109 protein-coding genes, 1 tRNA gene and 1 pseudogene (1 of these 111 running past the window's edge) are annotated in these 115,343 nt (G+C 45.9%); 62 read left to right on the forward strand and 49 right to left on the reverse strand.

Features of this window, described 5'->3' with window-relative positions; translation table 11 throughout:
* Positions 1 to 291: hypothetical protein (locus M1L23_RS14130; RefSeq protein ID WP_252628083.1), on the reverse strand; the 291-nt coding region annotated here is incomplete at its 3' end.
* A 287-nt stretch (positions 292 to 578) separates the two neighbouring features.
* Between M1L23_RS14130 and M1L23_RS14135 the strand changes: the two genes are divergently transcribed.
* From M1L23_RS14135 to M1L23_RS14145, 3 genes are all read left to right on the forward strand, one after another.
* Entirely contained in the window at positions 579 to 854 is a 276-nt protein-coding gene (locus M1L23_RS14135) for a hypothetical protein (protein ID WP_252628084.1), read from the forward strand.
* Between the two features lie 45 nt (positions 855 to 899).
* On the forward strand, positions 900 to 1,349 hold the full coding sequence (locus tag M1L23_RS14140) for a copper chaperone PCu(A)C (RefSeq protein ID WP_252628085.1): 450 nt from the start codon (positions 900 to 902) through the stop codon (positions 1,347 to 1,349).
* Positions 1,350 to 1,424: 75 nt separating this feature from the next.
* Positions 1,425 to 2,201, forward strand: coding sequence for a TIGR04219 family outer membrane beta-barrel protein (locus M1L23_RS14145; protein ID WP_252628086.1), 777 nt, complete (start codon positions 1,425 to 1,427; stop codon positions 2,199 to 2,201).
* Here M1L23_RS14145 and M1L23_RS14150 read toward each other — a convergent pair.
* The gene (locus M1L23_RS14150) at positions 2,198 to 3,034 is read right to left on the reverse strand and encodes a TIGR03899 family protein (RefSeq protein ID WP_252628087.1); all 837 of its coding nucleotides are present in this window, start codon (positions 3,032 to 3,034) and stop codon (positions 2,198 to 2,200) included. The two genes, M1L23_RS14145 and M1L23_RS14150, sit on opposite strands and share 4 nt — an antisense overlap.
* Before the next feature lie 153 nt (positions 3,035 to 3,187).
* On the opposite strand from M1L23_RS14150, the gene M1L23_RS14155 reads away from it, so the two are divergent.
* Positions 3,188 to 5,398, forward strand: coding sequence for a GGDEF/EAL domain-containing response regulator (locus tag M1L23_RS14155; protein WP_252628088.1), 2,211 nt, complete (start codon positions 3,188 to 3,190; stop codon positions 5,396 to 5,398).
* A gap of 49 nt (positions 5,399 to 5,447) precedes the next feature.
* On the opposite strand, the gene ppa is transcribed toward M1L23_RS14155, so the two are convergent.
* Complete coding sequence (gene ppa / locus M1L23_RS14160) at positions 5,448 to 5,972, reverse strand: inorganic diphosphatase (protein ID WP_252628089.1); 525 nt, start codon at positions 5,970 to 5,972, stop codon at positions 5,448 to 5,450.
* 48 nt (positions 5,973 to 6,020) lie between these two features.
* Positions 6,021 to 7,013: a class 1 fructose-bisphosphatase gene (locus M1L23_RS14165; RefSeq protein WP_252628090.1), complete on the reverse strand. Its 993-nt coding sequence runs from the start codon at positions 7,011 to 7,013 to the stop codon at positions 6,021 to 6,023.
* A 159-nt stretch (positions 7,014 to 7,172) separates the two neighbouring features.
* Here M1L23_RS14165 and mpl point away from each other — a divergent pair, with 159 nt between their 5' ends.
* The 5 genes from mpl to trmB are packed head-to-tail and all read left to right on the forward strand — an operon-like array spanning position 7,173 to position 11,596.
* Complete coding sequence (gene mpl / locus M1L23_RS14170) at positions 7,173 to 8,546, forward strand: UDP-N-acetylmuramate:L-alanyl-gamma-D-glutamyl-meso-diaminopimelate ligase (RefSeq protein ID WP_420840644.1); 1,374 nt, start codon at positions 7,173 to 7,175, stop codon at positions 8,544 to 8,546.
* A complete protein-coding gene (locus tag M1L23_RS14175) occupies positions 8,543 to 9,202 on the forward strand; it encodes a flavin prenyltransferase UbiX (RefSeq protein WP_252628092.1) in 660 nt (219 codons plus the stop codon). The genes mpl and M1L23_RS14175 overlap by 4 nt, the downstream gene beginning before the upstream one ends.
* 3 nt (positions 9,203 to 9,205) lie before the next feature.
* The gene (locus M1L23_RS14180) at positions 9,206 to 10,138 is read left to right on the forward strand and encodes an ABC transporter ATP-binding protein (protein ID WP_252628093.1); all 933 of its coding nucleotides are present in this window, start codon (positions 9,206 to 9,208) and stop codon (positions 10,136 to 10,138) included.
* 1 nt (position 10,139) lies between these two features.
* Positions 10,140 to 10,913: an ABC transporter permease gene (locus M1L23_RS14185; protein ID WP_252628094.1), complete on the forward strand. Its 774-nt coding sequence runs from the start codon at positions 10,140 to 10,142 to the stop codon at positions 10,911 to 10,913.
* Positions 10,913 to 11,596: a tRNA (guanine(46)-N(7))-methyltransferase TrmB gene (gene trmB / locus M1L23_RS14190; protein ID WP_252628095.1), complete on the forward strand. Its 684-nt coding sequence runs from the start codon at positions 10,913 to 10,915 to the stop codon at positions 11,594 to 11,596. The genes M1L23_RS14185 and trmB overlap by 1 nt, the downstream gene beginning before the upstream one ends.
* A 5-nt stretch (positions 11,597 to 11,601) precedes the next feature.
* Here trmB and panP read toward each other — a convergent pair whose 3' ends face one another.
* The 7 genes from panP to sfsA form a co-directional block, all read right to left on the reverse strand.
* Positions 11,602 to 13,242: a pyridoxal-dependent aspartate 1-decarboxylase PanP gene (gene panP / locus M1L23_RS14195; protein ID WP_252628254.1), complete on the reverse strand. Its 1,641-nt coding sequence runs from the start codon at positions 13,240 to 13,242 to the stop codon at positions 11,602 to 11,604.
* A 96-nt stretch (positions 13,243 to 13,338) separates the two neighbouring features.
* Positions 13,339 to 14,187 (reverse strand): pantoate--beta-alanine ligase, encoded by an 849-nt coding sequence (gene panC / locus M1L23_RS14200; RefSeq protein ID WP_252628096.1) that lies wholly within the window; start codon positions 14,185 to 14,187, stop codon positions 13,339 to 13,341.
* 9 nt (positions 14,188 to 14,196) lie between these two features.
* Positions 14,197 to 14,991, reverse strand: coding sequence for a 3-methyl-2-oxobutanoate hydroxymethyltransferase (gene panB / locus M1L23_RS14205; RefSeq protein WP_252628097.1), 795 nt, complete (start codon positions 14,989 to 14,991; stop codon positions 14,197 to 14,199).
* Between the two features lie 66 nt (positions 14,992 to 15,057).
* Positions 15,058 to 15,555, reverse strand: coding sequence for a 2-amino-4-hydroxy-6-hydroxymethyldihydropteridine diphosphokinase (gene folK / locus M1L23_RS14210; RefSeq protein WP_252628098.1), 498 nt, complete (start codon positions 15,553 to 15,555; stop codon positions 15,058 to 15,060).
* Between the two features lie 13 nt (positions 15,556 to 15,568).
* Positions 15,569 to 16,855 (reverse strand): polynucleotide adenylyltransferase PcnB, encoded by a 1,287-nt coding sequence (gene pcnB, locus M1L23_RS14215; protein ID WP_338021860.1) that lies wholly within the window; start codon positions 16,853 to 16,855, stop codon positions 15,569 to 15,571.
* A 255-nt stretch (positions 16,856 to 17,110) separates the two neighbouring features.
* A complete protein-coding gene (gene dksA, locus M1L23_RS14220) occupies positions 17,111 to 17,563 on the reverse strand; it encodes an RNA polymerase-binding protein DksA (protein ID WP_252628099.1) in 453 nt (150 codons plus the stop codon).
* Between the two features lie 120 nt (positions 17,564 to 17,683).
* Positions 17,684 to 18,385, reverse strand: a complete 702-nt coding sequence (sfsA, locus tag M1L23_RS14225) for a DNA/RNA nuclease SfsA (RefSeq protein ID WP_252628100.1) — start codon at positions 18,383 to 18,385, stop codon at positions 17,684 to 17,686.
* Between the two features lie 102 nt (positions 18,386 to 18,487).
* Here sfsA and pepB point away from each other — a divergent pair, with 102 nt between their 5' ends.
* From pepB to mrcB, 3 genes are read left to right on the forward strand one after another with little or no spacing between them, the layout of a single operon-like run.
* A complete protein-coding gene (gene pepB / locus M1L23_RS14230; RefSeq protein ID WP_252628101.1) occupies positions 18,488 to 19,777 on the forward strand; it encodes an aminopeptidase PepB in 1,290 nt (429 codons plus the stop codon).
* Positions 19,743 to 22,229 (forward strand): ATP-dependent helicase HrpB, encoded by a 2,487-nt coding sequence (gene hrpB, locus M1L23_RS14235; RefSeq protein ID WP_252628102.1) that lies wholly within the window; start codon positions 19,743 to 19,745, stop codon positions 22,227 to 22,229. Before pepB ends, hrpB begins: the two co-directional genes overlap by 35 nt.
* Positions 22,230 to 22,282: 53 nt before the next feature.
* A complete protein-coding gene (gene mrcB, locus M1L23_RS14240) occupies positions 22,283 to 24,589 on the forward strand; it encodes a penicillin-binding protein 1B (protein WP_252628103.1) in 2,307 nt (768 codons plus the stop codon).
* A gap of 53 nt (positions 24,590 to 24,642) precedes the next feature.
* Here the strand turns inward: mrcB and M1L23_RS14245 are convergent, their stop codons facing one another.
* The 4 genes from M1L23_RS14245 to M1L23_RS14260 all read right to left on the reverse strand — a co-directional run bounded on the left by M1L23_RS14245 (position 24,643) and on the right by M1L23_RS14260 (position 29,191).
* Positions 24,643 to 26,337 (reverse strand): NAD-dependent malic enzyme, encoded by a 1,695-nt coding sequence (locus tag M1L23_RS14245; RefSeq protein WP_252628104.1) that lies wholly within the window; start codon positions 26,335 to 26,337, stop codon positions 24,643 to 24,645.
* Positions 26,338 to 26,357: 20 nt separating this feature from the next.
* The gene (gene hemL / locus M1L23_RS14250) at positions 26,358 to 27,644 is read right to left on the reverse strand and encodes a glutamate-1-semialdehyde 2,1-aminomutase (RefSeq protein WP_252628105.1); all 1,287 of its coding nucleotides are present in this window, start codon (positions 27,642 to 27,644) and stop codon (positions 26,358 to 26,360) included.
* Positions 27,645 to 27,655: 11 nt separating this feature from the next.
* The gene (locus M1L23_RS14255; RefSeq protein ID WP_252628106.1) at positions 27,656 to 28,669 is read right to left on the reverse strand and encodes an aspartate carbamoyltransferase; all 1,014 of its coding nucleotides are present in this window, start codon (positions 28,667 to 28,669) and stop codon (positions 27,656 to 27,658) included.
* A 72-nt stretch (positions 28,670 to 28,741) separates the two neighbouring features.
* Positions 28,742 to 29,191 (reverse strand): CopD family protein, encoded by a 450-nt coding sequence (locus tag M1L23_RS14260; RefSeq protein WP_252628107.1) that lies wholly within the window; start codon positions 29,189 to 29,191, stop codon positions 28,742 to 28,744.
* A gap of 84 nt (positions 29,192 to 29,275) precedes the next feature.
* Between M1L23_RS14260 and M1L23_RS14265 the strand changes: the two genes are divergently transcribed.
* The 4 genes from M1L23_RS14265 to pepQ all read left to right on the forward strand — a co-directional run bounded on the left by M1L23_RS14265 (position 29,276) and on the right by pepQ (position 32,423).
* Positions 29,276 to 29,995: a DUF6776 family protein gene (locus M1L23_RS14265; RefSeq protein WP_252628108.1), complete on the forward strand. Its 720-nt coding sequence runs from the start codon at positions 29,276 to 29,278 to the stop codon at positions 29,993 to 29,995.
* A gap of 73 nt (positions 29,996 to 30,068) precedes the next feature.
* Positions 30,069 to 30,416 (forward strand): iron-sulfur cluster insertion protein ErpA, encoded by a 348-nt coding sequence (erpA, locus tag M1L23_RS14270; RefSeq protein ID WP_252628109.1) that lies wholly within the window; start codon positions 30,069 to 30,071, stop codon positions 30,414 to 30,416.
* 213 nt (positions 30,417 to 30,629) lie between these two features.
* Entirely contained in the window at positions 30,630 to 31,019 is a 390-nt protein-coding gene (locus tag M1L23_RS14275) for a DUF3718 domain-containing protein (RefSeq protein WP_252628110.1), read from the forward strand.
* Positions 31,020 to 31,115: 96 nt separating this feature from the next.
* Positions 31,116 to 32,423, forward strand: coding sequence for a Xaa-Pro dipeptidase (gene pepQ, locus M1L23_RS14280; protein WP_252628111.1), 1,308 nt, complete (start codon positions 31,116 to 31,118; stop codon positions 32,421 to 32,423).
* A 31-nt stretch (positions 32,424 to 32,454) separates the two neighbouring features.
* On the opposite strand, the gene M1L23_RS14285 is transcribed toward pepQ, so the two are convergent.
* Both M1L23_RS14285 and M1L23_RS14290 read right to left on the reverse strand, forming a co-directional pair.
* On the reverse strand, positions 32,455 to 33,564 hold the full coding sequence (locus M1L23_RS14285; protein ID WP_252628112.1) for an anhydro-N-acetylmuramic acid kinase: 1,110 nt from the start codon (positions 33,562 to 33,564) through the stop codon (positions 32,455 to 32,457).
* On the reverse strand, positions 33,557 to 34,858 hold the full coding sequence (locus M1L23_RS14290; protein ID WP_252628113.1) for a peptidoglycan DD-metalloendopeptidase family protein: 1,302 nt from the start codon (positions 34,856 to 34,858) through the stop codon (positions 33,557 to 33,559). The genes M1L23_RS14285 and M1L23_RS14290 overlap by 8 nt, the downstream gene beginning before the upstream one ends.
* Positions 34,859 to 35,009: 151 nt before the next feature.
* On the opposite strand from M1L23_RS14290, the gene tyrS reads away from it, so the two are divergent.
* Positions 35,010 to 36,212 (forward strand): tyrosine--tRNA ligase, encoded by a 1,203-nt coding sequence (gene tyrS / locus M1L23_RS14295; RefSeq protein WP_252628114.1) that lies wholly within the window; start codon positions 35,010 to 35,012, stop codon positions 36,210 to 36,212.
* Positions 36,213 to 36,310: 98 nt separating this feature from the next.
* On the opposite strand, the gene M1L23_RS14300 is transcribed toward tyrS, so the two are convergent.
* From M1L23_RS14300 to M1L23_RS14330, 7 genes are read right to left on the reverse strand one after another with little or no spacing between them, the layout of a single operon-like run.
* The gene (locus M1L23_RS14300) at positions 36,311 to 38,311 is read right to left on the reverse strand and encodes a methyl-accepting chemotaxis protein (protein ID WP_252628115.1); all 2,001 of its coding nucleotides are present in this window, start codon (positions 38,309 to 38,311) and stop codon (positions 36,311 to 36,313) included.
* A gap of 33 nt (positions 38,312 to 38,344) precedes the next feature.
* The gene (locus M1L23_RS14305; protein WP_252628116.1) at positions 38,345 to 39,157 is read right to left on the reverse strand and encodes a symmetrical bis(5'-nucleosyl)-tetraphosphatase; all 813 of its coding nucleotides are present in this window, start codon (positions 39,155 to 39,157) and stop codon (positions 38,345 to 38,347) included.
* A gap of 20 nt (positions 39,158 to 39,177) precedes the next feature.
* Entirely contained in the window at positions 39,178 to 39,552 is a 375-nt protein-coding gene (gene apaG, locus M1L23_RS14310) for a Co2+/Mg2+ efflux protein ApaG (RefSeq protein WP_252628117.1), read from the reverse strand.
* A gap of 1 nt (position 39,553) precedes the next feature.
* On the reverse strand, positions 39,554 to 40,363 hold the full coding sequence (gene rsmA, locus M1L23_RS14315) for a 16S rRNA (adenine(1518)-N(6)/adenine(1519)-N(6))-dimethyltransferase RsmA (RefSeq protein ID WP_252628118.1): 810 nt from the start codon (positions 40,361 to 40,363) through the stop codon (positions 39,554 to 39,556).
* Positions 40,356 to 41,348 (reverse strand): 4-hydroxythreonine-4-phosphate dehydrogenase PdxA, encoded by a 993-nt coding sequence (gene pdxA, locus M1L23_RS14320; protein ID WP_252628119.1) that lies wholly within the window; start codon positions 41,346 to 41,348, stop codon positions 40,356 to 40,358. The genes rsmA and pdxA overlap by 8 nt, the downstream gene beginning before the upstream one ends.
* Positions 41,348 to 42,631: a peptidylprolyl isomerase SurA gene (gene surA, locus M1L23_RS14325; protein ID WP_252628120.1), complete on the reverse strand. Its 1,284-nt coding sequence runs from the start codon at positions 42,629 to 42,631 to the stop codon at positions 41,348 to 41,350. Before surA ends, pdxA begins: the two co-directional genes overlap by 1 nt.
* 10 nt (positions 42,632 to 42,641) lie before the next feature.
* Entirely contained in the window at positions 42,642 to 44,954 is a 2,313-nt protein-coding gene (locus M1L23_RS14330; RefSeq protein ID WP_252628121.1) for an LPS-assembly protein LptD, read from the reverse strand.
* Positions 44,955 to 45,069: 115 nt separating this feature from the next.
* On the opposite strand from M1L23_RS14330, the gene M1L23_RS14335 reads away from it, so the two are divergent.
* Genes M1L23_RS14335 through djlA form a run of 3 tightly spaced genes read left to right on the forward strand, consistent with a single transcriptional unit; the run spans position 45,070 to position 47,590 of the window.
* A complete protein-coding gene (locus M1L23_RS14335) occupies positions 45,070 to 46,062 on the forward strand; it encodes an aminoglycoside phosphotransferase family protein (RefSeq protein ID WP_252628122.1) in 993 nt (330 codons plus the stop codon).
* Positions 46,059 to 46,751, forward strand: a complete 693-nt coding sequence (murU, locus tag M1L23_RS14340) for an N-acetylmuramate alpha-1-phosphate uridylyltransferase MurU (protein WP_252628123.1) — start codon at positions 46,059 to 46,061, stop codon at positions 46,749 to 46,751. The genes M1L23_RS14335 and murU overlap by 4 nt, the downstream gene beginning before the upstream one ends.
* Positions 46,751 to 47,590, forward strand: a complete 840-nt coding sequence (djlA, locus tag M1L23_RS14345; protein WP_252628124.1) for a co-chaperone DjlA — start codon at positions 46,751 to 46,753, stop codon at positions 47,588 to 47,590. Before murU ends, djlA begins: the two co-directional genes overlap by 1 nt.
* Here djlA and M1L23_RS14350 read toward each other — a convergent pair.
* The 10 genes from M1L23_RS14350 to metK form a co-directional block, all read right to left on the reverse strand.
* Entirely contained in the window at positions 47,587 to 48,549 is a 963-nt protein-coding gene (locus M1L23_RS14350; protein WP_252628125.1) for a DUF3530 family protein, read from the reverse strand. The two genes, djlA and M1L23_RS14350, sit on opposite strands and share 4 nt — an antisense overlap.
* Positions 48,431 to 49,081 carry a pseudouridine synthase gene (locus M1L23_RS14355; RefSeq protein ID WP_252628258.1) on the reverse strand — a complete coding sequence of 217 codons (651 nt, stop codon included), beginning with the start codon at positions 49,079 to 49,081 and terminating at the stop codon, positions 48,431 to 48,433. The genes M1L23_RS14350 and M1L23_RS14355 overlap by 119 nt, the downstream gene beginning before the upstream one ends.
* Before the next feature lie 46 nt (positions 49,082 to 49,127).
* Entirely contained in the window at positions 49,128 to 49,862 is a 735-nt protein-coding gene (locus M1L23_RS14360; protein WP_252628126.1) for a glucose 1-dehydrogenase, read from the reverse strand.
* Positions 49,863 to 49,999: 137 nt separating this feature from the next.
* Positions 50,000 to 50,980 carry a hypothetical protein gene (locus M1L23_RS14365; RefSeq protein WP_252628127.1) on the reverse strand — a complete coding sequence of 327 codons (981 nt, stop codon included), beginning with the start codon at positions 50,978 to 50,980 and terminating at the stop codon, positions 50,000 to 50,002.
* A gap of 3 nt (positions 50,981 to 50,983) precedes the next feature.
* Positions 50,984 to 51,274, reverse strand: a complete 291-nt coding sequence (locus M1L23_RS14370) for a hypothetical protein (protein WP_252628128.1) — start codon at positions 51,272 to 51,274, stop codon at positions 50,984 to 50,986.
* Between the two features lie 84 nt (positions 51,275 to 51,358).
* Positions 51,359 to 51,796, reverse strand: a complete 438-nt coding sequence (ruvX, locus tag M1L23_RS14375) for a Holliday junction resolvase RuvX (protein ID WP_252628129.1) — start codon at positions 51,794 to 51,796, stop codon at positions 51,359 to 51,361.
* Positions 51,789 to 52,343: a YqgE/AlgH family protein gene (locus M1L23_RS14380; protein ID WP_252628130.1), complete on the reverse strand. Its 555-nt coding sequence runs from the start codon at positions 52,341 to 52,343 to the stop codon at positions 51,789 to 51,791. The genes ruvX and M1L23_RS14380 overlap by 8 nt, the downstream gene beginning before the upstream one ends.
* Complete coding sequence (gshB, locus tag M1L23_RS14385; protein ID WP_252628131.1) at positions 52,336 to 53,292, reverse strand: glutathione synthase; 957 nt, start codon at positions 53,290 to 53,292, stop codon at positions 52,336 to 52,338. The genes M1L23_RS14380 and gshB overlap by 8 nt, the downstream gene beginning before the upstream one ends.
* Positions 53,293 to 53,322: 30 nt before the next feature.
* The gene (locus tag M1L23_RS14390; RefSeq protein ID WP_252628132.1) at positions 53,323 to 54,054 is read right to left on the reverse strand and encodes a 16S rRNA (uracil(1498)-N(3))-methyltransferase; all 732 of its coding nucleotides are present in this window, start codon (positions 54,052 to 54,054) and stop codon (positions 53,323 to 53,325) included.
* Positions 54,055 to 54,056: 2 nt separating this feature from the next.
* Positions 54,057 to 55,199: a methionine adenosyltransferase gene (gene metK / locus M1L23_RS14395; RefSeq protein ID WP_252628133.1), complete on the reverse strand. Its 1,143-nt coding sequence runs from the start codon at positions 55,197 to 55,199 to the stop codon at positions 54,057 to 54,059.
* 293 nt (positions 55,200 to 55,492) lie between these two features.
* On the opposite strand from metK, the gene tkt reads away from it, so the two are divergent.
* From tkt to M1L23_RS14460, 13 genes are all read left to right on the forward strand, one after another.
* Complete coding sequence (gene tkt / locus M1L23_RS14400) at positions 55,493 to 57,484, forward strand: transketolase (RefSeq protein ID WP_252628134.1); 1,992 nt, start codon at positions 55,493 to 55,495, stop codon at positions 57,482 to 57,484.
* Positions 57,485 to 58,507 (forward strand): erythrose-4-phosphate dehydrogenase, encoded by a 1,023-nt coding sequence (gene epd, locus M1L23_RS14405; protein WP_252628135.1) that lies wholly within the window; start codon positions 57,485 to 57,487, stop codon positions 58,505 to 58,507. It abuts the gene before it with no gap.
* A 35-nt stretch (positions 58,508 to 58,542) separates the two neighbouring features.
* On the forward strand, positions 58,543 to 59,724 hold the full coding sequence (locus M1L23_RS14410; RefSeq protein ID WP_252628136.1) for a phosphoglycerate kinase: 1,182 nt from the start codon (positions 58,543 to 58,545) through the stop codon (positions 59,722 to 59,724).
* An 81-nt stretch (positions 59,725 to 59,805) separates the two neighbouring features.
* Complete coding sequence (gene fba / locus M1L23_RS14415; RefSeq protein WP_252628137.1) at positions 59,806 to 60,870, forward strand: class II fructose-bisphosphate aldolase; 1,065 nt, start codon at positions 59,806 to 59,808, stop codon at positions 60,868 to 60,870.
* 172 nt (positions 60,871 to 61,042) lie between these two features.
* On the forward strand, positions 61,043 to 61,825 hold the full coding sequence (locus M1L23_RS14420; RefSeq protein WP_252628138.1) for a DUF481 domain-containing protein: 783 nt from the start codon (positions 61,043 to 61,045) through the stop codon (positions 61,823 to 61,825).
* A gap of 35 nt (positions 61,826 to 61,860) precedes the next feature.
* Positions 61,861 to 62,319, forward strand: a complete 459-nt coding sequence (locus tag M1L23_RS14425; RefSeq protein ID WP_252628139.1) for a Crp/Fnr family transcriptional regulator — start codon at positions 61,861 to 61,863, stop codon at positions 62,317 to 62,319.
* A gap of 40 nt (positions 62,320 to 62,359) precedes the next feature.
* Complete coding sequence (gene queA / locus M1L23_RS14430) at positions 62,360 to 63,400, forward strand: tRNA preQ1(34) S-adenosylmethionine ribosyltransferase-isomerase QueA (RefSeq protein ID WP_252628140.1); 1,041 nt, start codon at positions 62,360 to 62,362, stop codon at positions 63,398 to 63,400.
* Positions 63,401 to 63,422: 22 nt separating this feature from the next.
* Positions 63,423 to 64,538, forward strand: a complete 1,116-nt coding sequence (tgt, locus tag M1L23_RS14435; RefSeq protein ID WP_252628260.1) for a tRNA guanosine(34) transglycosylase Tgt — start codon at positions 63,423 to 63,425, stop codon at positions 64,536 to 64,538.
* 86 nt (positions 64,539 to 64,624) lie between these two features.
* Positions 64,625 to 65,323, forward strand: coding sequence for a PilZ domain-containing protein (locus M1L23_RS14440; protein ID WP_252628141.1), 699 nt, complete (start codon positions 64,625 to 64,627; stop codon positions 65,321 to 65,323).
* Positions 65,324 to 65,422: 99 nt separating this feature from the next.
* On the forward strand, positions 65,423 to 65,638 hold the full coding sequence (gene rpsU, locus M1L23_RS14445; protein ID WP_252628142.1) for a 30S ribosomal protein S21: 216 nt from the start codon (positions 65,423 to 65,425) through the stop codon (positions 65,636 to 65,638).
* 120 nt (positions 65,639 to 65,758) lie between these two features.
* Positions 65,759 to 67,507, forward strand: a complete 1,749-nt coding sequence (gene dnaG / locus M1L23_RS14450; RefSeq protein WP_252628143.1) for a DNA primase — start codon at positions 65,759 to 65,761, stop codon at positions 67,505 to 67,507.
* A gap of 116 nt (positions 67,508 to 67,623) precedes the next feature.
* Entirely contained in the window at positions 67,624 to 69,465 is a 1,842-nt protein-coding gene (rpoD, locus tag M1L23_RS14455) for an RNA polymerase sigma factor RpoD (protein WP_252628144.1), read from the forward strand.
* A gap of 95 nt (positions 69,466 to 69,560) precedes the next feature.
* A tRNA-Ile gene (locus tag M1L23_RS14460) sits at positions 69,561 to 69,637 on the forward strand.
* A gap of 317 nt (positions 69,638 to 69,954) precedes the next feature.
* Here the strand turns inward: M1L23_RS14460 and M1L23_RS14465 are convergent.
* Entirely contained in the window at positions 69,955 to 70,203 is a 249-nt protein-coding gene (locus M1L23_RS14465; RefSeq protein ID WP_252628145.1) for a helix-turn-helix transcriptional regulator, read from the reverse strand.
* 738 nt (positions 70,204 to 70,941) lie between these two features.
* On the opposite strand from M1L23_RS14465, the gene M1L23_RS14470 reads away from it, so the two are divergent.
* Positions 70,942 to 71,394: an antitoxin Xre/MbcA/ParS toxin-binding domain-containing protein gene (locus tag M1L23_RS14470; RefSeq protein ID WP_252628146.1), complete on the forward strand. Its 453-nt coding sequence runs from the start codon at positions 70,942 to 70,944 to the stop codon at positions 71,392 to 71,394.
* 68 nt (positions 71,395 to 71,462) lie between these two features.
* Positions 71,463 to 72,692, forward strand: coding sequence for a hypothetical protein (locus M1L23_RS14475; protein ID WP_252628147.1), 1,230 nt, complete (start codon positions 71,463 to 71,465; stop codon positions 72,690 to 72,692).
* Positions 72,693 to 72,720: 28 nt separating this feature from the next.
* On the opposite strand, the gene M1L23_RS14480 is transcribed toward M1L23_RS14475, so the two are convergent.
* Positions 72,721 to 74,328: an MBL fold metallo-hydrolase gene (locus M1L23_RS14480; protein WP_252628148.1), complete on the reverse strand. Its 1,608-nt coding sequence runs from the start codon at positions 74,326 to 74,328 to the stop codon at positions 72,721 to 72,723.
* 727 nt (positions 74,329 to 75,055) lie between these two features.
* Entirely contained in the window at positions 75,056 to 75,358 is a 303-nt protein-coding gene (locus tag M1L23_RS14485) for a hypothetical protein (RefSeq protein WP_252628149.1), read from the reverse strand.
* 100 nt (positions 75,359 to 75,458) lie between these two features.
* Here M1L23_RS14485 and M1L23_RS14490 point away from each other — a divergent pair.
* Positions 75,459 to 76,420: pseudogene (locus M1L23_RS14490) on the forward strand (IS3 family transposase).
* A gap of 50 nt (positions 76,421 to 76,470) precedes the next feature.
* Here the strand turns inward: M1L23_RS14490 and M1L23_RS14495 are convergent.
* Entirely contained in the window at positions 76,471 to 78,660 is a 2,190-nt protein-coding gene (locus tag M1L23_RS14495) for an OsmC domain/YcaO domain-containing protein (protein ID WP_252628150.1), read from the reverse strand.
* A 262-nt stretch (positions 78,661 to 78,922) separates the two neighbouring features.
* On the opposite strand from M1L23_RS14495, the gene M1L23_RS14500 reads away from it, so the two are divergent.
* From M1L23_RS14500 to M1L23_RS14520, 5 genes are all read left to right on the forward strand, one after another.
* Entirely contained in the window at positions 78,923 to 79,567 is a 645-nt protein-coding gene (locus M1L23_RS14500; protein WP_252628151.1) for an epoxyqueuosine reductase QueH, read from the forward strand.
* Between the two features lie 12 nt (positions 79,568 to 79,579).
* Positions 79,580 to 80,119, forward strand: coding sequence for an inosine/xanthosine triphosphatase (gene yjjX / locus M1L23_RS14505; RefSeq protein WP_252628152.1), 540 nt, complete (start codon positions 79,580 to 79,582; stop codon positions 80,117 to 80,119).
* 95 nt (positions 80,120 to 80,214) lie between these two features.
* Positions 80,215 to 81,024 carry an ion transporter gene (locus tag M1L23_RS14510; protein WP_252628153.1) on the forward strand — a complete coding sequence of 270 codons (810 nt, stop codon included), beginning with the start codon at positions 80,215 to 80,217 and terminating at the stop codon, positions 81,022 to 81,024.
* 106 nt (positions 81,025 to 81,130) lie between these two features.
* On the forward strand, positions 81,131 to 81,622 hold the full coding sequence (locus tag M1L23_RS14515; RefSeq protein ID WP_252628154.1) for a hypothetical protein: 492 nt from the start codon (positions 81,131 to 81,133) through the stop codon (positions 81,620 to 81,622).
* 128 nt (positions 81,623 to 81,750) lie between these two features.
* On the forward strand, positions 81,751 to 83,442 hold the full coding sequence (locus tag M1L23_RS14520; protein ID WP_420840645.1) for a dipeptidyl-peptidase 3 family protein: 1,692 nt from the start codon (positions 81,751 to 81,753) through the stop codon (positions 83,440 to 83,442).
* A 115-nt stretch (positions 83,443 to 83,557) separates the two neighbouring features.
* Here the strand turns inward: M1L23_RS14520 and M1L23_RS14525 are convergent, their stop codons facing one another.
* Positions 83,558 to 85,612, reverse strand: a complete 2,055-nt coding sequence (locus tag M1L23_RS14525) for a BCCT family transporter (protein WP_252628155.1) — start codon at positions 85,610 to 85,612, stop codon at positions 83,558 to 83,560.
* Between the two features lie 203 nt (positions 85,613 to 85,815).
* On the opposite strand from M1L23_RS14525, the gene M1L23_RS14530 reads away from it, so the two are divergent.
* Positions 85,816 to 87,750: a S9 family peptidase gene (locus tag M1L23_RS14530; RefSeq protein ID WP_252628156.1), complete on the forward strand. Its 1,935-nt coding sequence runs from the start codon at positions 85,816 to 85,818 to the stop codon at positions 87,748 to 87,750.
* Between the two features lie 63 nt (positions 87,751 to 87,813).
* Here the strand turns inward: M1L23_RS14530 and M1L23_RS14535 are convergent, their stop codons facing one another.
* Positions 87,814 to 88,026, reverse strand: a complete 213-nt coding sequence (locus M1L23_RS14535; RefSeq protein ID WP_256473858.1) for a cold-shock protein — start codon at positions 88,024 to 88,026, stop codon at positions 87,814 to 87,816.
* Between the two features lie 202 nt (positions 88,027 to 88,228).
* On the opposite strand from M1L23_RS14535, the gene M1L23_RS14540 reads away from it, so the two are divergent.
* Complete coding sequence (locus M1L23_RS14540) at positions 88,229 to 89,266, forward strand: cysteine synthase A (RefSeq protein ID WP_252628157.1); 1,038 nt, start codon at positions 88,229 to 88,231, stop codon at positions 89,264 to 89,266.
* 5 nt (positions 89,267 to 89,271) lie between these two features.
* Here M1L23_RS14540 and M1L23_RS14545 read toward each other — a convergent pair whose 3' ends face one another.
* The 3 genes from M1L23_RS14545 to M1L23_RS14555 all read right to left on the reverse strand — a co-directional run bounded on the left by M1L23_RS14545 (position 89,272) and on the right by M1L23_RS14555 (position 92,435).
* Positions 89,272 to 90,441 (reverse strand): iron-containing alcohol dehydrogenase, encoded by a 1,170-nt coding sequence (locus M1L23_RS14545; protein WP_252628158.1) that lies wholly within the window; start codon positions 90,439 to 90,441, stop codon positions 89,272 to 89,274.
* A gap of 75 nt (positions 90,442 to 90,516) precedes the next feature.
* Entirely contained in the window at positions 90,517 to 90,972 is a 456-nt protein-coding gene (locus tag M1L23_RS14550) for a GNAT family N-acetyltransferase (RefSeq protein WP_252628159.1), read from the reverse strand.
* Positions 90,972 to 92,435 (reverse strand): RimK family protein, encoded by a 1,464-nt coding sequence (locus M1L23_RS14555; protein WP_252628160.1) that lies wholly within the window; start codon positions 92,433 to 92,435, stop codon positions 90,972 to 90,974. Before M1L23_RS14555 ends, M1L23_RS14550 begins: the two co-directional genes overlap by 1 nt.
* 109 nt (positions 92,436 to 92,544) lie before the next feature.
* On the opposite strand from M1L23_RS14555, the gene hemH reads away from it, so the two are divergent.
* Genes hemH through M1L23_RS14570 form a run of 3 tightly spaced genes read left to right on the forward strand, consistent with a single transcriptional unit; the run spans position 92,545 to position 95,932 of the window.
* Positions 92,545 to 93,627, forward strand: a complete 1,083-nt coding sequence (gene hemH / locus M1L23_RS14560) for a ferrochelatase (RefSeq protein WP_252628161.1) — start codon at positions 92,545 to 92,547, stop codon at positions 93,625 to 93,627.
* Between the two features lie 17 nt (positions 93,628 to 93,644).
* A complete protein-coding gene (locus M1L23_RS14565; protein ID WP_252628162.1) occupies positions 93,645 to 94,172 on the forward strand; it encodes a TIGR03546 family protein in 528 nt (175 codons plus the stop codon).
* The gene (locus M1L23_RS14570) at positions 94,169 to 95,932 is read left to right on the forward strand and encodes a TIGR03545 family protein (RefSeq protein WP_252628163.1); all 1,764 of its coding nucleotides are present in this window, start codon (positions 94,169 to 94,171) and stop codon (positions 95,930 to 95,932) included. Before M1L23_RS14565 ends, M1L23_RS14570 begins: the two co-directional genes overlap by 4 nt.
* Here the strand turns inward: M1L23_RS14570 and M1L23_RS14575 are convergent.
* A complete protein-coding gene (locus M1L23_RS14575; protein ID WP_252628164.1) occupies positions 95,929 to 96,537 on the reverse strand; it encodes a trimeric intracellular cation channel family protein in 609 nt (202 codons plus the stop codon). The two genes, M1L23_RS14570 and M1L23_RS14575, sit on opposite strands and share 4 nt — an antisense overlap.
* A 181-nt stretch (positions 96,538 to 96,718) precedes the next feature.
* Here M1L23_RS14575 and yajC point away from each other — a divergent pair, with 181 nt between their 5' ends.
* The 11 genes from yajC (at position 96,719) to M1L23_RS14630 (ending at position 105,447) form a co-directional block, all read left to right on the forward strand.
* Positions 96,719 to 97,051 (forward strand): preprotein translocase subunit YajC, encoded by a 333-nt coding sequence (yajC, locus tag M1L23_RS14580; RefSeq protein WP_252628165.1) that lies wholly within the window; start codon positions 96,719 to 96,721, stop codon positions 97,049 to 97,051.
* A 23-nt stretch (positions 97,052 to 97,074) separates the two neighbouring features.
* Complete coding sequence (gene secD / locus M1L23_RS14585) at positions 97,075 to 98,925, forward strand: protein translocase subunit SecD (RefSeq protein WP_252628166.1); 1,851 nt, start codon at positions 97,075 to 97,077, stop codon at positions 98,923 to 98,925.
* A gap of 11 nt (positions 98,926 to 98,936) precedes the next feature.
* A complete protein-coding gene (gene secF / locus M1L23_RS14590; protein ID WP_252628169.1) occupies positions 98,937 to 99,896 on the forward strand; it encodes a protein translocase subunit SecF in 960 nt (319 codons plus the stop codon).
* Between the two features lie 154 nt (positions 99,897 to 100,050).
* Positions 100,051 to 100,824: a peroxide stress protein YaaA gene (yaaA, locus tag M1L23_RS14595; protein WP_252628171.1), complete on the forward strand. Its 774-nt coding sequence runs from the start codon at positions 100,051 to 100,053 to the stop codon at positions 100,822 to 100,824.
* 70 nt (positions 100,825 to 100,894) lie between these two features.
* Positions 100,895 to 101,773 carry a DUF3014 domain-containing protein gene (locus M1L23_RS14600; protein WP_252628173.1) on the forward strand — a complete coding sequence of 293 codons (879 nt, stop codon included), beginning with the start codon at positions 100,895 to 100,897 and terminating at the stop codon, positions 101,771 to 101,773.
* A gap of 107 nt (positions 101,774 to 101,880) precedes the next feature.
* Positions 101,881 to 102,357, forward strand: a complete 477-nt coding sequence (locus M1L23_RS14605) for a 1-acyl-sn-glycerol-3-phosphate acyltransferase (RefSeq protein WP_252628175.1) — start codon at positions 101,881 to 101,883, stop codon at positions 102,355 to 102,357.
* The gene (locus M1L23_RS14610; RefSeq protein ID WP_252628178.1) at positions 102,354 to 103,022 is read left to right on the forward strand and encodes a hypothetical protein; all 669 of its coding nucleotides are present in this window, start codon (positions 102,354 to 102,356) and stop codon (positions 103,020 to 103,022) included. Before M1L23_RS14605 ends, M1L23_RS14610 begins: the two co-directional genes overlap by 4 nt.
* Before the next feature lie 64 nt (positions 103,023 to 103,086).
* Positions 103,087 to 103,551 carry a 6,7-dimethyl-8-ribityllumazine synthase gene (gene ribH, locus M1L23_RS14615; RefSeq protein WP_252628180.1) on the forward strand — a complete coding sequence of 155 codons (465 nt, stop codon included), beginning with the start codon at positions 103,087 to 103,089 and terminating at the stop codon, positions 103,549 to 103,551.
* 10 nt (positions 103,552 to 103,561) lie between these two features.
* Positions 103,562 to 103,981 carry a transcription antitermination factor NusB gene (nusB, locus tag M1L23_RS14620; protein ID WP_252628182.1) on the forward strand — a complete coding sequence of 140 codons (420 nt, stop codon included), beginning with the start codon at positions 103,562 to 103,564 and terminating at the stop codon, positions 103,979 to 103,981.
* 1 nt (position 103,982) lies between these two features.
* On the forward strand, positions 103,983 to 104,960 hold the full coding sequence (gene thiL / locus M1L23_RS14625) for a thiamine-phosphate kinase (protein ID WP_252628184.1): 978 nt from the start codon (positions 103,983 to 103,985) through the stop codon (positions 104,958 to 104,960).
* A 1-nt stretch (position 104,961) separates the two neighbouring features.
* Complete coding sequence (locus M1L23_RS14630; protein WP_252628186.1) at positions 104,962 to 105,447, forward strand: phosphatidylglycerophosphatase A family protein; 486 nt, start codon at positions 104,962 to 104,964, stop codon at positions 105,445 to 105,447.
* A 15-nt stretch (positions 105,448 to 105,462) separates the two neighbouring features.
* Here M1L23_RS14630 and dxs read toward each other — a convergent pair whose 3' ends face one another.
* From dxs to M1L23_RS14645, 3 genes are read right to left on the reverse strand one after another with little or no spacing between them, the layout of a single operon-like run.
* The gene (gene dxs, locus M1L23_RS14635; RefSeq protein ID WP_252628188.1) at positions 105,463 to 107,337 is read right to left on the reverse strand and encodes a 1-deoxy-D-xylulose-5-phosphate synthase; all 1,875 of its coding nucleotides are present in this window, start codon (positions 107,335 to 107,337) and stop codon (positions 105,463 to 105,465) included.
* A 4-nt stretch (positions 107,338 to 107,341) separates the two neighbouring features.
* Positions 107,342 to 108,238 (reverse strand): (2E,6E)-farnesyl diphosphate synthase, encoded by an 897-nt coding sequence (ispA, locus tag M1L23_RS14640; protein ID WP_252628189.1) that lies wholly within the window; start codon positions 108,236 to 108,238, stop codon positions 107,342 to 107,344.
* An 8-nt stretch (positions 108,239 to 108,246) separates the two neighbouring features.
* Positions 108,247 to 108,525, reverse strand: coding sequence for an exodeoxyribonuclease VII small subunit (locus M1L23_RS14645; protein ID WP_252628191.1), 279 nt, complete (start codon positions 108,523 to 108,525; stop codon positions 108,247 to 108,249).
* A gap of 195 nt (positions 108,526 to 108,720) precedes the next feature.
* Here M1L23_RS14645 and pomA point away from each other — a divergent pair, with 195 nt between their 5' ends.
* Genes pomA through M1L23_RS14665 form a run of 4 tightly spaced genes read left to right on the forward strand, consistent with a single transcriptional unit; the run spans position 108,721 to position 112,358 of the window.
* Entirely contained in the window at positions 108,721 to 109,482 is a 762-nt protein-coding gene (pomA, locus tag M1L23_RS14650; RefSeq protein WP_252628193.1) for a flagellar motor protein PomA, read from the forward strand.
* Positions 109,483 to 109,493: 11 nt separating this feature from the next.
* On the forward strand, positions 109,494 to 110,438 hold the full coding sequence (locus M1L23_RS14655) for a flagellar motor protein MotB (protein WP_252628195.1): 945 nt from the start codon (positions 109,494 to 109,496) through the stop codon (positions 110,436 to 110,438).
* A gap of 52 nt (positions 110,439 to 110,490) precedes the next feature.
* Positions 110,491 to 111,954 (forward strand): tRNA uracil 4-sulfurtransferase ThiI, encoded by a 1,464-nt coding sequence (thiI, locus tag M1L23_RS14660; RefSeq protein ID WP_252628197.1) that lies wholly within the window; start codon positions 110,491 to 110,493, stop codon positions 111,952 to 111,954.
* 35 nt (positions 111,955 to 111,989) lie between these two features.
* Entirely contained in the window at positions 111,990 to 112,358 is a 369-nt protein-coding gene (locus M1L23_RS14665; protein WP_252628199.1) for a VanZ family protein, read from the forward strand.
* Here M1L23_RS14665 and srmB read toward each other — a convergent pair.
* A complete protein-coding gene (srmB, locus tag M1L23_RS14670) occupies positions 112,338 to 113,561 on the reverse strand; it encodes an ATP-dependent RNA helicase SrmB (RefSeq protein ID WP_252628200.1) in 1,224 nt (407 codons plus the stop codon). The two genes, M1L23_RS14665 and srmB, sit on opposite strands and share 21 nt — an antisense overlap.
* Before the next feature lie 104 nt (positions 113,562 to 113,665).
* Between srmB and M1L23_RS14675 the strand changes: the two genes are divergently transcribed.
* Positions 113,666 to 114,493: an HDOD domain-containing protein gene (locus tag M1L23_RS14675; protein ID WP_252628202.1), complete on the forward strand. Its 828-nt coding sequence runs from the start codon at positions 113,666 to 113,668 to the stop codon at positions 114,491 to 114,493.
* Between the two features lie 19 nt (positions 114,494 to 114,512).
* Here the strand turns inward: M1L23_RS14675 and M1L23_RS14680 are convergent, their stop codons facing one another.
* Positions 114,513 to 115,343 carry the 3' portion of a recombination-associated protein RdgC gene (locus M1L23_RS14680; protein WP_252628204.1) on the reverse strand. Its footprint extends 75 nt past the window's final position, so the window shows 831 of its 906 coding nt (coding positions 76-906); its start codon lies off the right edge, out of view; it ends in the stop codon at positions 114,513 to 114,515.

The following is a 115,343-nucleotide window of genomic DNA, read 5'->3' on the forward strand; positions in this document are numbered from 1 at the left end:
CCAGGGTAGGTCAGGCACCGCCTGACGAATAGAGGCATGGCCTGCCGTAAAACGTGACCACCCACCCAAACCATCGCATGGCCTATCGTTCACCAATGGTGCGGCGTAAGGCGGTGCCTTACCTACGGCTGTGTTGGTTCCATGATACCCGTAGGGCAGGCATGGCCTGCTGCAATATTCCATAACGTAACATCCACCAAAGGCGCGGCGTAAGGCAGTGCCTTCACGTACGGCGGTGTTGGTTCCATGATACCCGTAGGGCAGGCATGGCCTGCCGTAACACGTGACCATACCCGATGCCATTCCATTACGTAACGTTCACCTAAGGCTCGGCGTAAGGCAGTGCCTTACCTACGGCGGTCACGATTTGGGCTGTAGCAATGCCTGATAAAAAGCACTAATAGTTGGTTAAAAGCACTAATAAGAATAATTTTAATTACCATCGTATTTATATAGTATTGATAAATATAGTTTTTGCAGGGTTGGCACAGGTATTGAATATTATTGATGTATACGTAAATTAATATGGCTTTTACCACTAAGGTTAAAGCTAAATGTCCATCAGTGAGGTTACAAGCATGAGAGCGCTTTGTATTGTTTTTCTAGTATTAGCAGGTATTTATTTTGCCCCAGCAATAATTGCGGGCTTGTTTGGTGTTGTTGTTTCGGTTGGCGTGTTGTTATTAATTGCCGCCATTGTTTATGGAATTGCGTTTGTGGTACTAGGTAGTGTGTTTATGGCGGGTTTAGTGGCGCTTGGTGTTATTGCCTTTGCTACCTTAGGTGCTTGGTTGCCGATTGTTTTAGCCTGTTTGCTCATAATTTGGTTGGTAAAGCGTACCATTACTGCGTGAAATTAGTTATTGTAATGTCCTCGAAAACAAGGACATTGAAACAATATGCGTAAATTAATGTTAACTGCACTAATACTGAGTTTTTTTGTTTCGCCAATATTTGCAGCTGATATAGAAGTTGAAGGTTTGTGGCTGCGCGAGACAATTCCAGGGCAACCTCATGGGGCTGGGTTTGGAAAGCTGCGCAACAACACCGAGTTTGATATGTTTCTAATTGGGGGCAGTATATCGGTCGCTGAAGATGTTGAAATACATCAGCATGTTATTGAAGGTGAGCAAATGCGAATGGAGCAGATTGAAGCCTTAATGGTACCGGCGCAAGCGCATGTGCGGCTGCAGCCAGGTGGTTATCATGTGATGCTAATGAACCTAAAACAGCCACTTGTTACAGGTGATGTGTATGACCTAACATTAATTTTTAGTGATGGTTCAACAGTAGTGGTACCAGTGCCTGTGCAGTCTTTAGTGCAAAATCACAGCCATCATAATCATTAATCAGTTATGAAAGCTTAAGCGAAAGTCTTATTCATGTAGTACAATTAACCACATACATTGAATAAGGGATTCGCCATGAAAAATAACAAACTAGTAATTGGTGCGGTAACTCTTGGTATTTTGGCAGCAAGTAGTTTTTCTAGCCATGCAGACTTGTTGTTCGGGGTTCACGGTGAAGTGCAATACTGGCAGGCAAAAAATAGCGGCAGTTTTGGTTCATCGTTAACGAATGACAACTGGTCTTGGAAAGATGAGGGTGCGACCCGCTTAAGTTTAAGTTTCAATCATTTTTTACCATTTATTCCAAACGTAATGGTAGAGCGCCAGCTTTTAAAAAGCACGGGTACCTTGCCACATATACAAGATTACACTTTTGGTAATACGGTATATCCAGCGCCTGTGGGCGGGGCAGCAGCAAGCTTAATTACAGACTGGGATTTAGGGCACGATACTCTAACCCTTTATTATCGCCTATTTGACAATAGCTTAATCGAGTTCTACTTCGGTGTTTCTGCTAAGAAGTTCAATGGCGACATGTTGTTAAATATTGATGGAACAAAGTTAAGGCGTGACATAGATGAAACTATTCCTATGGGCTACTTGCGCTTAACTGCGGGGCTACCATTAACAGGCTTATCTATACGAGCACAAGGGCATCCAGTTTCTCTAGGCGATCATGATTCATACGACATGGAAGCTTCATTGCGCTATGAGTTTTTAGACACCTTAGTACTAGATGGTGTGCTTTCAGTTGGTTATCGTACTTTTAGTATTAAATTAGATAACGCTACAGGTTTATATTCCGATTTTGAAGTAAAAGGGCCGTTCGTAAACTTGTCTTTGCACTTTTAAATTACCTCTTTATGGAGCAGAAACTTCCCAGCGAAGGTCTGCTCCAGCTCATCCCAATACATATCATTAAAGGTTGCGCTGATTAACCGGCATAACTCTTCACCTATGGGTGTATAACGAAAATAAGTTATTACTAAATCATTAACTAAGGGGGTTAAAAGTACCCGTTCATTAGATAATGTAAGCGGAATTCCTTTTTTTGGCTGTAAAACCCCTGTTTCTATCATATCTGCATGCAGTAGGCCGAGATCGACCAAACTTAGTATGTCTGGGTAATTAAGTCCGCACTTAGAAAGATTTACCTGCTGTGTCAGCGGGTTCAATAGCAGCTTCATAAAGCGTGGTCGTTGCTGGTAACCAATAATAATTTTGTGTCGTGCTAAACGTTTTTCATAGGCGGTAAAAGCTTTGGCCTTCCTGAATATCACTGCTTCGTAAGGTGTTAACTCGGCTAAAACCTTTAAAGCACGCACTGAAAAACTACCTGGTGTTTGGCTTTCCATAAGCAGCACTCGAGACCAGAGCTCTTGCATACGGCTATTTGAACTTTTTTCTGCTAATTCTAGAAAGCGCTCAAGCCAGTCTGCTTCAGGCTGAGTAATAGAGGTGATCCTATCACTTCGGTCTAAAGTAAGTTGCACTATGCGCTCTATATTAGCCTGATGGCGCGCATGTAACACTTGCTGCCGCTCTTGCGCCCTATGCTCTAGGCCTACAATGCCAGGTAATCCAGCCGAAGGTAATTGTAACCCGAGCTCTTCTAAACTTTGCATAAGCCGGCTACGAGATCGGCATGGCGTGATAATATGTTGTGTATGGCGAGCACTACGCATCGCTAGCCCCTTGTCATTAGTATTGCCCCTAACTAATACTATCGGCCAATGGCTGGAAATATTTACCAGCTATACTTAAATAGATTTAATTAGCTACACTGGTGCATAGTGGTGTAATAAAATTGAATTGAATAATTGGCTAAGGAGTGCGGTATGTATTCGCGCAGTACTAATGTAGGCATACCTACATTACAAGGAAGCTCTAGTGCTTCAGCCTTGAATAAGAAGCGCCCTTGGCGTGTGCTTATAGCCGATGATGATCATGAAGTACATGCGGTTACTAAACTTACTCTTGCCGATATTGTTATTGAAGGTCGTGGAATTGAGTTTTTAAGTACCTATAGCGCCAAAGAAACAATAGAAACACTACGCCAAGAACAAGATATAGCAGTGGTACTGCTTGATGTGGTGATGGAGTCTGAAGATGCAGGGCTGCGTGCAGTGAAAACCATACGAAAGGTGCTTTACAACGAAAAAATTCGTATTGTACTCCGTACAGGCCAGCCAGGTTATGCGCCAGAAGAACATGTAATTACTAATTACGATATCAATGATTACACCACGAAGTCTGAATTTACCCGAAATAAACTGCTAACCACAGTGGTTACGGCTCTTCGCTCCTATCAACAAATTTGTACCATAGAACAAAATCGGCTTGGGTTAGAAAAAATAATAGGCGCTGCCGCTAACCTAATGGAACGTAATTCTTTAGTAACCTTTTCTGAGGGAGTTGTTACTCAATTAGCTTCGTTGTTGGGCATGAAGCCGGAAGGACTATTATGTGTTGGTAGTCATAATCGCAATGCAGAAAGCATGCTAGTGCTGGGTGCGGCAGGTGATTACGCTCATTCTATTCAACAACCTTTAGCTAGCATTAATAACGAGCGGGTAGAACAGGCTATTAATGCATGCCAACAACAAAAAGTTCATTTACTGTTACCCGATGCTCATGTGTATTACATCGGTAGTAAAGATATTGAAGCCGTAGCCTATTTGGATACAAGTCGATTACTGGAGGAGTTTGATCAACAAATGTTAGAGATTTTCTTAGCTAATATCGCTATTGGCTTTGAAAACGTAAGTTTATTTGAAGAACTACGAACAGCGGCATATCGCGACGTGCTAACAGGCTTACCAAATAGGACTGAATTCAGCCGTTTGCTCCAGTTAAGTTTTGACGCTAATGAAGACAAAATATTCGCTATTTGTGATGTAAGTCACTTTAGCGATGTGAATGAAACATTAGGCCAAGATATTGGTAACCAGCTACTAAATAAAATTGGCGAGCGTTTTAGAGCTTGTTTTTCAGCTGAAGTAACCGTAGCGCGTATTGGCGCGGATGTTTTTGGGCTAATTGGTTCACGAGATGAACTTACCCCGGAAAGAATTTCCGGCATATGTCGAGAGCCCTATAAGGTTGAAGATGATCGTATTCCAGTGCTGATGATGGCAGGCCTTACCCAACGCTATAATGCTAAATCAGGGTTAGATATTCTCAAACAGTGCTATTTAGCCTTAAAAGCCGCGAAACAGCATAAATTAACCGGCTATGCTTATTTTCACCCCAGCATGGAAGCAGAAACCGCTCGCCGATTAGACTTAGTACGGCGGTTAAGAAACGACTTTCGAGCTAACAAACTACAGGTTTGGTATCAACCGCAAGTTGAGCTCACAACATTACGAGTAGTGGGCTTTGAAGCACTACTAAGGTGGCCGCAAGACGATGGCAGCTTTATTACACCGAGTGAATTTATTCCTTTGGCGGAATATTCTGGTTTAATTGTGGAAATAGGCGCTTGGGTACTCGAAGAAGCGTGTCGAACTTTGCAAAGCTTAAGCGAGCTATGCGGGGAAAAAGTACGAATGGCCGTGAATGTGTCGATACCGCAATTTAGAAATGTAGACTTTCCTAGGCAAGTGGCACGAGTTTTAAAGCAATATCATTTACCGAGCGAACGGCTTGAGTTAGAAATTACCGAATCAATTGTGATGGATGATCCCACCACGGTAATAGAGATTTTAAACACACTGCAGCGGCAAGGTATTGGCATAGCAATAGATGATTTTGGCGTAGGGTTTTCATCGTTGAATTATGTCCAAAGCTTACCTATTAATAAACTGAAAATAGATCGCGACTTTGTTAAGAACTCAGTAACAGAAAGCGGAGCAATTATTATTGAAACGATTACTCGTATGGGGCAGCGGTTAGGCCTTATTACCATTGCAGAGGGTATAGAAACAAAAGAACAACTAGAATACTTTCGAGGGTTGTCGGTTGTAGAAGCGCAAGGCTTTTTATTTGCTAAGCCGTTACCACTTGCAGAGTTAAAAGCGTTACTAAAAAATGGGCCTTATTGTAGTTAAATTACAAAGTAGGCTTCGGCAAAAGCCGAAGCCTATCAACTTATAAGCTTTATTCTGCGCGATCGAATGATGAAACTATTTCGGCTTTCGCAGCTGCAGCGTCAGCCCAACCATTAATTTTTACCCATTTGCCTTTTTCAAGGTCTTTGTAGCGTTCAAAGAAGTGTACAATCTGTGCTTTTAGCAACTCTGGAATATCGTTTACATCTTTGATGTGGTCGTACTCTTGAGTGAGTTTGCTTATTGGCACGGCAAATATTTTTGCATCTTCACCTGACTCGTCAGTCATGTTTAGTACGCCTACTGGGCGACAAGTAATTACAGTTCCTGGTGCCAGTGGGTAAGGTGTCGGCACTAAAACGTCTACCGGATCGCCGTCTAATGAAAGAGTTTGATTCACGAAACCGTAGTTGCACGGATAGAACATAGGGGTCGACATAAAACGGTCAACCCAAACGGTACCTGTGTCTTTGTCGACTTCGTATTTAATCGGATCAGCGTTAGCTGGGATCTCGATAATGACGTTAATTTCTTCAGGAAGGTTTTTGCCTGCGGGTACGTCACTCAAACTCATAATAATTTCCTTTTCCAAAAAGTAAGAATAATAAAGTTGTGCTTAAAGCTAGCCGTCTAATCGCGCACATTTAATGTTTTTGTAGTAATCAAGACAAGTGTTCACTTCTTTGCGCGAGCCCATAATGACAGAAACGCGCTGGTGAATGTCGGTGGGTTGAAGCGACATAATTCGTTCATAGCCAGTTGACGCTCGGCCGCCTGCTTGTTCAACTAAAAAGCTCATTGGATTGGCTTCGTAGAGCAAGCGTAGTTTGCATGGCTCTTTTTCATTTCGGCAATCGGCAGGGTAGGCAAAAATACCGCTTCGCGTAAGAACGCGGTGAACGTCGGAAACCATAGCGGCATTCCAGCGCATGTTAAAATTCTTCTTGCGTACGCCTTCGGTGCCTTTTAAAACGTCTTCAATATAAGCTTGCATAGGTGCCGCCCAGAAGCGCTGATTGGACATGTTAATGGCAAACTCTTGCGTTTCTTCTGGAATTGTTAGTTTTTCAACCGTTAGTAAAAACTCACCAACGCGGTGGTCGAGGGTATAACCGCGTACACCTTGTCCGGTAGTAAGTACTAACATGGTTGACGGGCCATATAGGATGTACCCAGCAGCTATTTGTTCGTCACCGGTTTGGAGAAAAAGCTCTTTTCCTTCAGCTGCATGTTTTGGTTTTTCCAAAATACTAAAAATAGTACCAACCGACGAGTTAATATCAATATTTGAACTGCCGTCTAATGGGTCGAAGGCAACTAAATAGCGCGCATCGGGATTGCCCATAACGACGAAGTCTTCTTCTTCAGAGGCAACCGCATGAACTAAATTGGTTTCAAGTAGCATGTGTTTAATTAGCTGGTTTGACACCACATCAAGTTTTTTTTGGGTTTCACCCTGAATGTTTTCGTCAAGGGTCGAGCCCAATGTGCCGGCTAAGCTTCCTTGGTGCAAGCGGTGAGATATCTCTTTTGCAGCCGTCAGAAGGGTATTAATTACGGATATGAGATGGAGCGGCACGTGGTCGCTATTCAGTACCGGAATTAAACGTTGCATAGTGAGCCTCGCGTTAACTAATAATATGCGTTGAAAAACGCCCGATAGTGTAACGGATTTGCTTTAAAAAAGCCCTACTAAAGTAACACTTTGTGCGGATGAATCGTGCTTCTTGCAGTGTTACAATGACTTATTCTATTTATAGCAGGGGCAATGGCTTTGACCAAGCACATTCATATACTCGGTATTTGCGGTACGTTCATGGGCGGGCTTGCTTCTTTAGCGCGTGATTTAGGTTATCGCGTTACTGGTTGGGACCAAAACGTATACCCGCCTATGAGCACCCAATTGGAAAAACTGGGCATAGAACTTACCTCTAGCTTGAGCACTGAACAATTTATGCCAGCACCAGACTTAGTTATCATAGGTAATGCCATGAGTCGTGGGCATCCATTGGTTGAATATGTGCTGGAACAGGGTTTAGCCTTTCAGTCAGGGCCTCAGTGGTTGGGCGACAATGTGTTGCGGCATAAAAAGGTTCTGGCAGTAGCAGGTACTCATGGCAAAACTACAACCGCAAGTATGCTGGTGTGTATTCTTGAACAAGCGGGCTTGCAGCCAAGTTTTTTAGTGGGTGGGGTAGTAAAACCTTTTGAACAAACAGCCCGCCTTACCGACAGTAAGTACTTTGTTATTGAAGCCGATGAATACGACACGGCTTTCTTTGACAAGCGCTCGAAATTTGTACATTACTTTCCCAATGTTTTTGTAATTAATAATCTTGAATATGACCATGCAGATATATTTGCCGACTTGGCCGCAATACAAACACAATTTTCGCATGGCTTGCGGTTAGTGCCCCAATCGGGGTGTGTTATTGTGCCGCAGCATGAGCCGGCAATTGCCGCAATACTTAAGCGCGGCTGCTGGTCGCCAGTAGAATATATTAATGATGTGAACGCTTGGTCGGTTACCGATGTAGCAGCTGATGGCTCTGCTTTCACCGTATGTTTTAAAAACGTACCTTGTGGGCAGGTTGTATGGGGCCTGTTAGGCACACACAACGTTAGTAACGGCCTTATGGCAATAGCCGCAGCGTATCAGGCAGGTGTTGCAGCAGATACAGCCTGTGCGGCTTTAGGCAGCTTTACCGCTCCCGCCCGCCGCATGGAAACCATTGGTGTTCATGCCAATATACAGGTGTACGACGACTTTGCTCATCACCCTACTGCTATTGAAACAACATTACAGGGTCTTAGGGCCAAGGTTGGTGCAAATGAGCGTATAGTGGCTATCTTTGAACCACGCTCAAACACCATGCGCGCAGGTGTACACCAAGGCAAGCTAGCGCCAGCTTTTGCCTTGGCGGATAAAGTGTATGGGCTACAGCCTAGCGAAGCAGGTTGGTCTTTAGCCGACGAAGCCAACCAGCTCGAAAAGTGGGCCATTGCTGATTCAGTGGGTGCGCTGGTGGAGCAAATTTTAGTAGCAGAACAACAGCCAGGGCATTGGGTAATTATGAGCAATGGTAGCTTTGGGGGTATTCACCAGCTATTACTTAAAGCGTTAAAAGCGCGAGAGGAACAAGCATGAAACGGAACGACGCGCGCATTACCTTAGCCATTACAGGTGCTTCAGGTGCACCCTATGCCCTGCGGCTATTAGAATGCCTAGTAGCGCAAAAGCAGCAAGTTATGGTGCTAATATCAAGTGCTGCCAAAGTAGTGTTTGCCACGGAAGAGAATATTCAAATTCCCAGTGGCACAGAGCGCGCCGCAGAATTTTTACGCACGCGACTGCAACAGCAAGGGGTTGAAGTTGCTGAAGAACAAATACAAGTATTTGGTAAACAAGAATGGTTTTCACCGGTGGCTTCGGGTTCTGCAGCGCCTAAACGTATGGTTATTTGCCCGTGCTCTACTGGCACCCTAAGCGCAGTGGCTACAGGTGCAAGTGACAACCTTATAGAACGAGCTGCAGACGTGGTATTGAAAGAGCGTGGCCAACTTATTTTAGTCCCTCGTGAAATGCCTCTACATGCGATTCACTTAGAACATATGCTCAAATTGGCGCAAATGGGAGCCACTATTATGCCTGCGTCGCCTGGGTTCTATCACCAACCACAAAGCATTGACGATTTAATTAACTTTGTGGTGGCTCGAATTCTTGACCATTTAGATTTAGACCAATCATTAATAGGCCGCTGGGGCTACACACTAGCTCAGCCGCAAATAGGTAAGGAGTTGTAGTACATGAATTGTGCACTTGAAATAACGGGGTTACGCAAAACCTATAAAGGTGGCATGGAAGCACTGAAAGGAGTAGACCTTAAAGTAAAAGAAGGTGACTTCTACGCCTTGCTAGGACCAAATGGGGCGGGAAAGTCGACCACAATTGGTATTATTGCCTCGTTGATTAATAAAAGTTCAGGCTCGGTTAAAGTATTTGGCTACGACCTAGACACCCAAATTTCCGATGTGAAAAAACAGTTGGGCCTAGTTCCACAAGAGTTCAACTTCAACCAGTTTGAAACGGTTCTGCAAATTGTTGTTAACCAAGCGGGTTACTACGGGGTAAAGCGTAGCATAGCCAAAGAGCGCGCTGAAAAATACCTCACCCAACTGGGTTTGTGGGACAAGCGTAATGATCGCGCTCGCACTTTATCGGGTGGTATGAAGCGTCGGTTACTTATTGCGCGGGCGTTATTGCACGAGCCACGTTTGCTTATTCTTGATGAACCGACCGCAGGGGTAGATATTGAGCTACGCCGCAGCATGTGGGAATTCCTAAAGAAAATTAATCGAGAAGGTGTCACTATTATTTTAACTACGCACTATCTTGAAGAAGCTGAAATGCTGTGCCGCAATATCGGTATTATCGATAAAGGTGAAATTATTGAAAATACCTCAATGAAGTCGTTGTTGAGTAAATTGAACGTGGAAACCTTTGTATTAGATATGGCGCCCATTGAAGGGCCTATAAACCTAACCAGCGTAGTAATGCGTCAGCTCGATGACCATACCATCGAGGTTGATGTGCTCAAGGAAGAAGGATTGAATAAGGTGTTTACAGAACTAACCGAGCAGGGGCATAAGGTGCTTTCCATGCGCAATAAAGCCAACCGGCTAGAAGAATTATTTGTGCATTTAGTAGAGCAGGGCAGAATGACAGAGGAAACCGCATAAAATGGTAAATTTAATTCACTTTAATGCACTAAAAACCATTTGGATTAAAGAATGTACTAGGTTTCTACGAATTTGGATTCAAACGTTAGTACCCCCAGCGATTACCATGACACTTTATTTTGTTATTTTTGGCAATTTAATTGGTGAACGAATAGGTGAAATGGGCGGAGTGTCGTATATGGAGTTTATTGTACCTGGCCTGATTATGATGTCGGTTATTACAAACTCCTATTCGAACGTTGCGTCATCGTTTTTTAGCGCTAAGTTTCAGCGTAATATTGAAGAAATGCTCGTTGCACCAGTGTCTAACTTAACCATAATTTTGGGCTATGTGGGTGGCGGAGTGGCACGAGCAACTTTAGTTGCCATTATTGTTAGCTTAGTGTCGAGCTTTTTTGTGCCGTTAAACATTCAAAGCTATAGCATGATTATTGTTACCGTACTGCTAACAGCCACCTTGTTTTCCCTGGCGGGGCTGTTAAACGCTATTTTTGCAAAGTCGTTTGACGACATTTCAATTATCCCCACTTTTATTTTAACGCCACTTACCTATTTAGGTGGGGTATTTTACTCGATTACGTTACTGCCTGAATTTTGGCAGTCGGTGTCGAAAATAAACCCAATTATTTATATGGTGAATGGTTTTAGAGCCGGTTTTATTGGGGTGTCAGATGTGGCGCCAAGCATTGCTATTATGGTTCTTGTTGCCTTTAATGTGGCTTTCTTAACACTAGCTTGGATGTTACTAAAGCGTGGTACAGGAATTCGTACTTAATGCAGTATGAAGCACGAGCAGTTACCAGTAATCAAGACGGCGTCCATGACGACTTGCCGGCTTTAGTGCGGCGTTACCAGCAACACCGTTTTTTAAAGCCGGTGGCAAAACACAGCCAAGAAGCTTTCGACGCCGTTGCTGAGCAAGTTGCGCATTGGCGTGGGCCACTGGTGCTCGACTCATGCTGTGGGGTTGGGGAAAGTACCGCCGTGCTTGCAAGCCGCTTTCCCGATGCGCTAGTTATTGGTGTCGATAAGTCGGCCCACCGTTTGCAGCGTAATTTGCAACACCAAGGCAAGGCAGCAGGCGCACCGTATTTATTATTACGTGCCGATCTGAATGACTTTTGGCGTTTGGCAGCAGAGGCTAGTTGGCAGCTTGATCAACACTTTTTGTTATACCCGAACCCGTGGCCAAAACAAAAGCATGTAGGGCGCCGCTGGCATGGCAGTCCAGTATTGCCGTCGCTAGTACAGCTTGGTGGTGAATTAACGGTGCGCAGTAATTGGCAGATTTACATAGATGAGTTTGCCACCGCATTAGAATTATATGGCATAGAGTCTCAGTGCCAACAGTTAGCAAGTAATATCGACCCCATTACGCCCTTTGAACGTAAATACCAAGCAGCGCAGCAAGCACTGTGGCAGCTGCGTGCGAACTTAACAGCAAAGGGCTCGTTATAACTTATTCATAACAGCCCGACAGAATGGGCCTTGGCCATTATTTCCGCTTGCAAACGGGGTGCTTGTGCGGCTATTTCGCGTTGCTCAATAATAATGTCATGCAGCATTTCTTCTGTGGTAAGCGGGTTGGCTAATACAGTGCGAAATACTACGGTTGCCTCATGGTGATATTGACTAGGAGTAAGTTTAGTTCGTGAGACAAACGATTTACCCGATTCACGTTGGCTTTTTTGAATAAAGCGAATGAGCGAGTTCAGCAAGGGGGTTATGGCTTGTACTTGCTCTACCGAGGCGCTTTTTAATGGGGCTTTTAATGCCGCCGGTATAAAACGGTAGGTAAGTAAGCACAATTCAGGGTAGGTAATTACTTCAAAGTCGTTTTGTTCTTCAATTACCCCGGCGAAGTATTCAGCTTTTTTAATGCTTTTATTGATTAGTAATTCAAAACCCTGGCGGCCAATAACATGCAAGGCGGAATAAACTAACATAGCCATGCCGGGGCGCGAGCCTTCTAGCGTATGGCTACCTAAGTCTTTTGAGCCGCGCCGAATAACATATTCAGCATGGTATTCAATAGAGTCGGCTAAATGGGGGCTTTTAAATAACACCATGCCGGCGCCCATAGGCACATACATTTGTTTATGGGCATCAATGGTAACACTGTCAGCACGATTAATACCGTGCATGAGGTGGCGATACTGCTTTGACAGCAAGGTTGCGCCGCCCCAAGCGGCGTCTACATGAAAATGAGTATCGTATTCGGCAGCTATGTCTGCCATAGCATTGATAGGGTCGATATGGCCCGTTTCAGTAGTGCCCGCAATGCCTATAATAGCCATAACTTTACCGCCACTGTTAGTAACGTTTGCACAGGCGGTGCGTAGAGCTTCAATTTTAATACGGTTGTTTTCGTCAGTAGCAATAGCTATTAAGTTTTTGCGCCCAATACCGAGTAAGTCGGCGGCTTTTGAAAGCGAATAATGGGCCCGTTCTGACACTAATATAACTAAACGGTTATAACCATAATGTTGCAAACCTGCAACTAAGCCTTCAGCTGTAATACCAGTAAAAGAGCCTTGGGGAGCTAAAACACGGTTTCGAGCAACCCATAGTGCGGTAATATTGGCCACGGTTCCGCCCGAGCAAAAAGCACCTAAAGAATGTTCGGCGCTGTGCATCCAAGTGGTATAAAAGTGTTCACTTTCCTCGTAAACTAGGTGGTGCAACATACCTAGTACTTGCCGCTCAAGCGGAGTGAATGCTTTAGAGGTTTCAATTTTAACTAGATTTTGATTGAGGCCAACCATAAGTTTAGCTAGCGGCAATAAAAAATAAGGCAATGCCGAGGTCATATGACCAATAAACCGAGGCGACGCCGTATGCACTGAATGAGCTACTAGCTTGTTTAGCAGTACTTCGGTGTGATCAGACACGAATTCCGGTTGTTCAGGAATACTACTGGCGGCAAAGTCTCGCTCAATTTCTTGTAGCGGCTTTTCTTTTGCCACAATATGGTTGCTCAGAAAACCTTCAAGGTTTTCTGATAAATGCCGTTCAATGCGGCCAAGGGTTGAGTCGGGTGCTTCAGGAACGGTAAATATGCGATGCAAAGACTCAACGGTGGCTTCTGCCGGCTGTTTAGGCATGGTCAAGGTAACTTCTCCGCTTTTGCGAGCCAAGAACTTTAGCACAGGAACAACCCCTTTCGCTACTGCGACAAGGCGCCCCTGGCTGAGGTTCGGTTATTTACGGGTTGCTGACAAATTATCGATGAGGCGTGTTGTGCCAATATATGCGGCAGCTAGCACAATTAGGTCGTGATCTTTTTCTGTCGGGGTTTGTAGGTCACTTAGCCGCTTAACTTCTAAGTAGTCGGGCGTTAGCCCAGCATGGTACCATTCAGCTAGTGCCTTTTCTGTGGCCACAGTAATACTTTCGCCGTTTTCAATTGCTAGGCTTATTTCTTGTAACGACCGGTAAATAATGGCCGCTTGCTGGCGCTCTTGCGCGGTTAAGTAACCATTTCTTGAGCTTAATGCCAGACCACTTTTTTCGCGCTGTGTTTCTACGCCAATAATTTTAATGGGCATACATAAGTCGTGAGCCATAAAACGAATTACTTGTAACTGTTGGTAATCTTTTTTTCCAAAAAGTGCGGCATCAGGCTGCACCATGTTGAACAATTTGGAAACCACGGTGGTTACACCTTCAAAATGCCCTGGCCGCTTGGCCCCACAAAGAATTGAAGAAAGGCCAGGTACAGACACTACAGTTTGAGCTTCAAGCCCACGAGGATAAACTTCACTGACCGCTGGTGTGAATACTGCGTCTACGCCCAACCCTTTTAGCTTCTCTAAATCGGCTTGTAAGGTTCGCGGGTAGCGGTCTAAGTCTTCATTGGCACCAAATTGCAAAGGGTTAACGAAAATAGAAACCAGCACTCGTTCAGCATGAGTCTTAGCTTGTTCAACCAAGGCCAAATGACCGTCGTGTAAGTTGCCCATGGTTGGTACGAAAGCAAGTGACTCATTTTTTTGTCGCCATAATGCACGCTGTGCTCGCAGGGCGGCAATTGTATCTATTTGTTGCATGACAGGTCCTTAGCTAAAGCTATGCTCGGGGCCAGGAAAGCTCCCGTTTTTTACTGCTGCAACATAGCTTTGTACGGCCTCGGCTAAACAGTCGTTGCCAATTAAAAAGTTGCGGGTAAACTTTGGTAAGTACTCGGCATTCATGCCTAACATATCATGCATAACAAGTATTTGGCCGTCTGTGTCAGGACCAGCACCAATACCTATCACAGGAATATCGAGAGCTTCACTAAAACGTTTGCCTAAGCTGGAAGGAATGCACTCAACTACTAATAACTGAGCACCAGCAGCTTGTAACTGCAGCCCTTCGTTAATGAGTTTGTCTGCTTGCTCTGGATCTTTACCCTGTACTCGGTAACCACCAATAACATGAACCTGCTGAGGTAATAAGCCCAAATGAGCACACACAGGAATGCCTTGGCGAGTTAAGTGCTGAACAGTGTCCACTAACCATTCACCACCTTCCATTTTAACCATGTTGGCACCAGCGCGCATTAGCTCGGCGGCATTGAAGCCTGCTGTGTCTGGGTCTGGGTAACTCATAAAAGGCATGTCAGCGATAACAAAGGCGTCTTTGGCACCGTTACGAACCGCATGCGTATGGTAGGCTATATCGTCAATAGACACGCCCAAAGTGGTGTCGGCACCGTGTAAAACCATGCCGAGAGAGTCACCAATAAGCATAACTTCGACACCATTTTCATGAAAAAGCTTACTAAAGCTTGCGTCATATGCAGTGACAGCAGTTAGTTTTTCGCCGGCTTGCTTCATTTTCAGAAGATGTGAAATACGAACTTTGCTCATAAGGACACATACCTAATTTGAAATAAATAATAGTCTATTGTAACCGCTGCAGCACAGGGTTAAAAGTCAGTTTATCGGCAGGCCTGGGTGAATCAGCTGTAATTCCCTTAAATTAAGGGTGTTTGCATGGCTTAATGCAGATTTATTGTTTGGCAAAATATAATTTGGGCGTAACTCAGCAAGCGGCACAATAACAAACTCACGTTCTAAAATGCCTGGGTGTGGCACGGTTAGGCGAGCATCGTTAATGTTTTTGTTACCATAAAACAATAAATCGAGATCTAAAGTGCGCGGGCCCCAATGTTGGCTGCGCACCCGGCCGTGAAGCTGTTCAATATGTTGTAATAGGTCAAGTAATGCGTGCGGTGTAAGCGTAGTGTGGAATATTGCCACCCCATTTACATAGTCGGGCTGATCTTGAGGCCCCATAGGCGTACTGCTATACAAGGACGACAGCTGGAACTGCGTGATGTTCGCCTCGCCCAATAAATGTTGGGCAGCGTCCAACAGCTGTTGCTGAGGATTATTTAGGTTAGCCCCCAAACCAATAACACATTCAATCATAATGGCTGCACCACTATTTTCTCGCTGGCCGACACCGTGTGCGAGGTCGGTGGCGTTTGGTTGGGGCTTTTGTGGCTCCTGCGGTTAAACCAGGGTTATCAATTTGTAGCTGTGTCCAGAACTCGGCTAGGCTTCTCAACCGCTTGTCGTTTTCTACTTTGGCACGAAGTAGCAAAAAGTCGTAGCCTGCACGAAACTTAGGATGGGTTAGCAAGCGTACTGCTTTACGCGGTGTGGTTTGCATTAGTCGTAGTTGCAAAATCCAAATGTCGCGCATAGGAATACTAAAGCGCTTGGGTAAGGAAATACTGCGCACTTGCAAGGCTATAATATCGGCAGACGCCATCTGATACGCGTCGTATTCCGAAAAGCTTGCCTCTTGGCTAATTTCACTAGCGCGGGCAATCATTGGATACCACAATATGGCAGCAAATAAATAGCCAGGGTTTACCGACTTGTTCTCATGCAAGCGTGAGTCGGTGTCAATAAAAGCCTGGTACACCATTTGGTATTCAATACTTGCAGGGTCTTTAAAAGGAACTTTTAAAACGGGGAACAGCGGAGCCATTAAGCCAAGGTCGTTAAGTACTTCAAAATTAGCAACAGCCTTGCCGCCTATAAACAGTTTTAAAAACTCTTCAAATAAACGTGCTGCCGGTATGTCGTCAAGTAAGTGAGCTAAGGCTGGAATAATGGTGCGACACGAATCGTCTATGCGTAGGCCCAACTTGGTAGCAAAGCGTGCAGCACGTAGCATGCGTACAGGGTCTTCACGATATCGTTCTTCCGGCTCGCCAATTAATTTTAGCGTACCGTCTTCAAGGTCAGCCATACCACCAACAAAGTCGTAAATAGCAAAGTCGGCAATGTTGTAGTACAAGGCATTTACCGTGAAGTCGCGGCGGTGGGCGTCTTCTTCTATGGTGCCGTAAACGTTGTCCCGTAAAATCATGCCTTCATCACTAGTGCGGGCAATTTTACCAACTTCTTTTTCTTCGTCGGAATGATGGCCGCGGAAAGTTGCTACTTCTATAATGTCGCGGCCAAAAATAATATGCGCCAAGCGGAAGCGGCGGCCAATTAAGCGGCAGTTACGAAATAGCTGGCGTACCTGCTCTGGGGTTGCGTTGGTTACTACGTCGAAGTCTTTAGGGGCAACACCTAGTAATAAATCACGTACACAGCCACCTACGAGGTAAGCTTCGAAGCCGCCTTTGTGTAAGCGATATAAAACTTTTATTGCATTCTCTGAAATATCACTACGAGAAATAGGATGTTGGTTGCGTGGGATTATATTCACAGCTACGGCTGCCTTTGTTTGTTTCGATTTACTGGGCATTACGTTCCGTGCCATGTTTACCAGGTGCTTGATAATAGCGAGCGTCCTTTATCGGAATGGTTGCAGGCTCCTGATGCAGGGCCTAGCGTTAACCAAAGATACAAAATAGGGTGTTAAGCGGTAATATATCACCTTCGCCCTAATTCGGTAGGGTAAAAACAATATTGTCCAAAGAGCCCGCTAATGCGAGCTCTGCCATCCTATTTATACCGACAGCTACGAGCCACGCATTTGTTTTTCGCGAATTTCAGCTAGGCTTTTGCAGTCTATACAAAGCTCGGCAGTTGGCCTTGCTTCTAAACGTCGAATGCCTATTTCAATACCGCACGAGTCACAAAAACCAAAATCATTGTGCTCTATAAGCTCCAATGTTTTTTCAATTTTCTTGATTAGCTTTCGCTCGCGGTCACGGGTTCTCAGTTCAATCGCAAATTCCTCTTCTTGCGCTGCGCGATCCACAGGGTCGGCGTAATTCACCGCTTCTTCTTTTAGGTTGCCAACGGTGCGGTCAACTTCTTCGCGAAGCTGTGCACGCCAAGCTTCTAGAATACGTTTGAAGTGAGCGCGCTGTTCTTCGCTCATATATTCTTCGCCAGCTTTCTCAACGTAAGATTCTAAACCTGCTAGGGCAAGAACTCCGTGTACTTTTTTTCCCTTTACTTCCGCCATATCTACACTCCTCCGGGAGTTGGTCGTCGTATTCCCAAACAAAGTTGGGTATGTATAACAGAATAAAAATAACCGTGCAATTTTGTAGCAAACCCATTCATGGGGGCGCTTTTATTGAATTCAAGTGCGCCAGTGTGTAAAGGTTATGCTTGCTGCAGTCACGTTAAAGTGGGCTTCTAGAACCACTAGTCCGGCCGCCTTGGCTTGTTCGAGCGCAGCATTATACGTTGGATCGATCTGTTTTGCTGCTTTTACCTTCGATATTGCTGAATGCAACACCGCATAAATAATAACAGCGCTTGAATTTGGCTGGTTTTGGGTTAAATGAGTTAGCTCTTGTAGTTGTCGTGACGCTCGTTCCGACGTGGTGTCGGGGAAATATCCTAGGCCATTGGCATGGTGCAAAGTAACCGACTTTACTTCCACATAACAGTCGGGTGCAGCGCAAGCTTTTAGCAGAAAGTCTATTCGGCTTTTCTCGCCATAGCGCACTTCACGTTTTATTTCTGTGTAGGCGGCTAAGTGCTTAGGTGGTTGTGAGCGTAAAGCGTTTTCTACCAAAGTATTGGCACGATGCGTGTTCACGCATATCCATTCATCGTTGGTGGTGTGGGTTAGCTCCCATGTACGAGAATATTTCCGTTTGGGATTATCGCTAACACTAAACCAAACTGTACTACCGGGCTCTGCGCAGCCGGTCATGGCGCCCGTGTTAGGGCAGTGTATGGTTACTTCTTCACCACAGGGTAAAACCACATCGGCCAGGAAACGTTTGTAGCGCCGAATAAGAACGGCAGAATTTAATGTGGGTTCAAATTGCATATCTAGTAGGTTTCTCGTTACAGTAAGAGGCTGTAATTAAGCAATCAGTCGCTTTCCAGCACTAAAATAGTGCAGCGAGTAAACTACGTGGTGAGGTATGTTATGTCCAGTTCAGTGCAAATTCATTTAACACAGAATGAGTTACCAGCCGGAGTACGTAAGAATAGTATGGTATTTGCAACAGCAGAAGGTTATGCCATAGCTGTTGCCGGTAAAAGTGAGACCGAAACGCTTCGAATTATTCAGCAAGCAGGCCGAAAGCTTGATCAAATAGGCATTGAAAATGCAGAGCTTGTAGGTTCAGACTGGAGCCAAGAAGCACAATGGGCATTTGCCATTGGCTTTACCGACACGCTGAATAAAAACAAAGTAACCTATACCGGCGAACCAGCCGAAGCACTTAAGGCCATGCATGAAACCTATGCATGGGTGCGTGAAATTATTAATTTGCCCCCTTCAGAAATTTATCCGGAAGTGCTGTGCGAACGGGTTGCTAAAGAGTTAACCAAAGTAGGTGGCAAAGCGGTTAGCCATCGTATGGTCATAGGGCCAGAACTGCTTGCTGAAAAACGCTTTGGTTTATATACCGTAGGTCGTGCCAGCCAGCACCCGCCAGTTATGCTCGAGCTCGACTACAACCCTACCGGGAATGACAAAGCCGAGGTCGACTTTGTGCTAGTAGGCAAAGGTATTACCTTCGACACGGGTGGTTATAGTATTAAAAGTAGCGAAGGCATGGTGAGCATGAAATGCGATATGGGCGGTGCGGCTACGGTGTCAGGTGCTTTATTATTAGCCATGCGCCAAGGGTTAAATAAGCGTGTGAAGCTGGTGTTGTGCTGTGCAGAAAACATGATCGACGGCAGCGCCTACAAAAACGGCGACATTATTACCTACAAAGACGGCCAAACCGTTGAAATTGTAAATACCGACGCGGAAGGCCGTATTGTGCTAGCCGACGGTTTATTGCGTGCTGGCGAATTAGGCGGCAAGCGAATTATTGACGCCGCAACCTTAACCGGTGCAGCTCAAGTGGCGGTAGGCAAAGAATACAACGCGTTGTTTAGCGTCGACGACAGCTATGCACAAGAAGCTCTTAGTGCTGCCAGTAGTGTGAATGAAAACTTATGGCGCTTACCGTTAGCACCTTGGCACCAGTTTCAGTGCCCATCACCTTTTGCCGACACTGCCAATAGCCGCCCACAAAAAGGTGGCGGAACTGGTGGAGCAAGTAATGCTGCTGGTTTCTTATTGCGCTTTGCCCCGAATAACGGTGCAGGCTGGCTACATTTTGACTTAGCAGCTGCTTATCATGGTCAAGCAAATGGTTTTTTTGCTGCAGGAGCAACCGGAACAGGTGTTAGAACCATCGCCACACTCCTTAACGCCTAACTTTCCAGTTCACGAGGTTTTAGAAGAGGTTGCAAGTTCGCTTGCAACCCACCACGTGGTTTTGGAAGCGCCGCCAGGTGCGGGGAAGTCGACGGTGTTACCCCGTTGGCTACTTGAACAGTTTAATGGCTGGAATGGGCGTGTTATATTGGTACAGCCACGCCGTGTAGCAGCTGTAAACGTGGCCCAATTCATAGCAGCCCAACTTGGCGAAAAACCAGGCCAGCGCGTTGGCTTTCACATTCGTAATCATCGTAGCGCTTCAGCAACTACTCAGCTGTTGGTGGTTACAGAAGGTATTTTCACCCGCATGATTCAAGCTGATCCAGAGTTAACAGGCGTCGGCTTGGTTATTTTCGATGAGTTTCATGAACGTAATTTACACTCTGATCTTGGTCTCGCGCTTTGTTTAGACATATTGCCACTGCGAGACGATTTACGTTTAATGATTATGTCGGCAACCCTACCGGGCCAATTCATTACCGACTGGCTGCAAAGCCACTTAATTGCAACTAAGTTTATTGCTAGTGCGGGGCGACAGTACCCCATTGATGTGCACTATCGGCCACCAAAAAGCCTCCACGACTGGCAAGCACACTTACCTCTGGTTATTGAAGAAGCCATTGCGCTGGCTAACCAGGGGGTACTTGTTTTTTTACCTGGCCAACGTGAAATTCGGCAGCTACTACAATACTTCTCCTCCCGCGGCCCCGGTGTAACTGTTATGCCGCTTTACGGCGGGCTTAGTATTGAGGCCCAGCAGCAGGTGTTAACACCCTTAGCAAGCGGCTTGAAGTTAGTGCTTGCTACCAACGTAGCCGAAACTAGCTTAACTATTCCAGACATAGACGTAGTGGTTGATTCAGGTCGCGAGCGGCAAGCAAGCTACGATCCGCGCTATGGTTTTACCAAGCTACAAACCCGCATGATTTCAAAAGCGTCTGCAGTACAGCGCGCCGGCCGAGCAGGCCGGGTAGCAGCAGGGCATTGTTTTCGTTTATGGCCGCAAGTTACAACTGATAGGCTAGACGCCTATGGTGTACCTGCAGTTGAGCGGGAAAACTTGGCCAATTTATTATTGGAACTGAAAATATGGGGCACAACACCAGAACAATTGGCTTGGTTTACCGCGCCATCTGCTAGTTTAATAGCTGCTGCTGAGCAGCAATTAGAACAATTACAGGCTACCGCTAACGGTGTGATTACTGCCCGAGGAAAGCGTTTGGCAGAAGCGAGTACAGACTTACGTTATGCAGCAATACTCGAATTCGCTCAAGGCCATAGCGGGTATATGCAAATATTGGCGGCGTGGTTAGTGGCTAACCTAGAAGAGCGAGAGGGCGACTTACAGGGCGATTTAACTGATTTATTAAGACAGCGGTGGCAGGGCAACCAAGCGCTGCCACGTACCCAGCGACGTTTTCAACATTGGTTAAAACATTTTGCCATTACTAGCAATAGCCAATACCCGATAGCGAATCTAGGTGAACTACTGTTACATGGCTTTCCCGACCGCGTTGCGGAACACCAAGGTAGGCGCCTGCAGTTGGCAACCGGCTTGGCGGTTCGTGCCGACATGCCGGCAAGCCAAGGGGCTTGGTTGGTGGCGGTTGACTTATCGCTACTTGAGCAACAAAGCGAGGCTCAGCTGTGGGCGTATGTCTCGTTAGCAAAAGAGTTGTTAATAACGACTCAACTAGCGTTACGCACAACCAACTTTATTGCTCGCTGGCGCGGTGAACAAGGCGGTTTAGAACGGGTTGAACAGCAACGCTGGGGTAAGCTGGTGCTTGCTGAGCACCAACCCCAAGGGCAGGCCACGCGCGCCGAGCGTGGCCTTGCTATGGCCGACTGGTTGCGTAAAAAAGGCTGGCAAGCTACTGCTTGGGGCCCAGAAGAAGAGGCGCTCTGTGCACGAATGCAGCAATTGATGTTGTTACGCGACGAACCAGCGAGCAATTGGCAACCTGCCCAGTTATTAGCAAATATTGAAACCTGGGCATTACCATGGCTAGAATCGTTCGAACGACGGGCCGACTTAAAGCGCTGGCAGCCAAAAGAAGCCTTACTTAGCGTTTTAGGCTATGAAAATCAGCAGCAACTCAATCATTGGTTACCAACCCATTGGCTGGCACCTAGTGGGCGTCGGCATAAAATACACTATGAATTGAGTGAAATGCCCCGGGTAGCTTTAAAGCTACAAGAAGTATTTGGCACCCCAGGCTCTCCTACGTTAGCGAATGGCCAATTGGTGCTTGCCTTTGAACTTTTGTCACCGGCAGGTAGGTTGTTGCATCGAACGGCAGATTTAGCCTCCTTTTGGCAAAATGCTTGGCCGGAGGTGCGCAAAGAAATGCGTGGTCGTTATCCAAAACACCCATGGCCAGAAAATCCATTAAGTGCAGCAGCAACTCATTTAACCAAGCGTGCGTTAGCTCATAAAAAACCGTAAACCTTGCGCAAAGAACATTTAAAAACTTACCAACAGGTGCAAAATATAAAGCTATGAAAAAAACACAACGCCCGCGCTGGCTACCTTCATTACAGCTGTTTTTTCGCCTTGCGCTTATAGCAAGTGTGGTGCTGGTGTTCTATGCAATATATTTAGACGGTCAAATAACCCATCGCTTTAGTACTTCGCGTTACCAAGCACCAGCATTGCTTTATAGTCAGGCTTTAAATATCGAAGTAAACCAACCCATTACCCGCCAAAGAATTGTGCAAGAGCTGAAGGCCCTCGACTATCAAGTTGGCCGATATGCGCGTAATAGCGGCGAGTATCAAGAGCAAGAGCAGCAGTTATTGCTGCATCGCCGGGCCTTCGATTTCCCTACTCATTATGCACCGGCTGAACGTGTACGGTTAGTGTTTACTACAGAAGGCTGGCTTGAACGCATTGAGTCTTGGCCGAACCAACAACCTTTACAATCAATACTGTTAGAGCCGCAGTTTCTTGGCCGCTTCGCCACCGACAGTGGTGAAGACCGTTTGTTGGTGGGGCTTGAGCAAGTACCAACACTTATGCGTGAAGCCCTGATTTTGGTTGAAGACCGTGAATTTTATCATCACCATGGGGTGAGGCCAGCTGCTATAGCACGAGCGGCGTTAGCAAATATTATGGCCGGGCGCACAGTGCAGGGGGGCAGCACTATTACCCAGCAGCTGGTGAAGAACATGTATTTAACCCATGCACAAACCTATGTGCGCAAAGTGAATGAGGCCATTATGGCGCTTATTCTCGATTACCGCTTTGCAAAAGACGAAATACTTGAAGCTTACTTTAACGAAGTTTATTTTGGCCAAGATCGTGGTCATGCCATTCATGGGGTAGCACTGGCTAGTCAGTTTTATTTTGGTAAATTCGTTGAAGACTTAAATGTGGCAGAAATAGCCACCATTGTAGGCATGATTAAAGGACCTTCGATTTATGAACCGCGGCGCAACCCTGAGCGCTCGCAAGAGCGTCGCGACGTAGTTCTCAGGCTTATGTTCGAGCAAGACTTGATTTCACAAACACAATATTTAGCCGCACTAGACACAACTATGCGAACTCGAGCCGATAAGCGCTTGGTGCAGTTCAACAGGCCGGACTTTATCGATTTAGTGGAAAAAGAGGTGCGTCAAATATTGCCTGGGCGGAGCTGGCAAGAAACAGGTTTGCGAGTGTTCACTACCTTTGACCCCGAACAACAACGGTGGTTAGAAACTGCAGCACGCGATTCTGAAAGTGCCAAAGGCTTAGCTGATATCGAACGTGCCATGTTGTTAACCGAGCATCGCTCAGGTGCCGTGCGTGCCTTAGTGGGGGGTAAAAACCAGGTGGCTGGTGGCTTTAATCGTGCCTTGGCTGCTCGACGCCCAATAGGCTCAATTATAAAACCTTGGGTGTACGCCATGGCGCTTGAGCATACGGAGCAATTTACTTTAGCCACCATGCTCGACGACAGCCCAACGGTAGTGAAAGACAAATACGGCGAAGACTGGTCGCCAAGTAACTTTGATCGTAAATATCGCGGGCCAGTTACCCTATACGACAGCGTTATAAATTCGTACAACGTGCCTATGGTGCGGTTGGGTATGGAGCTTAGCCCAACGGTAGTGCGTAATCGCTTGCAGCAAAGTGGTATTACAAGCTTCATACATGCTTGGCCGTCGTTATTTCTAGGCGCCGTTGACATGACTTTAATGGACGTAGCAACTATTTACGGTGCATTAGCTGCCCAGGGTGAAGCAAAAAGCTTATATGCTGTAGCGGCAATAACAACCCACCGTGGCGAGCTTTTATATGAACATAAACCGGCTGTACAGCCAGTATTTACGCCACAAGCAGCCTGGTTGACTAGCTTTGCTTTAGAAGGTGCGGTTAACGTAGGTACAGCAAAGGGGTTGGCACACTTAGGCCCAGGCTTGGCGGGTAAAACAGGCTCTACTAATGATTTACGTGACAGTTGGTTTGTTTCCTATGACGCCAACTATGTACTTACTAGCTGGATAGGGCACGACGACAACCAGCCTGTTGGCTTAACCGGCAGCCGTGGTGCGTTGCCATTGGCAGGTGAATATTGGCAGCGAGCAGGTGTTGCTGCTCGTTCGCCACTATTACCAGCGGAAATGTACTGGACAAACATAAGTGCTAGCACAGGAATAGTTGTTAGTGCGAACTGTAACGGCACATTGCGCTTGCCTATGGTGGGCTTGGCGCCAGAACAAGGGGTTGATTGCGAAGGCCGCTTGGTTGAGCTAATTGAAAAGCCGCAAGACGAACCAGAAGAGCGGGCAAAACCATGGTGGAAGCGAATTTTTGGTAGCTAATAAAAAGCCGAAATGCGTTAGCATCTCGGCTTTCAACTCATGTATTATCAGTGCTACAGGCTGACTCGGCGGTACTCACGATACTCGGGGTGCCAAAACATATCGTTGATCCGTTTACGTAACAACGAATCTTCAATATCCAGGGCATGCCCTTGCTCTTGAGCAACTTTACCTACAGCAAAGGCAATTTCACGGGACAGGGCTTCAATACCCGTTAGTGGTGGTAACAAGCTGGCGCCTGTGCCCATTACCCGCGGCGACATAGCCGCTAAAGTTTCACTAGCTACAATCATCATTTCTTCTGTCACTCGGCGAGACCTAACTGCTAACACCCCTAAGCCAATGCCTGGAAAAATATAGCTGTTGTTGCATTGAGCTATTGGGTAATCAACGCCGTTTACATTCACCGTGTCAAAAGGGCTACCGGTAGCCATAATAGCTTGGCCATCGGTCCAACGCAGCACGTCTCGAGGGTGCGCTTCTACTTGGCGCGACGGATTGCTGAGTGGAAATATAATAGGCGCTTGACAATGCTGGTGCATGGCACGAATTACCTGTTCAGTGAACAGCCCTGGCTGGCCTGAAACACCAATAAGTACCGTTGGCTTAGCGCAGTTCATTACATCGAGTAAGGAAGGGTATTCACCACTGTAGCTCCAGTCACTTATTGCGGCGTTACTTTGTGTTAAAGCAGACTGGAAATCCCGTAAGTCAGGCATGTTTTCGGTTAACAAACCAAAACGGTCCACCATAAATATTTGTGCTTGAGCTTGCTCGCGGGTTAAGCCTTCTTTGCACATGTGGGCAATAATTTGTTCGGCAATACCACAGCCAGCCGAGCCAGAGCCCACAAACACAACGCGCTGTTCGGTTATCGATTCGCCTTTAGCTTTACAGGCGGCCAATAAAGTTCCAGAGGTAACTGCTGCGGTACCTTGTATATCGTCATTGAAACAACATATTTGGTCTTGGTAACGCTTTAGTAAGGGCATTGCGTTTTGCTGAGCAAAGTCTTCAAATTGAACTAAAACACCGGGCCAACGACGTTGAATGCCTTGCATCACTACATCAAGAAAGTGGTCATATTTCTCGCCAGTAATGCGCTTGTGCCGAGCGCCCATATACATAGGGTCATTTAACAACTTTTCGTTATTAGTGCCTACGTCAATCATAATGGGCAGAGTGTAAGCAGGGCTGATACCACCACACACGGTATATAAGGAAAGCTTACCAATTGGAATGCCCATGCCGCCAATACCTTGGTCGCCAAGGCCTAGAATACGCTCGCCATCGGTAATAACGATAACTTTTACATTGCGCTTGGTAGCGTTGCGTAAAATGTCATCAATATTGTCTTGGTCTTCATAAGAAATAAACAAACCACGGGCGCTACGATAAATATCTGAAAACTGCTCACAGGCGTCACCCACTGTAGGGGTGTAAATCACTGGCATCATTTCTTCAATATGTTCTTTTACTAAGCGATAGAACATAGTTTCGTTGTTGTCTTGAATTGCCCGCAAATAAATATGTTGGTTAATTGGCTCAGCAAAGGTTTTATATTGCAAGTAAGCGCGGCTAACCTGCTCTTGAATTGTTTCATAGCGTGGCGGAATTAAGCCGGTTAAGTTGAACTCTTTGCGCTCGGTGGGGCTAAAGGCGCTGCTTTTATTAAGCAGCGGTGTTTCAAGCAATGTTGGGCCAGCATAATGAATATATAACGGCTTCTTATTACGTTGGTCAGTCATTTATATCCTTAAACCTGCAATTATGGGGTTATTTTTGCAAATGCAATGTCGGCACAGCGAAGTGTTTCTTGAATATCACTGGTAGAGTGTGCAAAGGACATGAAACCCGTTTCATAAGCACTTGGTGCAAGGTAAATACCTTGCTCTAACATAGCGTGATAAAAGACTTTAAACTGTTCCATGTTGCACTGGGTTGCTTGTTCAAAGGTAGTTACTTGTTTGGCATCAGTAAAGAAGAAGCCAAACATGCCGCCTGCTTGATTGGTGGTTAGCGGTATACCGTGCTTATCGGCCAGTTGTTTAAAGCCTGCCATTAAGTCGGTCGCATGCTGCTCTAACTGTTGGTATTGGGCTTCGTCGGTTAATAGTTCGAGCGCTGCTAAGCCAGCAGCCATAGCAACGGGGTTGCCAGACAAAGTACCCGCCTGATAAACAGGGCCAAGCGGCGCAATGTGGTTCATAATCTCAGCTTTACCACCAAAGGCACCTACGGGCATACCGCCGCCAATAACCTTACCTAAGCAGGTTAGGTCAGGGGTAACATTATAAAATTGCTGGGCGCCGCCGCGGGCAACGCGGAAACCGGTCATTACTTCATCAAAAATAAGCACACTGTCATATTGGTCACAAATAGCACGCAAGCCTTCAAGAAAGCCAGGCACTGGTGGAATACAGTTCATGTTGCCTGCTACTGGCTCAACAATAATACAAGCAATATCATTGCCCACTTCTTTAAATACTTGTTCAACTTGATCAAGCTGATTAAAGCTAACGGTTAGTGTGTGTTGGGCCACATCGGCGGGAATTCCCGGCGAACTAGGCACGCCAAGGGTAAGTGCGCCAGAGCCTGCTTTAACTAATAAAGAGTCGGCGTGGCCGTGGTAGCAGCCTTCAAATTTAAGAATTTTATTTCGGCCAGTATAACCACGGGCCAAGCGAATAGCGCTCATGGTTGCTTCAGTACCTGAATTCACCATGCGAACTTTTTCAATGGAAGGCACCATAGAAATAACTTTTTCAGCCATGGTAATTTCAATTTCAGTAGGGGTACCAAAGCTTAAGCCTCGGGCGGCGGCAGCAATAGCAGCGTCGCGCACGGCTGGGTGGTTGTGGCCTAAAATCATCGGCCCCCATGAACCCACGTAGTCAATATACTTTTTACCATCGGCGTCAAACATATAGGCGCCGTCGGCCTGTTCAATGAACACGGGCGTGCCACCTACCCCTTTAAATGCACGTACAGGCGAATTTACGCCGCCTGGAATACTATGTTGGGCTTGGGCAAAAAGTTCTTCAGAGCGAGACATACAACTTCCTTTTAATAACGGGCTTTATTACTAAACCAAACCACATCGGTGTCGTATTTATTTACAATGTCTGCAACACCAAGGGTAAGAGCGAATAAAGCCATACGAATAAGTACGCCATTATCGGCTTGACGGAAAATGGCTAAGTTAGGGTTTTGGTTTAGGTCATTATCAAGCTCGTTTGCTTCCGCACGTGAATCGCGCGGCAAGGGGTGCATAATGACCGTATTAGGCTTGTAATGACGGGTGTAAATTTCATTGTTAAGTCGAAACTTGCCGCGATAAAGCGACGCTTCTTCAAGGCTAGCAAAACGTTCTTGCTGAATACGAGTTTGATAAACAATATCGGCGTCCATTTCACCAACCAGCTCGTCGGTAACGCGGAACGCGTGGCCCGCGTCTGTTAGGGCGTTTAGCACTTCGTCGGGCATGGCCAATTCGCGGGGTGAAATTAAGGTAAAGCGCACATTTTTATACAGGCATAATAGCTTCGACAGAGAATGTACGGTACGGCCATACTTTAAATCGCCAATCATACAAATATGCATGCCATCTACTTTACGGCCGTGGTGCCCGAGCTCTTTGGCTATAGTATATAAGTCGAGTAGAGCCTGGGTAGGGTGTTCGTTAGCGCCGTCTCCGCCATTGATTACGGGTACTCGGCTACCTTCAGCGAACTCAGCAACCGAACCAGCTTTAGGATGCCGCATGGTAATAATGTCGCTATAACTTGAAAGCACGCGAGCGGTATCAAATAGCGACTCGCCTTTAGCAATGGCCGAGCTTTCCATGCCTGTGGTTTCCCGTACTTCGCCACCCAGTAAATTGAAGGCCGTACCAAAGCTTACTCTGGTTCGAGTTGAGGCTTCAAAAAACAAATTACCGAGAATTGCACCTTCAAGCACCTTGGTGCGTTTTCTGCGGTGCGCATAGGGTTCCATTTGGTCGGCTATGGTAAAAACACGCTGAATGGCGTCGGGGTTAAACTGCCCAACCGAAAGGATATTTGCTCCAGTGAATTGCATAATGCTCTCTACTTTTACTTGCCCTATGGTGGGGCGGTATTATAGCAGATGGAAGCCCCTAGGGTAAAAGAATTAGGTGCCAATGGCTGGCTTTAACACGGCTAAAATAATGATAGCAAACAAGGCCAAAACGGGTATTTCATTAAAAATACGGAACCAGCGACCAGAACGAAAGTGGGCTGACCGTTTGATTTTTTTAACTAAATGGAAACAGTAAATATGGTATGCAACTAAAAAAGTAATAAGCAGCAACTTAATATGCATCCAGTGCATTTGTTTTAGCCAACCTAAACCATATATCCATAACATGCCGGTACCAAACACTATGGTAAGAATGGCAAAAGGTGTAATAAAGAATAGTAAGCGGCGCTCCATAATTTGTAGTTGAGCATGCACAAGAGGCTCTTTACTTTCTGCATGGTAGACAAATAATCGTGGTAAATAGAAAATGCCCGCAAACCATGCGACCATGAAGGCTAGGTGAAGCGCCTTGAACCATTGTAAAAGCTGGAACTCTGACATAATAGGTTTCCTTGAAAAGATACATAAATTTACCATGCCGGTCGGCAGAGGGCTAGTAGAGCCTTCCAACGAGGAGTTTATTACGTGTTTAGCCTTGGCAGCCCGTTAACCATACGAAGCTTCGTAGTTCTTGCATTGGCCTTAATTGGTGCTTTGTTTTTAGGTTATTACGGTGGAAATGCGCGAGTGCATTGGCAAAATGATCGCGTCGCCTGGCTTGAGCAGCAACATAGTAATTTATACCAGCGGCTAGATCAGTTAGAATACAAAAATAACATACTGCAAGTAGAGCTCGATGTAGAACGGAGTGCAAGTCGCTCATTACAAAATGAGCTTCGTGGGGTGCTGGAAGACAAAGCCAGTATTACTCGAGAGTTAGCCTTTTACCAGCGGGTGATGGCACCTGAACTAGACACTAACGGTGTAGCGGTAGACTCCTTTGTAATTGTGGCTGCCACAAGCCCCAATACCTATTACTTTCGCCTTATTTTATTACAGTTAGAACGTGCGCAGCAACTGGTTCGAGGCCAGTTTGAAGTAACAGTTAAAGGTCAGCAGAGCGGCGAACGGGTTGAGTTAGACGTACTAGCAATGGCGGAACTTGGTGACAAAGCCAATGAATTCACCATGAATTATTATACGTTGTCAGAAGGTACATTTAAGCTGCCGGAATTATTTGTACCGCAAAGTGTTATGGTGAAAGTAAAGGTAGGTAATAGCCGTCAGCTTGAACGAGCTTATCAGTGGCAAGACTTACTTAGTAACCCCGCTGTAATTGAACAAAGCACGGCAGACGAAAGCTAAGCGAAGCACAAACTAACACGTACTTATTGAAACGTAGTAATTAGGTAAATTTTAACAAAGGTAAAAATAAAACATGACTAGTGTAGAACAGGCTATGCCACTTGAGTTTAGCGATGCTGCAGCAATGCGGGTTCATGCGCTTATCGCAGAGGAAGAGAATGACCAGCTTAAGTTGCGAGTATTTATTACCGGAGGGGGTTGTTCAGGCTTCCAGTACGGCTTTACGTTTGACGACAAAACTAATGCCGACGATTTCAAAATAGAGCGCAACGGGGTGGCCTTGGTGGTAGACCCAATGAGCCTACAATACTTAATGGGCGGCGTGGTAGATTATGAAGAAGGGTTACAAGGGGCTCGTTTCTTTGTTAGCAACCCAAATGCAACTAGCACCTGTGGTTGTGGCTCTTCATTTTCTGTGTAGGTTCGTAGTTTTATTGCTAACGAGGGTGTGCCTTGTATTATCACAGCCTTAGCGCTAGCAAGAGGCTATTGCGCAAAAATAAGAGTGATAACGCTCAGAAATTAAGAGTTGAATTAACAAAATACGAACACGAAATCAATTGATTTAATAAACAAATCAAGCAAAATCTAGCATTGTTTTAGAGCTCTACTACAGAGCAAGGAGTATAAAACAATGCGATTATCAAATCATTTTATGGCTTTTCTTGTGGCCGCCGTAGTCTTTATGCTGCCAATTAAAAGTAAAGCTGCGGATATGGTGGCAGAAGGTTTGTGTAGTGCCGTTGTTGCTGATGATAGGCAGCGCATGCGCACTATACTTAGTAATCACAATATACGCTTGCGCAATGTGTTCACTAATGTGCGCTGCAATGGCTATAGCTTGCTGCAATTTGCTATTACTGCTGAAGCTATAGATGTAGGTGAAATGCTGATTCGGCTGTTACCTACCAGCGCTATTGAAGGCGATAAAATTAACGGCGAAAGTGTTATACACTGGGCTGAAAAAGCTGGTTATGCTTCGTCGCCAGTACTGGCCGTAGTACGCGAACGAGTGAGCTATTAAAACCACCAAAAATTATTAAGCCCGTGCTTCAGTAACATGAAGCACGGGCTTTTTTTTGTTACACTGCAAGTACATTTACTTCAGTAAGAGGGGCGTATGAGCCTGTACCAAGAGCACCTAAAAACTGTAACACGTCGCTTTAATGAGGCGCTTGAAGCAAACGGTTTCGACAGCGTACTTATCTTTGCGGGCCAGCCTGCAGTGGCTTTTCTTGATGATAATACTTACCCATACCGAGTAAACCCATTCTTCAAATACTGGGTGCCGGTAGTAGAAAGCCCGAAAAGTTTTATTTTTTATAAAATAGGCGAAACACCGCGGGTATTTTTATTTCAAGAACGCGACTTTTGGCATACGCAACCGCAAGTACCTTCTGGCGACTGGCAGCAAATGGTAGACATAACTTTAGTTGATGCTATTCAGCCGGTACGCACAGCGTTATCTGGCCAGTTAGCTAAAACCGCATACATAGGTGAAAGCTTTGCTCCCCTACCTGAATGGGGCATTAACAATATGAACCCACAGGGGCTAATTGACCACTTGCACTTTCAGCGTCGTTTAAAAACTGAATATGAACTTAGCTGCATGAGAAAGGCCAATATAATAGCCGCTCGGGGCCATAATGCGGCTAAGGCTGCTTTTGATAACAAAGCCAGCGAGCTTGAAATTCATCATGCCTATTTAGCAGCAACACAGTGCCATCAAGCGCAATTGCCTTATAACAGTATTGTGGCGTTAAACCAAAACGGGGCGGTTTTGCATTACGACAAATACGACACATTAGCCCCGGCTGAACATCGCTCCTTCTTAATTGACGCTGGCGCTTTGTATAATGGCTACTGCGCAGACATAACCCGTACTTATAGTGCGTCGAGCAGCGGCTTTTATGCCGAATTAGTCGAGGCTATGGATCAAGCCGAACGTGACATTATTAGCGAAATTGAAGTGGGCCGTTCTTACTACGACTTGCATGTGGCTATGCACCATAAAATTGCAGGGCTATTAAGTCAGTTCGGTTTTCTTAAAATTGATGCCGCGACCATTTATGAACGTGGTTACACCAATGCATTCTTTCCGCATGGTTTAGGTCATTTTATTGGCTTACAAGTACACGACGTAGCGGGTTACTTGAAAAATGCTCAGGGTGAAAGTTATACCCGTGATGCACGCCATGCTTTCTTGCGTTTACGCAGCGACATTGAAATTGGCCAAGTATTTACTATTGAGCCAGGTTTATATGTGGTCGATCAGTTACTAGAAGAGTATGCGGGTAATGAAGACTTTAATTGGCAACGCATTGCCGAGCTGCGTCCATTTGGTGGCGTGCGGGTTGAGGACAGCGTGCATGTTACCAAAAACGGCGTTGAGAACATTACCAGAGATGCATTTGCTAGTTTGAAATAGCCGGTAAAGCGAACTAAAAACGCCTGCCGGCTTATAAGGCAGGCGTGTAGCAACCTAGTACCGCTGCCCGTTTAGCCCCTGTCACTGCAGTTAAATTACCCACTAGCCCTGCTACATGGCAATGGGCTAACCAAGCAAACAAAATAGCCTCTACCCAATCAGGGTCTACACCTAAGGCATCAGTACTTTGCCAGTCAATGGCAGTAGCTAAGCTTTGTAACCGAACAAGCAATTGCTTATTGTGTACACCGCCCCCGCATAAATACACCTGCTGCGCAGGAGCAAATTGCTTGAGCGCTTGAATAACCGAGTGTGCAGTTAATTCAACTAAAGTAGCTTGTACGTTTATTGGCTCAAGCAGGCTTTGCTTGCTTAAGTGCTGCTGTAGCCAGTTTAGCGTAAAGTATTCACGGCCAGTGCTTTTTGGTGGTGCTTGTTGAAAGTAAGGATCGGCTAAGCAACTTTGAAGTAAGCTTACATTCACTGTACCTAAGCTAGCCCAGGTTCCATCTTTGTCGTACCGGCCCGCATGATGTTGCTGGTACCAAGCGTCAAGCAAGGTGTTGGCGGGGCCGCAGTCAAAGCCTATAACTTCGCCATGTTGCGGTAGCCAGGAAATATTGGCAATGCCACCCAAATTAATTACAGCACGGTTAACGTTTGGCGAATGAAAAAGAGCTCGGTGTAAGGCTGGTGCCAGGGGTGCACCTTGACCACCAAGGGCAATGTCTTTTTGTCTAAAATGCGAGACCACGGCAATACCCGTATTAGCAGCTAATGTTGCGGCACAGCCCAGCTGTAGGCTGAAAGCAGGGCTTAATTCAGGGTGATGGCGCACGGTTTGGCCATGACTGCCAATGGCGGTAATGTCACTTGCAGTTAAATTACATAAGGTCAAAAGTTGCTGCACCGCTTCACTAGCCACGAGCGCAAATTCCCGATCGGCTAAACCAAACGCCACTAGCTCATTGGGTTGAGGGGTGCATAAGCTTTGTAAGCGTTGCTGCAACGGAAGTGGAAAAGAATGGCTGTAACATTGGAGGAGCTTTATTTGCTCCCCCTGCATCGAAATTAATGCTAAATCAATAGCGTCAATACTAGTGCCAGAAAGAATACCAATATAACGCTGGTGATTAGTCATTATTGAAAGCGAGGAATATACGCTGACGGCTCGCTATCATAGCCATTTTTTGCTCGGCAATGGCGGTAAAGGGCTTGAGTTCATCGGCTGGTAACGATTCTGACTGTGGTAAGTTTACCGTACGCGGATTACGGTGCGTACCGTCGACTAAGAACTCATAGTGCAAGTGAGCACCTGTTACTCGGCCAGTTGCGCCAACTCGGCCAATAATTTGGCCTTGACGAATGCGTTCACCGTTATTCACATGGCGACGGCTTAAATGCAGATATTTAGTAACATAGCGTTCGCCATGCTGAATGAAAATATAGTGGCCATTTAAATTGTTATAAGCACTTGCAATAACACGGCCGTCGCCAGCAGCCATTACCGGCGTACCTGTAGCGGCTGCATAGTCGATACCATTATGGGGCGCTACACGCCCAGTTACCGGGTGTAAGCGGCGCGGGTTAAAGCTTGAGCTTACGCGGGTGAAATGCACTGGCGCCCGCAAAAAGCTTTTGCGCATATTCTTCCCGGCAGGGGTGTAATAATTGCCATTTTCATGTCGTACTGCACGAAAGGTTTCGCGCTGGTTAACAAACTCAGCCGCAACAATGTTGCCAGTACCCACGTATTCGCCATCAACAAACTTTTGCTCGAACAACACCGCAAAATGGTCGCCCTGACGAATGTCTAAGGCAAAGTCTATATCCCACCCAAACAGTTCGGCAAGGTTCATAATTTGAGATTGGGTAAGCCCAGCTTCAACACCCGCATTCCAGAAATTACTAGTAATAGATGCCTGCGCAAACTCTAAGCGGCTTTCAAATTCTTTGGTTTCACGGCTAGCAATGTAGTCGTTGTCGCTTTCCTGAGAGCGCAAAACAAAGGTATCGGTGTCGTTCAGCGCATAGCGCAATTCGATAATATGATTATTAGCGTCTTTGGCTATTTGAATTGAATCGCCAGGGTGCACCCGGCGTAATAAATTGTCTTTATCTGCTTTTGTTAAGCGGTACAGTTGTTGGGCCGAAAATCCAAGGCTAGAGAATATACGGGCCAAGCTGTCGCCAGGTTGAATTTCATAGTCTACCCAGTCAATGTCTTGCTGCGTAGGCTCATCAAGCTCGTTTAAAGCAAGGGTTAAGGGCAGTGGGTAGCGTTTACCAAGCTCAAGCATGGTTTCGGCTTGCTCATGGTTGCGCGACGCACTAGCGCGCTCTGAAGGCCAGAATAAAAGGATCAGTAAAAGCGCGGTAATACCCGATATCGTAATTTTATGACGTCGTGGAAGCATACGAACGACGTTTTTCATTGGCTTAACCATAAAAAGAAACCTAATTGCAACGCAGTCAGTAGCATAATAGCATTTTATGCTGTTGGCTAGTGCTGAGTTATTTCAATAAAAAGCTGCTTTGCAGTAGAATGGTCTAAATGTAAAAAGTTCATGTTAACTGGAGTAAAGAATGAGTATTAAAGTGGCTGAGGCAATGGCACTCATTACCCGTGGTGTCGACGAAATACTGCTAAGCGAAGAATTGGAAAAGAAGTTAAGCCGTGGCAAGCCACTTACAATTAAAGCGGGTTTTGATCCAACCGCGCCAGACTTACATTTAGGACACACAGTTTTACTAAATAAGCTGCGAGTGTTTCAAGACTTAGGGCATAAAGTAGTATTTTTGATCGGTGACTTCACCGGTATGATTGGCGATCCTTCAGGTAAAAATGTTACTCGCAAACCCTTAAGTCGCGAAGAAGTATTGGCCAATGCGGAAACCTATAAAGAGCAAGTTTATAAGGTTCTCGAACCTGCGAAAACCGACGTACGCTTTAATAGCGAGTGGATGGGGGTAATGGACGCTGCGGGCATGATCAAGCTTGCTGCTCGCCAAACCGTTGCCCGAATGCTTGAGCGCGATGACTTTAAAAATCGTTATAAAGAAGGCCAGCCCATTGCTATTCACGAGTTTATTTATCCTTTAGTACAAGGCTGGGATTCGGTAGTGCTGAAAGCCGATGTTGAAATGGGCGGTACTGATCAGCGTTTTAATTTACTAATGGGGCGAGAGCTGCAACGTGAGGAAGGGCAAGAGCCACAAACCGTTATTACCGTTCCTTTACTTGAAGGCCTAGACGGCGTACAAAAAATGTCGAAGTCGTTAGGGAACTACATTGGTATTACTGACGCGCCAAACGATATGTTTGGGAAGATAATGTCGGTGTCAGACGAACTTATGTGGCGCTATTTTGAACTGCTTAGCTTCCGTTCTGCTAGTGACATTAATGACTTACAAGATGCGGTTGCCAAGGGTGAAAACCCGCGTAACATTAAAGTGTTGTTAGCGAAGGAACTGATAGGTCGCTTTCACAACGAAGCTGCAGCCGACGCGGCAGAACAAGACTTTATTCAACGCTTCCAGAAAAATGCAATACCAGATGACATCGACGACGTTGAACTAACGCTTGACGATGCACAGCTAGGTATTAGCAGTGTGTTACGCGAGGCCGGCTTAGTGCAGTCAACGTCTGAGGCAATGCGCATGATTAAGCAAAATGCAGTGCGTATTGATGGTGAACGAATTACCGATGCTAAACATGAGTGCGAGCGAGGCTCTTCCGCTGTCTACCAGGTGGGTAAGCGTAAATTTGCTCGGATCAAGTTAAATTAAGCTGTTTTAATAGTAAGTATTTAGAACCGAATAAAAAGGGCGCTGATAAGCTATCAGCGCCCTTTTTCGTTAATGTTTCGGTTAATAACTAAAAGTAATTATAACCGGAAACTACGAATTGATTCTTGCATCTCCGCCGCTAAGCGCGCCACTTCGTCGCTTGCTTCGTCAGTTTGTAATGCGCCGGCTTCAGCACGTTCGGCAATCGCAACAATGCGTTCTAAGGTTTCACTAATTTCACGGCTAGTCGCACTTTGCTCTTCCGCGGCAGTGGCAATATGTGTACTGCTATCTGAAGCTTGGTGCACTGCGGTGGTAATTGCTTCTAATGCTTTAGCTTGCTCTTCGGTTTGAGTAACGCTTGTTTCGGCCTGCTTACGACCACGCTCCATAACCTCTACAGCCCGCGCGGAGTCGGTTTGTAGGCTTTCTATCATGCGTTGTATTTCTTCGGTAGACTGTTGAGTTCTGCTCGCAAGAGTTCGAACTTCATCGGCTACTACAGCAAACCCACGGCCTTGTTCGCCCGCTCTTGCAGCTTCAATAGCAGCGTTCAAGGCGAGTAAGTTAGTTTGGTCGGCAATACCGCGAATAACATCAAGAATGCTACCAATATTTGAGCTGTTTTCAGAAAGTTGGTTAATAACTTCAGCCGCATTTTTAATTTCAACGGCTAGGCCTTCAATGGTACGGCGGTTTTGGTCGGCAATAACTTTAACGCGGCCAGCTTCTTCGTCGGAATGCTGAATTTCACGTAGTGCGTCGGTGGCTGCCCGGGCTACTTCTGAAGAAGTGCTGGTCATTTCATGGGTAGCAGCAGCTACTTGCTCTACTTGTGAGCGCTGCTCTTGAATAGCGCCTCTACTTTCAGCCGACACGCTCGAAGACTGTTCAGCTGCCGTGGCCAGTTGGGTGGCGCGGTTCGCAATACCCTCAATTAAACCACGTAGGTTATCAATTAGTTTATTAGTGTTTTTGGCTAACTCACCAAACTCGTCGTCGTTAGTGTCATCAAGTGTCTGGCTTAAATCACCTGCTGCTAAGGTGTTCAAAATACTATTTACACGTGCCAATGGAGCCGTAATAGCACGCACCGTTAAAAAGCTAATACCGATAGCTAACAGCACAGAAGCCAGTGTTAAAACAATATTGATCCAGCTGCCACGGGCAATGGCGCCGTCAGCGTCTTGACGAATTGTTTGCGCTAAACTTTGCACTTGTCGTTGCAACTGCGTCATATCAAGTAATAACCGGTCCATTCGCTCTGCGTTAGCATTTATTTGCTGCTGACTACGAGCCCGCAGTTGCAATGAATGTTGAATTACTTCAACTAATGCAGTGGGTGAACCTATCAAAGAGTCTGAAGCAGAGCGGATACTTTGGGCAATGTCAGCTATAAGTGGATGGTTGGGGGCTAACGTACGAACCTTTTCAAAGCGCTCGTGAGCCGTGTTAATAGCAACTTCAATTTCACTGCGAATAATATCGGCACGATTAATCTCTTCTACCTTAAGTATGTCGTAGCCTAAAGTAACCAAACTGTTTAAGGTGCCTTCAAGTAAGCCAGACTCATTAAACAACTCACGAGAAATGTCGGCTTCATCGGTAAGATCTAACAGCAGCATGGCTGCGCTGTCGGAGGAGTTTTCAACTTCACGAATTTTCTTTTGGCTAAGCTCAGTGAGTTCAAGATATTCGCGTTGTGATGAAATAACCGCACCAGCGTCAGTAACAAAATTATTTGAGCGATCAATTACGTCTTGAATATTAGTCCGTTGGCCTGACGCGTTGAGTATGGCGGTTAAGTTGCGGATATCAGTTTCTAATCGACTTTTATTATTCGTATAAGCAGCGCGAGCTTGGGCAACGGCTTCAATAGTGCCTGAATGGTAGCTTTCTAATTGAATATTACTAATTTGTAGCAGCTCTGCCTGCACCGAACCAACGCCTACCAGCGAAGGAATAGCGATTTCATTGACTTGCTCGCTTGAAGAGCCAACACTTTTCAAGCCAAGAAAAGAGCTCACACTGATAACAAAAAGTAATGCTGTAATGATGGTAAACCCACCTATAACGCGCATTGCAACGGTAATTCTCATAAATAAGCTCCACACACTACTAAAGTTTGTTTTCTAGCTTTCCAAAGAAGGAACGCTAACTTTTTCTTGTCGATCGCAATCATAAAGAGTTAATGGCCCGCCCCAAATGCAACCCGTATCAAGACCAATAATATCATTCCGTTCTGTTTTGCCACAGAGTGCAGCCCAGTGGCCAAAAAAAAGGGTTGTCTCACTCTCAGGTACAAAACTATACCATGGTTTCAGGTTGGCCGGGACTTCCAAGTGTGGTGGTTCTTTCCACGATAAGTCAAGGCGGCCATCAGTAGTACAATAACGCATCCTTGTTAGTGCATTGATTATAAATCGGTATCGGTCATAACCCAATAAACTTGAACACCACTTGTCCGGTTGGTCACCATACATGTGCATTAAAAGTTGTTTCCAGTCGCTGCCAAGCAAAATACTTTCCACTTCAGAAGCGTATTCGCTTGCTTGGTGAACATTCCAAGCAGGGGGAATACCTGCATGGCTAACAAACAGATTGTTGCAGTTATCACTTAGGGTAAGCGGCTGATGCCGCAACCAGCCTACGAGCTGGCTTATGTTGGGTGCACTCAGCAATTCTCGGGTACAGTGGCTTGCGCGTATGGGCTGGCAGCCACTATAAACCGCAAGAAAATGCAGATCGTGATTACCCAATGTGCATTGAAAAGCATTATCTAAGTTGGCTAAGTAAGTTAGCGTGCGTAAGGGGTCAGGACCTCGGCCGATCAAATCACCTACGGCCCAAAGTTCGTCGCGGCTTGGGTTAAAGCCCACCGTACAAAGCAGGCTTTGCAGTGTGGTGTAACAACCATGAATATCACCAACAATATACCTGCTCATGTAAACATCTCGCTGTGCTATTAATGCAGAATATTCGGTAGTGCTAGTCGGAACTGAGGAATAGCCACATTAAATGGCATGCCAGCTTTATTAATCATGCCATAGCTACCTTGCATAATACCAACAGGTGTTGAAAGTACTGTACCACTGGTGTAACTAAATGAGTCGCCAGGTGCTATTAGTGGTTGCTGGCCAACCACACCGTCACCTTCTACTTCAGTTACTTCACCGTCGGCATTGGTAATGGTCCACTGGCGGGTTAGCAGCTGAACTTGTTCAGTGCTTTGGTTTGTTAGTGTAATGGTATAAGCGAAAACAAATTGATTCTGCGCTATCTTCGATTGTAATGGCAGATACTGAGTTTTAACTCGCAAAGCAATAGTGGGTTCAAGCATGTTATTGGTCTGTGTTTTCAGTGAGCCAGTTGGCAATATTTACAAAGTCGGACACGCTTAAAGTTTCAGGGCGAGCCGAAGGGTTTAGTCCTAAAGCTTCAATTTGGCTGTCGTTCATTAACTCTTTTAAATTGTTGCGTAGGGTTTTGCGCCGTTGATTAAACGCCGTATGGCACACACTATTAAGCATTGCACGATCAAGTACTGGATACGGCGGCTTGGCATAAGGCGCTAGTCGAACGACAGCCGAGTTAACCTTTGGTGCAGGTGTAAAAGCTTCTGGCGGAACATCAAGCACTAGGCTTACTTCAGCACACTGTTGCACCATAATAGACAACTTTCCAAAGGTTTTGCTACCAGGGCCTGCAGCCATGCGGTCAACCACTTCCTTTTGCAGCATAAAGTACATATCTTCAACTACATCGAGCGACTGCAATAAATGGAATATAAGCGGGGTAGAAATATTGTAAGGTAGATTACCAAACACCCGTAACTTACCGCCGAGCGACTCAGCTAAGGCATGGAAGTTAAACTTTAACGCGTCGCTACGATGCACTGTAAGCAAAGAGCTTAAAGTTGGGTGGTTTTCTAATCGTGCGGCTAAGTCTCGGTCTAGCTCAATTACATGCAAGTGGCCACTCATTTCGGCTACGGGCGCTGTTAAAGCAGCTAAACCCGGGCCAATTTCAACTAGATTTTGCTTAGGAAGTGGGCCAATAGCGGCCACAATGTCATGAATTACTTGCTCATCGTTGAGAAAGTTCTGACCGAAACGTTTGCGAGCACGATGCCCGAGCATAGACTTACTCATAAGTAGTATTTACTGCCATGGTTAGTGCTTGAGAAATTGCAATGCGGAAGCTACCAGTGTCGGCTTTGCCAGTACCAGCAAGGTCTAGCGCGGTGCCATGGTCAACAGAGGTGCGAATAAAAGGCAACCCTAAAGTAATGTTTACCGCATTACCAAAACCTTTATATTTTAATACTGGTAACCCTTGGTCATGGTACATTGCCAGCACTACGTCTGCATTCGCTAAAAATTTAGGCTGGAAGATTGTATCCGCGGGTAATGGACCAATAAGTTGGTAACCACGCTGTTGTTTTAGTACTTCAAGTGTTGGCGTTATGGTATCAATTTCTTCGTAGCCTAAATGACCACTTTCACCAGCATGCGGGTTTAGCCCACAGACTAAAATACGCGGCTGGGCAATACCAAACTTAGCTTGTAGGTCGTGATGCAAAATGTCGATTACTTTAACTAAGCGTTCTCGGGTAATTGCTTTAGACACACAAGCTAAAGGAATATGAGTGGTAACCAGTGCCACCCTTAAGCCTTCGGTAGCAAGCATCATAACTACATCGCTGCAACCGGCTTGCTGGGCAAAAAATTCGGTATGGCCGCTAAAGGCGACCCCAGCTTGGTTAATAATGCCTTTGTGAACCGGGCCAGTTACAATGGCGTCTAGTTCGCCATTTAAGTTGGCCGCACTTGCTGCAGTTAAGGTAGCCACCACATAAGTGCTGTTAGCTTCGTTTAATTGGCCCGCCACAACAGGCGCCTGTAATGGAATATGCTGCAACGTTAGTGTTCCAGCTGCTTGTGCCTGGGCAGCGGTGCTAGGGTTGTAGTCTACCAAGGTAAGTGGCAAACCTAGCATATTAGCCCGCTCTAACATTAAATTACGGTCGGCAAAAACAACCAGCTCAGCAGGCCAATTTTGCTGGGCCAAACTAATAATAAGGTCGGGCCCTATACCTGCCGGCTCGCCGGGTGTTATGGCAATACGTTGTGTCATTAATCTTTAAACTCAATATAAGCGCTATCGCGGGTTTCTTGTAGCCAAATATCTAACTCTTCTTGATATTTCCTGCTAAATAACAGTTGGCGAGCGCGTTCTACTAAGCGTTGATCGGTGACATCTTGCACTCGGCGTTCTAAAACTTCAACAATATGCCAGCCATGTTCGGTGCGGAATGGCTCACTAACGCGACCAATTTCTAAAGTATCTACTTGGCGTTTAAATTCGGGCACATACATGCTAGAAACAGCAAAGCCTAATTCGCCACCGTTGCGTGCTGAGCCAACATCTGCTGAATATTCACTTGCCAGCTCAGCAAAGCTGGCGCTGCCGTTGATCAGTTGCTGGCGAATATTTTCTAGCTGTTGTTGCACTTTTGCTTCAGAAAGAATTACTGAAGGACGAATGAGAATATGGCGGGCACGAACCTCTTCCACTTCCGCTTGCTCTAGCCCTCGTACATCATGTACTTGCAAAACATGGAAGCCGATACCGCTGCGTAGTGGGCCCACAATAGCTCCTTTGTGAGCGTTGCTTTCAACTGCCGAAGCAAACAAAGTAGGCATTGAATTTAGTGTTAACCAACCCATGTCGCCCCCTTCAAGGGCATTTGAAGCACTAGAAACAGACACCGACAAGTCGCGGAAGTTAGCACCACTATTCAGCTCCTGAACAACTTGCTCGGCTTGTATGCGGCTTGCTTCTACATCAAGGTTGCCGTCGGCGTCTTGAATACGAGCAAGAATGTGTCCCATTTGATATTCAGTTTGCGAGCCACCTTGCTCTTTAATAAGTTGAACCAGCATGTCTATTTCTTGCGGGCTCATGTATATACGGCGCTGCACCGATATGCGTTGTACCTCGGAAGTAACAATTTGCTTGCGAATGTCTTCGCGATAACTGCTCCATGCTTGGCCGCTGCGCTCAACCTGTGTGCGTAAGTTTTCTGTCGTCATATTGTTTTCTGCAGCAATACCCCGAATGGCTTGGTCAAGCTCGGCGTCGCTAATAACGAAACCCATGCGGTTGGCCATTTCCAGCTGTAAAGCTTCGGTAATAAGGCGTTCGGTTACTTGAATACGTAGGGCCGAATCACTTGGCGGTGTACGGTGCTCTTTTTCCAAGTTTTGTTTTACTTGGGTAATTAGTGCCTGCACTTCACTTTCAAGTACCACTCCACTGTTAACTACAATTGCGATACGGTCGAGTTCTTGTGCTGCGGCGTTACTTACCATAAGAGCAAGTACTAAGCCGGTAAAATAAACTTTCAAACGATTCATATAAATTCCACTAATTACTTAAATAAAACGGACGACGATAGCCGAAGATACTTTGTTGAAGCATGTCAGTTAAGCGCTGTGACCCGCCACCTAAACCAGTAAGCATGAATTGAATGCTTACACCGTTGTCAAATTCTGCAGGTGGTACAGGTGCATTTGGTGCCACAAGCTCGAAACTACGATTCATTCTACGATAGGCACTTACTCTAATAGACCAGCAGCAGCTTTCGTATTGAAGGCCAACTAAGGCGTCCATGGTTGTGCCACGGCGTACGTCTTGATACAAGTGGGCAGCTAAAGCCCAGTCTGAATCAATGTGCCATGAAGATACAAGACCTACCTGTTCAACTTGCTGTTCTAAATTTTGTTGCTCAGTGCCAGCTAAACCGCGTACTTTTCTATAGTTTAACTGAATTAAGTTATCATTGCCTTTACGGTACTCGGCGGCTAACCGCGCCTTTCGTGCAATTTGCAAGGTGGTATCGTACTGCAAGGCACCACTAAAAAACCAGTGTTCACTAACTCGGAAGTCTAACTCGCCTGCCAATTCCGAGTTACTCGCGGTAATTCTACTGCTGTCATCGAAAAGTTGAGTTTTACTTTCGTCGAGATAGAAAATTTGACCCAAGCTGATCCGCATAAGTTCCTCGGCGGCGGCATCAAAAATACCCGTTGAAGCTCCAATGATAATTTGGTGCGCGTCGGCAATACGGTCTAGGCCCGCAAAGCGGCGGGGTCTAAATAAACCGTGGTAATCGTCTTGAATTAAGCTGGTGTCATAAATACCGATATCATTTTGGTTACGATATGGCACATATAAATATTGAATTTGCGGAGTTAACGTTTGCAAGCCGTTGTTTTTGCCGAAGCTGCGCTCTAAATGTAAACGAGCACGGGTACGTACCTGTGGGAGCAAACGGGTAATAGAACCAACGTTGGTACCAGCAATGTTATTTTGTTCGTAGTGAGTGACAAGGTAGCTTAATTCGGTTTTCCAGTCCCAGCCAGGGCGTTGTAAATGCATGCCTATGGTTGGCTCAAGGTGTAAACGCGATGTATGAGAGCTACCATTTTCAACGCTGCGGAAGTGAGTAAACTCAGAAAACAAGTTGTAGTCAAGTAAAGAATTAATGCTTTTTTGTTGCTTATAGCTTACACGCGGCAAGGTGCGATATGGTTGAGTGTAAGGTCCAAGCATTTGGAAGTCTTCTACCTGCACTTGCAGGTGGCTTGATTCGTCATGGTAATTTATTTGCCCTTGGCGGTATAAATGAGCGTCGGCACGGTTGGCAAAGTCACTATTAAAGTCGTTGATATAGCTACTGTCGCTTACTTGCATAAACTCCACATAACTTGACCAATGGTTGCTTAGCTCAGATTTGTTCTCGATACGTAAAAAATGTCGGTTCGGGCGTGAATCAATATTACGGTCGCCATTTAGGTATTCACCATTAAGTTGAAAGTTGTGGCGCTCGGTTAGTTGCCGATATTCACCCATCAGCATAATGCCACGTTTACTGGTGTAACGAGGCGTGATAGTGGCGTCTCGATCAGGCGCAATATTAAAATACCAAGGTGCTTCTACTTCTAAACCATTACGCGAAGTACTGCGAACCACGGGGTAAAGTAGGCCGCTTTTACGTTCATCGGTTAACGGAAATGTAAAGTGTGGGACATATAGAATTGGCACGTCGAAAATACGAAATTGGGCGTTTTTGGCGGTGCCCCACGATTCTTGCTCATTAACGGTAATGCTTTCAGCACGAATTTGCCAAGCAGGACGGTTGCCTGGGCAGGTGGTAAAGGTACTATTACCAAGGCTTACGCTGCGTTGGCCCTGGGGCGCAGAAATGTTAATAAAACCAGCGGTGCCATAGGCTGAGTTTTGCAAAAGCAAATACTCAGCAGCGCCCACTTCGGCGCTGGAGTCATTCATGTTTGCATTAATTTCATTTGCCCGAATTGCCACGTAGCCGTCACCGTAGCGAATACCGTTGTAGGCCCGCAAAATACCAGTAGACTGATTCATTTCGGCATTATTTGTAATTAACCATTGGTTTTCTTGGCGTAACGCCACATTGCCAGAAAAAATGGCAAAGTTATTTTCTTTTAACTGCACAAAGTCTGCTTCTACTTCAATTAAGTCTGGGTTTTCTGAAATAAGGAAGTCGTCTATATTTGGCAGCCAGCTAGGCATTATTTGGCATTGTTGGGGAATAACATAAGCGTTTCCCGCATGGTTTTTGGCCTCGGCTCCAATTGCTTGGCCGAGGGCCAAGCAGGAAGCAAAAATAACGGAAATGAGGCGCGGCCGAATTAACATGAACAGTTCGAATTCTCTTAGGACTTTTAATAGGCGCTAATGATAAAGGAAAATTCATCTTCCTGCTATTTGATAACGCTATTTGCTAATATAACCAAAATGTAAGGAGAACGCTGTGAGCAAGCCACAACGAGAGTTAGAACTACAGGCTTGGCTGCGTGCAAAAAGCACGTTAACCGAGCCAAAAATAAAAATTTTAGCTGGCGACGCAAGTTTTCGCCGCTATTATCGTGTTAGCTCACCTACTTCCGATATGACGGAAGTATTAGTAGATGCACCGCCGCCAGAGTCGTTAGAACCGTTTCATTCAGTGGCATTGGCCTATGCCAACGCTGGTTTGTCGGTGCCCACCGTGATTGCGGTTGAGGAAGAACTAGGGGTCATGTTGCTGGAAGATCTAGGTGACACTTTACTATTGCAAACAGATTGCGCCGCCTATGATAGGTATATTCAAGCCATTGACTTACTACCGCAAATAATGAGTGTTCAGAGCACGCGGCTTGGGCCTATACCAAATTATGATAGTGCTTTGCTGGAACGAGAAAACAACCTGTTTGTGGATTGGTTGTTGAATAAGCATTTGGGTATCGAGTTAACCCCTGATGAGCGTGTAATGTGGGCTAATTTTACCAGAGTAATGAATGACAATGCGTTGCGGCAGCCCCAGGTTGGGGTTCATCGCGACTATCATTCTCGTAACATTATGGTGCGTAGCGACGACAGCTTAGCCCTCATTGATTTTCAAGATGCTGTGCGTGGGCCAATAACCTACGACTTGGTGTCGTTACTTCGAGACTGTTATGTACAGTGGCCCAATGATTTTGTTGAGGGTTTACTAGGTTATGCCTACGACTTGTTTATTGAGCAAAAATTGCTTGCTGAGTCGGTAAGCTTTATTCACTTTCGGCGCTGGTTCGACTTAATGGGCTTGCAACGCCACACCAAAGCTAGCGGCATTTTTGCTCGCTTGTACCACCGCGACGGTAAAGCCGGCTATTTAAACGACATACCACAAACCGTAAGCTATATAGCGCAAGTAGCCGTTTACTACGATGAATTGCGGGAGTACGGGCGCTGGGTAGAAAAGCGGATATTGTCGGCTTTATGAAAGCAATGATTTTGGCCGCAGGCCGGGGCGAACGAATGCGGCCACTCACCGACACAACGCCCAAGCCATTATTAAAAGCGGGTGGTAAACCGCTGGTGGTTTGGCACCTAGAAAAGCTTGCTCAGGCTGGCATTACCCATGTGGTTATAAATACCGCATGGCTAGGCGCCAAGCTAGAAGCGGCTATTGGTAATGGTGCTCAGTGGGGGCTGCAGGTGTGCTGGTCGCCGGAACCAGCTGGGGGGCTAGAAACTGCCGGAGGCATTATTCAAGCTTTGCCCCTACTAGGGGATGAGCCATTTTGGGTAATTAATGGCGATATATGGACCAACTTTGATTTTTATGAGTTGCCCAAAACACTAAGCAAAGATAACTTGGCTACTTCCGATCCATTAGGACATCTGGTATTGGTTGATAACCCAGCACACCATAAGCGGGGCGACTTCAGCCTCGACTTAAATAACAAAGTGGTTACGCAAGGTTCACCGCTTACTTTTAGTGGAATTAGTGTTTTACACCCACAATTATTTTCAGGTTACCCAGCAGAGCGTTTAGCACTACGGCCTTTGTTCGAGCAAGCCATTAGCAACGGACAGTTAACCGGGCGGCACTTTAAAGGGTTTTGGACAGACGTAGGCACGCCCGACCGTTTACATGCATTAAACCAATATTTGCAGGGGGTTGAATAATGTGGGGGCGGGTACTTGGCACAGCGTTTGGTTTTATTTTTGGTAAAGTTGCCGGTGCTGTTTTAGGTTTTGTTATTGGCTACTGGTTTGACTGGAAATACGGCAAACCCTTAGCCGGGCATGGGGGCTTTAGCAGTTTATTTAGCGGAACATCCGAAGCGCCAAAAGAGGCGACATTTTTTTATGCGCTGTTTGCTGCACATGGGCATATAGCTAAAGCAAAAGGCCGTATTAGCGAACAAGACATTGCCGAAGCCCAGCAGCTTATGAATGAGCTTGAATTGTCTGGTAGTGCTTTAGACGAAGCGCGCGATGCCTTTCGTGAAGGCAAAAGTAGTCACTTCCCTCTGGTTGCTACATTAACTCAATTTCGTCGTGACTATCATAACCGCAGGGCGGTACTGCAATCGTTTATGTTACAGCTCATAGCGCTATTAATTCGAGCCCAGCCGCTAACCAAAGACGCTTATGAATTATTACTGCAAGTAGCCACTACACTTGGTTTTACCCGATTTGAACTTGACCGTTGGCTGCTAATGGAATCGGCCCAGCAACAGTTCGATCGCTTTGTAAAATACAACCAACGCCGCGCTACCGTATTAAGTGCAGACAAGCATATTCTGTCGGCTTACAGTGTGCTAGGTATTGAGCCTAAGGTAACCGATCAGGAACTGAAAATAGCTTACCGTAAGTTAATGAGTGAACACCACCCGGATAAACTTGCCGCACAAGGCTTACCTGAAGAAATGCTAGCTAACACAACGCGACGGGCACAAGAAATTCAGGCGGCTTATGCACTTATTCGCAACAGCCGGGCCGAGTCGAATACATCCCGTTAAAACCCTTCATAAGCAAGCCAGCCATATACATATTGATGCAGCTGTAGTGCTTGGCCTGAAGTAACGGCATGGGGCAAAAATCGCTGGCGATAAGCAGGGTGTTGCAAGCGCCGAGCTTGTTTAACGCGGTCTGCGGCGGTGCTTGAGCTCCATGCACTAGCGTTCGCAGGTTGTAGATCGAGAACTGGGAATGAAAAGCTAGCTAATTGTGCCGCTAGGGCGTTATTTAAGTGCCATTGTGGCAAATAGGGGCCTACAACTACTAATGCATCGGGCGCAGGAATAGCTTCGGTGGCATAAAGTTGAATAAGAAACGCGGCCACCACCCCTTCAGCCACCACAATTCTATAACCTGGTTGTTGCTCTAGGTGCTGTAATGCTTGCGTTAACCGTTGCTGCAAAGGCTGGCGTAGCTCTGCAAGCGCTTCTTGGCTTATGGGTGTTGGAAAGGGGGTGTTATTGTCGGTTTGCCATGGCACGGCAGCTAGCTCGCTATAAGGTGGTTGTAGTGCATAACTTTGCCAACCATAGCTGGGCATAGTGTGGTATAGCTCACGAATAACAACGCTTTGGTACGGATGCATACCCCAGTTAGGAATATGTACCATTAAGCCCCGCACATAAGAAAGTTGATTTTGCTTATGCAGCAAAAGGTAACGTTGGTCGGGCAGTTCACTATCATTCACCCACTGCACTTCGCCGGGTGGCAAATAATAGTCGAAATCGTTTGTTTGGCCGTTAGCATTGCTTGGCCAAATACAGTAAACAATTATTATCAACGGGGCTATATAGTTCATAACCTTGTTATCGGCGTCGCCTAATAGTTCTGCAGTAAAAGTATTAAAAACTAGGTGAACTATTAAACTGCATGGGTAAGCCGCTAATTGGGTGCGCAAAGGCAAGGTAACTAGCGTGTAGCTGCAAGCGGCTGGCTTGGCTAACCGCATGGGGTTGGCCATACAAACGGTCGCCTTGAATAGGGTGGCCCAAGGCCAACATGTGTACCCGTAGTTGGTGCGAACGGCCGGTAATTGGGGTTAGCTCAACCCGAGTCCAGGTTGGGCCACGATCCATAACAGTATAAAAGGTTTGTGCGGCTTTGCCGCTGTCGTGATCAACCATTTGCTTAGGCCGGTTAGGCCAGTCGCACCGCAGGGGTAAATTAATTTCGCCCGCATCTGTGGTTACATTGCCGTACACCACGGCTTGGTAATTCTTATCAACCAAACGCCGTTCAAACTGCTTACCAAGGTTACCCTGAGCAGGTTTGTGCAACGCCATAAGCAATATGCCCGACGTTGCCATATCAAGCCGATGCACAATGCGTGCAGTAGGTAAGGCGCGCTGTACCCGCCAAATAATGCTATCGAAATGCTCAGGCGCTTTGCCCGGCACTGTTAATAAGCCAGGCTGTTTATTGAGTACCAAAATATCGTCGTCTTGATACAAAATAGACAACCACGGAGTTTGTGGTGGTTGGTAATTAAACATAAATACTGTATTGGCCCCGGGCTCACTTGGCTTTAGGTTGGTAAGCTTATTGGCAGGTAATGCCACCGTCGACAACAAATTCGGCGCCTGTTGAATAGCTCGAATCGTCTGAGGCTAAGTAGAGTACCAAGCTAGACACTTCTTCTGGTTTTGCCATTCGCTTTAGTGGAATTGTTTTAGCAAAAGCTTCCACCGCTGCTTTGGTGTCGCCTTGCATAATCATAGGTGTTTCAATAACGCCAGGGTGCACCGAGTTTACCCGTATATTGAATGCAGCATATTCTAACGCGGCCGCTTTGGTCATGCCACGCACAGCAAATTTAGAGTCTGTATAACCAATAGCGCCACCTACTAAGCCGTTAATAGACGATACGTTCACAATAGAACCACCTTGCGCTTTTTTCATTGACGGTAAAATCGCCTTCATTCCAAGGAAAACCGAGACCTGATTAATGTCTAAAATACGGCGGTAGGCCTCTAAAGATGTGTTTTGAATAGACGAAACCATTGTAATGCCAGCATTGTTAACCAATACATTAACAGCACCGAAGTGTTGCTCAGTAGTGCTGATTACCCGTGCCCAATCTTTTTCATTAGTTACGTTTTGTTGAATAAACAACGCATTCTCGCCTAACTCGGTGGCTAGTGCGCTGCCCTTTTCTTCATTTAAGTCGGTAAGCACCACGCGTGCGCCTTCAGCAATAAATAAGCGTGCATGAGCCGCGCCCATGCCCTGAGCGGCACCGGTAATGATAACTACTTTATTTTTTAAACGAGCCATGTATGTGACCTCTATAACGCTTTTGAATGCGCCCCAATGACAAGGCATAAGCTTGCTACTTTAGCAAAAAACGACTGAGATGTTTTGTCTAACTAGCAATTACTGCTGGTTAAATGGCTAGTGTGAAACAACCCCGACTAAATTGTTTTTATGGTTATATTACCATTTATAACATGTAATGCGTTGCTGCTGCTTAGTTGGCCAACACCTAGCGGCGCCGGCCCGGTGGGATCAACCACTACATAGTGCATACCATTATGTTCAATGGTTATGTCTTGTGCTTGTGCATTTATGGTAAGCGCCAGCAGGGCGTGGTTTGGTAAATAAACCACCGCCATATTCATATTTGGCATGAGGCCCTTCAAAATAGCAGCCAATAAAGTAACTTTACTGTCGCAATCACCCTGGTTCTCTAAAAGAAGTCGAGCAGGAGTATGAAAGCCCTTACCACCACTATCAAGCCGACGGGTTAAGTCGTTATAAGGTATGGCCTGAACAAAGCTGGTGATTATACTTATGTATTCACGCACAGAAGCACCACTTAAACTGTCTAAAAAGGAGCTGGCAACGGGCGTTAATAGTGCTGTATTAGCAATGGCAATACGAGCGTGATCAGGGGCAATACCGAATTGGTTTGGCGGCATAGTTAAGAAAGTAAGAAAGTTCTCCTGTAGCACTTTTTGTCGTTCTATGTGCTCTTGTTCACGCATGCGGTTAATACGCACTTGAGCTGCTTGTGCATCTCGTAGGTGGGGCTGGTATTTTATTATGTCGCGATAGCTATTAAGCCGAATTTCCATTTGATACCAACCTTGTTCGCGGGCAAAGAAAGCTAGTGGTTTCAGCAGAGCTCGATTTATCTGTTGGGGGCTTAAGGGCCTAAAATAAGCAATAGACTCGTGGGTTTTGGGCTCATCAAGACTAAAAAGCAGGGTTCTTTGTTGGTTTTGGTGATCAAGCCATTGGTAATGGAAGTCATACTGGGCTAGTAATGGCTTGTGTTCACGTTGGAAAAGAATTTGTTGCGCAGAAGCTATAGGGCTAAAAGTTGTTAATGTTGCAAGCAGAAAATAAAGCAGCAAGGACGCTGGATAGGCCAAACGTGCCTGCCGCCACATAACTTAGAATTTCACTTCACTTATAGGATTATCAGCGAACTTTAAGTCGATTTGATATTCCGTGCCGCCAGCGTTAACGAAAAAATAAAGCTTTTCACGCTTAAATAATTCATGCAAAAACACATTTTTCACACCTGGCCGACGCTCAGGTAACCAGTCGGTTAATTCAACGCCGTAGCGATTCACTAGAATATTTTGAAACCGATCAGGGGTAACCAACAATAACTCTTTGTTATCGTCAATCAATATAATTGTATTCCCCGTAACACGAAACGGCTCTTCTTGTCTGAACAAGGTTGTCCCCTCCCCTTCAAATAGTGCTTGCAGGCTATAGTGCTCACTAACGACACTATAACTAAAGTTTTAATACACGCCAACTTATTGGCTGTGTAAGTTTAAATAGTCTTCGGCAATTAAGCAGGCCGACACACTGTCTATTTTGTCTTTTGTTAAACCACGGTAACCGCGCTCAGCAAATAATTCTTCTTTTGCACTTACGGTAGTTAAGCGCTCGTCTTGAAGTTCCACTTGCACGCCATAGCGACCATGCAGGCGATTGGCAAATTTACGCGCTAGCTGGGTTAGTTCCTGCTCACTACCGTCCATATTAAGTGGTAAACCAACCACACATAAGGTGGGCTGCCAGGTTGCTAATAACTGTGCTGTGGTGTCCCAGTTGGGTTGGCCGTCTTTTGCTTTTAAAGCGGCTAAAGGCGAAGCACTTTGGGTAAGGCTTTGGCCCACGGCGACACCAATACTTCTCAGCCCAAAGTCAAAAGCTAATATGGTGGTGGTACGTTTAGGAGAACTAGGCACGGCCTACATCGCTGCTTAATTGCCAAACATCAATACCTAGTTTGGCAGTGGCTTTTTCCCAGCGTTCACTGCTTGGGGTGTTAAATAATACGTCGGTGTCGGCAGGAATAGTTAACCAGCTGTTCTCAGCTAGCTCTTCTTCAAGCTGACCAGCTTCCCAACCAGCGAAGCCAAGGGCAAGCAAATAACGAGCTGGGGCGCGGTCCGAGCCCAAAGAGTCTAAAATGTCTTTTGAAGTGGTCACCATTACGTCGTCACTCAGCTGAAGGCTGCTGCGCCATCCTTCTTGTGGCGAGTGTAAAACGAAACCACGGTCAGTACCTACAGGGCCACCAGCAAACACCTGAATGTTTTCCAAGTTGGTATTGGTTACTGCCACGTCTACTTGTTTCAGTAGTCCAGCTAAAGTAATGTCCAAAGGCTGGTTTATCACCAGCCCCATAGCGCCTTCTTCGTTATGCTCACATATATAAGTAACCGAGCGCTCAAAAAATGGGTCTTTAAGGCTTGGCATGGCAATTAAAAAGTTATTTTGTAGACTATCCATGTTTTTTTGCCAATTCATTTTCTAATGCATCAAATAAGTCGCCAGCAATATTAATGTTATAGGTGTCTTCAATTTCACGCATGCAGGTTGGGCTGGTTACGTTTATTTCTGTTACTCGGTCACCGATTACGTCTAAGCCTACTAAATATAAGCCTTTTTCTTTTAAGGTAGGGCCAATTGCACGGGCTATTGCCCAATCGGTGTCGCTTAATGGCTGTGGCCGGCCTGTACCACCTGCGGCTATATTGCCGCGAGTTTCGCCCGCAGAAGGAATGCGAGCTAAGGCATAAGGAGCAGCTTCACCATTAATAATCAGAATGCGCTTATCGCCGTCTTTAATTGCCGGCAAGTATTCTTGCACCATGGTGTAGGTTTCACCGTGGTTGGTTAGGGTTTCTATGATTACGCCTAAGTTATTACCCGCGCTGTCGACGCGAAATATAGAAGCGCCGCCCATACCGTCGAGCGGCTTAATAATAATATCTTGATATTTCTTATGAAAGGCTCGAATTTGTTCAGCACTGCGGGTTACTAACATGCCAGGGATAAGGTCTGGAAACCAAGCGGTATATAGCTTTTCACCGCAGTCGCGCAGGCTTGCAGGGCGGTTAGCTACTAGGGCGCCGTCGCGCTGGGCTAAATCTAGAATATGGGTGGCGTAAACAAACTCCATATCAAAAGGAGGGTCTTTACGCATAATGATAATATCAACATCGCCTAGTTTCATAAGCTGGCGCTCGCCTAACTCATAAAAATTTTCGCTGCGGTCTGTTACCCGTAACGTGCGTGCAGAGCCATAAGGCACGCTACCGTCAATAAAAAGGTCAGCTAATTCGAAATAAAGCACTTCATGACCGCGAGCCTGAGCTTCTAAAGCTAAGCGGAAACTGGTGTCTTTATGCGGTTTAATGTCAGCAATAGGGTCCATAACGAAACCAACACGTGTCATAATTACTCCTTAAAAACACTGAATTCGAAACTAGCCAGCAAGATCTCCGAACTGGCATTGTAGCGCGGTTATAGCTGCAAGTGCAGCCGTTTCTGTGCGTAAAATGCGCGGTCCCATTTGTATACCTTGGCATTGGTGCAAATGACAGAGTGACACTTCTTGGTCGCTAAAACCACCCTCAGGGCCAATCAGAATTTCGAACGCCGTATTCGGTTTTAATGTTGCCAGCGAATCGGCTGCGGTAGGCTCTAGCATTAATCGCTGGCCAAGCGGTGCCTGTGCTAGCCACTCGGTTAAGGTTAAAGCAGGACGCACTTCGGGCACATAATTGCGCCCACTCTGTTCGCACGCGCTAATAACAATACGCTGCCACTGCTCTTGCTTTTTCGTTAACCGCTCCCCTTGTAACTTCACCGTGCAGCGCTCGGTAAATAATGGGGTAATCGACGTTACCCCAAGCTCCACCGACTTTTGCAGTACAAAGTCCATGCGTTCGCCACGCGAAATTCCTTGAGCAAGATGAATAGCAAGTGGCGACTCCACGTTATTTAGGTGGCTAAGGGCAATTTTCACCCGAACGTTTTTCTTGCTGGCGCTAATAATAGTGGCCTGGTACTCATGGTTATCGCCACAAAATAAAGTTAATTCAGCACCTTCACGCAAACGTAACACGCGACCAACGTGGTTGGCCGCGTCATCGCTTAGTTCAACTTCAGTACCTACGGCAATAGACGCAGCCTGATAAATACGCGGCGTACGCACAATTACACCGAATTTCTTAGTAAGTCTGCTTTATCGGTTTGTTCCCATGGAAATTCATTTCTACCAAAGTGACCATAAGCAGCCGTTGCTTGATAAATAGGGCGTTCTAAGTCAAGCATTTGAATTAAGCCGTAAGGGCGTAAGTCGAAGTGTTTACGCACTAGTTTCACTAAAGTTTCGTTGCTGTGGGCACTGGTACCAAAAGTTTCAATGCTAATAGAAGTAGGCTCGGCCACACCAATGGCATACGAAACTTGTAATTCACAGCGCTTCGCTAGGCCTGCGGCGACTAAGTTTTTAGCCACATAACGCCCCGCATAAGCAGCACTACGGTCTACTTTTGAAGGGTCTTTGCCCGAGAATGCACCGCCACCATGGCGAGCCATACCACCGTAGGTATCTACCATGATTTTACGACCGGTTAAGCCACAGTCGCCCATAGGACCACCAATTACAAAGCGGCCCGTTGGGTTAATATGAAACTTAGTGTCTTTATGTAACCACTGTGCAGGTAGCACGGGTTTAATAATAGTTTCCATTACCGCGTCGCGTAGCTCGCTTAAGCTAATGTCTTCGCGGTGTTGGGTAGAAAGAACTACCGCGTCAATGGCTACCGGTACCCCGTTTTCATAAACAAAGGTTAGCTGGCTTTTGGCGTCGGGGCGCATCCAGTCAAGTTCGGTACGGCGTACTTCAGCTTGGCGCTCTACAAGCTTGTGGGCATACACAATAGGTGCCGGCATAAGTACGTCGGTTTCGTCGCTGGCATAGCCAAACATTAAACCCTGGTCACCTGCGCCTTGGTCAGCAGGGGCGCCGCGGTCAACGCCTTGGTTAATGTCGGGCGACTGTTTACCAATGGCGTTCAATACTGCGCAGCTAGCGCCATCAAAGCCCATGTCGGAATGGGTGTAGCCAATGTTACGGACCGTGTCGCGGGTGATTTTTTCAATGTCTACCCAGGCGGTGGTGTTAATTTCACCACCAACGAGCACCATGCCAGTTTTTACATAGGTTTCGCAGGCAACACGTGCTTTTGGATCTTCCGCTAAAATAGCGTCGAGCACAGCGTCGGAAATTTGGTCGGCAATTTTATCTGGGTGTCCTTCAGAAACTGATTCTGAAGTGAATACATGGCGTGTCATAAGTAGTCCGTTTTCTATTTAGCTAATGCGATGATAATTGCTGAAACACATGCAACAACAACTGATACGTATTTAATTGGTAAAAGGGTACATGAAACGAGCTGTAAAATCCACAGTTAGCCATCTAAAAGTCTAAACATCTTTTCTAGGAAATGGTGCTTTGAGCAAGTAATAGTCATGACTAGGTTTGCGCCTAGGCTGGGAATATAAGACAATACCGCGCATGACTGAGCCTGCCTCAAATATGAACGTTAGTACGGCTCATATTCTGTTTATCAATCAAGGAGTTTTGCATGCCTGATCGTCGCCACCTTGCTAACGCAATTCGAGCTTTAAGTATGGACGCTGTCCAACAAGCTAAATCAGGTCACCCAGGCGCCCCAATGGGCATGGCTGACATCGCTGAAGTATTATGGCGTGATTACCTGGTGCACAACCCCATGAACCCCGACTGGCTAAACCGCGACCGCTTTGTGTTATCCAATGGCCACGGCTCAATGCTAATTTATTCATTACTGCATTTAACCGGTTATGACTTATCCATTGACGACTTAAAAGCGTTTCGCCAACTGAACTCTAAAACACCAGGGCACCCAGAATTAGGTTATACCCCAGGCGTTGAAACCACCACCGGGCCGCTTGGCCAAGGTATAGCTAACGCAGTAGGTATGGCACTCGCTGAAAAGTCATTGGCTGCGCAGTTTAACCGTGACACTTTCGATATTGTTGATCACTACACCTACACCTTCCTTGGCGATGGCTGCTTAATGGAAGGCATCTCCCATGAAGTGTGCTCACTCGCCGGTACTTTAGGTTTAGGAAAACTGATAGCATTTTATGACGACAATGGCATTTCTATCGACGGCAACGTGCAAGGTTGGTTTACCGACGACACCGTTCAACGGTTTGAAAGCTACGGCTGGCATGTTATTGCTAACGTTGACGGCCATGACGCCGACGCAGTGAAGCAAGCCATAGAAGCTGCCCGTGCTGAAACTACCCGGCCCACATTAATTTGCTGTAAAACCATTATTGGCTTTGGTTCACCGAACAAACAAGGCTCTGAAACAAGCCATGGAGCACCCTTAGGCGACGACGAAATTGCTTTAGCCCGCAAACAATTGGGTTGGGAGCATCCTGCATTTGAAATACCCAACGACGTTTTGAACGCTTGGTCGGCAAAAGCTGCCGGCGCGAAGCAAGAAGAACAGTGGAATAGTTTGTTTGCTAGCTATAAAACCGCATACCCAGAATTAGCTGCTGAATTTGAACGCCGTATGGCTGGAGAACTACCAGCAAACTGGCGTGCCGACAGCGACAAATGGATTGAAGAACTACAAGCTAACCCTGCCAATGTAGCCACCCGAAAAGCATCGCAAGACGCATTGAATGTAATTGGACCCATGTTGCCAGAGCTCTTAGGTGGCTCGGCCGACTTAGCTGGTTCAAACTTAACCTTGTGGAAAAACTCAAAAGCAATTACCAGCGACAATGCCAGTGGTAACTATATATTCTATGGCGTACGTGAATTTGGTATGTCGGCTATTATGAATGGCCTAATGCTACATGGCGGCTTCCGCCCTTATGGTGCTACTTTCTTAATGTTTATGGAATATGCACGGAATGCGGTGCGTATGTCGGCATTAATGAAGCTGCCGGTTATGTATGTGTATACCCACGACTCTATCGGCTTAGGCGAAGACGGGCCAACCCACCAGCCGGTAGAGCAATTAGCCAGCTTACGTGCCACGCCGAATATGCAAACCTGGCGCCCCTGTGACCAAGTTGAATCTGCAGTTGCTTGGCAAGCCGCGGTAGAACGCACCGACGGCCCATCGTCACTTATTTTCACTCGCCAGGGCTTACCGCAAATGGCACGTACGCCTGAGCAACTCGAAAATGTGCGCCGCGGTGGTTACATATTAAAAGATAGCGCTGAAACACCTAGTTTAATTCTTATCGCAACCGGGTCGGAAGTTGAATTGGCTATGGCCGCGGCAGAGCAGCTAAGTGCCAAAGGCGAAAAAGTTCGGGTAGTATCAATGCCTTCCACCTGTGTGTTTGATAGCCAAGATCAAGACTACCAAGAAGCCGTACTACCAAAAGCAGTGCGCCGTCGAGTGGCCATTGAAGCTGCTACTGCCGACTTCTGGCATAAGTACGTAGGGCTCGACGGTAAAGTGTTGGGCATGACCACTTTTGGTGAATCAGCACCGGCCGATGAGCTTTTTAAGCACTTTGGCTTTACGGTAGAAAATCTAGTGGCATTGGCGGGCACGGTATAAATGAGTCAACGCCCAATACGTATTGCAATACATGGCTTCGGTCGCATTGGTCGAAGCGTGCTGCGTGCGCTGCACGAGTCGAACCGCACCGCCGAGTTTGAAGTGGTGGCTATTAACGAATTAGCCGCCACAGAAGGCATGGCACACTTGCTAAAGTACGACAGTACCCATGGCCGTTTCGCTTTTGACGTAAGCGCGCAAGAGGCTGCTATTGTGGTGGCTGGCAAAGTGATACCCGTGCTGCATGAGGCCAATGCCCTGGCGTTGCCTTGGGGTGAATTAAATGTCGACGTGGTGCTGGACTGTACCGGCACGGCCGACACTCGAGCAGACGCACAATTGCACCTAGACGCAGGCGCTAAACGAGTATTATTATCGCACCCGGCATCGGCTGACGTAGACCTAACATTAATTCAGGGCGTGAACGAAAAAAAGTTGTTAGCTAGCCACCATGTGGTGTCTAACGGCTCATGCACCACGAACTGTATTGTACCGGTTATTCAGGCCCTCGACGAAGCCTTCGGTGTGGACAGCGGTACTATTACCACTATTCACTCGGTTATGAATGACCAACAAGTGATCGACAGTTATCATGACAATTTACGCCTGTCGCGAGCTGCGTCGCAGTCTATTATTCCTGTAGACACCCGCTTAGCTAGGGGTATTGAACGTATTTTGCCAAAGTTTGCAGGCCGTTTTGAAGCGATAGCAGTGCGAGTGCCAACCACCAACGTAACGGCGATGGACTTGAGTGTTACATTAGACACCGACGTAACCATTGAAAGTGTTAACGCTGCCTTAGTCAGTGCGGCAGCAGGTTCGTTGCGTGGTATTTTAGGCTATATGGAAGCACCCTTGGTGTCGGCTGACTTTAATCACGACCCACGCTCATGCATTATTGACGGCACGCAAACGCGAGTAAGCCATAAACGACTGGTTAAAATATTAAGCTGGTGCGACAACGAATGGGGTTTTGCTAACCGCATGCTTGATTCAGCAGCAGACATGGGTCGTTTTTTGTAAAAATTGAAAATTAACAAGCACACGAAGGTAACGCAATGACAGTAAAATTGATGGATGAATTGGATTTACGCGGCAAGCGAGTACTTATCAGGGAAGACTTAAACGTACCTATTAACAATGGTGTTGTTACTTCAGACGCACGTTTGCGTGCAGCCTTACCAACCTTAAAAAAAGCCTTGGAACAAGGTGCTAAAGTTATGGTGATGTCGCATTTAGGTCGGCCAGAAGAAGGTCGCTATGATGCGGAGTTTTCTATGGCGCCAGTTGCCCGCTATTTAGCCGAGCACCTGCCGTTTCCTGTTCGCTTAGAAAGCAACTATCTAGATGGCGTAGAAGTGGCTGGTGGTGAGTTGGTGCTGTTTGAAAACGTGCGCTTTAATAAAGGCGAAAAGAAAAACGAGCCAGAATTAGCAAGAAAGCTTGCTGCCCTCTGTGATATTTTCGTTATGGACGCCTTTGGTACCGCGCATCGGGCACAAGCCTCGACCTATGGCGTTGCGCAGTATGCGCCTATTGCCTGTGCGGGCCCTTTGTTAACCGCCGAACTAAACGCCTTAGGTAAGGTGTTTGAAAACCCCAAACGGCCTTTAGTAGCTATTGTGGGCGGTTCAAAAGTATCGACGAAACTTATGTTACTTAATTCATTGGTACGCAAAGTAGACCAGCTTATTGTGGGTGGCGGTATTGCCAATACTTTTATTGCAGCGGCTGGTTACCCAGTCGGAAAGTCGCTGTATGAAGCAGATTTAGTGAATGAAGCGAAGCGCTTATCCGAATCGGCAAAAACTCGTGGTGCGGAAATACCCATACCTACCGACGTAGTGGTTGGTCAGCGATTTGCAGAAGACGCTGCAGCGATAACAAAGCCAGTTGTAGACGTTGCTAGCGGCGAAATGATTTTTGATATTGGCCCAGACACTGCAGAACAGCTAGCGCAGTTATTAAAAAATGCCGGTACAATTATTTGGAATGGTCCAGTTGGCGTGTTTGAGTTTGACCAGTTTAGCGCAGGTACAGAAACACTAGCTCGCGCCATTGCCGACAGCAACGCCTTTAGCGTGGCAGGTGGCGGCGACACCATTGCTGCTATCGACAAGTTTGGTATTGCCGCAAAAATTTCTTATATTTCAACTGGCGGTGGCGCATTCTTGGAGTTTTTAGAAGGTAAAACACTACCGGCGCTGGCTATTTTGCAAGCACGTGGGCAAGACAGTTAAGCCTTTGCAACGTATACTAAGAAAACGAAAGTAAAATAATACAAATTAGATTCAAATAAATTAGGTAAAGGAGTTTCCGATATGGCACTAATTTCAATGCGCCAAATGCTCGATCACGCTGCTGAGCATAGCTATGGTATCCCGGCGTTTAACGTAAATAACTTAGAACAAATGCGGGCCATTATGGAAGCGGCGGACGAAACCGACAGCCCCGTGATAGTGCAGGCATCGGCTGGTGCAAGAAGTTATGCTGGTGCCCCTTTTCTCCGTCACCTGATTCTTGCAGCTATTGAAGAATTCCCACATATTCCAGTGGTTATGCACCAAGATCACGGTACGTCACCGGCAATTTGCCAACGTTCAATTCAATTGGGCTTTAGCTCGGTAATGATGGACGGTTCATTGTTGGAAGACGGTAAAACGCCAGCCGATTATGACTATAACGTAGACGTAACCCGTCGAGTGGTGGAAATGGCCCATGCGTGCGGCGTGTCGGTAGAAGGCGAGTTAGGTTGCTTAGGCTCGCTTGAAACCGGTCAAGCAGGTGAAGAAGACGGTGTGGGCGCTGAAGGTATATTAACAGCTGAACAACTATTAACCGACCCAGAAGAAGCTGCTGACTTTGTTCGTGCAACACAGGTAGATGCTTTAGCGATTGCAGTTGGTACCTCTCATGGTGCGTATAAGTTTACTCGGCCACCCACAGGCGACATTCTTTCTATCGACCGTATTAAAGACATTCATGCTCGCATTCCAAACACCCACTTGGTTATGCATGGCTCTTCGTCGGTACCACAAGAATGGCTAGCCATTATTAATGAATTTGGCGGACAAATTGGTGAAACCTACGGCGTACCGGTAGAGCAAATTCAAGAAGGAATTCGCCACGGTGTACGTAAAGTGAATATAGACACCGACTTGCGTTTAGCCTCTACAGGTGCTATTCGCCGCTTTTTAGCGGAAAACAAAGCCGAATTCGACCCGCGTAAATATTTCGCAGTAGCCACCAAAGCGATGAAAGACATTTGTATTGCGCGCTATGAAGCTTTTGGTGCCGCAGGTCAGGCAAGTAAAATTAAGCCGGTGTCACTAGAAGTTATGTACAAGCGCTATGAGCGTGGCGAGCTAAAAGCAATTATTAAGTAATAAATGCTATTCGTCGTTGCTACTGCATAACAATTTTTACTAAATAAAATACCAGTTTATAGCTGGTATTTTTTTATTCCAGCAAACCGCTAGAAAAGACTACAAGAGTGCAGCTGTTTTTTGCTACACTATTCGTATTGTTATGTTAATCACGATATTGAGTGAGGTATTCGTGCGATTATTAGTGCTAGCGATTGGCATGTTCAGTGTCACAGCAACGGCTGCGCCTTCTAGCTTTATGTTTGATGATATTCAAGATCGTGATCCTGCCGCAGAAGAAAAAAGTGTATGGCGAGCTAGCGCTGAATTTGGTTTCTTAATGCGCTCAGGTAATACCGATTCGAAGTCATGGAAAACAAAACTAGATATTCAACGCGACACACAGCTATGGCGTCATCGAGGGGCTTTAACTTACGACCGTGCGGAACGAAAAACAGACACGGGTACGCAAGTAGACGCAGATCGCTTTTTTACTTCGTTACAGTCGAACCGAATGTTTGGTAAGGGCCAAAACTCATCCTTTTTTATGTATGGCTCTTATGAAGACGACCGCAAAGCAAGTTTCGACTTTCAGTCGTCAATTGCAGCAGGTTATGGTTCACGTTATCGCTATAATGAAAATGTGTTTGCTGACTTTGAAATCGGTCCGGGTTTGTCATACAACAAGCTAATGGACGGCAGCACAGATATAGATAGCATTTTACGTTTAGCTACCAATATAGAATGGACAATTTCCGAAAGCGCTCGCTTTACACAATTAATATCGACTGAAATTGGTGCAGACAATACTCGTTCGCGAGGCGTTTCTGCGTTAACGGCTAATCTTAATTCTCGTTTAGCTATGCGCTTAACCATGACGTTAACCCATAATAGTACGGTTACTCCGAAAACATCAGGCGAATTACCAGAAAAGCTCGATACAGAAATGGCTGTAACCTTAGTTTATACATTCTAGTTTGCGGTCAATTTTTTGTATCTAAGGGCATCGAAATGAAGCAGGTCGATAGAGTATCGAAGTTGAAGTTGCTCGAAATTATAAATCGGCTAGATTTCTTTAGGCAGTTTTCTTTAGAAGAACGCCGAGTTTTACTTGAAGACCGACTAGAAGTTTATTTTTGTAAAAAGAACTTTAGAGTGTTCCGAGAAGGTGAAATTGATGCCACCTTTTATTTAGTTCTGAGCGGTAAAATAAATATTGTTCAAACGCAAAAAAATCGTATTTTAGGCACCGTTAGCGCTGGTGAGTTTCTTGGCGAAGGTGCTTTTATCACTCAAGGTCCACGCAGTGCCTCGGCGGTAGCTTACGAAGACGCACTCTTACTGCGGCTCGATATTACGGCACTAAGGTCATTGTCTTCTGCTATTCGTGAAAAGCTCAAAGATGCGATTATTGCTGGCATGGCCCAACGTATTGTTGAATTAAACGAGCGTGTTCAAGCGCTCGTATAGCGGGCCTTAATTTAAATTTAATACAATTATTTGGCTTGTAATGAAGCGACAAGACTATTCCTTTGTACTCCCCGATCAACTTATTGCGCGATACCCGCAGGAAGACCGAACTAGCAGCCGGCTATTACATTTAGACGGCCCCACGGGGGCAATTAGCCATGGTCAATTTCGCGACCTATTAAAGCTAATAAACGCAGGCGATTTATTGGTTTTTAATGACACACGAGTTATTCCAGCACGTTTGCTCGGCGCAAAAGTGTCGGGTGCCAAGGTTGAAGTGTTAGTTGAGCGTGTTACTGGTGAACATAGGGTGTTGGCACATGTACGCTGTAACCGTGCGCCTAAAGCAGGCACTAAGTTATTACTGGAAAATGCAGTGCCAGCAACAGTTGTTGGCCGCGACAACGCCTTGTTTGAAATTCAATTTGACCCCAGCCGTGGCGTATTAGCGTGGCTTGATCAATATGGCCATATGCCCTTACCGCCTTATATCGATCGCCCCGACGAACTAGCCGACAGAGAGCGCTACCAAACTGTATATAGCCGTAAATTAGGTGCTGTAGCGGCACCAACCGCGGGCTTACATTTCGACTCGGCACTGTTGGCGGAATTACAGGCTAAAGGCGTGCAATTTGCCCACGTTACCTTGCATGTGGGCGCTGGCACTTTTCAGCCGGTGCGGGTAGATAACGTACTCGAGCATAAAATGCATAGTGAATATGCAGAAGTGTCGGCCGAAGTAGTACAAGCGATAGCCGCTACTCGAGCCCGTGGCGGGCGTGTTATAGCCGTTGGTACAACGTCTGTGCGCTCGTTAGAATCGGCCGCACAAGCGGCCGAGGGAGAGTTAAAACCCTTTGCTAGTGACACCGATATCTTTATTTACCCAGGCTATAAGTTCCAAATTGTCGATGCCATGGTAACGAATTTTCACTTGCCGGAATCAACCTTGATTATGCTGGTGTCGGCGTTTGCTGGAAAAGATGCCGTGTTTAAAGCGTATGAAGAAGCTATACAGCAAGAATATCGCTTTTTTAGTTATGGCGATGCCATGTTTATAAGTTGTAAACCTACAGAATAAGTTGAGTATTATTATGAGTCGTATGACTTTCGAATTATTAAGTACCATCGGTAAGGCCCGCCGGGGCCGATTAACCTTTCCGCGTGGGATTGTCGAAACTCCAGCATTTATGCCAGTAGGAACATTAGGTACTGTGAAGGGCATGACGCCAGAAGAAGTGGCCGCCACCGGGGCACAAATTTGTTTAGGCAACACGTTCCATTTAATGTTGCGCCCAGGCACCGATATTATTGAACAGCATGGCGACTTACATAACTTTATGAATTGGGATAAGCCAATTTTAACCGACTCGGGCGGCTTTCAAGTGTTTAGCTTAGGTAAGTTGCGCACAATTTCCGAACAAGGGGTTGATTTTCGTTCGCCTTTTAATGGCGAGAAAATATTCTTAACTCCAGAGAAGTCAATCGATGTACAGCGAAAGCTGGGCTCTGACATTGTTATGATCTTCGACGAGTGTACACCACACCCAGCCACCCACGAAGAAGCACGGGTATCAATGGAATTGTCGTTACGCTGGGCTGAGCGTTCAAAGAATGCCCATGCAGGTAATGACGCTGCGCTGTTTGGTATTATCCAAGGGGGTATGTACGAAGAGTTGCGTACCATCTCTTTAGAAGGGTTAGAAAACATTGGTTTCGACGGTTACGCTATAGGTGGTTTGTCGGTAGGCGAGCCCAAAGCAGACATGATGCGCATTCTCGACTATATAACTCCTGAAATGCCGGCCAATAAACCGCGCTATTTAATGGGTGTTGGCAAACCTGAAGATTTGGTTGAAGCAGTACGTCGTGGGGTAGACATGTTCGATTGTGTTATGCCAACCCGTAATGCTCGCAATGGGCATTTGTTTGTACGTGAAGGGGTGATTAAAATACGCAATGCTCGACACCGTACAGATACCAGCCCATTAGATGCGTCATGTAGTTGTTACACATGTAAAAATTATTCACGTGCTTATTTGCATCATTTAGACCGTTGCCAAGAAATTTTAGGTGCGCGTTTAAACACTATTCATAACTTACATTATTATCAAGACGTTATGCGTGGTATGCGCGAGGCGCTAGACAACGGTACGTTCGATAGTTTTGTGGCAGATTTCTATAGCGCACAAGGCTTAGCGGTGCCCGAATTAAAGTAATAACTGTGGTTGTGTTATTATATACGTGGTCGTGTCAGTGTGATCGGCGAGGATTAAACATTACTCTGTAGGGAGTATTAGAAACTATGAGTACTGAAGGCTTTTCAACATCGTTACGACCTGTGGCCATTGAATTGGAATTGCGTTTTGGCACTCATAGTGAGCGCGTAAGAGGGTTGCTAGTTGGGCAGAGAAAACCAGAATACTTGATAGTTGAAATATCAAGAAAACACAATTGGACTGAAGTACAAGAGTGGTTTCTCGAAGCGTCGACAGTAGTTGTGCGTGGTGTTTTAGCCCAAGGGCAAATAATAGCGGCGGTTGCTACTTTCTTAAGCGTTGTTTCTCGGCCTCAGCGCATGGTTTTTCTTACTTATCCTGAACGCTTTGAAACGCGTATACTTAGGCAAACACCACGGCTTGAAGTAGATTTAGATGCAGTAATACGCGGCGCTCCGAATTTAGCTTCGCCTTTTTCAGAAGAAAGTGGCTTAACCGAGATAAAAGGCGCAATTAAAGACATTTCACGGGGTGGTATAAGCTTTGAAACCAAAGCTATTGCTGAGTTAGAAAATGAAGACTTGAGCGGAGCCGTTGTTGAAATAGAGATATTTGACGAAGAACGCTCATTACTTAAAATACAAGGCGAAATTCGCGGAACAAAACAAGGTGGCGACGACTTAACTTTAGGTTTACTCGTTGACCGAGACGATAAACAATTTTCATCATCACTAAATAATCTGGTTTTACATTCTAAATTGATCAAACAAGCGATCAAAGGGTAGAAAACAAGCAAAGGGCTTTACAGGCGCACTTTATTTGTTTAGTATTCAGCACCAGTTTTTCCAGTTTATAGTGTTAACAATTTTTGAGGTGAGGGGCTAATGCCAGCAGTTAAATTAAAAGAGAATGAACCATTTGACGTCGCTTTGCGTCGCTTTAAGCGTTCTTGTGAGAAAGCAGGTGTACTATCAGAAGTACGTAGTCGTGAGTTTTATGAAAAGCCTACGGCAGAACGTAAGCGTAAAAAAGCAGCAGCGGTAAAACGTCATGCTAAGAAATTATCTCGTGAAAATGCTCGTCGCACTCGCCTGTATTAAGCTTTACGCCGGTTAAAAGTAGCGTAAGCGAGTATTTCTCCAGCAAGCGCGAACAGATGACCAGAAAAAACCGTGTTCCGCACGGTTTTTTTGTGCCTATACTCAGAGTACATTAAGACCATGGCTGGACTCATTCCAAAAGACTTCATTCAAGACTTAGTTGCTCGGGCCGATATTCAGTCCGTTGTAGACTCGCGAGTACGGTTAAAAAAAGCCGGACGAAATTACCAAGCTTGCTGTCCGTTCCATAGTGAGAAAACACCGTCTTTTACAGTTGCACCCGACAAGCAGTTTTATCACTGTTTTGGCTGCGGCGCACACGGTAATGCCATCGATTTTATTATGGAATACGATGGTTTGGAATTCCCTGATGCCGTTGAAGTACTTGCCGCCGAGCTTGGTTTAGAAGTACCGCGCGAAAAAGGCCGAGGCGGTGTAAGCCGTGATCGAGTTGAAATTGAAAACGACTTCGAGCTGATGGAAAAAGTTGCACAGTTTTTTATGCAGCAACTTCGCTACCATGAAAAGTCTACTCAAGTTATCGATTATTTGAAAAATCGTGGCTTAACCGGCGAAACAGCGAAAGCATTCGGCATTGGTTATGCGCCGAGTGAATGGGACAGCGTACTTAAAAAGTTCGGTGGTAATGCTAAGGCAGAGCAACAATTACTTGCTCTAAAACTAGTAAGCGAAAATGAACGTGGCCGACGGTTTGATTTCTTCCGCGATCGACTGATGTTTCCTATTCGAGATCGGCGCGGACGAGTAGTAGGGTTTGGTGGTCGGGTACTCGATAATGAACAAAACCCTAAATATTTAAACTCGCCTGAAACGCGGCTGTTTCATAAAGGGCGAGAGTTATACGGCTTCTATGAAATGAAGCAGCATTACAAGCAACTTGAGCAAGTGATAATTGTTGAAGGCTACATGGACGTAGTGGCTTTGGCTCAACATGGTGTGCGCAACTCCGTGGCATCGCTTGGGACAGCCGCAACACCGGATCAATTACAATTATTGTTTCGACAATCACCACAAGTGGTGTGTTGCTTCGACGGCGACCGAGCTGGTCGTGATGCGGCTTGGCGTGCGTTAGAAAATGCCTTACCGCTGTTACGTGACGGTCAAGACCTGCGTTTTTTATTTTTACCAGAAGGCGACGACCCCGACTCAATCGTTCGTGCTGAAGGCCAACAAGGCTTTATGCAGCGTATTGAGCAGGCAACTTCATTGCGCAGCTACTTTTTTGAACACTTGTCGGCCACTATCGACTTAACTCAAGATGCCGGTAAAGGTGCACTTATTGCTGCGGCAAAGCCTCTTATAGAGCGTATGCAAAGTGAATTTTATCGCGACTTAATGCTCGAGGAATTAGCTCGGCGCCTAGGTCGTGACGTAACACAACTTAACCAAATGATAGCCAAACCAACGGTTAAAATGCCAGCGTCTGAGGCGTCAAAGAAACGTAGCACGCCTATTGAGCGAGCAATGGGCCTATTGGTGCAACACCCAGAACTAGGGAAAACTGTGCCAGTTAATAATGCATTAGAAGCATTAAAAGTCGAAGGTGCGCGAGTATTTGTTGCCCTTCATCGGCAAACCTATAGTAATGACTTAAATTCCGCGCAGTTACTGGAAGGTTGGCGAGGCACTCGCTATGAAGAAAACTTACGCAGTTTGGCGCAATGGAACCACCAAATACGCGAAGAGCATTTAGAGCAAGAATTTAAAGACACCTATATGTTCCTAATAGACCGTTATCTAGAGCAACGTTACGAAGAACTGCGCACATTACCTCCGCAAGAGTTAACTACCGAGCGGTTACGTGAGATAGAGCAAATCATTCGTGCGTTGAAAAGCACACCAAGCTGAAGCAAGCGGTCTAAAATTAGTTCTATTATCGGCTGGCTGAATAACCGCCTATTTGCTATACTAATCGGTCATTCCAGCAGCATCCCACAAATCATTCAACTGAGGTGAAGGCCTGTATGCAGACTCGGCAGTCGCAACTGAAACTTCTTATTGCTAAAGGCAAAGAGCAGGGGTATTTAACCTTTGCTGAAGTAAACGATCACTTGCCCCAAGATATTGTTGATTCGGAGCAAATCGAAGATATAGTTCGCATGATTAACGACATGGGTATTAAGGTGTTTGAAAACGCCCCAGATGCCGATGAGTTAATGATGAGCGAAGACTCAGCTGATGAGGACGCTGCAGAAGCGGCCGCAGCAGCCCTTGCTAGTGTAGAAAGTGAAATTGGTCGAACAACCGACCCAGTTCGCATGTATATGCGTGAAATGGGTACTGTAGAACTTCTTACTCGTGAAGGCGAAATTGTAATCGCTAAGCGCATTGAAGAAGGTATTAACCAAGTTCAATCATCTATTGCTGAATACCCCCAAGCAATTAACTACTTGTTAGAACAATGGGATGCGTATGAAGCAGAAGAAATACGTTTAACCGACGTTATTATTGGCTTCCTTGACCCTGACGAGGTTGAAGAAGCAGCGCCAACCGCTACTCACGTTGGTTCAGAGCTTACTGAAGAACAAAAGAAAGCAGCTGACGAAGAAGACGAAGACGTTGAAGTAGAAGCGGAAGAGGAAGAAGTAGATACCGGCCTCGACCCAGAGCTTGCCCGCGCTAAATTTACTGAGCTGCGTGAAATGTACAACGTAGCTTGTCAAACCATAGAGAAGTACGGCCGCGATCATCCAAAGTCAGCAGCAGAAATTGAGAAAGTAGGCGAGTTTTTCCGTCAGTTCCAGTTAGTGCCAAAAATGTTCGACCGTTTAGTACGTGACATGCGTGAAGTTATGCATCGTGTTCGTGTACAAGAGCGTTTGATCATGAAGCTTTGCTTAGAAAACACCAAGCTACCAAAGCGTACCTTCGTACAAGCATTTTCAGGTAATGAAAGCACCATGGACTGGTTCAATGCGTTGGTAAATAAAAATGTTAGCTACAGCGCTAGCCTTGACGAACAACGCAGTGAAGTTGAACGCTGTGTGCAGAAACTCCATGAAATATCTGTTGAAACAGGCTTAACCATTGCCAACGTCAAAGATATTAACCGTCGTATGTCGATTGGCGAAGCGAAAGCGGGCCGAGCGAAAAAAGAGATGGTTGAAGCGAACTTACGTCTTGTAATTTCTATAGCCAAAAAATATACCAACCGTGGTTTGCAGTTCTTAGACCTTATTCAGGAAGGTAACATTGGCTTGATGAAAGCGGTTGATAAGTTCGAATACCGCCGTGGTTTTAAGTTTTCTACCTATGCAACCTGGTGGATTCGCCAAGCAATTACACGTTCAATTGCCGACCAAGCGCGCACCATCCGTATTCCGGTTCATATGATCGAAACGATTAATAAACTGAACCGTGTTGCTCGCCAAATGCTACAAGAAATGGGCCGCGAACCGCACCCTGAAGAGCTAGCTGAGCGTATGGCCATGCCTGAAGATAAAGTGCGCAAGGTACTGAAAATTGCCAAAGAGCCTATCTCCATGGAAACGCCGATTGGTGACGACGAAGATTCGCACTTAGGTGACTTTATTGAAGACACCACGCTCGATCTACCGGTTGACTCAGCAACAGCGGAAAGCCTTCAGAACGCCGTTCACGATGTTCTTGGTGGCCTCACTCCGCGTGAAGCGAAGGTACTGCGTATGCGTTTTGGTATCGATATGAATACCGACCATACTCTCGAAGAAGTTGGTAAGCAGTTTGACGTAACCCGTGAGCGAATTCGTCAAATTGAAGCCAAAGCACTTCGTAAACTGCGCCACCCAAGCCGTAGCGAGCAGTTAAAAAGCTTCTTAGATGAATAAATAAGCAAGTAAACAAAAAAGCGCCGCGAGGCGCTTTTTTATTGTATAGGAATTGGTTATACTTGCCGCCGCTTCATTAGAACACCTTCCAAGATGGCCCCTTAGCTCAGTTGGTTAGAGCGCCCGACTCATAATCGGTAGGTCCCCAGTTCAAGTCTGGGAGGGGCCACCAATCTTTTCAATGACTTACGTCATCTTGAGTTTTACCTAATTCCGCTTGGGGTGCAGTATGGCGTCCCATTGGCAACCCATTGACAGTTTCCCGCTTACACTTGCCACTCTTATCTTACTTTTCACTTCAACCTCTGACAGAAGATTACCACAGGTGCGAGATCGCGCAATTGATTCAATTTGTTTTTGCTAAGCCGATTTGGTAGCGCGATTTTGGAATGCAGAATGGGGCGGTGAAATAGGTAAGCGATTGGGGCAGCATCAAGTGAAAGCGCGCCTCGATGATTTCTAGCGTTCGAGGCGCATCGGATTAGTCTTTTAGGCTGCAAGATGCGAAGGATCTGTTGGCATTGTCTCAATGCAGTGTAAGACCGACGACAGGCGCCAATACTTCTGACTACCAAGTATTTTACCCGGTGGTACCATGCCCGCGCGCTCATAACGCCACAGGCTAGTTCGACTGATGGCCAACATGCTAATTACTTCGCAGCTGCGAAGCATGCGCTCCTTTTCGCCATACCGATTTAAAATGTCTGCGCGATTCTCAGGATTAGGTTCTAGGTACATAGTGTGTCTCCGTCGATTAACTGTGTTCATTTTGCGTTAGCGAATGGCAAAGGTGAAGAATTTACGAGGGGGTTTCTACTGGGTTGTAAAAAGTGACCCTGTAGCTCGATTTTCACGTTTGCGCTTTGCTTTTCAGGTGTATTAGATCAGAGATGGGGGTTTTGGCTACTGTTTGGTAGGGGTAGGCATTGGAGTTCTAGAAAACTCTCGGAGGTTAATCCAGGAGTCGACCACGGCTGTTATTCATCTTCATTGTCGGTATTTGAATCTTCATTGTCGGTATTTGAATCTTCATGACGATAACAGCTCTACTCAGGTGGCTAAAATTAGTTTGCCACTACAAAATTCGTGGTAGCGTGGTTTTTACCTAACTTTTCAGGAGCGAAACCAACCATGACCGATTTTATTGCTCAAATCATGATACTCCTGGGGCCGGTAATTGTTGCCATTGGCGTATTCGTATACCTCTATACCCACCGCGAACAGTGGCGGCAGGAGACATAAGAGCTAACAAAGCCGAAAGGAGATAGTTTTAGCATCAGCTATGCGCGCGATGACACCACGCCGGCGCGGATAAAAGCGCGGGCTAACGAGCTGGGTATTACACCAGAGGAATTGATAAAGCGGCTGGTTGCGGGCTGCTTGCGAAACGCTAGTTAATAATCGAGCTTTATTTGCAGTTCAGGCGTTGCTAGCTCAGAATGAAGCATGGAGCCCCATAAATGGCAGAGGATAGTCATGATCGTAGCTACAACCGAAACTTGCTCACCCTTACAACCTCCAGTGATGACATTGTGGGACGAGCTGAATCTGCCCGCTGCTGATGATGCAATCCTTGAGCTTATTCATCGTGGCTTCGAGCCAGCAATGGTTAAAAAAGTTGGTCAGGTTACCGGCCTTGCTGATTCATTAATCAGGCAGGCACTTAATCTCCCCAGCCCGGCGGCTTTAAATCGGCGCAAACACAAACGCTTTACCACAGCAGAAAGCGACAGAATCTACTCTCTGATTATCGTTGTCAGCGCAGCGTTTTCACTTTACGAAGGGAATCGGGAGGCGGCGTGTCAGTGGTTAAAAAATCCCTGCTTAGCCTTAGGTATGTACTCCCCAATCGAGAGTCTGTGCACTTTTTTCGGTCTCCAGCAGTTACTAGGATTGATCCATCGTTTAGAGCATGGGGTGTACTGCTAGCCCACTAACACCAGCGATACTTGACAGCCTTATTTACGGATAAGATCAGTTGATCTCACGGAGATGCAATGTCGTCTGAAAAGATGCTGGCCGCGCCTGGAAGCCGGTCTACACCATTATTGCCAAATCTGAGTCATACAAGAAAACTGCTCGGTTTACCAACTAGTTTCGCACAAATGCTCGAACAAATGCGCAGTTCATTGGAAATTGACTTGCCCTTATCTCGAGCAACAACCTATAAATTCAACGACTTAGCAGGTATACAACAAGTCAGTCAGAAATCACGTGATAAAGTTACTGTATTTCTCCAGCATGCGATGTTAGCTACTAACAGCCCTGACTTACCAACTCCAAATGAGCAGGAATACACTGGGGGCGCGTCCGAAACAGGTTGGATCGGAGTGGCTCGTGCTTTAAATCAATCACGAAGCAACCTGAAGCAATGGAATTATCTCATCGATTTTATCGAGGCCCGCATCGAGCTAGAGCACGACCTTTTAAATCAGGTTTCTCTCTCGAATTCACCACAAGATATTGTGTTTAATAACTATATCGCACTGCTACAGAGTCAGACGCTCATTCCCGAGAGCTCCTTGCGCTGTGCTCACCTGATTCTGAATGAGCAGCGGCATTCGTATTCAGAAGAAGATATCGCCCTTTGGCTCTGCCACTCAAGATTGGATTTCTATTTTTCGACCATCGCTTTGCTTGAGCTTGGATGGCTGGATCTTCTTCGGCAGATTTCACCAGAAATGCTTGAAAGAAAACCGTTGTGGTTTGAGCGAGGAATTATGAGTTCTTTTATACAGCCGTTAGTAATCGAGGGTGACAAAGTTGAGCTGAAAGATTCATTTGATATTTTCCTTAAATGGCTTGCCGATGACATTGGAACTTCGCCGTCAAAAAATCGAATAACATTGAACAAAATGGCCTCATATATCCCCATAGACAAAATCGACGAGACCGCTAATGGGTATGACTTAGGAGAGAAACGTCGCGACTTGCTAAAAGATTGGCGCAAAGGGAAGCTCCCTAGCTATAGTAAATTTCGGGGTTTTATTGAGAAGCTTCGCAGTGCGCGTCAAAGCAGCGTTGAAGTCGATTTTCTAACAGATATAGGAATGGCGGTTATGGCCATTGACCGACTCTTTTTAGAGATTTTCGAGGACTTGGAGCATTCTCAGTCGATCCAATGTCAGTCGACCCAATGTTTTCAAGCTTTTAATCGAAGTATTGTACGCTACCCCGAATACTACAGATACTTTCAAGCCAGTTACTCAAAGAAACAGGGGGCATAGGTTGCCCCCTGATGTTCTGCTAATTGCGCTACAACTTATACTTATGAGCTCGCTGACTCGGTAGTTCAACGACTATCGGTTCTATGCCATTTCTCTCGTGAATCGCCCTCTCTAAGGCTTTTCGTTCATTGTCATTGCCATGTTGGATGAAAACGCATGGCGCCGTACGCTTACTCACGCCCTTGAAACTCCAAAATAACCAATTCAAGAGCCCTGTTTGATCCGCATGGCCTGAATAGCCATTCAAGGTAGTGATTTCACATGATATGTCTCGAATTGGAATATCTAGATTCGCGCTCTCTATTTGAATGCTCCCTCGAAGCCGCCTTCTTTCCCTTTGCTCTACACCCTGCAGTTGAGAAAGCTGCCCAGCGACTGAGTTCGGTCCAGAAAACCCCGTAAGGCAAATAAGGCTATTGGAGCTGCGAACGGTCGTTGGCAGCCAATGCGTGACTGCACCGCCATCACAGCTACCAGAACTTGCAAGAATAATTTGGGGGTCGTTCTCCGGTATTTGTGTTCTTTGGCTGCGCTCCGAGATAACTCGAACCTTTGAGGCCCATGACTTTGCAATCTGATTACCATAGAGCCCCGCATACTCGGGGAATTTTGGCGCTTCACCAAGAGTTACTCTCACTATATCAATCAGTCTGTCTACTTGAATTGGGTCAGTATCGTCGAGCTCAAACCAACGGAAAATTTGTTTTCCTAGCCATAAAGGGCGTGCTTTTCTAAAGGATTTACCGGTTACTTCGGTACGTTCGAGCGCCTGTAATATGATAGGAGTAAGCTTGTTTGCTGTTGGGGAGTCGAGCACTACTTTAATATTGGAGTATTGCTCTGGGTTTGAGTTAAGAACCCAATGCAAATCAAAGAGCAGATCTTGTGCCCTTCCAAGTGAGAAAGAAGGTAACAACGCCCTGCTTTTATTTGCTACAACTTGATCACACAGGTTCTTAATCTGCTTCCAACGATACTCAACGGTTTGCTCCTCTGTGCAACGAACTTTTCCTCCGTAAGTAGACTCGATAACAGCATAATCGAACTCGTGTGGTTTCATGATGTGACGTAGAAAAGGCAAGTGCTCTGAATCTTCGTTGCAGACACCCAGGTCACCCGAGAAAATAATCTTTTTCTGCTCACCCGCCTTGAAGTCACCCCAGTACACACCAATAGCAACGGCGCCAATAATATGGCTCGTTCGATAAAAATTAATAAAGAGATCATCAGCAACCGGATGAAGAGTGCCCCCTAGCAATGACTTCCCTCGCGGCTCTAACCACTTTATTTTTGCTACATCGCTTTCATCATAAAAGGCGCCTAGCCTTGTAGCATCAACAAGCATAACTTTGGCAATTGCTGCAGTTTCTGCAGTGCAGATGACCTTACCCTGAAAGCCCCTTTTGTATAGCATAGGGATAAGTCCACAGTGATCCATGTGCGCATGCGTTAGTAAAACAAATTTAATTTCGCTTGGCTCGAATGGCCAGTCAACACCCTGATTCCAAATATCAGGATTGCCTTCACCCTGCTGGATGCCACAATCAACCAAAAAGTTCCAACCCCTTTCTTTATCATGCATCCAAGTGCAAGAACCAGTTACTCGACCTAGCGGCCCTAAAAACTCAATATTCATCTATGTATTACCTCGACTAGTTAATTCGAGGCAATTCTCTCTTGTGAAATAATTGAGCAATAGGGGGGTCGAGAGTCTAAGTTTCAAATTCAAAGCTGCAACTGATAGTTCTTATGCCCTCCTCGAATTCAATTTTTGGGGAAAGGTCACGCGAAGTAAAAGCGGGCCTCGATGCTTATTAGCGTTCTAGGCGCATCGGCTTACTCTGCTCGGCTGCGACATGCCAAGGATCTGTCGGTTATAAAGCGTCAATGCGTATGAATAAACTCAATGTATAAGTTGGATTAAGGCACGAAGAAATCAGCTTGAAGGGTTACCTTACCTTACCTTTGTTGGAACTAGGCACTTTATACTGCGCATGGTACTCAACCTTATTCAAACGAACATAATTTGCCTTCACTAAGGTGCTAGATCGAGCAATTGATCCAATTTGGTTTTGCTAAACCGAACTTCGTAGCGTGATTTTTCACTTTTTGCGCTTTGTTTTTCAGACGAATTAGATCAGAGATAGAAGAAATTGGTTTAGTGGCCGGGCATGGACGTTTTTTGGGTAAGCGGGGTTGTCAATCTAGGTTATCTTGATACGCAATCTTCACCACAGGGTGATGTTTGATTCAGAGCAGGCTTTCTTATAGCACCAATGACTATTACCGCCCTGAGTATCAGCAAGCTTTGCATCGTCACAAAGAAACATAGCTAACAATGAAGTGAGTACAGTCACTGAACGTCACTTCGTTTTACCAAAAATGTAGCCGAGAGAAAGGGTTATAACAGGTACGAATATTGACCAAACGCTTTTTATTGAGTCTACTGGACTTGCATCACCTTTATACGCGATATAAGCGAAGACGATAATTGAGAAAAGAAATCCTGAGAAAAAGCTCCAACCAATTGTTTTGTAAACGATTGAATTTTGTGCATTTTCGCCGGAACCTATAATTTTAGAAATCTGCCCTTGCGCAGGCTGCAGCTTATCGGTGGAGGGTCTATCTATCCGTGTCTCTGGGGCAACTAACTTGTCACTACTCATCAACTTTATCTCCGAGCATAAACGTATAATGTGTCCACTTCCCATAAACTGAGACAGATTTAATTAGAGTTTTCTGCAATAGTAAAAGCAGGAGACGACTATGAAAAAATCACGATTCACTGAAACACAGATCATTGCGATCTTGAAGGAAACGGACGCTGGCATGAAGGTCGAAGATATCTGCCGCAAGCACGGAATTAGTAACGCCACATATTACAATTGGAAGTCTAAGTACGGTGGTATGGAAGCGTCCGACATCAAGCGTATTAAAGAGCTTGAAGAATAAAATGCAAAACTAAAAAGGCTGTTCGCAGCCGTCAGCCTAGAAAATCATACGATGAAGGAGCTTTTCGCAAAAAAAGGTTGATGACAGCAGACAAAAAAGACTGCTCGAAATCGTTGGTTGACGCAGGCCTGAGTATTGTAAAAGTAAGTATTTTAACGGACTTGAGCCGCTCTAGCTTTTATCGGGTGTACTGCCGCATGGGGTTGAACCTGAAGCGACGCGTAAAGCGTGTTCTCCCCAAACGACAGGCACAGTCTTTGGAAGTGATTGCTCGGCCTAATCACCAATGGGCATTAGATTTTATGCATGACACTCTTTATTGCGGTAAGCGTTACCGAACATTGAACGTGCTTGATGAAGGCACAAGAGAATGTTTGGCGATTGAAGTGGATACATCCCTGCCTGCCGAGCGCGTTGTTCGCACGCTAGAGCAGCTGAAGGCAGAGCGAGGGTTACCGATGCAGCTTCGTGTTGATAACGGGCCAGAACTAATCTCGGCGCGTTTGACAGATTGGTGCGCAGAGCACGCTATTGAATTGGTTTATATCCAGCCCGGTAAGCCACAACAAAATGGCTTCGTCGAACGATTTAACGGCTCGTTCCGGCGTGAGTTCCTGAATGCATATTTGTTCGAGTCACTCACTCAGGTTCGCGAAATGGCGTGGTTCTGGCGGTTGGATTATAACGAAGAACGAACCCATGAAAGTCTTGGTAATTTACCGCCCGTGGCTTACCGAGAAAAACTTGAAAGCTCTAGTTTAGAGATGTGTCATTAATGGGGAAGTGGACAGTAGAAGCGTAAGTGCACACATTTAATTAAATACTATCAATAATTCGTGAACCGCTGCTTGCGTGCAGCGTGCAGCTTTTTATAGCTTTCAATCAGGCGTAGGTGCTTGTCTAAGCCGTCCAACTGCATGTTTGTTGGGGTAAGGCCGTAGAAGCGCACATCACCATTCACAGAGCCTACTGCGGCGTGCATAACCTCACTACCGAACATACGAGTTAGGTTGGGTACAAAGTGCTCGAGGGCTAAGTCATCACTCAAGGTAATTTCTAATACCGCTTCCAAAGCCTGGTAAAACAGCCTGCGAGCCACGGTGTTGTCGTTGTACTGTAAAAAAGCTTCCACTAAGTCGAGGGCGTCTTCGAATTCTTCTAGCGCTAAATAGATAAGCAACTTCAGTTCGAGAATAGTCAGCTGACCCCATACGGTATTTTCATCAAACTCAATGCCAATCAAGGTAATAATGTCGGCATAGTTGTCGAGTTGGCTTTCTTCTAAACGCTCTACCAGATCGCGCAACTCATCTTCATCTAGGCGGTGCAAGTTCAGAATATCGGCACGGTATTCAAGGGCTTTGTTGGTGTTGTCCCACACTAAGTCTTCAATTGGGTACACTTCTGAGAACCCAGGTACTAACATACGGCAAACCGCACCACCGAGTTGATCGTGCACGGTCATATACACTTCTTTGCCTAAGCCTTTTAGCAAGCCAAACAAATAGGCCGCTTCTTCTTCGGTGGTGCCGGAATGATCCCATTCACAAAACTCAAAGTCTGCTTTGTCGCTAAAAAAGCGCCAAGAGATAACACCTGAAGAGTCAATGAAATGCTCTACGTAGTTATTCGGCTCGGTTACGGCCATGTCATTAAAGGTGGGTAGTTGAATGTCATTTAAGCCTTCAAAACTACGCCCTTGAAGTAGTTCGGTGAGGCTGCGCTCAATTGCCACTTGCTGGTTCGGGTGAGCACCAAAAGAAGGAAACACGCCACCAGTGCGTGGATTCATTAAAGTGACGCAAGCCACAGGGTATTGGCCACCTAAGGATGCGTCTTTCACTAACACCGGAAATCCTTGCTCTTCAAGGGCTTTAATTCCTTCCACAATGCTAGGGTATTTAGCCAGTACACTTTCGGGTACGTCGGGTAATACTAATTGTTGCTCAATTATTTCTTTTTTAACGGCGCGCTCGAAAATTTCAGATAAACACTGTACCTGGGCTTCGGCTAAGGTATTACCCGCACTCATACCGTTACTTAAATATAGGTTTTCAATGAGGTTAGTAGGGAAGTACACGGTTTCACCGTCAGACTGGCGTACAAACGGCAGTGAACAAATACCACGCTCCACATTGCCCGAGTTGGTATCGATTAAGTGCGAGCCTAGTAATTCGTTGTCTGGGTTGTAAATGCCTAAGCAGTAGTCGTCGAGAATGCCCTGGGGTAATTCGTTATTCGGGCCAGGCTTAAACCATTTCTCATTGGGATAGTGCACAAATTCGCTATTGGCAATTTCTTCACCAAAAAACTGATCATTATAGAAAAAATTACAGTTCATTCGTTCTATAAATTCGCCTAGAGCTGAACACAGTGCGCTTTCTTTAGTAGAGCCTTTGCCATTGGTAAAACACATAGGCGAAGCTGCGTCGCGAATATGTAGCGACCACACATGGGGAACAATGTTACGCCATGAAGCGATTTCAATTTTAATACCAAGCTCAGCTAGCATGGCTGTCATATTGGCAATGGTTTGTTCCAGGGGTAAGTCTTTACCTACAATGTAACTTCTGGCGTTGCTGTCTGGGTTGAGCATGAGCAATGCTTCGGTGTCGGCGTCTAAGCTTTCAACGGCTTCTATTTGGAAGTCTGGGCCATTTTGTACGACACGCTTTACGGTACAGCGATCAATCGAACGCAAAATACCTTGGCGGTCGCGGTCTGAAATGTCTTCGGGTAACTCCACCTGAATTTTAAAAATTTGTTTGTAGCGATTTTCAGGATCAACAATATTGTTTTGCGATATACGAATATTGTCCGTACATATATTGCGTGACAAGCAATACACCCGCACAAAATAAGCCGCACAAAGTGCTGAGGAAGCAAGAAAGTAATCGAACGGGCCTGGGGCTGAGCCGTCGCCTTTATATCGAATGGGCTGATCGGCAATAACTGTGAAGTCGTCGAACTTGGCTTCGAGCCGAAGGTTGTCGAGAAAATTTACTTTAATTTCCATAGGTAGGAGACCAACTTTGTTAGGGGCAAGGCTGCGCTAGAAGTAATTAAATAGGCGAGCGCATCATTCTATATGCGCATTATCCACGATTTCGGTGTTGGCGTCTTGCCCCCAGAGAAAATATCAGTATCGACAAGTGACATGAGTTAAGAGGTTAGAAATAAGTAGAAGCAGTTATGTAACCTAAAGCGTTATTACCAGTATAAAGTAAGCCTATGCTAAACTATTCGAATCAATCGGCTTTATGGTGTTAGGTATTTACATGACAGTAGAAAGTATTGTTCTTGAAACCCCAACAGACTCAAAAAAAGTGCTGTTGCATTCGTGCTGTGCGCCTTGTTCGGGTGAAGTGATGGAACGAATGGCGGAAGCGGGAATTGAGTTTACCATTTTCTTTTATAATCCGAATATTCACCCGGAAAAAGAATATTTGATTCGTAAAGAAGAGAATGTTCGCTTTGCTAAAGAATTAGGCGTTGAGTTTATTGACGCTGATTACGATTCAAAAAATTGGTTTGAGCGAGTAAAAGGCTTGGAATGGGAGCCCGAGCGTGGCGAACGCTGTACCGAATGTTTTGATATGCGTTTCGAGCGTACGGCTTTATATGCCTATGAAAATGGCTTTGACACCATAACCAGTTGCTTAGGCATTTCGCGTTGGAAAGACATGGACCAAATTAATGGTTCGGGGCTGCGCGCTGCTGCTCGTTACCCTAACATGCATTACTGGACTTTCAATTGGCGGAAAAACGGTGGCTCAGCACGTATGATCGAAATATCGAAGCGTGAGCGTTTCTATCAGCAAGAATATTGTGGTTGCGTATATTCGCTTCGCGACACAAACCGCTGGCGCTTGGAATCGGGGCGTGAACGCATTGAAATTGGGGTAAAGTACTATGGTCAGTAACGCCCCAGTACAATGTCTGTGCTAAAGGTTATTGTGGGTTCCAACAACCCAGTGAAAATAAACTCTGCCAAGGCAGCTATTCAAGCTGCCTTTCCTACTCATGTGGTTAGTGCTGAAGGTGTTCAGGCACCTTCGGCAGTGTCAGACCAGCCAATGAGTGAAGCAGAAACCCTTGCTGGAGCTCGTAACCGCGTAAGCTTTTGCCGCGCCAATTATAACGCTGATTTTTATGTGGCGTTTGAAGGCGGGGTAGAACGCTTTGACTACGGTATAGCTACCTTTGCTTATGTGGTAGTAGCCAACGAACATTATGAACAAGTGGGGCGTACCAGTGACTTACCCATTCCGGATGTGTTTTATGCGCAGCTACTAGCCGGGTATGAGCTGGGTGATGTGCTAGATCAACATTTCAACACTGAAAATGTAAAACAAAAAGGCGGGGCTATTGCCTTGCTTACACACGGGTTGGAAACGCGCGAAAGTACCTATATACAAGCCTTAACGTTGGCTTTAGCGCCCTTTGTAACAGGCACATTATTCCAAACTTGCTAACCTAGCCAAAGTGTTTTTAGTTGCATCGGCTTAGCGTTGTCTAGTATTTTATCTAATAACACTTGCTTTTTAACCACGCCTTTAGGCCGGCTGCCATGCATAAACCAAACATACGCCGCATACTTTATAAGTACCTAGAGCCAGGTGGTTGGCCAGGTTTAGGCTTGTCGCCAGTTAATATTTTCATTTCTACACTTATTGTGGCGTCTGTTATGGTGGCTATACTGGAAACAGAGCCAACATTACGTGATAACTACCTACCATTTTTTATTCATATTGAAACATTGTTTTTTGTGGTCTTTGCCATTGAATATGGGCTGCGGGTGTATGCCGTTGGTGAGCAGCCAATGTACCGAGGTGTTATTGGCCGCTTGCGCTATATGGTGTCTTTTGTGGCACTGATCGATTTAGTGGTGTTGGCTTCGTTCTTATTAACCTTAGGTGTGTTTAGTACCTACTGGATGCGTTTAGTAAAAGTTTTGCGATTGTTAAGAATTGCTCGCTTAGGACGATTTTCAAAAGCCATGAGTGCCTTTAGCCATGCTTTAAAAGAACGCTCTTACGAGTTGGTTTTCAGTTGTGTTATAGCGGTTAGTTTGTTGCTGGGTTCGAGTGCAATTTTATACTTTGTTGAAGGTGACAATCAGGAAGCATTTGCAAGCGTGCCGCGGGCCTTATGGTGGAGTGTAGCAACCTTGACCACCGTAGGTTATGGCGATGTTACACCTATTACCAGTGTGGGGAAAATATTCGCCGGGGTAACTGCGTTAGCGGGGGTTGGCCTAATAGCCATGCCAACCGGAATTTTAGCCGCAGCCTTTAGCGATGCATTTCAAGAGCAGCGCAAAAGAGACGCGGCACAACTAAAAATGACCAAACAAAACATAGCTAAAAAGAAAAGTTAAGCAACAGGGTGTTAAAAGCTGTCAGTATTTGTAACATTTTGTTAACTAGCGTTGTAACCTAATGGGGTAGAACGTATAGTTCGGGTAACTATTAATTGGAGGGTATATGAAGTTAATGAAATACGGAGTAATTGTAGCCTTAAGCTTGATGTTATTTGGTTGTGCAGCAAGCTCAACAAATCAGCAGTCGTCCGTTACACCACAAACGGTAAGCATTGCTGAATACACGGCGTTCCTAGACCATTTAGACAGCGCTATTGAAGAGGGTAAACCTCGTGCGTTGAATAATGATGAAAAACGTCAATATCGTAGCTTGTCTACCTCGTTGAAAAATATGTTAAGTGGCCACGAGTCAATGGACACGGTAGCAGCTGCTGATGTTCAGCGTGTAGCGAACCTACATGAGCGTTTGCAGGCAGTTGTTATGGGCACCAATGCGGGTCAAGTAATTTGCCGTAGCGAGCGTTCAACAGGTACTAACTTTAAGCGCACAGCATGCATGACGCGTGCAGAGTGGGACCAACAGCAGCGCGATGTAGAGGACTTTTTCCGTCAAGGCCATGGTTTCGCATCGGGCATGACAGCTCCAAAAGACTAAAACATAGTAGTTGTGTGTTCTAAAAACCTCGTGTCATAGCGGGGTTTTTTTATGCCTAAAACAATTGTTTTTAGGTTATTCTTGTGGGTAATAATTGTTAAATAGCTTGGCCACTAAGAGGGAATATTATGAAATTAAATAAGCTCACAACGTCTTTACTAACTAAAACTGTGCTTGGCATTGCTGCAGGTAGCATGCTCATGGCCTGCTCGCCGGCTAACAATAGCACAGTAACTAGCGCCGGCTTGCCCGCCGCCGTATTAGTTGATGGCGCTGAACATAGGCTGGATATTTACAAGTCGGTACAACTTAGCGCCGACTTAAGCCATTTAACCGCCAAGCAACAGCAAATTATTGGCTTGCTGATTGACGCATCGGTCATTATGGACAACCTATTTTGGCAACAAGCCTACCCAGGTAATCGCGAACAGTTTATGGCGCGCATTAAAGAGCCGGCAGTACGAGCCTTCGCCGAGATAAACTATGGCCCTTGGGATCGACTGAGCAACGACCAACCATTCATTCAAGGCTATACCGACAAGCCTTTAGGTGCGAACTTTTACCCTGCTGATATGAGTCGGGAAGAATTTAATGCCTTCGCAAGCGACGACAAAGACAGCTTATATACAGTATTACGCCGTAATGAAGCGGGTGATTTGTACACCATACCTTTTAGTGAGTTATATGCAGAAGAGTTGCAGCGCGCGGCTGACTTACTATTAACTGCAGCTAGCCTGACCGAAAACGAAAAATTTAAAACCTACTTAGAGCTGCGGGCCGCCGCCTTTTTAACCGATCAGTACACCGCGTCTGATTATGCCTGGATGGATATGAAGGACAATTTAATTGATGTGATTATTGGCCCCATTGAAACCTACGAAGACCGCTTGTTTGGCTATAAAGCAAGCTTCGAGTCGTATGTGTTGGTGAAAGATACAGAATGGAGCAAGCGCTTGGAAGTATACGCAGAAACTTTGCCGGCGTTACAACGCAATTTGCCAGTGCCAGAAGCCTATAAAGCAGAGCAACCGGGCTCAGATGGGCAGTTAAATGCGTACGAGGTAGTTTACTATGCAGGCCATTCAAACGCGGGTAGTAAAACGATTGCGGTGAATTTACCGAACGATGAAGCGGTGCAACTGGCAACAGGAACACGCCGGTCACAGCTTAAAAATGCCATGCGGGCGAAGTTCGACGGCATTCTAGAGCCAATTGCCGACGTACTCATAGTGCCCGAACAGCGGGGTCATATTACGTTTGACGCCTTTTTTGCCAATACCATGTTTCATGAAGTTGCACATGGTTTAGGAATTAAAAATACTTTAAATGGCCGCGGTACCGTGCGGGCAGCGTTGCGTGAATATGCGTCGCCGCTGGAAGAAGGTAAAGCCGATATTTTAGGCTTGTTCATGGTTACGCAGCTGTTAGAAGAAGGTATTTTAACCGAGGGTGAACTTGAAGATTACTATGTAACCTTCCTGGCCGGTATTTTCCGCTCAGTTCGTTTCGGTGCTTCGAGTGCCCATGGTATGGCCAACATGATCCGCTTTAACTACTTCGCGCAAGAAGGCGCTTTTATCCGTAATAATAACGGACAATATGCTGTTGATATGGCCAACATGCGGAAAGCAGTAGATGGCTTATCAGAGCTAATTTTACGGTTACAAGGTGATGGCGACTACGACGGGGTTGGCCGTTTATTTGAGGCCAAAGGACATATAGGTGCTGAACTGCAAGCCGACTTAGACCGTTTAGATGCTGCACAAATTCCAGTAGATGTTCACTTTGAACAAGGTAAGCAACAGTTAGGTTTAAACTAACCAGGGCGCATTAAACAAGTCGCCTTAAAGCGTGTAATGCAAACTTGCAGTAACCCCCAATAGTTGGACTATTCAATTATTGGGGGTTTTTTTATGCTGGTAATATTACAGGCACTTAAGTTTTAGGTTTAGCAGCCTCACTTTTAAGCTCATCGTCATGCTCAGTCATGTCCCAAGGCAAACTTGCCGGGCTGTTATGGCGGAAGTGTAAATAGTTTTCAAATTGATTGAGCACGTCGTTAATGAGATCGGCGGGCTCAAAGCCGTATACGTCGTAAGACTGCCCACCCTGTAATAAAAACACTTCAGCACGAAAGTATTCCGACTCTTGCCCTTGGCGGGGGGCCAAGGCGTATTCGGGGCGTACATAACCTCGTAAACGAATTTCATAGCTAAAATCGATGCCATTGCGGTCAACCACTAAAGTTACCCGAGTAGGCTCGTCTTCAAGGTAAACTTCTGAGGTCCACTTTTTAATGCTTAGTTCATGTTTAACTTGTTGTAGGCATTCTTTGGCAGTATTTTCAATAAAGTCTTTTGCTTGCTCTTTAGTAGGAAAGTCGAGAATACACGCCAAACGTTTTTTCCAGTAATTAGCCCCCGCATGAACCCCACGACGGTGCATTTGAGTGTGGCTTTTTAAACTACTGTGCTGATGCCCTTCAATAACTAACGCTCGCCACATACCAACGGCAGCAATAATCATAATAATGGAGAAGGGTAATGCACTGGCAATAGCAGCAGTTTGTAAGGCGCCTAACCCCCCTGCCAGAAGTAACACTGAAGCCACAACCCCTTCAGAACTAGCCCAAAATACCCGTTGCCAAACAGGGGTGTTAGCCTTGCCGCCGGATGCTAATGAGTCAATTACTAATGAACCCGAGTCGGACGAGGTAACAAAGAAAGTAATAATTAAAATAACCGTAATAAAGCTAATTACGCTAATAAGTAAAGGATGGTCAGCAAGTAGGTATTCATACATTTTAAATAAGGCAATGGCTTGGTCGGTTTGGACATCTTGAATTAATACCGCATAGCCTTCGTTCATAATCAGGTTAAGAGCGGTGTCGCCAAATACCGAGAACCAAAAGAAGGTGAAAATGGTGGGTACTAACATTACGCCAAAAACAAACTGCCGAATGGTGCGACCGCGGCTAATTTTGGCAATAAACAAGCCCACAAAAGGTGCCCAAGCAATGGTCCAGCCGAAAATAAACAAGGTCCAGTTACCAATCCAGTCGCTACGTGTATAAGCCTGTAAATTAAAGGTGCGCTCTACAATAGTATTTAAGTAGCTGCCTGTGTTTTGTAAGAATGTTTCAAGAATATGTACCGTTGGGCCCATGGCGAACACAAACAGTAATAAAAATACTACTAGGGTCATATTAAGCACCGACAGGCGCTTTACGCCTTTGTCGAGGCCTGCAACTACTGAAGCTATGGCTAATAAGGTAATAACAAAAATAACAATAACTTGAATAACACTGTCTATTGGAATAGTCGGCCATAAGTAGTTTAGGCCGGTATTAATTTGAATAACCGAAAGCCCGAGAGTGGTAGCTATACCAAACATAGTGCCTAATATGGCAAAAGTGTCGACAGCGTGACCCATAGGGCCATGCACTTTCTCGCCAATTAAAGGGTATAGGGTTGAACGCATGGAAAGCGGTAAACCATGACGAAAAGAAAAGTAGGCCAGTACTAAGCCAACCAAGCCGTAAATGGCCCAAATATGAAAGCCCCAATGAAAATATGAAATTTGCATGGCCATTTTAGCGGCATTAATGGTTTCACCAGTACCAACGGGTGGGCTGGAATAGTGCAAAACAGGCTCCGACACACCAAAGAATAACAGTGCAATGCCGTAACCAGCAGAAAACAGCATGGCAAACCAGGTTAAAAAGCTATATTCAGCGTCTGCATGATCAGGCCCAAGTTTTATTTTACCCCACTTAGACATGGCCACAACCACTATAAACATAAGTGAAAGTGCAACCACAAGCATGTAAAACCAACCAAAGTCGCTGGTTATTTTGTTTAACACTGCAGCAAAAAGGCTTTCAGCTAGGTTTGGGTTAGCTAAGGTACCAACAACGAGAAGGAAAATAACTGCAACAGCAGGAATAAAAACAGGAAGTAATAAGGCTGAATGCCAGCGAGGCGAGCTCATAATATGAGGATCCAGGAATTTTAATTGCGAAGTTGTTGGTCTAGGCTATCACTTTTGATGGTGTAGATACCACCCGAGTAGATTTGTTGGGCAAATAACCTTGCCTGCTGAATTGTAAGGAAACGTGAATAGCGCAGACCTTTAGCTTATCTTGGGTTAGTATTAGAACTTATTACCAACAACAATAAAAGCTAGGAAGCAAGATGAAATACATACATTGGTTAGCCATTTGTGTTGCGTTAATGTTTACTGCGCCTGCGGTAAGCCAAGATATACCCTTAGCAGACTTTTTCAAACATGCTGAATTTGGCGACGTGGCTATTTCTCCCGACGGTCGTTACTTGGCTGTTTCAGTGCCAGAAGAAGACCGTCGTAATTTGGCCGTGATTGATATTACCGAGCCGGGTAAGTTAAAAATAACCGCTGGTTTTAATATGCGTGGTGGCGAAAGCCCGTTTGGGGTGCGTTGGGTAAGCAACGAGCGGTTAATTTTTGAGTCAATCCTTCAAGCTGGGGCGCTTGAAGCGCCACAGCGTACTGGTCGAGTGTTTGCTATTAACGCCGACGGCGGTAATCGGCGTCAATTGTTTGGTACTCAAGCGGGCAGTTTTGTTGGCCGCTCCATGTCGATTGTTAGCTATTTAAAAGATGAGCCCGACTGGGTGCTGATACAGCACTGGGCTCACGACCGCCCAAAACCCATTGCGCAGCGCATGAATGTAACCGATGGGCGCTTAACAAGGAGAATTATTTCGCCTTTAAACCGCGGCGGGTTATTAGCTGATCAAAACGACAAGGTGCGATTTGCCTACGGTTCTGACGATGACGGTGTTCCCCAGTTTTCGTGGCGGCCAAGTGAAGACGACAAATGGCGCACCTTTAAGAACGACTTTGGCACATATATTTCTCCTATTGCGTTTAATCCAGCCGGAACTGCCGTGTATTTTAGCTCGCAAGAAAAGGGCAAGTTAGGCGTTTTTGAAATCACCTTGGCCACTGGCACCGTTACCCCAGTGCTACAAAGTGAGCGGGTGGAAGTAGATAACTCGGTAGGTGCTTCCACGCCATTTGTATGGGACGCAAGTGCAACTAACTTATTGGCCGTGCGCTTTATGGACGGCAAGCCAGAAACGCGAAGCGTGAATGAAGAGGCTTTTGAAATAAAATGGTTGCGGCAACTGGAAGCCATGTACGAGGGCTTTCATGTGAGAATATTTAACTGGACTGCCGACGGTAAACGGGCGTTATTATCGGTGTCTGGCGATGTGGCAGAAGCGGAATACTTTTTGCTCGACACAGAAACACCTGAGTTACGTTTTATTGCTTCAGCCAAGCCTTGGATTGATCCAAGTCAAATGGCGCCTATGGAGCCAATTCAATTCACCGCACGAGACGGCCAAGAGCTGTACGGCTACCTAACCATGCCGCTTAATCATAAAGCGGGCCAACCGTCGCCCTTTGTGGTTTACGTGCACGGCGGGCCTCATGGCCCACGTGACCGTTGGGGCTTTGATTCTAGAGTGCAGCTGTTTGCCCACCATGGTTTTGGCGTGTTGCAAATTAATTACCGCGGTTCGGGTGGTTATGGCCGTGATTTTGAGGAAATGGGCTATGGCGAATGGCATGGTAAAATGCAGGACGATATTACCGACGGCACCTTATGGGCCATGGAACAAGGCTACGCAGACCGTGAGCGTACCTGTATTGCCGGAGCAAGCTATGGTGGTTTTGCAACCTTATCAGGTATTACTCGTGAACCAGGCCTATACGCCTGTGCGTGGGCTTTTGTGGGCGTATACGACCTACCATTGATGAAAAAAGAAGGGAATATTCCAAGCTTTGAAGCGGGTCGTCGTTATTTAGACCGAGTATTAGGTACCGACGATCAAGTATTGTTGGACCGCTCGCCATCAAACCATGTGGAAAAAATAGTTACACCTTTGTTTATATCCCATGGCGCAGAAGACACCCAAGCCCACTTTGGCCAGTATCATTTGCTGCGGCAACGGCTAGATAAGGCGAATATTCCTTATGAGCACATGTTTGTAGCAGGGGAAGGGCATGGTTTTTACAAGGTGGAAAATAACGTAGCAATGATGGAACGAGTACTTGCCTTTATGAAGAAACACACTGAATAGTATGGCAGTAGGAACAAAAAGGGTCAGCTTTTAGCTGGCCCTTTTACATTCGATTCAAACTATTTAATCAATTGCTACAACGTTCTCAGCTTGTGGACCTTTTTGGCCTTGAGTAATAGTGAATTGCACTTTTTGTCCTTCAGCAAGGGTACGGAAACCGTCACCAGTAATAGCACTAAAATGAACAAAAACATCAGGACCGCCAGCATGCTCTAAAAAGCCAAAACCTTTTGACTCGTTAAACCATTTTACGGTACCAGTTACGATATCAGACATATTCTTTCCTAACTTTCTTTAAATGAATCTTGCTAGCTAACGCTAACCTGTCGTTGCATTGAAGGTATTTATTACATCCAAGCTTTTTAAGTATACATGCCCTTGCTCACACTCGCCAATGGCAGCCGCTATTATTTATTTATATTTTTCTTCGCTATAATGAATTTATATTGAAAGTCATTACTAATGGAGTACTGCCAAAATGATAGTAGCCAATAACCTTGCAGAGCAAATAGGGAACACCGACTTGCTGTATATACGCTCACTTTCTGAGTTATGTGGGTCAGATATATATGTGAAGTGCGAATATCAAAATCCAGGTGGTTCTATTAAAGACCGAGCCGCACTACAGTTGGTACAAGATGCAATTAACAAAGGTGAATTAAAGCCAGGCATGACCATTGTGGAAGGCACTGCAGGGAATACTGGTATAGGTCTTGCTGTGGTAGCGAAAGCCTTGGGATATAAGCTGCTAGTGGTGATGCCGAATGACCAAACACCAGAAAAAACCCGCATGATCGAACTACAAGGTGGCAAATTAAAAACCGTTCCCCCGGTACCTTTTAAAGACCAAAACCACTTCTACCATACGGCGCGCCGTATAGCTGAAGAAAACGAAGGTTACTGGTGGGCGAATCAATTTGAGAACACCAGTAATATGCGGGCTCATTATTTACACACAGGGCCTGAAATTTGGCAACAAACGGAAGGTAAAGTCGACTTGTTGGTATCGGTTTCAGGTACCGGTGGCACTATTGGTGGGGTGTCTTCATATTTAAAAGAGCAAAAACCAGAGTTAGAAGTATGGTTGGCTGATCCCGATGGATCGGGCTCGTATGAATTTTTACGTACTGGAGAATATAAGTCGCAAGGTACGTCGATGACAGAGGGTATTGGCATTATGCGTTTGGTAGAAAATTTCCGCCTAGCCAAAATAGACTGTGCTATTAACCTACCAGACCAAGACTTAATCAGTATTTCCCGCTATGTACGCGACCAAGAAGGTATTTTATTAGGTAGTAGCTCGGCCTTAAACGTAGCAGCAGCTTTTTTTGCCGCCTTACACCGTGAGCCAGGAAAAACCATAGTGACTTTTGCTTGTGACCTAGGCGAGCGTTCAGCGTCGAAACTATATAATGATGACTATATTAAAGGGCGTGACTTAAGCCCTAAGGCAGAAGGAATTGATGCCCTCACCCAGCGTTACAAACAAATGGGCGAGCGCATTTTAGTCCTATAATAAAACTATAAAGCCGCAGTTAATATTTCCCGACTCACCGCTAAGGTTACATCGCGGCTTTCACCTAAGGCGACCATTTTATGGCGTTCTAACTGGTTAATAACAGCAGCAATGGCTTCATCGCCTAAGTTGTAGTTTTGTAACCGAGTTGGGGCGCCTACATCAATAAAGAACTGTTCAGTTTTAACAATGGCTGCTTCAATTCGGTCGTCGTCGGTACCCTCATGGTTTGCTGCAGTAATATTCCAAACTCGCTCAGCGTATTGCAAAAGCTTTTCGTGTTTAGCTTGCTTACGAACACGCAAGTTGGCTGGCAAAACGACAGCTAAAGTTTGCGCGTGATCTAAGCCGTATAGTGCGGTTAGTTCGTGACCTATCATGTGGGTAGACCAGTCTTGCGGTACGCCATTACCAATTAATCCATTTAAGGCCATGGTGGCGCACCACATTATGTTTGCCCGCAATTCATAGTTGTCTGGCTGCGCAAGGGCTTTAGGGCCAGTGGCAATAATAGACTGTAAAATACCTTCAGCGAGACGGTCTTGTAAGTCGGCACCCACTGGGTAAGTAAGGTATTGCTCAATAACATGTACAAAGGGGTCAACAATACCGTTGGTTAGCTGGCGCGTAGGTAAAGTTAATGTGGTTGTGGGGTCAAGCACAGAAAACTGTGGGTAACATAATGGGTTGCCAAAGGGCATTTTAGCTTTAATTTCAGAGCGGTTTACTACCGAGCCGGAATTCATTTCCGACCCTGTGGCCGGTAAAGTTAAAATACTACCAAAAGGCAAAGCTTGTTCAATATTACGCCCACCTTTTAGTAATATGTCCCAACGGTCGCCTTCGAAACACGCCGCAGCAGCGATAAATTTAGTACCGTCGATAACTGAACCACCGCCAGCAGCAAGCAAGAAATCAATATTGTCTTGCTTGGCTTGGTCGGCTGCTTTACATAAGGTGGTGTATTCTGGGTTTGCTTCAACGCCGCTGAATTCGCTCACAATGCGGTCGCCTAAGGCGGCAATAATTTGGTCGTACACGCCATTGTTTTTAATGCTGCCACCGCCATACACCAACATAATGCGTGCCTCAGTGGGAATAGCGGTGGCAATGGCGGCTATTTGGCCATCACCAAATAAAATACGGGTTGGGTTTTGATAACTAAAGTTTTTCATAAACAGATTTTCCTGTTACTGCACAATACAAAGAGAGTAACACAGAGTACGGCTTGGCTCAGATCAGGATCACATTCAGCGGGTGGCAAAGCTAAATTGCATACGATAACCGTCTTGTCCGTCTGCATAGTAAGCAGGTAGTAGGTCAACCACCTCAAAGCCAAGGCGCAAATACAACTGATACGCAACCTGGTTGGTTACACTAACTTCAAGCCTGACCCCAGCGGCGCCACTAAGTAAAGCACGTTCAATAATATGTTCCATGAGAATGCGGGAAAGGCCTTGCCCCCGACAGCTTGGGTCGACCGCCACGGAATAAACTCGCCACCAAGCACTGTTGTTACGAGTTAAAATTAAAATGTAAGCTTGTAATTGGTGTTCTTGAAACAGCCCTAGTACCAATGCACTAGGGCTATTAATAAGCCGCCGAAAAGAACGGCGGCCAAGGTGGTCGGTGAGAAAACATTTGTTTTCTAACTGCACTAAAGCGTCTACATCTGCAAGCGTAGCAGGGCGAATGTTTTGCACCATTAGGCTTCCAAACGACGTTCAAAGTCGCTCATAATAATGCGGTATAACTCGTCGCCTAAGTATAAGTCTTCCACGTCGCTTTCTATCGACGGGTTATCATTAATTTCAATAATAACTGGGCCACGGGCGGTTTCTTTAATGTCAACGCCATATAAACCGTCACCAATAAGTTTGGTGGCTTGCAAGGCAATTTTCACCACGTCTTTTGGCACTTGGTGAACGCCCATACACTCGTAAGAGCCACTTTTATTGCGGCCCCCTTCAGCATGATTATAAATTTGCCAATGGTTGCGAGCCATAAAGTACTTACAAGCGTAAATGGCGCGGTTATTCAGTACCCCAATGCGCCAGTCGAAATCGGTAGGTAGCCACTCTTGCACTAATAAAATACTCGAGGTTTCGAATAATTTAGCGGCAACCTTACGAAGCTCTTCTTCACTACGAGCTTTTTCAACACCTATAGAAAAAGAGCCGTCAGGAATTTTTAAAACCAAGGGATAGCCAAAACGTTCGCCAATAGCGGCATAGTCAATTGACTCGCTACTTACTAATAACTCTGACTGCGGTTGCGGCACTTTATTTTTAACTAATAATTCATTTAAAAACACTTTGTTAGCGCAGCGTAAAATTGCATCTGGGTGATCAATTACCACCATGCCATTGGCTTCTGCTTTTTTGGCGAAATGGTAAGTGTGGTGGTTAATACGGGTGGTTTCACGAATAAACAAGGCATCGAATTCTAGCAAGCGACCAAAGTCTTCTTGTGTAATTAGTTCTGCTTCAATGTCGTGTTCTTTCGCTGCGCGAATAAATTTCTGCAGCGCTTTTTTGTCGCTGGTTGGAATTTTTTCATTCGGATCGTGTAATATGGCTAAATCGTACCGATAGCCTTTACGAGCACGGCTTTTACGCCATACTTTTTTACTAAAGCCTTCGAGTGCGTCGCCAAATAAATTTTGTTCCGCATCATTGAGATCCGAAAGCGGCCGATTACGTAATGCACTTATAAACCAGCGACCTTCGCGTTTAAACTCCACTTCCAAAATAGGGCAGGGGTAGGTTTCAAACACTTCGCGGGCCAGTTGTTGTAATTCAGGCTCTTGGCAGCGGCCAAAACAAATTAACAACACTACGTGGTCGGGCTGTACAGATTGGTTAGCGCTTACATACTTATTAAGTTGTTTGCTCAGGTCTTTCAGAAACAACTGATAGCGCGACAAGTTAGCCAAGTCGTTAATAGCCGACACCGGGGGTAGCGAGCGTTGCCCACGTGCTTGTGCCAGCAAACTGACATAGTAACCACTGGAAAGGTAGCTTAAGTCGTTACATAAATTAATAATTGGGCCACGATGTTTGCTGCCCGATTCGGTAATATAATCGGTAGCACTAATAATGGCTTGGCTCGGGTGGTATGGTTGCCAGTCGGCGAGGTTATCGAGGATAACCAAAGGTGCATTTTGCATCGTTTCTCTCTAGTTTAAAAACTGCTATTGCAGTGGCGCCGTTATCGCTTAAAACGGCGTATTGCGCAAGTGATTTAATGTTATTTTACTTACTTAAAGGTAGCTGAAAATGAAGTATAAGGGTAGACCAAACTTTGCACATGGTGAACGCGGTAAAGTGGGCGTATTATTGCTCAATTTAGGAACTCCAGATGCGCCCACTACGTCTGCCTTACGTCGCTACCTAGGCGAATTTTTAGCCGACCCACGGGTGGTTGAGGTGCCACGCATCTTATGGCGTATTATTTTACATGGGGTAATTTTACGTATTCGCCCTGCGCGCTCGGCCAAGGCTTATAAAACCGTTTGGACAAAGCAAGGCTCTCCGCTTTTATTCCATACTCAAAACCAAGCTAAGGGCGTTGCTGAAGCGCTGCAAAAAAAGTGGGGCGATGACTTAGAGGTTGAGTTTGGTATGCGTTATGGTAATCCTTCCGTAGCCAAGGGCATTGAGGCACTTATTCATAAAGGCGTGCGCAAACTATTAGTGTTGCCGTTGTACCCGCAATATTCAGGCTCTACCAGTGCCTCTACCTTCGACGCGGTGGCACAAGACTTTATGCAACGCCGTTGGTTACCCGACTTTCGTTTTATTAGTCATTACCATGATAACGCAGGTTATATTAAAGCTGTGGCACAAAGTATTCGTGACTACCAGCAACAACATGGAACGCCCGACAAGTTAGTGTTTTCGTACCATGGAGTGCCGAAAAGTTACTTAACAAAAGGCGACCCCTACCATTGCGAGTGCTATAAAACCACGCGGCTTGTTGCAGAACAGCTGGGTTTAGAAAAAGATGCTTATATAACTACTTTCCAATCGCGTTTTGGTCGCGAAGAATGGTTGCAGCCGTATACCGACAAAACCTTGCAGGCCTTGCCTGCTCAAGGGGTAAAGTCGTTGCAAGTAGTATGTCCAGGCTTTGCCGCCGACTGTTTAGAAACCATTGAAGAAATAGATGTAGAAAACCGAGATTACTTTATGGCTGCTGGTGGCGAGCGGTTTGACTATATACCATGCTTAAATGCAACGGACATTCATATTCAGGCACTAACAGCTTTAATTGAAGAAAACTTGCAAGGTTGGGCCGCAGAAACAAAGGCCAGCGCTGAAGCCAGTAAAGCAGAAGCTGACCGGCTTAAAAGCCAATGAGTTAAAAGGAGTGCCCTGTGTTAGCCACATTAGCTAAATTATTAAAAGTGTTAAATTCAGAAACCAGCCCTTGGTCTTTAGCCTGGGGAATAAGCCTTGGCATGGTTTTGGGCCTAACACCCTTATTCAGCCTACATAATTTATTGGTTCTATTTGCAGTGTTAGCACTTCGCATTAACCTAAGCTTCTTCTTAATTAGCTTTACAGTTTGCTCGGGGCTAGCCTACCTACTCGACCCTGCCTTTAATTATGCGGGTGAGTTGTTGCTTACTTCGCCAAAATTACTTACGACTTGGCAGGCACTGTACGACCTGCCGCTCGCTCGGTTAGCTCAGTTTAACCATACAATTACTTTAGGAAGTGTGGCGGTTGCCTTGGTATTGTTGTTCCCGGTGTTAGTAATGGCACATTTTATAATTATTAATTATCGAACTCGCATTCAAATACGTATATCGCGGCTACCTATTGTAAATATTATTAAAGGCACTAAGTTTTGGTCGCTGTACCAAAAAGCCAGTCAAGTAAAAAAAGGGCTTAGCTCATGATGCGCATAATACGTTGGCCTGGGGTAGTCGGTTTTTTCGTTTTAGTTGTTGTAGTGATCGTATTTTTTGCTTTATTTCTCGACAATTTAGTGCGGGCGGGGCTTAGCTCTGCTTTAACCCGAACGAACCGGGCGGAAGTTAATATTGAACAAGTGGAACTGCGTTGGTCGCCGTTTGCTGTTGACATTAAAAACTTACAAATGACTAACCCTGAAAAGCCAACCCACAACCGTTTTGCGGCAAATTCGTTACGAGCGGAAGTACGCTTTTGGGAATTGCTAATAGGCAAAATTCATGTAGAAGAGCTTACTGCCACGGGCGTTCAAATTGACCATGAACGAGCACAGCCAGGTAAAGTATTAGCAGCAGCCGAGCCTCGAGAAAAAATAGCTGTACGAGATCGCTTAGCCGAATTTAATATTGAGTTGCCTACGGCAAAATCATTTTTAGAAGGAGCAAATATTGCGACGCCTGCACTGGTTAAAGAGGCAGAAGAAAAATTTAATCAGCGTGAACAACTTTTTAGTGAAGCGCGGAAAAACTTGCCCAAACAAGAGGCGCTAGATAATTACCAAGCACGAATTGAAGCCATTATTGATTCAAAGCCTCGTACGCCCAGAGACTTGCTAGCCGCCCGAGAAGAACTAAATAATATTAAGCAAGAGTTGCGCGCAGAAAAAGAGCGGGTTGACGCATTTTTAGCGGTTAGTGAAAGTATAGTAAAAGACACGAAGCAAGATATTGATGAAGTAAAAGCAACCTATCAAGCGGATCTTGATCGGGCTCGTGCCTTATTTAGCTTTGATACCGAATCGCTAACTGAATTAAGTGGCATTATGTTCGGTGCGCAGGTAGAGCAGTGGGCCGGTTATGCATTGATGGCTTTCGACCTAATTGCGCCCTTGTTAGAAAACGCCAAGGAAAATGAAGCTACAACACCAAGCCGTTGGCAAGGTCGCTATGTGGATTTTGACACCCACAGTTCGCCGACACTTTGGGTAAAGCAAGCGCAATTAAGTATGCAGTTAGAAGAGCTTGAGTTCGGTTTAGCAATGCAAAATATAACCTGGCAGCACGAGCGTATAAACACTCCGACCGAATTTCAGCTAACCACTAACAATGCCCCAGGTTGGGAGCAATTTAACTTTAATGGCGACTTGTTTATTAATAACTTAGGTCAAGTGCGGGGCAAGCAACAATGGCAACTTGCCGGTGTGCAATTACATGACCTCGAGCTTATTGGCAGCAGCAGTTTAAGCACCGCAATAACCACAGCGCTACTTAATAGTGTCGGCTCACTGGTTATCAATAATGGTGACATTACAGGGCAAGGGGATTTGCACTTTACTGACACCGATTTTAGCGTCACAGGCGAAGGAAGGGTGCCGCAGTATTTTGGCCAAGCGCTAAGCAGGGTGAATACCTTTGAACTTAACCTTGGTCTTTCTGGCAGGTTTAGCAGCCCGAAGTTTCAGCTTCGCTCCGACCTTGATCAGCAGTTAGGCACGCAACTTAACGCTATCTTAAGCACTGAAGTAGAGTCACGGTTAGCCGAGGTGCGTACATCTTTAACCTCCGACTCTAATGGTTTTATGAGCAAAGCAGAGCCTTGGTTAGTTCAAGCTGAAGCGTTGCACGGGCAAGGGAAAAGCCTTGAAGAAGGCTTTGCCGAGCTGCTAAAGGCCGAAGTAGACAATTTAATTGAATCGGAAAGTGAACGTTTGCTTGATAGGCTGAAAAAAAAGCTGGGTAATAATTAGATCTTTTTCTTTTTTAATACGGGCAAAGACCACTGGAAACGAATAGCGGCAAATCTTAAGCAGGTGGTGGTCATTATAGATACCAGCAAAGCTACTTGCTCATGCCACGGATAAATTAATACAAATACAATTCCGCCAGCAATAGTGGTGGTTGCGTAGAGATCTTTTTTCAATATCATAGGTATATCACGGGCCAAAACGTCGCGTAACATGCCACCGAACACGGCGGTCATGGTGCCCATAATAACTGCTATAACGGGACTAAGTTCGAGTTGAAGCGCTTTTTCTGCGCCTATTACGGTAAAAATGGCAAGCCCAAGCGCGTCGGCATACAGTAACTGATTCAGTGGAATATAGGCTTTAAAGCGCAGCCAAACAGCGGTGAAAATGATGGCAGCGAATATGGCCGCAAAATACACTGGGTCGTATACCCAGAATACGGGCTGGTGTAGAATCAAATCGCGGGTGGTACCACCACCTATAGCGGTAACGGAAGCAAGCACAATAGCGCCAAAACCGTCCATTTCTTTTCGAAATGCCAATAACGTACCGGCAACGGCAAAAACCGCTACTCCGGCTAAGTCTGCAAAATAAAACCAACTCATACCATTGAACTCCAGTGAAATCGTACAAATGTAACAAAGAATGCGGTCGGTATCATTTCGCTTATCGGCCTGTTCAGTTACAATACAGCGTTTATTTTATCCTGAGCCACAACAGAAATCTTCGCTTTCGAAGAAAAACATAGAATTTTAATGGCTTACAATACATACAAGAGGAAGTGTCATGGACTTTTTTATTGCAAACGCATACGCCCAAGCAGGCGGTCAAGAAAGCAACCCAATGTCGTTAATTATTATGTTGCTGGTGTTTGGCCTTATTTTTTACTTCATGATTTTTCGTCCGCAGTCAAAGCGTATGAAAGAACATAAAAACTTAATTTCTTCACTAAGCAAAGGCGACGAAGTGCTTATGCAAGGTGGATTTATTGGCAAAATCGAAAAAATTGATGCAGAAAGCGACATGATGGTTATTTACTTAACCGACACAGTTGCCATTACTGTACAAAAAAGTGCTGTAACTACAGTGCTACCTAAAGGGTCGATGAAAGCCCTATAAACTGAAGTAGAAAGGAAAGGCCTGTGTTAAACAGATACCCCTTGTGGAAAAATCTGGTAATTTTGGGTGTAGTGCTTTTTTGCGCTCTATACGCGTTACCAAACATTTATGGTGAAGACCATGCGGTACAGGTTTCTGCAACCCGTGGTGGAGCAATAACAACGCAAACCTTGCAGCAAGTTGAAACGGCATTGCAAACGGCTGAAATTAAGCCTCGTGGCGTGACTATGGCAGACAATCAAATATTGATCCGATTAGACTCCGACGAGCAGCAACTTGCCGCCCGAGAAACCTTAATGCGGGCGTTAGGTAATCAGTACATTGTGGCGTTAAACCTAGCTGCTGCAACTCCAAGTTGGCTTGAAAAAATTGGCGGTAACCCACTTAAACTTGGGCTCGACTTACGTGGTGGTGTGCACTTTTTAATGGAAGTGGACATGGACGAAGCATTGAATAAAATGCGCGACCAAATGGTAACTACAGTACGTGATCGTTTGCTCGAAGAACGGGTACGTTACTTAAGCGTGAATGAAAGTGAAGGCACCATAGTTGTGCAGTTACGCACCCAAGAAGACTACCAACGCGCAGTCAGCTTGTTGCGTAATCAATACCAAGGCTATACCACCGAGTTACAAGCCAGCACACAAACACTTCGTTTAGTGATGACAGAGGCACAGCTACAAGAAATACGTGCTAATGCCATAGAACAGAACATTACTATATTGCGTAACCGAGTCGACGAACTTGGTGTTGCCGAGCCGCTGATTCAACGTCAAGGGCAAGACCGTATAGTGGTTGAATTACCAGGCGTACAAGATACTGCTCGGGCAAAAGAAATTCTTGGTGCAACGGCAACACTTGAATTCCGTTTTGTGGACACCAAAAATGATTTGCGCGACGCTTTAGAAGGTCGAGTGCCCTTCGGTAGCAAGCTTTATAACCAACGCGACGGCGGCCAAGTATTAGCCGAAGGGCGGGTTATTTTAACCGGTGACCATATTGTGAATGCGTCGACCAGTTACGACGAAAATGGCCGACCGCAAGTTAATATCAACCTTGACTCGGCGGGTGGGCGCTTAATGAGCCAAGCCACGGCAAATCGCATTGGCGACCCCATGGCAACGGTATTTATTGAGTTTGTTGCCACCGGCGAGAAAACAGCAGAGGGGCGCATTGCCTTCGACCGAATTGAAGAAGTAGTAAGTGTTGCTACTATTCAAGCGCGGTTAGGCAGTAGCTTCCGTATTACCGGAGTAGGTGGCATTCAAGAAGCGCAAAACTTAGCGTTACTATTACGGGCTGGTGCGTTAATTGCCCCAATCCAAATAGTAGAAGAGCGTACCGTTGGGCCTAGCTTAGGTGCCGATAACGTTGCTGCAGGTTTAACGGCTATTCTTGCAGGCTTTGTTTTAGTGCTGTTATTTATGGGCATTTACTATCGGAAGTTTGGCTGGGTAGCAAACTTAGCGCTGTTAACCAACTTAGTTATGATCGTGGGCATTATGTCGATGATTCCAGGTGCTACCTTAACTATGCCTGGTATGGCGGGTATTCTGTTAACCGTAGGTATGGCCGTAGACGCGAACGTAATTATATTTGAGCGTATACGTGAAGAGTACAAAGCCGGGCGTAGTCCACAACAAGCAATTGCTCGCGGTTATGAAAATGCCATGAGTACTATTGCCGACGCCAATATCACTACGCTCATTACTGCGCTGATATTGTTCGCAGTAGGTACGGGCTCGATCAAAGGCTTTGCGGTTACCTTAGGCATTGGTATTGCAACGTCTATGTTCACAGCAATTACAGGCACACGTGCGGTGATTAACCTCACCTGGGGACGCCAAAAGCGTCTGACCAAGCTGTCGATCTAGGAGAGGCGAGTATGAACTTTTTTGAAATCACGAAAATGGATGAAAACAGTCCGGTTAAATTTATGGACTATCGCAAGCATACAACGTGGTTGTCTATTATTTTAGCGGTGATTGCCTTAAGTAGCTTAGTGGTAAATAAGCTTAACTGGGGTCTCGACTTTACTGGCGGTACTCTAGTAGAGGTAAGCTTTAGTCAGCCAGCCGACCTTACGCAAATGCGAACGGTACTAGGCGCTAATAATTTCGACGACGCAGTAGTGCAAAGTTATGGTACCCAAGAAGATGTGCTAGTTCGCATACCCCCACGGGAAGGTGCTGAGCTTGAATCTATTGGCGAAACATTACTACAGCTGCTGCAACAAGAAATTGACCCCGCTATGGAAATACGCCGTGTTGAGTTTGTTGGCCCGCAAGTGGGCGACGAACTCGCCGAAGCAGGTGCCTTGGCTATTTTGGTCGCCATGCTCTGTATTCTTGCCTATGTGTCGTTTCGTTTTGAATGGCGCTTAGCGCTATCAGCGGTTGCGGGTTTATTCCAAGACGTATTAATGATTCTTGGCGTATTCTCATTACTGCAAATTCAAATCGACTTAACCATTTTAGCGGCGTTATTGGCGGTAGTCGGGTATTCCTTGAACGACAGTATTGTAGTTGCTGACCGTATTCGGGAAAACTTCCGCTTATTGCGTAAAGAAGACGCAGTGTCGGTATTTAATATTTCTATCAGCCAAACCATGAGTCGTACGCTCATTACTTCCCTAACCACCTTAATTGTGTTGGTCACCTTGTTCTTCTTTGGTGGTCAAATGATTCGCGGCTTCTCTATCGCCATGATGATAGGTGTAGTAGTGGGTACATACTCGTCGGTATTTACCCGAAGCACATTGGCGTTAGCCTTGGGAGTTTCGCGTGAGTCGCTGATGCCACCGGAAATTGAAAAAGAAGGCGAAGAACAAGACGTTCTTTTGTAACAGCTACTGTTAACCATTTAAAACCCCGATTGTAGTTAGCTGCAATCGGGGTTTTTGTTTTATAGCTCGGCACTGTTAAGTGCATGATAAGATGATGGCTCGACTTCTCACCCTATGTTAACCTAAACTTGTGTAATGATAAGGATGGCTAGATATGTTATTTGTGGTTTCACCAGCGAAGAATTTAGACTACCAGTCGGCAGCACCAACAACGGAATACTCGGTACCGGAGCTGCTGGACGACGCCGAACAGTTGGTTAATATTTGTAAACAGCTGTCACCACAAGAGCTTGGCTCGCTAATGAAAATTAGCGATAAGCTAGCCGGTTTGAATGCCGCTCGATTTGCTGAATGGCAACGGCCATTTACGCCTGAAAATGCTAAGCAAGCGATGTTTGCATTTAACGGTGACGTATATACAGGCTTAGAAGCAAATACGCTAAGCCCCGCTGCCATAACCTATAGCCAAACCCATATGCGTATTCTTTCGGGGTTATATGGCGTGCTAAAGCCGCTTGATCTAATGCAACCGTACCGTTTGGAAATGGGTACTAGGCTTGCGAATGAAGCGGGTAAAAACCTTTATGAATTTTGGGCTGACCGGGTTACTAATAAGCTTAATGAAGCTTTAGTAGAAGCGAAAAGCGACGTACTAATTAACTTAGCGTCGAATGAATACTTTAAATCGGTGAACACTAAGTTATTAGCTGCTCCCATTATAACGCCGGTATTTAAAGACACTAAAAACGGCGAGCTAAAAATCATTAGTTTTTATGCCAAAAAAGCGCGCGGCATGATGGCACGCTATATTTTAGAAACAAAACCAACCACAGTGAAAGAACTTAGTTTATTTAATGCCGCTGGTTATGTGTTTGACAGCAGCGCATCGTCAGAAAAGGAGTTGGTGTTCTGCCGAGAAGAACAATAATAGTTGAATCAACAACTTTTTATACTCAAGGTATAACTAAAGTGGCAACTTCATCATAGGAAGGGAAATTATGCGAGACGAAAATACTAACGACCAAATTGCCCCGGAAACCGGACAGAATAACAAAACCCCCATGATCGTTGGCGCGATAGTGGTTGTGGCTCTTATTATTATTGGTTGGGCAGTGTTTCGAGGTGATACACCTGAACCAACACCAGTAGCACATATACCCATTAGCGAACCGGTAGTGGCAGTGCCAGAGCAGCCGTTACCAGAGCCAGTGAAGGAACAGGCACGAGACGAATATGTGGCGCCTGAAGTTGTTGTTGAAGCCGAGCCAATTGCTCCTGTGGTTGAAGCAGAACAGAAGCCGGCTTTACCTAGCTTACCAACCAGCACCCCAGCGTTGTTAAATGCCTTAGCTGAACGCAATGTGAATACTCGGCCAGTACGAAGCGAAAACTTGATTCGTGACTTTGTAGCCTTTATTGACAATATTGCGGCAGGTGTAGTGGCCCGCGACAGCGCAATGATTAAGGGCCCAGAAGCACGGTTCGAAATTGAAGAGGTAGACGGTAAAGCATACATGGGAGCAAACAGCTACCAACGTTATGACAACATTGTGAATTGGTTTGTGGGCATGGACAACCAAGCGTTAGTGGCCGTATTTAAGCAATACGAGCCGCTGCTAAACGAAGCTTATGCAGAAATATCTCGACCGGGCGATTCGTTTCTTACTCGGTTCGAACGTGCAGTAAACGTGCTTAATGCCACACCTGAAATAGCAGGATTAATCGAGCTTAATACAGATAAAATTATGTATACCTATGCCGATGAGCAACTTGAGTCGTTACCAGCAGCCCAACGCCAAATGTTACGTTTAGGCCCGGCTAATATGGCTCGAGTAAAAGCGAAGTTGAATGCGTTACAACGGGCTTTGAATAATTAATTATGATGGTGGAGTATCAACACTTCCCAATGCGAGGCAATAGGTTCAGTCGCTGGTTTGGGCGACTGGGCCTGCGTGTACTAGGTGGCTGGAAAGTAGTTGGGAAAATGCCAGATATAAAAAAAGCCATTGTGCCAGCAGCGCCGCATACGTCGAACTGGGACTTTTTCGTTGGTATTTTTGGCATGCTCGCTCTAGGCTTAAGAATTTCATTTTTAGGCAAGCATCAAATATTTGTTTTTCCGGTTCGGCGTATTTTGATATGGCTTGGTGGTATACCGGTGAATCGCGCTAGCCCCCATGGGGTGGTTGGCGATATTACCAAAGCGTTTGCCGACCGCGACTCGCTTATTTTAGCGCTGTCACCAGAAGGTACACGAAAAAAAGTAGAGAATTGGCGCACCGGTTTTTTATATATGGCGCGCGATGCCAAGGTGCCTGTTGTACCCGTAGCCTTAGATTTTGCCAAACGCGAAATACGCATTGGTGAAATCATTGAAATTACAGACGACATTGAAGCCGGATTAGCGGCAGTAAAAGCCTTTACAGGGCAGGCGCGTGGTAAAATTCCGGAGTACGAATGAAACCCTCAACTGCAGGTAATCCAATTCATTTTTTTTCGCGAATAACTAAAGTTGTTTTACTGACCTGGCTGTTAATAAGTAGCCTAGCGGCACAAGCAAGCTTTTCCGACACACTAAGCGAAATTCCCAGTGCTTGGGACGGCCCTAACTGGCTGATTATGCCCTTAACGGAAGGCGATAGCGGTGAGTATTACCAGGCATATCAAAGCTCGGCTAAGTATTTATATACGGCGTTGGGTTGGGGGTGGCCTACGCGTAAAATTTCGCCGGAAGTAAATGCCGACATGGTACGACACCATGTTAGTCAGCACGAGGCAAATTACTCTTTTACCTACGTGGTTCGAAAACGGGGCGAGCGAGCAATTGCAGGGGCTATTTATGTAAACCCCGTAAATACTGAACGACGCCATATACCGAACTTTGTTGCCAGTGATTATACCGCCGAAGTAACATTTTGGTTTACTGAAGCAGCGGAAAATTCGGAACAAGTTGAAACCTTATTAACAGAAATTTTTACTTGGATAGAAGAAGAGTGGCCATTTTCTTCGGTTCTGGTGCCAGTAAATAAAAACTATGAATTTATACACCAACAAATGCGCCAACTTGAGTATGCGGCATTCAGTGAAGATAGCGAAAGCGGCGAGCAGCTTTACCGCTTGCGCTGAAAATGTGCTATTCTGCGCCGCAATAAAGACTGTGAAAGTATAAGCCCCTAGATAAGGACTAATTATGAACATTATTGAAGCTGGTGTTGCTGCACCGGGTAAGAAAGTTGCTATTGCTGTATCACGCTTTAATAGCTTTATTGTTGATAAGCTTTTAGAAGGTGCGGTCGACTCATTAGTACGTATAGGGCAAATTGCTTCCAACGACATTACTATTGTGCGTGTTCCTGGTGCCTATGAATTACCAATTACGGCTAAAAAGCTGGCGCAAACAGGAAAGTTCGACGCTGTTATCGCTATAGGCGCTGTTATTCGGGGTGGTACACCACACTTTGACTTTGTTGCAGGCCAAGCAAACACCGGTCTTGCGCAAGTGGCAATGGAAACTGGCGTGCCAGTGGCCTTCGGTGTTATTACTACTGACACCGACGAACAAGCGATTGATCGCGCAGGCGTTAAACACGGTAACAAAGGCGCAGAAGCAGCTTTAAGCGCACTTGAAATGATCAACGTATTAGAGCAAATCTGAGGAGTATTGGGTGAAACCAGCAGCACGACGTAAGGCCCGCCGCATGGCAATTCAAGCGGTATATTCTTGGCAGCTATCAGGGAACTCTATTACTGATATTGAAGTTGAGTTTTTAACTGAAAATGATGTCAGCAAAGTTGATGTTCCCTACTTTCAGGACTTGTTACACGGTGTAGCAACAAATGCTTCAAGCCTAGACAGTGCCTTGGCACCTTTTTCTACTCGTCCTTTTGCTGAGCTAGATCAAATTGAACGGGCAGTGCTGCGTGTGGCCGCGTACGAATTACGTTCCCGACTAGACGTGCCTTACAAAGTAATTATGAACGAAGCCATTGAGCTTGCGAAAGCCTTTGGGGCAGACGACAGCCATCGTTTCGTTAATGGCGTACTCGACAAAGCAATAGACACGTTACGGGCTGCTCGCCAGTGATATGCATAACTTAACCAAAGAATTCTCGCTGATTGCTAAATACTTTCAGCGAGAGCAAAGCTCACGGCACGATATTATTTTAGGCATTGGCGACGATGCAGCTATACTCACTCCACCAGCAGAATCCTCACTTGCTGTAACTACCGACACTATGGTGTACGGCACCCATTTTGATGACTCAGTACCGGTAAAAGCACTTGGCCATAAGCTTGTAGCCGTAAATGTTAGCGACTTAGCAGCAATGGGGGCCGAACCCACATGGCTGTCGCTAGCATTAACTTGCCCCGCCATTAATGAACTTTGGCTTAGTGAATTTACTAGTGGTTTTTTTGCTCTTGCCGACTATTACCATTGTAGTTTAATTGGCGGCGATGTTACCCGTGGGCCCTTATCGCTTACGGTTACTGCTCAAGGTTTTGTGCCCCAAGGTAAAGAAATTAGGCGTAGCGGCGCACAACCAGGTGACCGTATTTATGTTAGCGGGCAACTTGGCGATGCCGCTGCTGCCTTAGCAGGCCAACAAGGCACTATTGCGCTTACCGACATAGAACAAGCAAGGCTTAATAAGCGGCTGTTCTATCCAACACCACAGGTGGCTTTAGGCCAAGCACTTCGGGCTATTGCTAGTAGCGCAATTGATCTGTCCGACGGTTTAGCTAGTGACTTACAACATATACTGCATGCGTCGAAGGTAGGTGCTAGCATTGATGCGGGCGTACTTCCTACGTCGTTGGCATTAAGTACGGCAATACCAGAACAACAAAGTCGGGTGCAACTACAGCTAACAGGTGGGGAAGACTACGAACTATGCTTTACGGTGCCAGAAAGCCGCCGTGGTAGTTTAGAAACCGTAGCGAACCAGTTAGGTATTGAAGTAACCTGTGTGGGTGTTATTGAAGGTAGCGAGGGGTTGCGAGTTACATTGAACGAGCAGCCTTTGCTATTAACAACTGCTGGCTTTAATCATTTCGGGGTTTAGAATGAAACGACGAATTTTACTTAAACATCCTATTCACTTACTTTCGCTCGGCTTCGGTACTGGCTTAATGCCAAAGGCGCCCGGCACCTTCGGTACTTTAGTGGGCATTCCAGCAGTACTACTATTTGCGCCCTTAGGTGTTAATGCTTATTTAGGCGTTGTTTTTGCTTTTGCCTTGTTTGGTATATTTTTATGTAGTGAAACAGGTAAGGCACTTAAGAAGCATGACGACCCAGCTATTGTTTGGGACGAGATTGTAGGTTACATGATCGCGCTTATTGCGCTACCCATTACTTGGCAAACGTTACTGCTTGCTTTTGTGGTATTCCGCTTTTTCGACATTCGTAAACCTTGGCCTATTAGTTGGCTCGATAAAAACTTATCGGGAGGGCTTGGCGTAATGGCAGACGATGTTGTGGCGGGCTTGTTTACCTTAGTTATTCTTCATGCCTTAATGGGCGCTGGCCTGTTACCAGGCGCCCTTTAAGTTGTTGGTATTATACTAACCTTGGTTTAAGCGCGCTTGGCGTTGTTGAATTCGCTTCAACATGCTTGGTGCGTCGAGGCCAAGTTCAGCACGAATTTCCTCTTGCGTGCCGTGCTTAATAAATTCATCTGGCAAGCCGAGCAGTAATACTGGGGTAGTTAAACCTTCTAGCTGCATAAACTCCAATACGGCACTGCCGGCACCGCCTGCTACAGCGTTCTCTTCCATTGTTACTATAAGGTCATGGCTGGCTGCCATGGCACGAATCGAATCTTCGTCAATGGGTTTAACAAAGCGCATATCAATAAGACTGGCATCAAGTTCGTCGGCAACTTTTCTCGCTTCACACAATAAGGTACCAAAACTTAAAATAGCCACTTTGGTGCCTTTACGTATGCTACGAGCTTGCCCTAGGGGCAACACTTCAAGTGGTGTATATTCTACGCCAATGGCATTGCCGCGGGGGTAACGTACCGTTGCCGGGCAACGCAGTTCGAACCCCGTGTGAAGCATTAAACGACATTCATTTTCGTCGCTTGGCGTCATAATTACCATATTCGGAATACAACGCAGAAAGCTTATGTCGAATGCACCTTGGTGAGTGGGGCCGTCGGCACCCACAATACCAGCACGGTCAATGGCAAATAAAACCGGTAGGTTTTGTAAAGCCACGTCGTGAATAACTTGGTCGTAAGCACGCTGCAAAAAGGTTGAGTAAATGGCTACTACCGGACGTTGGCCGGCAATGGCTAAGCCCGCTGCAAAAGTTACTGCGTGCTGCTCGGCAATAGCTACGTCGTAATACTGGCTTGGGTATTCATTGGCAAAACGCACCATGCCAGAGCCCTCTCGCATGGCAGGGGTAATTGCCGCTAGTTTGGGCTCGGTAGCAGCAGTTTCACACAGCCAATTACCAAAAATAGCAGAATAGCTTGGTGACGCTGCTGCCTGACTAGGTAGACTTTTTTGGCTTGGATCAAACTGTGGTACACCATGGTAGCCAATGGGATCTTTTTCGGCTGGCGCATAACCTTTGCCTTTTTTAGTCATTACATGCAGAAATTGTGGGCCTGAAAGCTCACGCATATTACTTAGGGTTTCTACTAAACCTTGTACGTCATGGCCGTCAATAGGGCCAATATAGTTGAAACCAAGCTCTTCAAAAATAGTGCCAGGCGTAACCATTCCTTTTACATGCTCTTCAGCTCGGCTGGCTAAACGGCGCATGTGGGGTAAGTCTTTTAATAAGTGCTTACCGCCTTCACGTAGCGTGGTGTAAGGTTTGCTTGAAAGAATTTTGGCAAAATGGCTATTTAAGGCGCCCACGTTTTCTGAAATAGACATTTCATTGTCGTTTAAAATAACCAACATGTTGGGGTCAATGTCGCCCGCATGGTTTAAAGCTTCAAACGACATGCCCGCGGTCATAGCACCGTCGCCAATAATTGCGACTATTTTACGGTCTAAAGCTTCTTTTTTAGCCGCCACCGCCATACCTAAGGCAGCACTGATAGAGGTGCTGGAATGGCCCACACTTAAGGTGTCGTATTCGCTTTCCTCGCGCCAAGGGAAAGGGTGCAAGCCGTCTTTTTGACGAATTGTGTGCAGCTGGTCGCGCCGTCCAGTTAAAATTTTATGTGGATAGGCCTGGTGGCCAACATCCCACACCAGTTGGTCAAAAGGCGTTTGATACACGTAGTGTAACGCCACCGTAAGCTCAACAGTGCCAAGGCCGCTGGCCAAATGGCCGCTGCTTTTGCTTACCGAGCCAAGTAAGAATTGACGCAATTCTCCACTTACTTGGTTAAGTTGAGGCTTTGAAAGAAGCCGCAAGTCAGCAGGTGAGTTAATTTTGCTAAGAAGCGGATACAATCCAGAAGTAGTGGACATAATGCTAGCGATCCCGTGTCACCAAATAATCTGTGAATTCAGAAAGTAACTTCGTATTGTACGGTATTCCCGATAGGGCGTGTAGCGCTTTCTCGGCCAATTGATTTCGTTTCTCAATGGCACCCTCTAATCCTAGCAGGGTGGGGTAGGTTACTTTATGGTTAGCAGCGTCTGAACCTTGCGTTTTTCCTAAGGTTACAGTGTCGCTGGTGCGGTCAAGAATATCGTCTTGTACTTGAAAAGCGAGGCCTATAGCGTCAGCCCATGTATGAAGTTGGACAAATACATTGTCGTCTAAATTTGGTGCGCAGTATGCACCAAGCATAACGGCAGCTTTAATTAACGCGCCTGTTTTCAAGTTATGAATACGTTCTAGTTCAGCTAAAGTAAGTTGCTTGCCCGTTGCTTCAATATCTAAGGCTTGCCCGCCGCACATGCCGGGTAAGCCTGCTGCATTGGCTAAAGTGGCTACCATACTTAATTGTTGCTGTGCATTAACCAGCTGGTAGGGGTGCTGGGTGATAATACGAAAGGCTTCGGCTTGTAACGCGTCCCCTGCTAAAATAGCGGTGGCTTCATCGTATTGAATATGGCAGGTGGGTTTGCCTCGGCGCAAGGTGTCATTATCCATTGCGGGCAAATCGTCATGTACCAATGAATAGGAATGAATGCACTCAATAGCTAGGGCAGGTGCGTCTAGGTCATGTAGCGTTGCACCCAGCATGGAGCCTGTGGCATAAACTAAAAAAGGTCGCACCCGTTTGCCGCCGTTTAGCATACTGTAACGCATGGCCTGCTGTAATTGTTTGGCAGCCTTAGAGTCGTGCGCAACAGGATCAAAATGTTGTGCTGAATGCTGTTCATGCCGCTGTTGAAAATCGGCAAATTGCTGACTGAACATAATAGGTCCTAAAACTGAGGCTCAGATGAGCCAGATGGGTCGCCAAGGTTGTCAGCCGACACATCGACAAGTTGCTCTGCGCCTTGCTTCTCGATCAGAACTTTTACCTTTTGTTCCGCTGCTTGAAGCTTTTCTTGGCTAAGGCGAGAAAGTTTTACCGCACGCTCGAATTGTTTAAGCGCATCTTCTAAAGGCAACTCACCTTGTTCAAGTGCGACGATAATTTGCTCGAGCTCACTAATGGCTTGCTCAAATGATTGGTTCGATATTTCTTTTAGGTCTGTCATAAGGGTAAGTCCATGCCTTGTGAAAGTAAGTATTAAGCACACAATTTCGGGTATGCTTAGCTATTGTACCGTAAAGTATCGCCCAGCAGGGCCGATACACATAACAGTAATATTCTAATTAGATGTTGTGCCTGTGGCCCTAATGCTGAAAAATACCATACTAACGCGCAGCCAGGCAGAGGTGAGGAGAAAATAGTGGATATAGCAACAATTATTGGGATTGTAGGAGCGGTAGCTTTTGTTGTCATGGCTATGCTGATGAATGGTGAACTGATCCTTTACATTAACATTCCTTCCATTCTCATTGTATTCGGCGGCACCCTGTTTGTTGCGTTAGCAAGCTTTACTTTAGGGCAGTTTTTGGGTGCCGGTAAAGTGGCAGTGAAAGCCTTTAGCTTTAAAGCCGAGTCGCCACTAGACTTAATTGATAAAGCAGTAGAAATGGCCGATGCGGCGCGTAAAGGCGGGTTTTTAGCATTGGAAGAAACAGAAATAGCGAACAGGTTTTTTCGCAAAGGGATCGATATGCTGGTGGACGGTCACGACGCTGAAGTGGTCCGCCAAACCTTACAAAAAGATATAGACCTTACCTACCAAAGGCACGACCAAGGTGCCAGTATATTCCAAGCCATGGCCGACACCGCGCCCGCCATGGGGATGATAGGTACACTTATTGGCTTGGTGGCTATGTTAGCGAACATGGACGACCCTAAAGCCATTGGTCCGGCCATGGCGGTAGCTTTATTAACCACTCTTTATGGGGCTTTTATGGCGAACGTTATTTGTTTGCCTATTGTGGCCAAGTTAAAGCTACGCATGGAAGAAGAAAAACTTAACCAAGAACTAATGCTCGACGCAGTATTAGGTATTCAAGATGGGCAAAACCCCCGAATTATTGAAGGCTTATTGAAAAACTATCTCGCTGAATCGAAGCGCGTTAAAGACGACGAAGAGTAGGAATAGAATTTATGTCATTACCAGCCTTAGAGAAAAAGTGCCCGAAGTGCCCGCCGAAAGGGTTAGCACCATGGATGGCAACTTTTGCTGATTTAATGGCGCTGTTAATGTGTTTTTTCGTTCTGCTATTAGCCTTTTCAGAAATGGACGTACTGCGCTTTAAACAAATAGCCGGTTCGATGAAATTTGCCTTCGGCGTGCAAAACAAAATTGAGGTGACCGACATTCCTCGTGGTACAAGTGTAATTGCTCTCGAATTTAGGCCTGGGCGGCCTGATCCAACCCCAATAGAAACCATCCAACAGCAAACCCTTGATATGACCCAGCAGTCGCTAGACTTTCAAGACGGTAAAGACGCTAACCAAGGTGGCAGCGAAATATCTAAAGGCGGGCAAAGTACTTCTACCGACGACGTAAGCACCATGGAAGCCCGAGAGTCGAGTGAAAGTACTAGCGTACAGGTTAATCAAGAATTAGCTGAATTAATGATGCGGCTTGAAAGCGAATTCGCCGAGCAGTTAGACGATGGTGCCATTGAGCTTGAGCAACTAGGGCAGCAAATTCTAATTCGAGTAAACGAACAAGGTACTTTTCCCCAGGGATCGGCGTTTTTACAACCACAGTTTCGCCCCGTGATACGTAAAATAGCCGAGGCAATAGGAGATATTCCAGGTGAAGTTACTATTTCAGGGCATACGGACAACTTAGTTATTCGTTCCGAAATGCATAGTTCAAATTGGGACCTTTCCAGCCAGCGCGCAGTAAGTGTAGCCGAAGAAATGTCACGATCTAGTAACTTTGACGCTAGCCGCATGACAGTGATGGGTTATGCCGACACCCGGCCATTAGTACCCAATAATACAGCCGACAACCGGCGCCGTAACCGCCGAGTTGAAATTGCTATTTTACAAGGGCGGGCTTACGAGAGCGAGCCCATAACCACCAATGACGAGTAGTAGCAAGGCTTGCTTTACGGTATAATCTTGCTCTTTTACACAGGGCAGATTCATGAAATTTATTCTTCGGTTGCAGGCAGAAATAACTGTTAAAAGCAAAACGCTACGAAAGCGGCACGGTACTGTGCTGTCGAGTAACGTGCGTAACCTAGTTAAAAAGGTTACCGAAGAAGCGGCAGTGCGTTGGCTTTGGGATAAAATAGAAGTTGAAATACCCAACAACGAAGGGTTAGCCGAACAGGTGCGAAAAGCACTGGTATGTATTCCTGGAATTGCCCATATTGAAGAAGTAATTGAAGCGGAATTTGTAGATTTCGAAGGTGCCTTGCAGTTTGTTATTGAAAATATGGCACCTACTTTAGCTCATAAAACCTTTGCGGTACGTATAAAGCGCAAAGGTAAGCATGACTTTTCCTCGCAAGATCTGGCCGTGTATATTGGTGGTGGTATTCGTGCCCGTGTTGAAGGTGCAACAGTTAAATTAGTTCAGCCAGAAGAAACGGTGCAGCTGTGGCTCGACAATAAAACCTTAAGTCTTCAGGTTGCCCGCTTTACGGGTATTGGTGGTTACCCATTACCAACTCAGGAAACAGTGTTGTCACTAATTTCGGGTGGCTTCGATTCTGCCGTAGCGAGTTACCAATTTATTCGTCGTGGTGCCCGCACGCACTTTTGCTTTTTTAATTTAGGTGGCGCTGAAGCTCATGAAGCGGCGGTACGCGAAGTGGCATACTTTATTTGGCAAAAATACAGCTCAACGCACCCGGTAAAGTTTATTAGCGTAGATCTTTCGCCTATTGTAGAGGCTATTTTAAGCCAAGAAGAGCAAGGCGTTATGGGTGTGTTGTTAAAGCGCGCCATGCTACGAGCTGCTTCTTTGGTTGCTTCCAAACTAAATGTGCAGGCACTGGTTACTGGCGAGGCCATGGGGCAAGTGTCGAGCCAAACTTTAAGTAATTTACAGGTTATTGACGAAGTAACCTCTACGCTTGTATTACGCCCTTTGATTACAATGGACAAACAACACATTGTCGACATTGCACGCGACATTGGTGTTGAGCAAATGGCTGCTGCTATACCAGAATATTGTGGTGTTATTTCGAAGAAGCCTACGGTAAAAGCAAAGCGTGGTGTGGTACATGCGGCTGAAGCTGGTATTACTGACGTAATGATTGAACATGCAGTGAATACAGCGCCAGTGCGTGATATACGCGACGTACACGAAAATCCGTGCACCTTTATGCCGACTATAATTAAGTGCGCAGAAGAACTACCAGAAGGGGCTTTGGTAGTTGACATTCGCAGCCCAGAAGAAGAAGACGACGCACCGCTGCAGCTCGATGGTATGGAAGTAGAACACATTCCATTTTTCAAACTAGCGCGTGCTATGCAAGGCAAAGCCACAGAGCGTACGTACGTTTTGTATTGCCAGCAAGGTGTAATGAGTCGTTTGCAAGCAATATCATTAAAAGACCAAGGCTTTGCCAACCTTGCTGTTTATGAACCTACCCGCTAATAACACTATAAAAAGCAAAGGAAGCTGTTAACCTTATGTTAGTACTGCATTTTTTACGCCGGCACGGGCGTCTCATTTTCATTTTAACTTTGGTGCTGGTTTCTTTTGCACTATTAGCGCAAAGGCCACCTAAACCAGCCGCATTTTCTTTTCAACATGCAGACAAAGTTGCACATATAGGGGTGTTTTTTGTGCTTGCATTAACTTTGCACTTAGCCTTTAGGCCGCGGGTGTGGGCGGGTATGTTGCTGTTACTGCTTTACGGCGTGGCTATTGAAATAATTCAACATTATGTACCCGGCCGGGGCGCCGAATTGCTAGATGTGGTGGCGGACATGGTGGGTGCCGCCACATTTTATACAGCTTGGTGGGGTAGCAAACGGCTAGGGTTTTTTAGCCGCTGACTTTCTCTTCTTCTTTTTTGGCTTTTTCTTTTTGCTCTTCTTGTGTGGGTCAGGGAATTTAAACTTTGGGCGCAAGCTTTCAATAATGCGGCGCTCAATTTTAGTGTCTAAATACCTTTCTATGCGGCCAAGGCATTCTGCGTCATGGGCTTCTACTAAAGAAATAGCATTACCTTTTTTGCCCGCGCGGCCAGTACGGCCAATGCGATGCACATAACTGTCGCCGCGGCGCGGCATGTCGTAATTAATGACTAATTCAACGTCTGGAATATCTATACCACGGGCAGCTACATCGGTCGCTACCATAACCCGTGCCCGCAAGTCGTGAAATGCTTTCAGCCTAGTTTGGCGTTCTGCCTGTGGTAATTGTCCTTCTAAAGAAACGGTAGGAAAGCCCTTCGACTTTAATAAGGGTTCTAATTCGTGTACCTTGTCGCGTTTACGCACAAATACCAGCACTCGGCCGGTAACAGTTTTTAACAAATGCTCTAAAACCAGCAGCTTGTGCGGGGCGTCGTCAATAACGTGCACCCATTGATTGATTTTACCCCGTTCGCGCTTAGGTGGCTCGGCTTCAACCACAACCGGCTCGCTTAAAGCCTGTTTAGAGAAAGCCTTAAGTGAATGGTGATCAGCCGTTGCTGAGAATAGCATGCGCTGCCTTAAACTAGGCGCTTCACTTTGAATTTGCTCAACGGCACCACGAAAACCCATGTCGAGCAAGCGGTCGCCTTCGTCAAGTATGAGTAGTTCTAAATCTTCAGCGCTAAATTGCTCAGCCGCCAAGTAGTCAATTAAACGGCCTGGCGTAGCTACGATAAAGTCGATGTTTTTTTCTAAGGCGCCTAAATGACTGCCGTAGTTTACCCCGCCCGTAATTGTTAGGCAGTTGAAGTCGCCAACAGCTGCAAGCTGTTCTGCCACTCGGCCAATTTGTTCGGCCAGTTCGCGGGTAGGTACCAGCACTAAGGCGCGTGCACTACCCGGCGCGCGGCGTGGGAAATCAAGTAAGTATTGAAATATAGGCAATAAATATGCGAGAGTTTTACCGGTACCCGTAGGAGAAGTGGCTAAAATATCATGCCCTTCCATAGCTAAAGGGATTACCTCATGCTGAATACGCGTCGGTTTATTAAGATTAAGCTCAAGTAGCACATGAATTAATTCGGGGGCGAGCTCAAGTTGTTGCCAGTCAGGAGTCATAATGGTGATAGCTCTAGCTAAAGTTACTGAATTAACACGATGATACCTGAATTCGGTCCGCGGAACACGATAAAGCGCTTTATGCGTAGTGAGTAAAAGTAACAATGGCAACACAACAAGCTTTCTTGAAAATCTTAGAACACGACATTGCTAGCGACGAATTATGCTTGCCAACCTTACCTGAAATTGCCGTGCGAGTGCAGCAAGCGGTTAATAACCCCGACTCGTCGGTGCATGACATTATTGGGGTTATTAGCCGCGATCCTGCATTAAGTGCGCGTATGGTGCGGCTAGCGAATAGTCCTTGGTTAGCGGGCACAGTGAAGGTAGACAGCTTACAGCAAGCGGTAGCGCGAATTGGCTTATGGCAAGTGCGAAGTATTGTGGTAGGTTTAGCTGTGGAGCAATTGTTTGAAGCGCGCAACGACATTGTACGTCGGCGTATACATCAGTGCTGGGCAGAAAGTAGTGCCTTAACTGCAGCTGTACTCACGCTGCTACGGGCTTATAAGGGGCCAGCAAAGTTACAACAACATACGGCAGCACTTATGGCTATGACTAGCCAAATAGGAGCTTTACCCGTACTTACTTTAGCCGAGCAGCATGCCAGTACCTTTGCGAACCCTACTCTACTGAATAAAGTTATTCCCTTGCTTACACCATCGTTAAACAGACAAATCATGCAGGCATGGGCGTTTACCGACCAGCAAGTGCATGTGGGGGGCCATTGGCAAGGCGGTATTGTTAGTTTTCAGCCTTCTTATTTAAGTGCACTGCAATTAGCTGGCATATTAATAGGGGTGCATACGGCGCCACACGAGGAAGCATTGCTTAGTTGCTTTGTGCAAACAGGCTTATTGCCAAGCCCAGAGTGGTGGCAGCTGAAGCATGTGCAGCAAGAATATAAAAGCATTCTTGCTGCTTTTCGCTAACAAAAGGGTAAATTAATAATTAGGCCTCACGAGGCTCTAGGGTAAGAACGGTTTCTAATTCGTTGAGTAGCTCGGCGAACTCACCAAACATCAACGCGAAGTCGGCGTCAAGCTGCTCTGCAGCGTCAGTAGTGTGGTCTTGATCGCGTTGTTCTAGCACCATGTCGGCAAACTTAATGCGTTTTATGGCGTAGTCGTCGCTTAATAAGAAAGATAACCGGTTTGGCCAACCTAAGCCAAGCTCGGTAACGTGCTTGTCGTGGTCTAAATGCTGGGTTACTTCAGGCACCACTAAGTCGTGACGGCGTAAACGTACCACCATGCCTTCTTCTTTACTGCTTTTTAATTCGGCGTCTTCGCCAAGTTCAAAGGGCGTTGCTGCGGCACCTTCTTTCACCCACTGCGTTAAGCAATGCGTAGCAGGGTACTCTGGTCCCCATGGGCGTACCGGCAGAGAACCTAAACAAGAGCGTAACTGTGCGGTAAACTCTTCTGCTCGTGTGGCCGAGGAAGTATCAACTAACACCCGCTGGTTTTTCATGTCGATCATGCCCCAAGTTACTGAATAACGGCTAAGGGCGCGGGGTAGTAAGTTGTGTACGATATCTTCTTTCAGTGCTTGTTGCTCTTTGCGTGGCATGGGGCGCGCATGCTCGAGTTCATAGGCTTCTTTGCGCTGCTCAAGTTCAGACTTTACCGCACTGGCAGGCATAACTTTTTCTTCTTTTCGCAAGCATAGTAATACCGCGTCTTGGCGTATGAGCGCATATTCACCGCTGTCGCGGATTGGGGTTATCCAGCCAATACTTGCAGGCTCGGTGCTACTGCAAGGTTTAAAGCTACGCTCGGT

This window comes from Aliidiomarina quisquiliarum, assembly GCF_023922585.1.
In the GTDB taxonomy this organism is placed as follows: Bacteria; Pseudomonadota; Gammaproteobacteria; order Enterobacterales; family Alteromonadaceae; genus Aliidiomarina; species Aliidiomarina quisquiliarum.

Bases quoted from the DNA above. Each gene is read 5' to 3' on its own strand.
- M1L23_RS14665 (WP_252628199.1), top strand. From the start codon at position 111,990: ATGTTAGTACTGCATTTTTTACGCCGGCACGGGCGTCTCATTTTCATT.
- tyrS (WP_252628114.1), top strand. From the start codon at position 35,010: ATGAGTATTAAAGTGGCTGAGGCAATGGCACTCATTACCCGTGGTGTC.
- M1L23_RS14675 (WP_252628202.1), top strand. From the start codon at position 113,666: ATGGCAACACAACAAGCTTTCTTGAAAATCTTAGAACACGACATTGCT.
- M1L23_RS14470 (WP_252628146.1), top strand. From the start codon at position 70,942: ATGATCGTAGCTACAACCGAAACTTGCTCACCCTTACAACCTCCAGTG.
- M1L23_RS14530 (WP_252628156.1), top strand. From the start codon at position 85,816: ATGAAATACATACATTGGTTAGCCATTTGTGTTGCGTTAATGTTTACT.
- M1L23_RS14275 (WP_252628110.1), top strand. From the start codon at position 30,630: ATGCGATTATCAAATCATTTTATGGCTTTTCTTGTGGCCGCCGTAGTC.
- dksA (WP_252628099.1), bottom strand. From the start codon at position 17,563: ATGGCGGAAGTAAAGGGAAAAAAAGTACACGGAGTTCTTGCCCTAGCA.
- M1L23_RS14550 (WP_252628159.1), bottom strand. From the start codon at position 90,972: ATGGTGCAAAACATTCGCCCTGCTACGCTTGCAGATGTAGACGCTTTA.
- M1L23_RS14165 (WP_252628090.1), bottom strand. From the start codon at position 7,013: ATGCAACGTTTAATTCCGGTACTGAATAGCGACCACGTGCCGCTCCAT.
- M1L23_RS14425 (WP_252628139.1), top strand. From the start codon at position 61,861: ATGAAGCAGGTCGATAGAGTATCGAAGTTGAAGTTGCTCGAAATTATA.
- dnaG (WP_252628143.1), top strand. From the start codon at position 65,759: ATGGCTGGACTCATTCCAAAAGACTTCATTCAAGACTTAGTTGCTCGG.
- M1L23_RS14145 (WP_252628086.1), top strand. From the start codon at position 1,425: ATGAAAAATAACAAACTAGTAATTGGTGCGGTAACTCTTGGTATTTTG.
- M1L23_RS14500 (WP_252628151.1), top strand. From the start codon at position 78,923: ATGACAGTAGAAAGTATTGTTCTTGAAACCCCAACAGACTCAAAAAAA.
- M1L23_RS14290 (WP_252628113.1), bottom strand. From the start codon at position 34,858: ATGAAAAACGTCGTTCGTATGCTTCCACGACGTCATAAAATTACGATA.
- ppa (WP_252628089.1), bottom strand. From the start codon at position 5,972: ATGAGTTTGAGTGACGTACCCGCAGGCAAAAACCTTCCTGAAGAAATT.
- ispA (WP_252628189.1), bottom strand. From the start codon at position 108,238: ATGTTCAGTCAGCAATTTGCCGATTTTCAACAGCGGCATGAACAGCAT.
- trmB (WP_252628095.1), top strand. From the start codon at position 10,913: ATGCAGTATGAAGCACGAGCAGTTACCAGTAATCAAGACGGCGTCCAT.
- M1L23_RS14655 (WP_252628195.1), top strand. From the start codon at position 109,494: ATGTCATTACCAGCCTTAGAGAAAAAGTGCCCGAAGTGCCCGCCGAAA.
- M1L23_RS14260 (WP_252628107.1), bottom strand. From the start codon at position 29,191: ATGTCAGAGTTCCAGCTTTTACAATGGTTCAAGGCGCTTCACCTAGCC.
- djlA (WP_252628124.1), top strand. From the start codon at position 46,751: ATGTGGGGGCGGGTACTTGGCACAGCGTTTGGTTTTATTTTTGGTAAA.
- panP (WP_252628254.1), bottom strand. From the start codon at position 13,242: ATGCCTAAACAGCCGGCAGAAGCCACCGTTGAGTCTTTGCATCGCATA.
- yjjX (WP_252628152.1), top strand. From the start codon at position 79,580: ATGTCTGTGCTAAAGGTTATTGTGGGTTCCAACAACCCAGTGAAAATA.
- rsmA (WP_252628118.1), bottom strand. From the start codon at position 40,363: ATGAGTAAGTCTATGCTCGGGCATCGTGCTCGCAAACGTTTCGGTCAG.
- M1L23_RS14175 (WP_252628092.1), top strand. From the start codon at position 8,543: ATGAAACGGAACGACGCGCGCATTACCTTAGCCATTACAGGTGCTTCA.
- metK (WP_252628133.1), bottom strand. From the start codon at position 55,199: ATGACACGCCATGTATTCACTTCAGAATCAGTTTCTGAAGGACACCCA.
- rpsU (WP_252628142.1), top strand. From the start codon at position 65,423: ATGCCAGCAGTTAAATTAAAAGAGAATGAACCATTTGACGTCGCTTTG.
- M1L23_RS14245 (WP_252628104.1), bottom strand. From the start codon at position 26,337: ATGACTGACCAACGTAATAAGAAGCCGTTATATATTCATTATGCTGGC.
- M1L23_RS14180 (WP_252628093.1), top strand. From the start codon at position 9,206: ATGAATTGTGCACTTGAAATAACGGGGTTACGCAAAACCTATAAAGGT.
- surA (WP_252628120.1), bottom strand. From the start codon at position 42,631: ATGAATCGTTTGAAAGTTTATTTTACCGGCTTAGTACTTGCTCTTATG.
- fba (WP_252628137.1), top strand. From the start codon at position 59,806: ATGGCACTAATTTCAATGCGCCAAATGCTCGATCACGCTGCTGAGCAT.
- mrcB (WP_252628103.1), top strand. From the start codon at position 22,283: ATGAAAAAAACACAACGCCCGCGCTGGCTACCTTCATTACAGCTGTTT.
- M1L23_RS14135 (WP_252628084.1), top strand. From the start codon at position 579: ATGAGAGCGCTTTGTATTGTTTTTCTAGTATTAGCAGGTATTTATTTT.
- tgt (WP_252628260.1), top strand. From the start codon at position 63,423: ATGACTTTCGAATTATTAAGTACCATCGGTAAGGCCCGCCGGGGCCGA.
- M1L23_RS14575 (WP_252628164.1), bottom strand. From the start codon at position 96,537: ATGAGTTGGTTTTATTTTGCAGACTTAGCCGGAGTAGCGGTTTTTGCC.
- thiI (WP_252628197.1), top strand. From the start codon at position 110,491: ATGAAATTTATTCTTCGGTTGCAGGCAGAAATAACTGTTAAAAGCAAA.
- M1L23_RS14600 (WP_252628173.1), top strand. From the start codon at position 100,895: ATGCGAGACGAAAATACTAACGACCAAATTGCCCCGGAAACCGGACAG.
- rpoD (WP_252628144.1), top strand. From the start codon at position 67,624: ATGCAGACTCGGCAGTCGCAACTGAAACTTCTTATTGCTAAAGGCAAA.
- yajC (WP_252628165.1), top strand. From the start codon at position 96,719: ATGGACTTTTTTATTGCAAACGCATACGCCCAAGCAGGCGGTCAAGAA.
- M1L23_RS14540 (WP_252628157.1), top strand. From the start codon at position 88,229: ATGATAGTAGCCAATAACCTTGCAGAGCAAATAGGGAACACCGACTTG.
- yaaA (WP_252628171.1), top strand. From the start codon at position 100,051: ATGTTATTTGTGGTTTCACCAGCGAAGAATTTAGACTACCAGTCGGCA.
- M1L23_RS14545 (WP_252628158.1), bottom strand. From the start codon at position 90,441: ATGAAAAACTTTAGTTATCAAAACCCAACCCGTATTTTATTTGGTGAT.
- sfsA (WP_252628100.1), bottom strand. From the start codon at position 18,385: ATGCAATTTGAACCCACATTAAATTCTGCCGTTCTTATTCGGCGCTAC.
- M1L23_RS14360 (WP_252628126.1), bottom strand. From the start codon at position 49,862: ATGGCTCGTTTAAAAAATAAAGTAGTTATCATTACCGGTGCCGCTCAG.
- hemH (WP_252628161.1), top strand. From the start codon at position 92,545: ATGAAGTATAAGGGTAGACCAAACTTTGCACATGGTGAACGCGGTAAA.
- M1L23_RS14610 (WP_252628178.1), top strand. From the start codon at position 102,354: ATGAAACCCTCAACTGCAGGTAATCCAATTCATTTTTTTTCGCGAATA.
- M1L23_RS14300 (WP_252628115.1), bottom strand. From the start codon at position 38,311: ATGAGAATTACCGTTGCAATGCGCGTTATAGGTGGGTTTACCATCATT.
- M1L23_RS14520 (WP_420840645.1), top strand. From the start codon at position 81,751: ATGAAATTAAATAAGCTCACAACGTCTTTACTAACTAAAACTGTGCTT.
- M1L23_RS14350 (WP_252628125.1), bottom strand. From the start codon at position 48,549: ATGGCCAACCCCATGCGGTTAGCCAAGCCAGCCGCTTGCAGCTACACG.
- M1L23_RS14475 (WP_252628147.1), top strand. From the start codon at position 71,463: ATGTCGTCTGAAAAGATGCTGGCCGCGCCTGGAAGCCGGTCTACACCA.
- M1L23_RS14515 (WP_252628154.1), top strand. From the start codon at position 81,131: ATGAAGTTAATGAAATACGGAGTAATTGTAGCCTTAAGCTTGATGTTA.
- M1L23_RS14155 (WP_252628088.1), top strand. From the start codon at position 3,188: ATGTATTCGCGCAGTACTAATGTAGGCATACCTACATTACAAGGAAGC.
- M1L23_RS14645 (WP_252628191.1), bottom strand. From the start codon at position 108,525: ATGACAGACCTAAAAGAAATATCGAACCAATCATTTGAGCAAGCCATT.
- murU (WP_252628123.1), top strand. From the start codon at position 46,059: ATGAAAGCAATGATTTTGGCCGCAGGCCGGGGCGAACGAATGCGGCCA.
- M1L23_RS14465 (WP_252628145.1), bottom strand. From the start codon at position 70,203: ATGTACCTAGAACCTAATCCTGAGAATCGCGCAGACATTTTAAATCGG.
- hemL (WP_252628105.1), bottom strand. From the start codon at position 27,644: ATGTCTCGCTCTGAAGAACTTTTTGCCCAAGCCCAACATAGTATTCCA.
- pepB (WP_252628101.1), top strand. From the start codon at position 18,488: ATGTCCAGTTCAGTGCAAATTCATTTAACACAGAATGAGTTACCAGCC.
- M1L23_RS14480 (WP_252628148.1), bottom strand. From the start codon at position 74,328: ATGAATATTGAGTTTTTAGGGCCGCTAGGTCGAGTAACTGGTTCTTGC.
- M1L23_RS14570 (WP_252628163.1), top strand. From the start codon at position 94,169: ATGATGCGCATAATACGTTGGCCTGGGGTAGTCGGTTTTTTCGTTTTA.
- M1L23_RS14255 (WP_252628106.1), bottom strand. From the start codon at position 28,669: ATGCAATTCACTGGAGCAAATATCCTTTCGGTTGGGCAGTTTAACCCC.
- M1L23_RS14525 (WP_252628155.1), bottom strand. From the start codon at position 85,612: ATGAGCTCGCCTCGCTGGCATTCAGCCTTATTACTTCCTGTTTTTATT.
- M1L23_RS14535 (WP_256473858.1), bottom strand. From the start codon at position 88,026: ATGTCTGATATCGTAACTGGTACCGTAAAATGGTTTAACGAGTCAAAA.
- M1L23_RS14355 (WP_252628258.1), bottom strand. From the start codon at position 49,081: ATGTTTAATTACCAACCACCACAAACTCCGTGGTTGTCTATTTTGTAT.
- gshB (WP_252628131.1), bottom strand. From the start codon at position 53,292: ATGACACGTGTTGGTTTCGTTATGGACCCTATTGCTGACATTAAACCG.
- M1L23_RS14485 (WP_252628149.1), bottom strand. From the start codon at position 75,358: ATGAGTAGTGACAAGTTAGTTGCCCCAGAGACACGGATAGATAGACCC.
- panB (WP_252628097.1), bottom strand. From the start codon at position 14,991: ATGAGCAAAGTTCGTATTTCACATCTTCTGAAAATGAAGCAAGCCGGC.
- erpA (WP_252628109.1), top strand. From the start codon at position 30,069: ATGACTAGTGTAGAACAGGCTATGCCACTTGAGTTTAGCGATGCTGCA.
- M1L23_RS14510 (WP_252628153.1), top strand. From the start codon at position 80,215: ATGCATAAACCAAACATACGCCGCATACTTTATAAGTACCTAGAGCCA.
- M1L23_RS14555 (WP_252628160.1), bottom strand. From the start codon at position 92,435: ATGCAAAATGCACCTTTGGTTATCCTCGATAACCTCGCCGACTGGCAA.
- dxs (WP_252628188.1), bottom strand. From the start codon at position 107,337: ATGTCCACTACTTCTGGATTGTATCCGCTTCTTAGCAAAATTAACTCA.
- panC (WP_252628096.1), bottom strand. From the start codon at position 14,187: ATGCAACAAATAGATACAATTGCCGCCCTGCGAGCACAGCGTGCATTA.
- M1L23_RS14185 (WP_252628094.1), top strand. From the start codon at position 10,140: ATGGTAAATTTAATTCACTTTAATGCACTAAAAACCATTTGGATTAAA.
- folK (WP_252628098.1), bottom strand. From the start codon at position 15,555: ATGATTGAATGTGTTATTGGTTTGGGGGCTAACCTAAATAATCCTCAG.
- pdxA (WP_252628119.1), bottom strand. From the start codon at position 41,348: ATGACACAACGTATTGCCATAACACCCGGCGAGCCGGCAGGTATAGGG.
- epd (WP_252628135.1), top strand. From the start codon at position 57,485: ATGAGTCAACGCCCAATACGTATTGCAATACATGGCTTCGGTCGCATT.
- M1L23_RS14605 (WP_252628175.1), top strand. From the start codon at position 101,881: ATGCCAGATATAAAAAAAGCCATTGTGCCAGCAGCGCCGCATACGTCG.
- M1L23_RS14380 (WP_252628130.1), bottom strand. From the start codon at position 52,343: ATGGATAGTCTACAAAATAACTTTTTAATTGCCATGCCAAGCCTTAAA.
- M1L23_RS14140 (WP_252628085.1), top strand. From the start codon at position 900: ATGCGTAAATTAATGTTAACTGCACTAATACTGAGTTTTTTTGTTTCG.
- M1L23_RS14305 (WP_252628116.1), bottom strand. From the start codon at position 39,157: ATGAGCAGGTATATTGTTGGTGATATTCATGGTTGTTACACCACACTG.
- M1L23_RS14410 (WP_252628136.1), top strand. From the start codon at position 58,543: ATGACAGTAAAATTGATGGATGAATTGGATTTACGCGGCAAGCGAGTA.
- queA (WP_252628140.1), top strand. From the start codon at position 62,360: ATGAAGCGACAAGACTATTCCTTTGTACTCCCCGATCAACTTATTGCG.
- M1L23_RS14440 (WP_252628141.1), top strand. From the start codon at position 64,625: ATGAGTACTGAAGGCTTTTCAACATCGTTACGACCTGTGGCCATTGAA.
- tkt (WP_252628134.1), top strand. From the start codon at position 55,493: ATGCCTGATCGTCGCCACCTTGCTAACGCAATTCGAGCTTTAAGTATG.
- apaG (WP_252628117.1), bottom strand. From the start codon at position 39,552: ATGCTTGAACCCACTATTGCTTTGCGAGTTAAAACTCAGTATCTGCCA.
- M1L23_RS14285 (WP_252628112.1), bottom strand. From the start codon at position 33,564: ATGACTAATCACCAGCGTTATATTGGTATTCTTTCTGGCACTAGTATT.
- ribH (WP_252628180.1), top strand. From the start codon at position 103,087: ATGAACATTATTGAAGCTGGTGTTGCTGCACCGGGTAAGAAAGTTGCT.
- M1L23_RS14330 (WP_252628121.1), bottom strand. From the start codon at position 44,954: ATGTTAATTCGGCCGCGCCTCATTTCCGTTATTTTTGCTTCCTGCTTG.
- M1L23_RS14495 (WP_252628150.1), bottom strand. From the start codon at position 78,660: ATGGAAATTAAAGTAAATTTTCTCGACAACCTTCGGCTCGAAGCCAAG.
- thiL (WP_252628184.1), top strand. From the start codon at position 103,983: ATGCATAACTTAACCAAAGAATTCTCGCTGATTGCTAAATACTTTCAG.
- M1L23_RS14630 (WP_252628186.1), top strand. From the start codon at position 104,962: ATGAAACGACGAATTTTACTTAAACATCCTATTCACTTACTTTCGCTC.
- pepQ (WP_252628111.1), top strand. From the start codon at position 31,116: ATGAGCCTGTACCAAGAGCACCTAAAAACTGTAACACGTCGCTTTAAT.
- secF (WP_252628169.1), top strand. From the start codon at position 98,937: ATGAACTTTTTTGAAATCACGAAAATGGATGAAAACAGTCCGGTTAAA.
- M1L23_RS14365 (WP_252628127.1), bottom strand. From the start codon at position 50,980: ATGTGGCGGCAGGCACGTTTGGCCTATCCAGCGTCCTTGCTGCTTTAT.
- srmB (WP_252628200.1), bottom strand. From the start codon at position 113,561: ATGACTCCTGACTGGCAACAACTTGAGCTCGCCCCCGAATTAATTCAT.
- M1L23_RS14150 (WP_252628087.1), bottom strand. From the start codon at position 3,034: ATGCGTAGTGCTCGCCATACACAACATATTATCACGCCATGCCGATCT.